The sequence below is a fragment of the Tunturiibacter gelidiferens genome, from assembly GCF_051013345.1.
Taxonomy (GTDB): Bacteria; Acidobacteriota; Terriglobia; order Terriglobales; family Acidobacteriaceae; genus Edaphobacter; species Edaphobacter gelidiferens_A.
The window spans coordinates 2,121,574-2,234,046 of sequence record NZ_CP132939.1 but is presented as its reverse complement, the minus strand read 5'-3'; the positions used below and the strand labels follow the sequence as shown (position 1 = coordinate 2,234,046).

At 59.2% G+C, this 112,473-nt stretch carries 111 protein-coding genes, 1 tRNA gene and 8 pseudogenes (2 of these 120 cut by a window edge); 67 read left to right on the top strand and 53 right to left on the bottom strand.

The features are described 5' to 3' along the window. The 3 genes in view from hisH to hisF are tightly spaced (at most 3 nt apart) and all read left to right on the top strand, a layout consistent with a single transcriptional unit that may run on beyond the window. Positions 1-208: the 3' portion of an imidazole glycerol phosphate synthase subunit HisH gene (gene hisH / locus RBB80_RS11080; RefSeq protein WP_433968227.1), read on the top strand. Its footprint begins 404 nt before the window's first position; 208 of the gene's 612 nt are visible here — the last part of the coding sequence; its start codon lies beyond the left edge, outside the window; the stop codon is at positions 206-208. 3 nt (positions 209-211) lie between these two features. Then, complete coding sequence (locus RBB80_RS11075; protein WP_260736720.1) at positions 212-493, top strand: biotin/lipoyl-containing protein; 282 nt, start codon at positions 212-214, stop codon at positions 491-493. Positions 494-496: 3 nt separating this feature from the next. Then, the gene (gene hisF / locus RBB80_RS11070) at positions 497-1,270 is read left to right on the top strand and encodes an imidazole glycerol phosphate synthase subunit HisF (RefSeq protein WP_433968226.1); all 774 of its coding nucleotides are present in this window, start codon (positions 497-499) and stop codon (positions 1,268-1,270) included. A gap of 118 nt (positions 1,271-1,388) precedes the next feature. Here hisF and RBB80_RS11065 read toward each other — a convergent pair. Next, positions 1,389-2,089 (bottom strand): annotated as a pseudogene (locus tag RBB80_RS11065) (HisA/HisF-related TIM barrel protein). A gap of 382 nt (positions 2,090-2,471) precedes the next feature. Next, positions 2,472-3,470, bottom strand: a complete 999-nt coding sequence (locus RBB80_RS11060; RefSeq protein WP_433968225.1) for an aldo/keto reductase — start codon at positions 3,468-3,470, stop codon at positions 2,472-2,474. A gap of 533 nt (positions 3,471-4,003) precedes the next feature. Between RBB80_RS11060 and RBB80_RS11055 the strand changes: the two genes are divergently transcribed. Then, positions 4,004-4,576: a GNAT family N-acetyltransferase gene (locus RBB80_RS11055; protein ID WP_433968224.1), complete on the top strand. Its 573-nt coding sequence runs from the start codon at positions 4,004-4,006 to the stop codon at positions 4,574-4,576. Between the two features lie 216 nt (positions 4,577-4,792). After that, the gene (locus RBB80_RS11050) at positions 4,793-4,921 is read left to right on the top strand and encodes a hypothetical protein (protein ID WP_433968223.1); all 129 of its coding nucleotides are present in this window, start codon (positions 4,793-4,795) and stop codon (positions 4,919-4,921) included. Positions 4,922-4,933: 12 nt separating this feature from the next. On the opposite strand, the gene RBB80_RS11045 is transcribed toward RBB80_RS11050, so the two are convergent. Beyond that, positions 4,934-5,665: a VWA domain-containing protein gene (locus RBB80_RS11045; RefSeq protein ID WP_433969616.1), complete on the bottom strand. Its 732-nt coding sequence runs from the start codon at positions 5,663-5,665 to the stop codon at positions 4,934-4,936. A 472-nt stretch (positions 5,666-6,137) separates the two neighbouring features. Between RBB80_RS11045 and RBB80_RS11040 the strand changes: the two genes are divergently transcribed. The 4 genes from RBB80_RS11040 to RBB80_RS11025 are packed head-to-tail and all read left to right on the top strand — an operon-like array spanning position 6,138 to position 8,463. After that, complete coding sequence (locus RBB80_RS11040; protein WP_433968222.1) at positions 6,138-7,538, top strand: VWA domain-containing protein; 1,401 nt, start codon at positions 6,138-6,140, stop codon at positions 7,536-7,538. A gap of 36 nt (positions 7,539-7,574) precedes the next feature. Continuing rightward, positions 7,575-7,886 carry a hypothetical protein gene (locus RBB80_RS11035; protein WP_433968221.1) on the top strand — a complete coding sequence of 104 codons (312 nt, stop codon included), beginning with the start codon at positions 7,575-7,577 and terminating at the stop codon, positions 7,884-7,886. After that, the gene (locus RBB80_RS11030; protein ID WP_433968220.1) at positions 7,865-8,230 is read left to right on the top strand and encodes a hypothetical protein; all 366 of its coding nucleotides are present in this window, start codon (positions 7,865-7,867) and stop codon (positions 8,228-8,230) included. The genes RBB80_RS11035 and RBB80_RS11030 overlap by 22 nt, the downstream gene beginning before the upstream one ends. Next, the gene (locus RBB80_RS11025; RefSeq protein ID WP_433968219.1) at positions 8,212-8,463 is read left to right on the top strand and encodes an EamA family transporter; all 252 of its coding nucleotides are present in this window, start codon (positions 8,212-8,214) and stop codon (positions 8,461-8,463) included. Before RBB80_RS11030 ends, RBB80_RS11025 begins: the two co-directional genes overlap by 19 nt. Positions 8,464-8,615: 152 nt before the next feature. Here the strand turns inward: RBB80_RS11025 and RBB80_RS11020 are convergent, their stop codons facing one another. Beyond that, entirely contained in the window at positions 8,616-9,398 is a 783-nt protein-coding gene (locus tag RBB80_RS11020) for a PPK2 family polyphosphate kinase (protein WP_433969614.1), read from the bottom strand. A gap of 285 nt (positions 9,399-9,683) precedes the next feature. After that, positions 9,684-9,896: a Sec-independent protein translocase subunit TatA/TatB gene (locus tag RBB80_RS11015; RefSeq protein WP_158945869.1), complete on the bottom strand. Its 213-nt coding sequence runs from the start codon at positions 9,894-9,896 to the stop codon at positions 9,684-9,686. 163 nt (positions 9,897-10,059) lie between these two features. Between RBB80_RS11015 and RBB80_RS11010 the strand changes: the two genes are divergently transcribed. Further along, positions 10,060-10,521, top strand: a complete 462-nt coding sequence (locus RBB80_RS11010) for a hypothetical protein (RefSeq protein WP_433968218.1) — start codon at positions 10,060-10,062, stop codon at positions 10,519-10,521. Beyond that, entirely contained in the window at positions 10,485-10,871 is a 387-nt protein-coding gene (locus RBB80_RS11005) for a hypothetical protein (RefSeq protein WP_433968217.1), read from the top strand. The genes RBB80_RS11010 and RBB80_RS11005 overlap by 37 nt, the downstream gene beginning before the upstream one ends. Positions 10,872-11,049: 178 nt before the next feature. On the opposite strand, the gene RBB80_RS11000 is transcribed toward RBB80_RS11005, so the two are convergent. The 3 genes and pseudogenes from RBB80_RS11000 to RBB80_RS10990 form a co-directional block, all read right to left on the bottom strand. Further along, positions 11,050-11,253: a hypothetical protein gene (locus RBB80_RS11000; RefSeq protein ID WP_433968216.1), complete on the bottom strand. Its 204-nt coding sequence runs from the start codon at positions 11,251-11,253 to the stop codon at positions 11,050-11,052. A 600-nt stretch (positions 11,254-11,853) separates the two neighbouring features. After that, positions 11,854-13,138, bottom strand: a pseudogene (glgC, locus tag RBB80_RS10995) (glucose-1-phosphate adenylyltransferase). Between the two features lie 221 nt (positions 13,139-13,359). After that, positions 13,360-13,680, bottom strand: a complete 321-nt coding sequence (locus RBB80_RS10990; protein ID WP_433968215.1) for a hypothetical protein — start codon at positions 13,678-13,680, stop codon at positions 13,360-13,362. 463 nt (positions 13,681-14,143) lie between these two features. Here RBB80_RS10990 and RBB80_RS10985 point away from each other — a divergent pair, with 463 nt between their 5' ends. The 11 genes and pseudogenes from RBB80_RS10985 to RBB80_RS10935 all read left to right on the top strand — a co-directional run bounded on the left by RBB80_RS10985 (position 14,144) and on the right by RBB80_RS10935 (position 23,305). Beyond that, positions 14,144-14,653, top strand: a complete 510-nt coding sequence (locus RBB80_RS10985; RefSeq protein WP_433968214.1) for a hypothetical protein — start codon at positions 14,144-14,146, stop codon at positions 14,651-14,653. Positions 14,654-14,810: 157 nt separating this feature from the next. Continuing rightward, positions 14,811-16,430 (top strand): annotated as a pseudogene (locus RBB80_RS10980) (acyl-CoA mutase large subunit family protein). Between the two features lie 124 nt (positions 16,431-16,554). Continuing rightward, the gene (locus tag RBB80_RS10975; RefSeq protein ID WP_433968213.1) at positions 16,555-16,836 is read left to right on the top strand and encodes a hypothetical protein; all 282 of its coding nucleotides are present in this window, start codon (positions 16,555-16,557) and stop codon (positions 16,834-16,836) included. Positions 16,837-16,891: 55 nt separating this feature from the next. Continuing rightward, positions 16,892-17,758 (top strand): carotenoid biosynthesis protein, encoded by an 867-nt coding sequence (locus RBB80_RS10970; protein WP_433968212.1) that lies wholly within the window; start codon positions 16,892-16,894, stop codon positions 17,756-17,758. 97 nt (positions 17,759-17,855) lie between these two features. Next, complete coding sequence (gcvT, locus tag RBB80_RS10965) at positions 17,856-18,992, top strand: glycine cleavage system aminomethyltransferase GcvT (RefSeq protein WP_433968211.1); 1,137 nt, start codon at positions 17,856-17,858, stop codon at positions 18,990-18,992. Positions 18,993-19,041: 49 nt separating this feature from the next. Then, positions 19,042-19,431, top strand: coding sequence for a glycine cleavage system protein GcvH (gene gcvH / locus RBB80_RS10960; protein ID WP_433968210.1), 390 nt, complete (start codon positions 19,042-19,044; stop codon positions 19,429-19,431). A gap of 3 nt (positions 19,432-19,434) precedes the next feature. Next, the gene (gene gcvPA, locus RBB80_RS10955) at positions 19,435-20,778 is read left to right on the top strand and encodes an aminomethyl-transferring glycine dehydrogenase subunit GcvPA (protein WP_433968209.1); all 1,344 of its coding nucleotides are present in this window, start codon (positions 19,435-19,437) and stop codon (positions 20,776-20,778) included. A 2-nt stretch (positions 20,779-20,780) separates the two neighbouring features. After that, positions 20,781-21,125 carry a hypothetical protein gene (locus RBB80_RS10950; RefSeq protein WP_433968208.1) on the top strand — a complete coding sequence of 115 codons (345 nt, stop codon included), beginning with the start codon at positions 20,781-20,783 and terminating at the stop codon, positions 21,123-21,125. 2 nt (positions 21,126-21,127) lie between these two features. Beyond that, on the top strand, positions 21,128-21,463 hold the full coding sequence (locus RBB80_RS10945) for a hypothetical protein (protein ID WP_433968207.1): 336 nt from the start codon (positions 21,128-21,130) through the stop codon (positions 21,461-21,463). Positions 21,464-21,477: 14 nt separating this feature from the next. After that, positions 21,478-23,022, top strand: a complete 1,545-nt coding sequence (gene gcvPB, locus RBB80_RS10940) for an aminomethyl-transferring glycine dehydrogenase subunit GcvPB (protein ID WP_433968206.1) — start codon at positions 21,478-21,480, stop codon at positions 23,020-23,022. Position 23,023: 1 nt separating this feature from the next. Next, positions 23,024-23,305 (top strand): hypothetical protein, encoded by a 282-nt coding sequence (locus tag RBB80_RS10935; protein ID WP_433968205.1) that lies wholly within the window; start codon positions 23,024-23,026, stop codon positions 23,303-23,305. 68 nt (positions 23,306-23,373) lie between these two features. On the opposite strand, the gene RBB80_RS10930 is transcribed toward RBB80_RS10935, so the two are convergent. After that, positions 23,374-24,036 carry a DUF2911 domain-containing protein gene (locus tag RBB80_RS10930; RefSeq protein WP_433968204.1) on the bottom strand — a complete coding sequence of 221 codons (663 nt, stop codon included), beginning with the start codon at positions 24,034-24,036 and terminating at the stop codon, positions 23,374-23,376. Between the two features lie 30 nt (positions 24,037-24,066). Here RBB80_RS10930 and RBB80_RS10925 point away from each other — a divergent pair. From RBB80_RS10925 to RBB80_RS10915, 3 genes are all read left to right on the top strand, one after another. Beyond that, a tRNA-Arg gene (locus RBB80_RS10925) sits at positions 24,067-24,143 on the top strand. 210 nt (positions 24,144-24,353) lie between these two features. Next, on the top strand, positions 24,354-24,623 hold the full coding sequence (locus RBB80_RS10920) for a hypothetical protein (RefSeq protein WP_433968203.1): 270 nt from the start codon (positions 24,354-24,356) through the stop codon (positions 24,621-24,623). 56 nt (positions 24,624-24,679) lie between these two features. Next, positions 24,680-24,985 carry a hypothetical protein gene (locus RBB80_RS10915; RefSeq protein ID WP_433968202.1) on the top strand — a complete coding sequence of 102 codons (306 nt, stop codon included), beginning with the start codon at positions 24,680-24,682 and terminating at the stop codon, positions 24,983-24,985. An 853-nt stretch (positions 24,986-25,838) separates the two neighbouring features. Here RBB80_RS10915 and RBB80_RS10910 read toward each other — a convergent pair. Together RBB80_RS10910 and RBB80_RS10905 are read right to left on the bottom strand one after the other, a co-directional pair. After that, positions 25,839-28,607, bottom strand: a complete 2,769-nt coding sequence (locus RBB80_RS10910) for a carboxypeptidase regulatory-like domain-containing protein (protein WP_433968201.1) — start codon at positions 28,605-28,607, stop codon at positions 25,839-25,841. A 273-nt stretch (positions 28,608-28,880) separates the two neighbouring features. Next, positions 28,881-29,282, bottom strand: coding sequence for a DUF2237 family protein (locus RBB80_RS10905; protein WP_433968200.1), 402 nt, complete (start codon positions 29,280-29,282; stop codon positions 28,881-28,883). Positions 29,283-29,594: 312 nt separating this feature from the next. On the opposite strand from RBB80_RS10905, the gene RBB80_RS10900 reads away from it, so the two are divergent. Both RBB80_RS10900 and RBB80_RS10895 read left to right on the top strand, forming a co-directional pair. Next, a complete protein-coding gene (locus RBB80_RS10900) occupies positions 29,595-30,344 on the top strand; it encodes a hypothetical protein (protein ID WP_433968199.1) in 750 nt (249 codons plus the stop codon). Further along, positions 30,344-31,174, top strand: coding sequence for a hypothetical protein (locus RBB80_RS10895; protein WP_433968198.1), 831 nt, complete (start codon positions 30,344-30,346; stop codon positions 31,172-31,174). The genes RBB80_RS10900 and RBB80_RS10895 overlap by 1 nt, the downstream gene beginning before the upstream one ends. Positions 31,175-31,232: 58 nt before the next feature. Here the strand turns inward: RBB80_RS10895 and RBB80_RS10890 are convergent. The 5 genes and pseudogenes from RBB80_RS10890 to RBB80_RS10870 form a co-directional block, all read right to left on the bottom strand. Then, a pseudogene (locus tag RBB80_RS10890) lies at positions 31,233-32,884 on the bottom strand (ABC-F family ATP-binding cassette domain-containing protein). Positions 32,885-32,943: 59 nt separating this feature from the next. Continuing rightward, on the bottom strand, positions 32,944-34,119 hold the full coding sequence (locus RBB80_RS10885; protein WP_433968197.1) for an acyltransferase family protein: 1,176 nt from the start codon (positions 34,117-34,119) through the stop codon (positions 32,944-32,946). A gap of 125 nt (positions 34,120-34,244) precedes the next feature. Continuing rightward, the gene (locus RBB80_RS10880; protein WP_433968196.1) at positions 34,245-34,661 is read right to left on the bottom strand and encodes a VIT1/CCC1 transporter family protein; all 417 of its coding nucleotides are present in this window, start codon (positions 34,659-34,661) and stop codon (positions 34,245-34,247) included. 198 nt (positions 34,662-34,859) lie between these two features. After that, entirely contained in the window at positions 34,860-36,383 is a 1,524-nt protein-coding gene (locus RBB80_RS10875; RefSeq protein WP_433968195.1) for a DEAD/DEAH box helicase, read from the bottom strand. An 86-nt stretch (positions 36,384-36,469) separates the two neighbouring features. After that, positions 36,470-36,631 carry a hypothetical protein gene (locus tag RBB80_RS10870; RefSeq protein ID WP_433968194.1) on the bottom strand — a complete coding sequence of 54 codons (162 nt, stop codon included), beginning with the start codon at positions 36,629-36,631 and terminating at the stop codon, positions 36,470-36,472. 351 nt (positions 36,632-36,982) lie between these two features. On the opposite strand from RBB80_RS10870, the gene RBB80_RS10865 reads away from it, so the two are divergent. Further along, entirely contained in the window at positions 36,983-37,615 is a 633-nt protein-coding gene (locus tag RBB80_RS10865; protein WP_433968193.1) for a hypothetical protein, read from the top strand. 425 nt (positions 37,616-38,040) lie between these two features. Here RBB80_RS10865 and RBB80_RS10860 read toward each other — a convergent pair whose 3' ends face one another. Beyond that, entirely contained in the window at positions 38,041-39,093 is a 1,053-nt protein-coding gene (locus tag RBB80_RS10860) for an IS110 family transposase (RefSeq protein ID WP_433968192.1), read from the bottom strand. Between the two features lie 376 nt (positions 39,094-39,469). On the opposite strand from RBB80_RS10860, the gene RBB80_RS10855 reads away from it, so the two are divergent. Beyond that, positions 39,470-41,983 (top strand): ABC transporter permease, encoded by a 2,514-nt coding sequence (locus RBB80_RS10855; protein WP_433968191.1) that lies wholly within the window; start codon positions 39,470-39,472, stop codon positions 41,981-41,983. A gap of 86 nt (positions 41,984-42,069) precedes the next feature. Here RBB80_RS10855 and msrA read toward each other — a convergent pair whose 3' ends face one another. The 3 genes from msrA to RBB80_RS10840 all read right to left on the bottom strand — a co-directional run bounded on the left by msrA (position 42,070) and on the right by RBB80_RS10840 (position 43,721). Continuing rightward, positions 42,070-42,546 carry a peptide-methionine (S)-S-oxide reductase MsrA gene (gene msrA, locus RBB80_RS10850; protein WP_433968190.1) on the bottom strand — a complete coding sequence of 159 codons (477 nt, stop codon included), beginning with the start codon at positions 42,544-42,546 and terminating at the stop codon, positions 42,070-42,072. 222 nt (positions 42,547-42,768) lie between these two features. Continuing rightward, the gene (locus RBB80_RS10845; protein WP_433968189.1) at positions 42,769-43,188 is read right to left on the bottom strand and encodes a hypothetical protein; all 420 of its coding nucleotides are present in this window, start codon (positions 43,186-43,188) and stop codon (positions 42,769-42,771) included. Then, positions 43,185-43,721, bottom strand: coding sequence for a pseudouridine synthase (locus RBB80_RS10840; RefSeq protein WP_433968188.1), 537 nt, complete (start codon positions 43,719-43,721; stop codon positions 43,185-43,187). Before RBB80_RS10840 ends, RBB80_RS10845 begins: the two co-directional genes overlap by 4 nt. A 356-nt stretch (positions 43,722-44,077) precedes the next feature. Here RBB80_RS10840 and RBB80_RS10835 point away from each other — a divergent pair, with 356 nt between their 5' ends. Beyond that, positions 44,078-44,683, top strand: a complete 606-nt coding sequence (locus tag RBB80_RS10835; RefSeq protein WP_433968187.1) for a PEP-CTERM sorting domain-containing protein — start codon at positions 44,078-44,080, stop codon at positions 44,681-44,683. A gap of 116 nt (positions 44,684-44,799) precedes the next feature. Here RBB80_RS10835 and RBB80_RS10830 read toward each other — a convergent pair whose 3' ends face one another. The 3 genes from RBB80_RS10830 to RBB80_RS10820 form a co-directional block, all read right to left on the bottom strand. Beyond that, entirely contained in the window at positions 44,800-45,189 is a 390-nt protein-coding gene (locus RBB80_RS10830) for a hypothetical protein (RefSeq protein WP_433968186.1), read from the bottom strand. A 210-nt stretch (positions 45,190-45,399) separates the two neighbouring features. Continuing rightward, positions 45,400-46,866 carry an SMC-Scp complex subunit ScpB gene (gene scpB, locus RBB80_RS10825; protein ID WP_433968185.1) on the bottom strand — a complete coding sequence of 489 codons (1,467 nt, stop codon included), beginning with the start codon at positions 46,864-46,866 and terminating at the stop codon, positions 45,400-45,402. A gap of 203 nt (positions 46,867-47,069) precedes the next feature. After that, positions 47,070-48,674: an inorganic phosphate transporter gene (locus RBB80_RS10820; protein ID WP_433968184.1), complete on the bottom strand. Its 1,605-nt coding sequence runs from the start codon at positions 48,672-48,674 to the stop codon at positions 47,070-47,072. Between the two features lie 380 nt (positions 48,675-49,054). Here RBB80_RS10820 and RBB80_RS10815 point away from each other — a divergent pair, with 380 nt between their 5' ends. Next, positions 49,055-49,666 (top strand): PEP-CTERM sorting domain-containing protein, encoded by a 612-nt coding sequence (locus RBB80_RS10815; protein WP_433968183.1) that lies wholly within the window; start codon positions 49,055-49,057, stop codon positions 49,664-49,666. Positions 49,667-49,685: 19 nt separating this feature from the next. Here the strand turns inward: RBB80_RS10815 and RBB80_RS10810 are convergent, their stop codons facing one another. The 7 genes and pseudogenes from RBB80_RS10810 to RBB80_RS10780 all read right to left on the bottom strand — a co-directional run bounded on the left by RBB80_RS10810 (position 49,686) and on the right by RBB80_RS10780 (position 54,718). Next, on the bottom strand, positions 49,686-50,753 hold the full coding sequence (locus tag RBB80_RS10810) for a segregation and condensation protein A (protein ID WP_433968182.1): 1,068 nt from the start codon (positions 50,751-50,753) through the stop codon (positions 49,686-49,688). A 5-nt stretch (positions 50,754-50,758) separates the two neighbouring features. Continuing rightward, positions 50,759-51,774: pseudogene (locus tag RBB80_RS10805) on the bottom strand (tryptophan--tRNA ligase). 390 nt (positions 51,775-52,164) lie between these two features. Next, positions 52,165-52,662: a site-2 protease family protein gene (locus RBB80_RS10800; protein WP_433968181.1), complete on the bottom strand. Its 498-nt coding sequence runs from the start codon at positions 52,660-52,662 to the stop codon at positions 52,165-52,167. Positions 52,663-53,123: 461 nt separating this feature from the next. Further along, positions 53,124-53,555 carry an acyltransferase gene (locus RBB80_RS10795; protein WP_433968180.1) on the bottom strand — a complete coding sequence of 144 codons (432 nt, stop codon included), beginning with the start codon at positions 53,553-53,555 and terminating at the stop codon, positions 53,124-53,126. Between the two features lie 29 nt (positions 53,556-53,584). Beyond that, positions 53,585-53,935 (bottom strand): hypothetical protein, encoded by a 351-nt coding sequence (locus RBB80_RS10790; RefSeq protein ID WP_433968179.1) that lies wholly within the window; start codon positions 53,933-53,935, stop codon positions 53,585-53,587. 52 nt (positions 53,936-53,987) lie between these two features. Continuing rightward, entirely contained in the window at positions 53,988-54,182 is a 195-nt protein-coding gene (locus tag RBB80_RS10785) for an SIMPL domain-containing protein (protein WP_433968178.1), read from the bottom strand. A gap of 8 nt (positions 54,183-54,190) precedes the next feature. After that, on the bottom strand, positions 54,191-54,718 hold the full coding sequence (locus tag RBB80_RS10780) for an SIMPL domain-containing protein (RefSeq protein ID WP_433968177.1): 528 nt from the start codon (positions 54,716-54,718) through the stop codon (positions 54,191-54,193). Positions 54,719-55,315: 597 nt separating this feature from the next. Here RBB80_RS10780 and RBB80_RS10775 point away from each other — a divergent pair. The 3 genes and pseudogenes from RBB80_RS10775 (at position 55,316) to RBB80_RS10765 (ending at position 58,305) form a co-directional block, all read left to right on the top strand. Then, positions 55,316-55,600 carry a hypothetical protein gene (locus RBB80_RS10775; protein ID WP_433968176.1) on the top strand — a complete coding sequence of 95 codons (285 nt, stop codon included), beginning with the start codon at positions 55,316-55,318 and terminating at the stop codon, positions 55,598-55,600. A 379-nt stretch (positions 55,601-55,979) separates the two neighbouring features. Next, a pseudogene (gene moaA, locus RBB80_RS10770) lies at positions 55,980-57,061 on the top strand (GTP 3',8-cyclase MoaA). Positions 57,062-57,234: 173 nt separating this feature from the next. Continuing rightward, positions 57,235-58,305 (top strand): GGDEF domain-containing protein, encoded by a 1,071-nt coding sequence (locus RBB80_RS10765; protein ID WP_433968175.1) that lies wholly within the window; start codon positions 57,235-57,237, stop codon positions 58,303-58,305. A gap of 36 nt (positions 58,306-58,341) precedes the next feature. On the opposite strand, the gene RBB80_RS10760 is transcribed toward RBB80_RS10765, so the two are convergent. Further along, positions 58,342-58,758 carry a hypothetical protein gene (locus RBB80_RS10760; RefSeq protein ID WP_433968174.1) on the bottom strand — a complete coding sequence of 139 codons (417 nt, stop codon included), beginning with the start codon at positions 58,756-58,758 and terminating at the stop codon, positions 58,342-58,344. 129 nt (positions 58,759-58,887) lie between these two features. Here RBB80_RS10760 and RBB80_RS10755 point away from each other — a divergent pair, with 129 nt between their 5' ends. After that, a complete protein-coding gene (locus tag RBB80_RS10755) occupies positions 58,888-59,196 on the top strand; it encodes a hypothetical protein (protein WP_433968173.1) in 309 nt (102 codons plus the stop codon). On the opposite strand, the gene RBB80_RS10750 is transcribed toward RBB80_RS10755, so the two are convergent. Beyond that, the gene (locus RBB80_RS10750) at positions 59,142-59,399 is read right to left on the bottom strand and encodes a hypothetical protein (RefSeq protein ID WP_433968172.1); all 258 of its coding nucleotides are present in this window, start codon (positions 59,397-59,399) and stop codon (positions 59,142-59,144) included. The genes RBB80_RS10755 and RBB80_RS10750 overlap by 55 nt on opposite strands. A gap of 543 nt (positions 59,400-59,942) precedes the next feature. Between RBB80_RS10750 and RBB80_RS10745 the strand changes: the two genes are divergently transcribed. Then, positions 59,943-61,082 carry a ferritin-like domain-containing protein gene (locus RBB80_RS10745; protein WP_433968171.1) on the top strand — a complete coding sequence of 380 codons (1,140 nt, stop codon included), beginning with the start codon at positions 59,943-59,945 and terminating at the stop codon, positions 61,080-61,082. 641 nt (positions 61,083-61,723) lie between these two features. Then, positions 61,724-62,464 carry a carbonic anhydrase gene (locus RBB80_RS10740; RefSeq protein WP_433968170.1) on the top strand — a complete coding sequence of 247 codons (741 nt, stop codon included), beginning with the start codon at positions 61,724-61,726 and terminating at the stop codon, positions 62,462-62,464. An 87-nt stretch (positions 62,465-62,551) separates the two neighbouring features. Here the strand turns inward: RBB80_RS10740 and RBB80_RS10735 are convergent, their stop codons facing one another. The 3 genes from RBB80_RS10735 to RBB80_RS10725 all read right to left on the bottom strand — a co-directional run bounded on the left by RBB80_RS10735 (position 62,552) and on the right by RBB80_RS10725 (position 64,706). Further along, positions 62,552-63,034, bottom strand: a complete 483-nt coding sequence (locus tag RBB80_RS10735) for a hypothetical protein (protein WP_433968169.1) — start codon at positions 63,032-63,034, stop codon at positions 62,552-62,554. A gap of 165 nt (positions 63,035-63,199) precedes the next feature. Further along, positions 63,200-64,177, bottom strand: coding sequence for a hypothetical protein (locus RBB80_RS10730; protein WP_433968168.1), 978 nt, complete (start codon positions 64,175-64,177; stop codon positions 63,200-63,202). A 46-nt stretch (positions 64,178-64,223) separates the two neighbouring features. Beyond that, positions 64,224-64,706: a hypothetical protein gene (locus RBB80_RS10725; RefSeq protein WP_433968167.1), complete on the bottom strand. Its 483-nt coding sequence runs from the start codon at positions 64,704-64,706 to the stop codon at positions 64,224-64,226. A 300-nt stretch (positions 64,707-65,006) separates the two neighbouring features. Here RBB80_RS10725 and RBB80_RS10720 point away from each other — a divergent pair, with 300 nt between their 5' ends. From RBB80_RS10720 to RBB80_RS10710, 3 genes are all read left to right on the top strand, one after another. Continuing rightward, the gene (locus tag RBB80_RS10720; RefSeq protein ID WP_433968166.1) at positions 65,007-65,492 is read left to right on the top strand and encodes a TetR/AcrR family transcriptional regulator; all 486 of its coding nucleotides are present in this window, start codon (positions 65,007-65,009) and stop codon (positions 65,490-65,492) included. 233 nt (positions 65,493-65,725) lie between these two features. Beyond that, on the top strand, positions 65,726-67,369 hold the full coding sequence (locus RBB80_RS10715; protein ID WP_433968165.1) for a hypothetical protein: 1,644 nt from the start codon (positions 65,726-65,728) through the stop codon (positions 67,367-67,369). A 113-nt stretch (positions 67,370-67,482) separates the two neighbouring features. Next, on the top strand, positions 67,483-68,307 hold the full coding sequence (locus tag RBB80_RS10710) for an SDR family NAD(P)-dependent oxidoreductase (RefSeq protein WP_433968164.1): 825 nt from the start codon (positions 67,483-67,485) through the stop codon (positions 68,305-68,307). Positions 68,308-68,509: 202 nt separating this feature from the next. On the opposite strand, the gene RBB80_RS10705 is transcribed toward RBB80_RS10710, so the two are convergent. After that, on the bottom strand, positions 68,510-69,946 hold the full coding sequence (locus tag RBB80_RS10705; RefSeq protein WP_433968163.1) for an acetyl ornithine aminotransferase family protein: 1,437 nt from the start codon (positions 69,944-69,946) through the stop codon (positions 68,510-68,512). 63 nt (positions 69,947-70,009) lie between these two features. On the opposite strand from RBB80_RS10705, the gene RBB80_RS10700 reads away from it, so the two are divergent. The 4 genes from RBB80_RS10700 to RBB80_RS10685 all read left to right on the top strand — a co-directional run bounded on the left by RBB80_RS10700 (position 70,010) and on the right by RBB80_RS10685 (position 73,547). After that, entirely contained in the window at positions 70,010-70,255 is a 246-nt protein-coding gene (locus tag RBB80_RS10700) for a hypothetical protein (RefSeq protein ID WP_433968162.1), read from the top strand. 291 nt (positions 70,256-70,546) lie between these two features. After that, a complete protein-coding gene (locus RBB80_RS10695; RefSeq protein ID WP_433968161.1) occupies positions 70,547-70,888 on the top strand; it encodes a PadR family transcriptional regulator in 342 nt (113 codons plus the stop codon). Then, positions 70,885-71,712: an ABC transporter permease gene (locus RBB80_RS10690; protein ID WP_433968160.1), complete on the top strand. Its 828-nt coding sequence runs from the start codon at positions 70,885-70,887 to the stop codon at positions 71,710-71,712. The genes RBB80_RS10695 and RBB80_RS10690 overlap by 4 nt, the downstream gene beginning before the upstream one ends. Then, positions 71,700-73,547 carry an FtsX-like permease family protein gene (locus RBB80_RS10685; protein ID WP_433968159.1) on the top strand — a complete coding sequence of 616 codons (1,848 nt, stop codon included), beginning with the start codon at positions 71,700-71,702 and terminating at the stop codon, positions 73,545-73,547. Before RBB80_RS10690 ends, RBB80_RS10685 begins: the two co-directional genes overlap by 13 nt. Before the next feature lie 50 nt (positions 73,548-73,597). On the opposite strand, the gene RBB80_RS10680 is transcribed toward RBB80_RS10685, so the two are convergent. Then, entirely contained in the window at positions 73,598-74,311 is a 714-nt protein-coding gene (locus RBB80_RS10680; RefSeq protein ID WP_433968158.1) for a hypothetical protein, read from the bottom strand. A gap of 123 nt (positions 74,312-74,434) precedes the next feature. Between RBB80_RS10680 and RBB80_RS10675 the strand changes: the two genes are divergently transcribed. Then, positions 74,435-75,352: an EamA family transporter gene (locus tag RBB80_RS10675; protein ID WP_433968157.1), complete on the top strand. Its 918-nt coding sequence runs from the start codon at positions 74,435-74,437 to the stop codon at positions 75,350-75,352. A gap of 105 nt (positions 75,353-75,457) precedes the next feature. Here RBB80_RS10675 and RBB80_RS10670 read toward each other — a convergent pair whose 3' ends face one another. From RBB80_RS10670 to RBB80_RS10650, 5 genes are all read right to left on the bottom strand, one after another. Beyond that, complete coding sequence (locus RBB80_RS10670; RefSeq protein ID WP_433968156.1) at positions 75,458-77,074, bottom strand: formate--tetrahydrofolate ligase; 1,617 nt, start codon at positions 77,072-77,074, stop codon at positions 75,458-75,460. A 32-nt stretch (positions 77,075-77,106) separates the two neighbouring features. Further along, the gene (locus RBB80_RS10665) at positions 77,107-77,862 is read right to left on the bottom strand and encodes a hypothetical protein (protein WP_433968155.1); all 756 of its coding nucleotides are present in this window, start codon (positions 77,860-77,862) and stop codon (positions 77,107-77,109) included. Positions 77,863-77,910: 48 nt separating this feature from the next. Further along, a complete protein-coding gene (gene cysS, locus RBB80_RS10660) occupies positions 77,911-79,392 on the bottom strand; it encodes a cysteine--tRNA ligase (RefSeq protein ID WP_433968154.1) in 1,482 nt (493 codons plus the stop codon). An 81-nt stretch (positions 79,393-79,473) separates the two neighbouring features. Beyond that, on the bottom strand, positions 79,474-80,043 hold the full coding sequence (locus tag RBB80_RS10655; RefSeq protein WP_433968153.1) for a hypothetical protein: 570 nt from the start codon (positions 80,041-80,043) through the stop codon (positions 79,474-79,476). Further along, positions 79,979-80,740 carry a tRNA (adenosine(37)-N6)-threonylcarbamoyltransferase complex transferase subunit TsaD gene (locus RBB80_RS10650; protein ID WP_433968152.1) on the bottom strand — a complete coding sequence of 254 codons (762 nt, stop codon included), beginning with the start codon at positions 80,738-80,740 and terminating at the stop codon, positions 79,979-79,981. Before RBB80_RS10650 ends, RBB80_RS10655 begins: the two co-directional genes overlap by 65 nt. A 20-nt stretch (positions 80,741-80,760) precedes the next feature. On the opposite strand from RBB80_RS10650, the gene RBB80_RS10645 reads away from it, so the two are divergent. The 7 genes and pseudogenes from RBB80_RS10645 (at position 80,761) to kdsA (ending at position 88,071) form a co-directional block, all read left to right on the top strand. Further along, entirely contained in the window at positions 80,761-82,152 is a 1,392-nt protein-coding gene (locus tag RBB80_RS10645; RefSeq protein WP_433968151.1) for a CCA tRNA nucleotidyltransferase, read from the top strand. 57 nt (positions 82,153-82,209) lie between these two features. Then, on the top strand, positions 82,210-82,380 hold the full coding sequence (locus tag RBB80_RS10640) for an FAD-dependent oxidoreductase (protein WP_433968150.1): 171 nt from the start codon (positions 82,210-82,212) through the stop codon (positions 82,378-82,380). Positions 82,381-82,445: 65 nt separating this feature from the next. Further along, the gene (locus RBB80_RS10635; protein WP_433968149.1) at positions 82,446-83,465 is read left to right on the top strand and encodes a flavin monoamine oxidase family protein; all 1,020 of its coding nucleotides are present in this window, start codon (positions 82,446-82,448) and stop codon (positions 83,463-83,465) included. Between the two features lie 208 nt (positions 83,466-83,673). After that, the gene (gene fdhF / locus RBB80_RS10630) at positions 83,674-86,433 is read left to right on the top strand and encodes a formate dehydrogenase subunit alpha (RefSeq protein ID WP_433968148.1); all 2,760 of its coding nucleotides are present in this window, start codon (positions 83,674-83,676) and stop codon (positions 86,431-86,433) included. Then, positions 86,328-86,699, top strand: coding sequence for a molybdopterin dinucleotide binding domain-containing protein (locus tag RBB80_RS10625; protein ID WP_433969613.1), 372 nt, complete (start codon positions 86,328-86,330; stop codon positions 86,697-86,699). The genes fdhF and RBB80_RS10625 overlap by 106 nt, the downstream gene beginning before the upstream one ends. 23 nt (positions 86,700-86,722) lie before the next feature. Continuing rightward, positions 86,723-87,181, top strand: coding sequence for a DUF1641 domain-containing protein (locus RBB80_RS10620; RefSeq protein ID WP_433968147.1), 459 nt, complete (start codon positions 86,723-86,725; stop codon positions 87,179-87,181). A 54-nt stretch (positions 87,182-87,235) separates the two neighbouring features. Next, positions 87,236-88,071, top strand: a pseudogene (gene kdsA / locus RBB80_RS10615) (3-deoxy-8-phosphooctulonate synthase). A 345-nt stretch (positions 88,072-88,416) separates the two neighbouring features. Here the strand turns inward: kdsA and RBB80_RS10610 are convergent. Both RBB80_RS10610 and RBB80_RS10605 read right to left on the bottom strand, forming a co-directional pair. Further along, positions 88,417-89,328 carry an OmpA family protein gene (locus RBB80_RS10610; protein WP_433968146.1) on the bottom strand — a complete coding sequence of 304 codons (912 nt, stop codon included), beginning with the start codon at positions 89,326-89,328 and terminating at the stop codon, positions 88,417-88,419. Between the two features lie 218 nt (positions 89,329-89,546). Continuing rightward, positions 89,547-90,050, bottom strand: coding sequence for a DUF2393 family protein (locus RBB80_RS10605; protein WP_433968145.1), 504 nt, complete (start codon positions 90,048-90,050; stop codon positions 89,547-89,549). Positions 90,051-90,400: 350 nt separating this feature from the next. Between RBB80_RS10605 and RBB80_RS10600 the strand changes: the two genes are divergently transcribed. Beyond that, complete coding sequence (locus RBB80_RS10600; protein WP_433968144.1) at positions 90,401-90,565, top strand: hypothetical protein; 165 nt, start codon at positions 90,401-90,403, stop codon at positions 90,563-90,565. 68 nt (positions 90,566-90,633) lie between these two features. Here RBB80_RS10600 and RBB80_RS10595 read toward each other — a convergent pair whose 3' ends face one another. Next, positions 90,634-91,389, bottom strand: coding sequence for an ATP-binding protein (locus tag RBB80_RS10595; protein ID WP_433968143.1), 756 nt, complete (start codon positions 91,387-91,389; stop codon positions 90,634-90,636). Positions 91,390-91,589: 200 nt separating this feature from the next. On the opposite strand from RBB80_RS10595, the gene rpmE reads away from it, so the two are divergent. Together rpmE and RBB80_RS10585 are read left to right on the top strand one after the other, a co-directional pair. Next, the gene (gene rpmE, locus RBB80_RS10590) at positions 91,590-91,826 is read left to right on the top strand and encodes a 50S ribosomal protein L31 (RefSeq protein ID WP_179586303.1); all 237 of its coding nucleotides are present in this window, start codon (positions 91,590-91,592) and stop codon (positions 91,824-91,826) included. Between the two features lie 97 nt (positions 91,827-91,923). Next, positions 91,924-93,216, top strand: coding sequence for a tRNA dihydrouridine synthase (locus RBB80_RS10585; RefSeq protein WP_433968142.1), 1,293 nt, complete (start codon positions 91,924-91,926; stop codon positions 93,214-93,216). Between the two features lie 6 nt (positions 93,217-93,222). On the opposite strand, the gene RBB80_RS10580 is transcribed toward RBB80_RS10585, so the two are convergent. From RBB80_RS10580 to RBB80_RS10570, 3 genes are read right to left on the bottom strand one after another with little or no spacing between them, the layout of a single operon-like run. After that, entirely contained in the window at positions 93,223-94,854 is a 1,632-nt protein-coding gene (locus tag RBB80_RS10580) for a hypothetical protein (RefSeq protein ID WP_433968141.1), read from the bottom strand. A 55-nt stretch (positions 94,855-94,909) separates the two neighbouring features. Beyond that, positions 94,910-95,332 (bottom strand): GNAT family N-acetyltransferase, encoded by a 423-nt coding sequence (locus RBB80_RS10575; RefSeq protein ID WP_433968140.1) that lies wholly within the window; start codon positions 95,330-95,332, stop codon positions 94,910-94,912. Positions 95,333-95,346: 14 nt separating this feature from the next. Then, positions 95,347-95,880 (bottom strand): YfiT family bacillithiol transferase, encoded by a 534-nt coding sequence (locus RBB80_RS10570; protein WP_433968139.1) that lies wholly within the window; start codon positions 95,878-95,880, stop codon positions 95,347-95,349. Between the two features lie 162 nt (positions 95,881-96,042). Between RBB80_RS10570 and RBB80_RS10565 the strand changes: the two genes are divergently transcribed. From RBB80_RS10565 to RBB80_RS10550, 4 genes and pseudogenes are all read left to right on the top strand, one after another. Next, positions 96,043-96,855, top strand: coding sequence for a glycoside hydrolase domain-containing protein (locus RBB80_RS10565; protein ID WP_433968138.1), 813 nt, complete (start codon positions 96,043-96,045; stop codon positions 96,853-96,855). A 119-nt stretch (positions 96,856-96,974) separates the two neighbouring features. Further along, positions 96,975-98,442, top strand: a pseudogene (gene tldD / locus RBB80_RS10560) (metalloprotease TldD). Continuing rightward, positions 98,414-98,722 (top strand): hypothetical protein, encoded by a 309-nt coding sequence (locus tag RBB80_RS10555; RefSeq protein WP_433968137.1) that lies wholly within the window; start codon positions 98,414-98,416, stop codon positions 98,720-98,722. The pseudogene tldD and the gene RBB80_RS10555 overlap by 29 nt, the downstream one beginning before the upstream one ends. Positions 98,723-98,823: 101 nt before the next feature. Next, positions 98,824-99,132, top strand: coding sequence for a hypothetical protein (locus tag RBB80_RS10550; protein WP_433968136.1), 309 nt, complete (start codon positions 98,824-98,826; stop codon positions 99,130-99,132). Between the two features lie 66 nt (positions 99,133-99,198). Here RBB80_RS10550 and RBB80_RS10545 read toward each other — a convergent pair whose 3' ends face one another. Continuing rightward, entirely contained in the window at positions 99,199-99,711 is a 513-nt protein-coding gene (locus RBB80_RS10545) for an ester cyclase (RefSeq protein WP_433968135.1), read from the bottom strand. A gap of 75 nt (positions 99,712-99,786) precedes the next feature. Here RBB80_RS10545 and RBB80_RS10540 point away from each other — a divergent pair, with 75 nt between their 5' ends. The 6 genes from RBB80_RS10540 to RBB80_RS10515 all read left to right on the top strand — a co-directional run bounded on the left by RBB80_RS10540 (position 99,787) and on the right by RBB80_RS10515 (position 107,347). Beyond that, a complete protein-coding gene (locus RBB80_RS10540) occupies positions 99,787-101,178 on the top strand; it encodes a TldD/PmbA family protein (protein WP_433968134.1) in 1,392 nt (463 codons plus the stop codon). A 42-nt stretch (positions 101,179-101,220) separates the two neighbouring features. Beyond that, a complete protein-coding gene (locus tag RBB80_RS10535) occupies positions 101,221-102,600 on the top strand; it encodes an excinuclease ABC subunit C (RefSeq protein WP_433968133.1) in 1,380 nt (459 codons plus the stop codon). Positions 102,601-102,724: 124 nt separating this feature from the next. Next, complete coding sequence (locus RBB80_RS10530; RefSeq protein ID WP_433968132.1) at positions 102,725-103,075, top strand: STAS domain-containing protein; 351 nt, start codon at positions 102,725-102,727, stop codon at positions 103,073-103,075. Between the two features lie 156 nt (positions 103,076-103,231). Continuing rightward, a complete protein-coding gene (locus RBB80_RS10525) occupies positions 103,232-104,770 on the top strand; it encodes a carboxylesterase/lipase family protein (protein WP_433968131.1) in 1,539 nt (512 codons plus the stop codon). Between the two features lie 87 nt (positions 104,771-104,857). Beyond that, the gene (rpe, locus tag RBB80_RS10520; protein WP_433968130.1) at positions 104,858-105,535 is read left to right on the top strand and encodes a ribulose-phosphate 3-epimerase; all 678 of its coding nucleotides are present in this window, start codon (positions 104,858-104,860) and stop codon (positions 105,533-105,535) included. Positions 105,536-105,637: 102 nt separating this feature from the next. Next, positions 105,638-107,347 (top strand): outer membrane protein assembly factor BamD, encoded by a 1,710-nt coding sequence (locus RBB80_RS10515; RefSeq protein ID WP_433968129.1) that lies wholly within the window; start codon positions 105,638-105,640, stop codon positions 107,345-107,347. A 188-nt stretch (positions 107,348-107,535) separates the two neighbouring features. Here the strand turns inward: RBB80_RS10515 and RBB80_RS10510 are convergent, their stop codons facing one another. Both RBB80_RS10510 and RBB80_RS10505 read right to left on the bottom strand, forming a co-directional pair. Beyond that, positions 107,536-108,003: a hypothetical protein gene (locus RBB80_RS10510; RefSeq protein WP_433968128.1), complete on the bottom strand. Its 468-nt coding sequence runs from the start codon at positions 108,001-108,003 to the stop codon at positions 107,536-107,538. Between the two features lie 63 nt (positions 108,004-108,066). Further along, entirely contained in the window at positions 108,067-108,561 is a 495-nt protein-coding gene (locus RBB80_RS10505; RefSeq protein ID WP_433968127.1) for a hypothetical protein, read from the bottom strand. A gap of 120 nt (positions 108,562-108,681) precedes the next feature. On the opposite strand from RBB80_RS10505, the gene RBB80_RS10500 reads away from it, so the two are divergent. Further along, positions 108,682-111,471: a valine--tRNA ligase gene (locus RBB80_RS10500; RefSeq protein ID WP_433968126.1), complete on the top strand. Its 2,790-nt coding sequence runs from the start codon at positions 108,682-108,684 to the stop codon at positions 111,469-111,471. A 63-nt stretch (positions 111,472-111,534) separates the two neighbouring features. Here RBB80_RS10500 and RBB80_RS10495 read toward each other — a convergent pair whose 3' ends face one another. Beyond that, positions 111,535-111,999: an ester cyclase gene (locus tag RBB80_RS10495; RefSeq protein ID WP_433968125.1), complete on the bottom strand. Its 465-nt coding sequence runs from the start codon at positions 111,997-111,999 to the stop codon at positions 111,535-111,537. A gap of 117 nt (positions 112,000-112,116) precedes the next feature. On the opposite strand from RBB80_RS10495, the gene RBB80_RS10490 reads away from it, so the two are divergent. Further along, on the top strand, positions 112,117-112,260 hold the full coding sequence (locus tag RBB80_RS10490) for a hypothetical protein (protein WP_433968124.1): 144 nt from the start codon (positions 112,117-112,119) through the stop codon (positions 112,258-112,260). A gap of 42 nt (positions 112,261-112,302) precedes the next feature. Here the strand turns inward: RBB80_RS10490 and RBB80_RS10485 are convergent, their stop codons facing one another. Continuing rightward, positions 112,303-112,473: the 3' portion of a TonB family protein gene (locus RBB80_RS10485; protein ID WP_433968123.1), read on the bottom strand. The gene runs 1,179 nt beyond the window's last position; the window shows 171 of its 1,350 coding nt (coding positions 1,180-1,350); its start codon lies beyond the right edge, outside the window — the gene reads right to left on this strand; its stop codon occupies positions 112,303-112,305.

Below are 112,473 nucleotides of genomic sequence, written 5' to 3'. Positions count from 1 at the left end.
GTTGATGCGCGAGGTGGAAAGTGGCGGATTTGTTTACTACACTCATTCGTGGCGTGCACCGGTGATTCATGCAACTGCGGCGGTCACAGAATATGGTGGGGCGTTTACGGGAGTGGTCGAGAAGGACAATGTCATGGGGGTACAGTTTCATCCTGAGAAGTCGAGCACGGTGGGATTACAGGTTTTGAAGAACTTTGTGGAGTTGTAGAGCATGCCTTTTTTGTATGAGTTGAAGATTGCTGCGGAAGAACCCTCTTATACGTTTGTGCAACAGCTGGTGCCGGCGGGGTCCCTCGTGGGGACGGGGCAGGCGGTTTGTACTCTGACGGATGGGGCTATGGAGTTTCATGTTCCGGCGCCGAGGCAGGGTTTGCTGGTGGAGTGGTTTGTGGAGCATGGTGCGGTGATCGAGAATGGGGATTCGCTGGCGCGGATTGTGTGTGAGGGTGAGTTGGTGGCGGTGCCAGCGGCTGTGCCGATGAGGTTGGGATAGTCGATGCTGACGAAGCGGATCATTGCTTGTCTCGATGTGCGCGGCGGGCGCGTCGTGAAGGGTGTGCAGTTCGTGGACATCGTCGATGCGGGCGATCCAGCTGAGCTGGCACATCGTCATGCTGCGGCTGGAGCGGATGAGATTGTGCTGCTGGATATTACAGCTACGCATGAGGGGCGCGGAACGCTGCTCGAGACGGTGAAGCGAACGGCTGCGACGCTGTTCGTGCCGTTTACTGTTGGGGGCGGGATTCGGAGCGCGGAGGATGCTGCGGCTGTGTTCGATGCGGGTGCAGACAAGGTGAGCATCAACTCGTCGGCGATTTCTCGGCCGGAGCTGATTGGAGAGATCGGTGGAAGCTTTGGAGCGCAGGCTGTGATTGTGGCTATCGATGCTCGTCGCGTTGAAGGCGCTAGCGTCGAGGAGGCTGAAGTTTTTGTCAGTGGCGGGCGGAAGGCGGCGGGGCGGCGGGTTTTGGATTGGGCGCGCGAGGCCGAGGCGCGGGGTGCCGGGGAGATTCTGCTGACTTCAATGGATACCGATGGGATGCGGGGTGGGTTCGATTGTGAGTTGACCGCGATGGTGAGTGGGGCGGTGCAGATTCCGGTGATTGCGTCGGGTGGGGCGGGGACTGCTGCGCACTTTGTTGAGGTGTTCGGGCGGGGTAAGGCGGATGCTGCGCTGGCGGCTAGTATCTTTCACTTCGGCGTTACGGACTCGCGGGAGTTGAAGGCGGAGTTGCAGCGGGCTGGGGTTCCGGTTCGGCTGCCCTGCTAGGCGACATCTCTTCTGTCCTGCCGGACGGGCCCACTACGCGTGGGGCGCCCACTTCGTGGGTGTGTACCTTGTGTCGTTCCGGCAGTGCGCGTCGGTCCTCCCGATGGTCGGATGCTTGCTATGCTTCCATCGCGCCGGAGTAGACGGCCATTCCGGCTACCGCATCGACTCCCATAGCGTCTAGGGCTTCTATTTCGCTCGGCGATTTGATTCCTCCGGCGACTATGAGTTGTTTCGCAGTGCAAGCTCTTAGGATTGCTGCGACATCCAGGGGAAGCCCTGCATGGTTCCTTCGGTGTCGACGTGGGTGTAGAGGAAGGCGGTGCAGTAGTCTTCGAGCCAGGTGATGGCTTCTTCGGGAGTGAGGTCTACGGAGTCTTTCCAGCCTTTGACGGCGACTCTTCCGGCCTTGGTGTCGACGCTGAAGACGAGGGCTTCTTCGCCGAGGGAGGACTTGAGGCCTTCGGCGAACTCGAGATAGATGAGCTTGTGGCGGCGGATGTGGTCGGGCTCGGCCGGGCGGAAGAGGCTGGAACCGTAGATGACTCGTTTGGCTCCGGCTTCGAGGAGGATTTTGCCGTCTTCGGCGGTCTTCAGGCCGCCGCCGACCTGGCAGGGGAGGCGTTTGCAGATCATCTCGATGAGGGCGCGGTTGTTGCCCAGACGCATGGCGGCGTCGAGGTCGATGAGTTGGACCAGAGGGTACTTTTGAAAGCGCTCGATCCAGTACTCGAAGTCGTCGAAGGCTAGTTTCAGCTTTTCGCCCTGGACTAGCTGGACGATGCGGCCTCCCATGAGGTCGATTGAGGGTATTAACATTTTCTCTTTCCTTACTTTCATTCTTCGCGGTGCGACTGCGTTTCCTTTGACTGCCCTCTCGCGGTGAGACTGCGAGAGGCTTGGCTTAGGATGACAGTTTGGTTTGGGTGTGGAGGATTTTCTAACCGCAGATTCCTCCGCTTCGCTGCGGAATGACAATAAAAGGACAGGCAACAGCAACGACAACAACAACCGTAGATTCCTCCGCTTCGCTGCGGAATGACAACAAAAGGACAAGCAACAACAACGACAACTGCAACCGCAGGTTCCTCCGCTTCGCTGCGGAATGACAACAAAAGGGCAAGCAACGACAACTGCAACGACGAGAGCAAGGACAACTGCAACGGCGAGAGCAAGGACAACTTCAGAGACTGCTGCGGTGTTAGCTGAAGCCTACGACGGGGTGCGGGATGTAGGGCTCTTCGAGCGAGGTGATCTCCTCTGGTGTGAGCTTGACGGAGAGGGCGGCCGCGGCGTCGGTGAGGTGGTTGGGCTTGGTGGCCCCTACGATGGGCGAGGTGATGTGTGGTTTGCTGAGCATCCAGGCGAGGGCCAGGGTGGCGCGGGGTATGCCTCGCTTTTCGGCGAGTTCGCCTAACCGGTCGACGACCTTTTTGTCGGCTTCTTCGGTTGGGGTGTAGATGGCTTTGGCGAACTGGTCGGTGTCGTTGCGTTTGGTGGTCTCGGAGTTCCAGGCGCGGGCGAGACGGCCTCGCGCGAGCGGGCTCCAGGGGATGACGCCGATGCCTTCGGCCTGGCAGAGACCCATCATCTCGCGCTCCTCTTCGCGGTAGAGGAGGTTGTAGTGGTTCTGCATGGAGACGAAGCGGGTCCAGCCGTGGAGGTCGGCGACGTAGAGGGCCTTGGCGAACTGCCAGGAGTACATGGAGGAGGCTCCGATGTAGCGGACCTTGCCGGATTTGACTGCGTCGTGGAGGGCTTCCAGGGTCTCTTCGATGGGGGTGTCGTAGTCCCAGCGGTGGATCTGGTAGAGGTCGACGTAGTCGGTGCCGAGGCGCTTGAGGCTCTGGTCGAGTTCGAAGAAGATCTGTTTGCGGGATAGGCCCCTGGCGTTGGGGTCGTCGCGCATGGCGTTGAAGAGCTTGGTGGCGATGACGGTGTCTTCGCGTTTGGTGTTGGCTTTGAGGAAGCGCCCCAAGAGCTCTTCGGAGGAGCCGACGGTGTAGATGTTGGCGGTGTCGAAGAAGTTGATGCCGAGGTCGAGGGCTTGCTTGAAGAAGGGCTGGCTGTCGGCTTCGTTGAGGGCCCAGGCGTGACTTCCGGGGCGAAGGGGGCCGGCGGGAGGGACGCCGTAGGACATGCAACCGAGGGCGATGCGGGAGATCTTGAGACCCGTTTTACCTAGATTCACGTATTCCATGCCGTCTCCTTAGAAGCTCGGGAGGGTACCCCCCTTGGGGGTATCGATTTGTAAGCCATTTGCAATGAATGACTTGCTGAAATGACCCCCTGCAAAATATTGATTCTAGATGGCTTACAGGCAAAATCTTCATAACAAAAGGTTTAGCGTTAACTTATTCATTCAACCGCAACCGCAGATCCCCTTCGGGGATGACAACAAAAGGACAGGCAACGGCAAAGGCTACGACAACGGCAACCGCAACCGCAGAGTTGCCATTTAGCTTTCGAGATTTTGTCCTGGATCCAGTATAGCGGGTTGAAGATAACTCATGCGCCACGTGGATGTGGTTGCGAATGAGATAGTTGCGAGGTTTTGGGGCTTGACAGGAATTAGGAATAGAAAGGGCTCTGAGAATAAGCAACGCGGGTGCTAGAATTCTGGCCTGCCTATGATTGCCTGAATCGGATGTGCGTGCAGCGGTTATGACTCCGGAGTTGTTGGGCCGGATTGTGCTTACCTGCTCTTCTCACACGTGTTCAGGAGATTCCGTCATGTCGCTTCGATTCGTTGACGATATCGCTACGTCTCGTCTATCGCTCATTTCCGTTACGCCCAAGATGCTGAGGGCGGAACAGGCCGGTGAAGGCCGCCTTGGCGAACTGATTCGGTGTGTTATCCCGACAAACTGGCCCCATGAGAACTGGGAGCCGCATGTCTACGATTTCATGCTGACTCAGCTTAGGGAGCATCCGGATCAGCTTGGCTGGCACCGGTATGTGGGCCTAGTTTCTCCGGATGGGTTTCGTACTTTGATCGGTTCGCTGGGCGCGTTTACCAAGGCGGGTCATTCATCAGAGTGTGAAATTGGATATGGAATGCTGCCGCAGTTTGAAGGCCGAGGCTTTGCCACCGAGGGGGCCAGGGCTCTGATTGAGTATCTTCGTTGCGACGAGCGGATTACTAGTGTGATCGCGCATACGTTTCCTTCGATACCGGCTTCGATTCGGGTGATGGAGAAGTGTGGGATGGTCTTTGATGGAGATGGAGAAGAGGCGGGAACGGTGCGTTATCGGCTGGCTCTGCGGCCTCGGGTGCCAGAGCAACAGCAGATCCCTGCGGGATGACAACAAGGGGACAGGCGACGGCAAATTCAAAGACGACGGCAACGCAGATCCCCTGCGGGACGATACAAAAAGATAGGCAACCGCAAATGCAAAGACGAAATACGGGGATCCTTCGACTGCGTGGCTCACAAGGTACCGTGAGCCACTTCGCTCAGGATGACGGTGGTGGTGAGGGGTAGGGAGAAAGGCGGAGGGCAACCGCAGATCCCTTCGGGGATGACAACAAAAGAACAGGCAACGGCAACAGCAACGACAGGAGCAACGGCAACCGCAGATCCCTTCGGGGATGACAACAAAGGGACAGGCAACGGCAAAGGCTACGACGACGGTTTAGGTGGACTTTGACGAAGGTCGCGGTTAGTCGTCTTTGCCCTGAGAGTCGGCCAGGGCGTAGTAGCCTTTGCGGGCCTGGATCTTTTGACCGGGCTGGCAGGTGATGTTGAGGGTGCGGAAGGTGCCATCGATTTTGGCGTTGGTTGGGGTGAAGCTGGCGAGGTACTGGGTGCGGAGCTCGTCCTGGATCTGGTCGAAGGCTTCCTGAAGCTTTTTGCCGTTGTTGCCTACGTTGATGACGCGGCCGCCGGTGTCGGTGGCAAGCTTCTGCATGTCGCGTTCGCCGGTGTCGGCGAGGTTGATGCCGAAGCCTCCGCCGTAGAAGCCGCGGTCGGAGAGGAGGATGACGTAGACGATGGCGTTGGCCTTCTGGGCTGCTTCGGTTGCGGTCTTCAGGGTCTCCTGTGAGCCCTGGTCGCCTCCGTCGGTGAGGAGGACGAGGATCTTGCGGCCGGCCTCCTGACGGAGCTTGTCGTGCGCGGCGAGGTAGACGGCGTCGAAGAGGAGGGTGCCGCGGGCGCTGCCGTTGCCGGTGACGGAGCCGGTGCCTGCGCCGGTGTTGATCTCGGCGGAGTCGATGGAGCGTTTGATCTCGCGAGGGCTGTTGGTGTAGTCGGAGAGGAGGTTGACGTTGATGTCGAAGGAGATGAGGAAGGCCTCGTCTTTGGGGGTGAGGACGTCTTTGAGGAACTCGGCGCCGGACTGCTGCTCGAGGGGGAGGACGTTGCGCTGGCTGCCGCTGGTGTCGAGGAGGATGCCGATGGTGAGGGGGAGATTTTTTCCTGGGTGAAGTTCTTGGTCTTCTGGGGGGCCTTGTCCTCGAGGATGCTGCAGTCGTCTTTGTGGAGGTTGGTGATGAAGCCGCTCTTGTCGCGGACGGAGAAGTAGACGTTGACGAGGTTGACCTGGACCTTGAGGGTCTGGGTGTCGCCGATGTCGACGGGCTGGGCGGCGGCGTCGCTGGCAGGGGTGGGCCGCCGGGGGATGGTGCCTCCTGCGCGCGGAGGGCGGGGGTGAGACTGAGAGCGAGGGCGACGGCGGCGAGGCAGAGGGAGCGCATACCGTATTAGACGACGAAGTTGGGGGTGAGTCTTAGGAAAATATGAGTTGGGGAGGGAGGCCGCGGCGCAACGTTGGGAGACGGCAGGACGTCCAAGGTGCAGGGCGCGGAGACGTCCTGCGGGATGGGGATGGCGGCGGGGATGTTGCGCTGATAGTCTGGTAGTTCGTGAAGCTTTGGGTTGTGAAGGCCCGGCTGAAGAGTATGGGGGATTTTCGCGTGGTTAGGAACAGTATATTGGCGGGGGCTTTGGCGTGCATGATGGCTGGACAGCCGGCATTGACGCAGGCGCAGCAGGATGCAGCACAACAGCAGCCGATCCCCGATGGGCCAAAACCACAGGCGATTCCCGATGCTCCGAAGCCGCAGGAACTGCCGGTTGGGCCGGTGACGCCGGGGGCGGGGACTACGCCAGAGTCGGCTGGAGACAACTCGGCACCGGCGCAGGATGGCGGAGTGCCGAGCAGACTGCCGGAGAGCGCGGCGCAGAAGCAGGATGATGGGACGCCGCCTGAGATTTCTACGGGTGGGCAGGGGCCAGAGGCGTTTACGCTGCGGGTGCAGACGAACTTTGTGGAAGTGCCGTTTACGGTGAAGGACAATAAACAGCGGCTGGTGCCGGGACTGACATGGCGCGATGTTCGCGTGTATGAGAACAACCTGCGGCAGAAGCTGGATCTGTTTACGGTCGATCCGTTTCCGTTGTCGGTGGCACTGGTGATCGACCAGAGCATGACGTACGACAATATGGCGAAGGTGAACAATTCGCTGTCTGCGTTGCAGGGCGCGTTTACGCCGTATGACGAGGTTTCGGTGTTTACGTATAACAACGGGCCGAAGATGCAGACGGACTTTACAGGGGCGCAGAGTGCGCGTCTGGAGGCAGTGCTGGAGCGGTCGAAGTCGACGGGGCGAGAGCCTATCTACTACGACACGGCGGGGCCGCTGGGGCAGAACATCAATATCAACGGCGGCCAGGATAGCCACACTGATCCGAATACGAACGCTACGCATGGAACGAGCATTCTAGGGATACAGAATGTTCCGCGGGATGTGCATACGCTGAACGATGCGATTCTGGCGGCGGCGACGGCGTTGTCGAAGACCAAGACCGGTCGGCGGCGGATTATCTATGTGATCAGCGACGGGCGCGAGTATGGCAGCACAGCGAAGTTTTCGCAGGTGGTGAAGTACCTGAACACGAACAAGATTGCGGTGTATGGAACGCTGGTGGGTGACTCGTCGCTGCCGGTGATCGGATTTCTGGATCGGATTCACCTGCCGCTGCAGATGCGGGATAACATTTTGCCGGCTTATGCGAATGCAACGGGCGGGAACTTTGATGGAGAGTTCCGGCAGAAGGGCATCGAGACGAGCTTTGCGAAGATTGCGGAGGAGGTGCGGACGCAGTATACGGTCGGCTACTACACGCATGAGCCGTTTATCGATGGCAAGTACCGGACACTTGAGGTTAAGGTGCTTAGGCCGAACCTGACCGTGATCGCGAAGAAGGGCTACTACCCGACGGCGGGCGACACGCGGCCGGCGGGGATTGTGTCGGTGAAGTAGAACGCATGTTCGGCTGCGAGGGCTGATCGGAATTTGATGGGGATGCTGGTGCATGGAAATGCGCTGCTGGCTCTGGCCGCCGCAGTGTTGTGGGGTGGTGGGGACTTTTCGGGCGGCATGGGCGTGAAACGTGCCGGCGGCTCGATGGAATCCGCGCTGCGAGTGATTCTGCTGAGCCACTGCATGAGTTTTAGCGTGCTGATGCTGCTTGCGTGGCTGCGGGGAGATGCGTTTCCGCATGGGGCTGCGCTGGTTTGGGGAGTGGTTGCGGGGGTTACGGCAGGGGTTTCGCTGGCTTGCTTTTATATTGCGTTGTCGCGGGGGCGATGGGAGCTTCGGCCGCGTTGAGCGGGCTGCTGGCGGCGGCAATTCCGGCGGCGTTTTCGGCTGGGTGGGAGGGTTCTCCCGGGATGTTGCAGCTGGCTGGTTTTCTGGTGGCTGGCGTTTCGATCTGGCTGATCGCGGCTGGGGAGAATGCTGAGGCGAAGCCGGCGGACCGGAGTACTTTCTGGCTGGCGGTGATTGGCGGGGTGGGGTTTGGGATCTACTTCACGGCGCTGAAGGTGGCGGCGGCGAAGACGGGCTTGGTCTGGCCGCTGGCTACTTGCAGGATGGGGAGCATCAGCGTTTGTTCGTTGATGCTGGTGGGGATGTCACTGCGTGGGAAAAAGGTATGGGGCAGGCGCAGGTGACGCAACCTGTGGTGATGTGGGCGATAGCTACGGCGCTGCTGGATACTTCGGGGAATCTGCTTTACATTGCGGCGACGCGGGCGGGGCGGCTGGATGTGGCGGCAGTGCTGGCTTCGCTGTATCCGGCTTCGACGATTCTGCTGGCGGCGTGGGCGTTGAGGGAGCGGCCTACGCGGAGGCAAGGGCTGGGGATGGTCGTTGCGGCGGCGGCTGTGGTGATGATTACGCTCTAGGCAGTGGTGCGTTTTGGCGGTAGAAACACACTATGGCACGGACAACCGCAGATCCCTGCGGGGATGACAACAAAAGAACGGGCAAAGGCGACGGCAAGAACAACAACAACGTTAACGGCAACGACGTTGTTGGCGCGGGGGCGGTATAGCGGCTAGAGCTTGATCGTGGAGGCGTCGAGGGTGGGGGCAGGAAATTTCAGCTTGAGGCTTTGGAGAGCGTCGACGAGGATGGCGGAGATGGCGATGTTGCGGTACCACTTGTGGTCGGCAGGGATGACGAACCAAGGGGCGTGTTTGGGGCTGGTGGTGGAGAGGATTCGGTCGTAGGCGTCGGTGTACTGGGGCCAGAACTTGCGTTCGTGGAAGTCGGCCTCGGAGAGCTTCCAGTGCTTTTGCTTGTCGTCGAGGCGGGATTGGAGACGGCGGGTTTGTTCGTCGTGGGAGATGTGGAGGTAGAACTTCAGGATGAGGACGTCGTTATCGACGAGCATGCTCTCGAACTCGTTGATGTCGTCGAGGCGTCGGCGCATGACTTTGTCGCTGATGATCTTGTGGACACGCGGGTAGAGAACGTCTTCGTAGTGGGAGCGATTGAAGATGTTGATCATGCCGCGGGGAGGCACCTGGGCGTGAGCTCGCCAGAGGAAGTCGTGACGGGCTTCGAGGGGCGTGGGGACTTTGAAGGAGGCGACATCGCAGCCTTGAGGATTGATGCCGGAGAAGATGTGGCTGATGGTACCGTCTTTCCCGGCGGTGTCCATGCCTTGCAGGACGATGAGGAGGGCTTTGGTCTGGCTGGCGTAGAAGACGTCCTGCAGGTCTGCGAGCTGGGTGCGGTGCTTGAGCAGGACGGCTGCGGCTGCTTCCTCGGATTTATAGTTGCCGGCGTCTGAGGTTGATTTTTTTGCGAGCCGGACGTGGGCGTTTGGCTTGATGAGATAGGGGATTTAATCTTCATGGATGTAGTTGCCTCGTTTTGTCCTGCCGGACGGGCGCCCTGCGCGGGCAGCGGTCACTTCGTGACTTGTGTACCGGTCTTGGTGGGTAGGATGCATGGGGCCTCCCGTTGGTCGGCATGGGGTCCAGCTTGCGACCAACGGGAGCACCTGGCGGAGCGATCATAAGTCACGAAGTGACCGCCGCCCGCGTAGGGCGCCCGTCCGGCAAGACACGGTGATCGGCTTCTACAGAGGGAGTTGGATCGCGCGGAGGAACTCGAATTACTTGACGGACTCTTCGGGCTTGGGGGTGACGGCGTGAGTGGTCTCGGTCGGCTTGTTGACCTCGTCAGTGACACCCTTCATACCGTCCTTGAAGCCACGTAGACCTTCGCCCAGACCTTTGCCGAGCTCAGGCAGTTTCTTGCCGCCGAAGAGGACAAGGACGACTACGGCGATGACGATGAGATGTGTTGGTGTAAATAGTTCGCCCATACTGTTTCTCCCTGCAGCCTGACGGGTGCGCCGACTGCCACCCACTATTGTCGCACAGGTGCGTGCTATCGATAGGTACGCGGTGAGGGACGAAGCAGATGTTGGCTGAACGTTATATCTTGGTAAGTGTACGAAGGGTAACTGGAAGGAAATGCAGTAGCAGATGCTGGAAGAGACGCGGAGACGGATGTTGCGATTGAAGACGAGTGGTGCATGGAAGTTGACCGGGGCGCGGAGGACGGGACAACGCGCCTTCTTTGGAGTGTTGGCAACGGGTTTACTGATGACGGGCGCGACATTGAGCCGGGCGCAGGCTACTTCGTCCTCGGCGACGCCGCAAGCGACGCAGAACACGGTACCGATCGCAAATACGAAGATCGCTCTGGCAGCGCCGGTGACCTACGACAATAAGTATGAGTTCTATGTCGGGATCAACTTCATGAACTTCCAGGCTGGTCAGTCTCTGCCGAAGCGGATGAATATGGGCGGGGGCGAGTTTCTGGCGACCTACTGGCTGCCGGGGATCACTGGTTCACCAACCACGTTGGAGTTGGCGCGGAGTACCGTGGCGAGGCGGGAACTACGCCTGTGTTTGGCCAGGCGCAGGGACTGCCGTACAACCTGAGCCGTCCGCTGGTTTACATGAATATGGGTCTGCTGGGCGCACAGTACCGCGGACCGAAGAACCAGTACGTTGCGATCAACTATCACGCTTATGGCGGGGTGGCGCATGGGACTTTTGACGATGACCTGAGGCCGGGGCAGCCGGGGCAGCCTACGTTCTCGCAGGTGACTGGGCTTTATACGAACCGGACCAAGCCGATTGCGGCGATCGGTGGAAGCATCGACATCAATCGCTCGAAGAACTGGGCGATCCGGCTTTCGCCGGATTTGATCCTGGAGCACTTTGGGACTGAGACGCGGGAGTTCTTTGCGATCTCCGGTGGTGTGGTTTATCGGATGGGGAAACGGTAAGGACTGTAAAAATTACGGCGCTAGTTCGAATGAGCGCGGAGAAGCGGGTCGCCTGATTGGGCGGCCCATTTTTGTTTGCACACTGCTGGTCCGGAGCGGTGCTGGTCTGGCGATTTCGCCTTTATGCGAAACCCCGCTGCCTACACGCACCAATGTCGCATCCAACCGGCACGGGCTGTCAGTGCTCCAACCGGGAAGACCCAGGGCTGGTGAAAGAGGCGATCGATGCCGCAGTAGAAGATCTGATCTGGAGCTGAAGTTCGTTCCAGTGATCCACGGCCTCAGCTTCGTTGCAGAAATACCCGTAGCCTCTTAGGTACGCCATGCGCTGCTTCGCCTTTGTGTCGTGAGGAAAGGCATTCAGCGCTGGGGCTATCATCATTGCGCTTTATCCTTCGAATCTTCCGATTCCAGATATAAGCCAAGCTGTCAGAAAGTATTGCACGGAAGGTCCACCAGTTTCTCTGCTCTTTCACGTTCTCTCCAGCCCCGATCCTGCTCTTTGGGGAATCGTTCTATGTATCTATATCGTGCAAAAAGCTGGAAAGGTTTATATCGAACGGCTCCCCAATCTTTGCCATGCTTTTCAGGCACGGTTCTTTGTGGCCATTTTCTAAATTGCTCGGGTGCTCAGTGCTAACCCCAGTCTTTTCTGATAGGTCTGCCGCGACATCTCCGACCCGTCTCTTAGCTGTACGATCCGGGTTCCGAATGTTCTCAGAAGGCTCACACCTATGGATGACATTTTGGGCCGCTGCAAAGACATCACTTATACGTGATGAGGGTGCCCGAAGTAATTCCCACAGCCCATTTTGGGACGGTATAGCTCTTGGGGACAACTTGCTCCGAGGAGGTTCCAACACCATTTCGGCCGAGGCAAGTTTCTTTACAAGGTTCTTCGCTCCGCTCAGAAGGGCGGGAGTTTTGCGGGGGCACCACGAGAACCGCGGCGGCGTGAATTTCTTGCTGGGCGTTCTACTGTTTATTCCTGTGTGCCGTTTCCTGGTCTGCCTGGAAGGTCGCGGTTGAGGAACTCCGGGGAGACGGGGTTTTCGTAGACGGAGTAGTCGCGGGTGACGACGGTGAGGCCGCTCTGGGAGACGAAGTAGTTCTTCTTGTCCTCGTTGGGATCGTAGCCGATGACGGTGCCGTCGGGGATGTGGACGTCGCGGTCGATGATGGCATGGCGGATGCGGCAGTGGCGACCGATGTTGACGTGGGAGAAGACGATGGAGGAGTCGACGTCGGCGTAGGAGTTGACGCGGACGTCCTGGGAGACGACGGAGTTGCGGACGACTGCTCCCGAGACGATGGTGCCGGCGGCGACGATGGAGTTGATGGCCATGCCGGTGCGGCCGGGCTCGCCGAAGACGAACTTGGCGGGCGGGTACTGGTAGGGGCGGGTGCGCATGGGCCAGGACTTGTCGTAGAGGTTGAAGGTGGGAGTGACGCCGGCGACGTCCATGTTGGCCTCGTAGTAGGCCTCGAGGGTGCCGACGTCGCGCCAGTAGAGGGCCTTCTGCTTGTTCTCGTCGACGAAGTTGTAGGCTTGCATCTTGACGCGGCCGAGGATGTTGGGCAGGATGTTGTGGCCGAAGTCGTGCTTGGAGTTGGGGTCTTCGGCGTCCTTGATGAGCTCGGGGAGGAGGACGTCGGTGTTGAAGAGGTAGATGCCCATGGAGGCGTCGACCATGTCGGGGTTGAAGGGCGAGCGGAGCTTGGTTTCTTTTGGCTTCTCTTCGAATCCGGTGACCTCGCCGTTGCGGGCGACTTCGACGACACCGAAGGAAGACACCTCTTCCGGCTTGATGGGAAGTGTGGCGATGGTGACGTCGGCGCCTGAGTCGGTGTGCTGCTGCATCATGAGGGCGTAGTTCATCTTGTAGATGTGGTCGCCGGAGAGGATGAGGACGTGTTTCGGCTCTTCGGCGCCGATGGAGTAGATGTTCTGGTAGACGGCGTCGGCGGTGCCCTGGTACCAGGACTTGGAGACGCGCTGCATGGGGGAGGATCTCGATGAACTCGCCGAGCTCGTTGGCTACGACGGTGCCCCAGCCCTCGCGGATGTGGCGGTTGAGCGAAAGGGCCTTGTACTGGGTGAGGATGTAGACGTGGCGGAGGTCGGAGTTGATGCAGTTGGAGAGAGTGATATCGATGATGCGGTACTGGCCGGCGAAGGGGACGGCGGGCTTTGCGCGATCGCGGGTGAGGGGAAAGAGCCGTTCGCCAGCGCCACCAGCGAGTAGAACACCGAGGGTATCTCTCATAATCTTCCGGACTCCGACTTCTGCGTTAGGCGGCTCAGCTTCATAGCACGTCAGTCAGATGCACAAAGCGACCCACGTGTTACAGGGAAACGCGAGTCTACCACGGAGAGATTGACTTTGGAATGTGGGTGGTGCAGCGGAGGCGACGAAGCCCGGTTACGCGAGCCGGGACCTCGTCGCATGAGAGGACTGCGCGGACTTGAGTGGTCAGGCTTCGGCGCTCAGGCTTCGGTGATGTCAGTCGAGCCGGTAGTGTCGGTTGGTTCGTCTTCGGTGAGACTGATGCGCAAGGACTTCAGAAAGGTTACGTCGTTTGAGGTAAACGGCCCGTCGATGCCTTCGTCGGCAGCTTCGGTTGCCTCATCGGCTTCTGCCTCAACCTCGTTGAGACCGATGGTGGCCTCAAGCATGAGGAGGACATCAAAACCCTGTTCGCGGATGTTTTTGACGACGCCTGCTATATCCTCCGACTCCGAGACGGACTCGTGGATTGCTTCGCCAAGTTTCTGTATCAGGTTTTTGACCTTCTGATTCAATGCCACCTCCGGGCTGCCCTATCGTTCGAACCACTCCACGCATCGGGTATTCCCAGCGAAGGTGACCGGCGGGAACGGCATTGCGGGTATGTCGGCGTCACTAGCTTCTGGATTAAGAATACGCCCATGACGGTGGCGGCTGCAACGGCATTTCTTGCTCGAAGTTGACGGGGAAGCTAAGTGGTTTCAACCACAGTGTGATGGTCGGCCCATGCGTCTCCGAGCCGGTGCGCGAGAAGCTCTACGGAGGGGTACGACGACAGCCGAAGACGAAAAAACCAACAGCGGCAGCACAGAATCCGCCGATCATCCAAAGCGTGCTCTTCATTATGGGTAGCTCCTCTCTTGCTCTGATTCCAGTGTTGGGAAAAACGATGCGTCGGGGGAACGAATGTTCGAGAAATCAGCTTGATGCGGGTTGGGCGGGGAATGATTTCTTTGAGACGGGAGGAACGGCTACACTCTGGGTATGGATTCGGTTCGGTTCGGTCGTGCGCTTGGAATTGGAGCTCGGCTGGCGGCTAAGACGCTGGTGACAGCGGTGGATGCTGCGACGGCGCCGAACCCTTCTGGTGCGGGCAAGGCTCCGGGTGCTGGGGCTGCCACGGCGAGCTCTGATCGTAGTAGAGCTGAGGAATCCGGGGCGAGGCTGGGAGAGAAGACCGCGCGGACGACGGCGCAGGTGGTCGAGACAGGCAAGGGGCTGAAGCGCGGCGGGAGGCGGTTTGGCGAGGCGGTCTGGGGGCCGTTCGTGAAGCTGTCGGGCCAGTTGTGGCTGGAGCTGACGGGGGTTTTCTTTGGGATCTTCGCGGCGTTTGCGGCGAGCAGCGCCTGGAAGATGCGTGGAGATCTGCATGAGACGGCGGCGAATCATGACGCGCATGGGCATCTGCTGCTGACGGCGGCGATGGCGGGCGTGTTTGGGTACTTTTGCGTGAGCAGCTTTGTGAAGGCGAACCGCAGGGGCAAGCGGAGCTAAAGCATCTTCGTTGTTGGGGGGTTGATGTGATGCGACAGTGTCACTTCCCAACCTTCGCAAAGAGCGCGAAGGATGGAGCATCCCGGCATCACAGTCTCTTTGAAACTGCCCTGGCTTCAGCAGCACCGAAGTGTGCGGACGGGTACACTTGTTCGGCATGTCTGATGACACGAAAAATAACTTGAAGCAGCCGGAGACGAGCTCGGGAATTCCGGTGGAACTGGTGTACCGGGCTGAGGATCTCGCGGGCTGCGATGCGGCGGCGGCGGTGGGCGAGCCGGGGGAGTATCCGTTTACGCGGGGGATTCAGCCGACGATGTATCGCGGTCGGCTGTGGACGATGCGGCAGTATGCGGGGATGGGAGATGCGGAGGAGTCGAACAAGCGATACAAATTTCTCCTCGACCACGGGACGAAGGGGTTGAGTGTGGCGTTCGATCTGCCGACGCAGATTGGGTATGACTCGGACTCGCCGCTGGCGCTGGGTGAGGTGGGTAAGGTCGGCGTGGCGATTGATTCGATCGAGGATATGCAACGGCTGTTCGATGGGATTGCGCTGGATACGATCTCAACGTCCATGACGATCAATGCGACGGCTTCGATTCTGCTGGCGCTGTATGTTGCGGTGGCGAAGCGGACAGGGGCGAATGTCAAAGGGCTGAGTGGGACGATTCAGAACGATATTTTGAAGGAGTACATTGCGCGCGGGACGTATATCTATCCGGTGACGCATGCGATGCGGTTGGTGACGGACATCTTCGCGTGGGCGGCGGAGGAGGCGCCGGAGTGGAATACGATCTCGATCTCGGGATATCACATGCGCGAGGCTGGATGTACAGCGGTGCAGGAGGTGGCGTTTACGCTGGCTGATGGCATGACGTACGTGCAGGCAGCCATCGATGCCGGACTGGATGTGGATGCGTTCGCGCCGCGGCTGAGTTTTTCTTCAACTCGCATAACAACCTGCTGGAAGAGGTGGCGAAGTTTCGCGCGGCGCGGAGGATGTGGGCGCGGATTATGCGGGAGCACTTCGGCGCGAAGAAGGAACGCAGTTGGATGCTGCGGTTTCACACTCAGACGGCGGGGTCTACGCTGACGGCGCAGCAACCGGAGAATAACGTGGCGCGCACGACGCTGCAGGCGCTGGCGGCGGTGCTGGGGGACGCAAAGCCTGCATACGAATGGGTTCGATGAGGCGTTGTCGCTGCCGACGGAGAATGCGGCGAGGATTGCCCTGAGAACGCAGCAGATTTTGGCGCATGAGAGTGGGGTTGCGCAGACGGTTGATCCGCTGGCGGGCTCGTTTTATGTGGAGTCGCTGACCAATGAGATTGAGCGGCGTGCGGAGGAGTATCTGGCTACGATCGCACGTTTTGATCTGGGCGGTAGGTACGGGATGCTGCGAGCGATCGACCAGGGATATGTGCAGCGGGAGATACAAAATGCGGCTTATGGGTATCAGCAGGCCGTGGATGCTAAGGCGGCGATTGTCGTCGGGGTGAATGAGTTCGCGAGTGAGCAGGAGGTTGCGGTGCCGATACAGAGAATTGACGAGGCGCTGGAGGGCCGGCAGGTGGAGCGGGTTCGCGCGATGCGTCTGCGGCGGGATGCAGGGGTGCATGCGGAGGCTTTGCGGAGGGTGGAGGATGCGGCGCGGGGTGGGAGCAATCTGATGCCGCTGATACTGCACGCGGTGGAGAGCTATGCGACGGTGGGCGAGATTGCCGACGTGTTGCGGAAGGTGTTTGGCGAGTATCGCGAGTCGGTAACGGTTTAGGCGCTACGATGCCGCTTCTGTTCGCGAAACATTTGTAATTGGGCAGCGTCTGATTGATTGCGTAGACGGACCGTGCTTCGCGACGCGGCATTCTCCGTTTCGCAGGGAGCGGACACTACCATTGGTGAGCACGCCGGGTGAGGCGGATCTGGTCTTCGAGTTGCAGTTGTCTGCGCCGAATGGGCCGTCGAACGCGGATAAGGAGAAAGGTGCTTCGGATCCGCTGCCTATGTTTCGGCTGGTGATCTACGACAGGGCGACGCGCTATGTCCTTTGGGCGTTGACGGAGTCGGTGGCTCCGGCGGCGAAGCAGAAGACGCATGATCATAACTTCGACGAGGCGCTGGCCGAACTTGTGCTGGATGCGGGGGGACTTACGAAGTCTCTGCCAAGCGGGATGCGCTGACGGAATGCGAGAATCGCCGCAGGAACGGGACAGGAACACCACGTAGAATCTCTTCATGTTGCTAAACGATGAGGGAGGTAGACGAACTGACTATCTTCTCGTTCTGCTGCTTGTTTTGTATATCGTGGCGCGGATTCTTCAGCTGTATGCGGGTAGAGTCCCAACTCTTGCGATCGTCACGCTTCATGTGCTTCCGCCAGCGGCCTTCGCCCTCCTCCACGGAAAGATTACCTACCGGTGGCGTGGCATCCTTCTCTTCGTGGGGCTCAGTCTTGTCATCGGAGCACTGCTGGAGAGCCTGAGTCTTCGAACCGGTTTTCCCTTTGGACACTACTACTTCAGCGATCTGATGGGGCCGAAGCTCTTTCGGCTCCCGGTATTGCTGGCACTTGCTTATGTCGGGATGGGGTACTTGTCGTGGGTCGTGGGTCTGCTGATCTTAGGCCACCACGACGAACCCTTGACCGGTAGACGGATCATTTTTCTGCCGCTGGTTGCGAGCTTCGTGATGGTGGCCTGGGATCTTTCGATGGACCCGGTCTGGTCTAACCTCGATCATGCCTGGGTGTGGAAGGACGGAGGCCCCTTCTTCGGTGTGCCGGTGAGCAATTTTCTCGGGTGGTATCTCACGGTCTATCTCTTTTATCAGGCATTTGCGCTCTATCTGCGAAGTCGAACGGTTCCGCCCTTGCCGCTGAAACACTGGCGTCTTCCAGTTCTTTTTTATGGAGCTTCAGCAGCCGGAAATATCCTGCTTGCCATTCCGTCAGCAACTCAGGTGGTTGTCACAGATGCTTCGGGCAGGCAGTGGATGACCGCAGACATCCTCCGGTCGTGTGTTCTCGTCTCGATCTTCCTGATGGGAGCCTTTGCTCTGATTGCCTGGAGCAAACTCTCACTTTCCGCTCCTGATTCAGTGTGATGCGCTGGAGCGACAGGGCGAGGGTGGTTGGATTGGGCTTGTCGATGCTATCGTTTTAGGGGCAGCATTCACGGGGAAGACTAGAGGAAGTACCGTTATGGCAGAGACAATGACACCACTTCGTAAGACAGCACTGAACGCGGTGCACCGGGCGGCTAAGTCCAAGATGGTTGATTTCGGCGGGTGGGATATGCCGGTGGATTGCTGCGGGCTGATAGCGGAGCATATGGCGGTGCGGACGTCGGTGGGCGTGTTCGACGTGTCGCATATGGGGGATATTCAGCTGCGTGGGCCGGGGTCGCTGGCGGCGGTGCAGCATCTTTGCATGAACGATGCTTCGAAGCTGGCAGTGGGACAGGCGCACTACTCGGCGATGCTGTATCCGAATGGGACTTTTGTTGATGACGTAATTGTGCACAAGCTTTCGGACAATGATTACTTGATCGTGATTAATGCGGGCACGCGTGAGAAGGATGTCGAGTGGGTGCGGAAGACGATTGGGCATATGCCGGGCGTGCATGTGAACGACTTCAGCGATTACTACACGCAGCTTGCGATTCAAGGGCCGCGGGCCGCGGAGACGCTGCAGAAGCTTACTTCGACGGACCTGAGCACGATTAAGAACTACTGGTTTACGTGGGGTCAGGTGTGCGGACTGTACAACGTGATGATTGCTCGCACGGGATATACCGGCGAGGATGGGTTTGAGATTTATATTCCGTCGGATGAGCCGACGAGCGCGCGGGTTTGGGGCGAAGTGCTGGCAGCGGGCGCTGAGTTCGGGATTTTGGCGTGTGGTTTGGGTGCGCGGAATACGCTGCGGCTCGAGGCTGGAATGGCTCTGTATGGGCACGAGATCTCGGATACGATCAACGTGCTAGAGGCTGGGCTGGGGCGTTATGCGAAGCTCGATAAGCCGGAGTTTGTGGGGCGCGAGGCTCTGCTGAAGGTTCAGGCTGAAGGCGGGCCGGGGCGCAAACTGGTAGGGCTGGAGATGATTGATCGCGGGATTGGGCGGGATGGATATACGGTGTTTTCGGTTGAAGGAAAGCGGCTTGGCGAGATTACGAGCGGTTCGCCGTCGCCGTTTTTGAAGAAGAATATTGCGATGGCTTATGTGCCGGTGGATTATACGGCGCTCGATACCGAGGTCGCAGTGGAAATTCGCGGCCAGATGGTGAAGGCCAAGGTTGTTCCGCTTCCCTTCTATAAACGGGCGAAGAAATCCGCATAGCTCGAGCATCTACAATTGAGTTACACACACTTTCTCTGGAGAACGACGAATGGGTTACCCTGCGGATTACCGCTACACGAAGGAACACGAGTGGATAAAGGTCGATGGCAACATTGGAACCGTCGGCATCACGGACTACGCGCAGAACTCGCTGGGCGACATTGTGTTTGTCGACCTGCCGAAGGTGGGGGATACGGTTGAAGCTGCGAAGAGCTTCGGTTCGGTGGAGTCGGTGAAGGCTGTGTCGGATCTGTTTGCGCCGGTGTCGGGCAAGGTGACGGCGATTAATGAGGAGTTGAAGGACGCTCCGGAGAAGATTAATTCGGATGCGAATACGACCTGGCTGCTGAAGGTTGAGCTTGCGGATGCGAAGCAGGTCGATGGGCTTTTGACTGCGGCGGATTACGAGAAATTTACCAGCGAAGAGACCGGACACTAAAAGATGCGCTATTTGCCGAAGTCCCCCGTGGATCGCGAGGAGATGCTTGCCGAGATTGGTGTGGCATCGATCGACGATCTGTTTTCTACGATTCCAGCGGAGTTCCAACTGAAGCGTGATCTGAAGATTCCACGGCAGCATGGGGAGTCGGAGATCCTGGATCGCTTTCGCGAGTTTGCGGAGAATAATGCGGTTGGTTATTCGAGCTTTCTGGGCGCGGGGGTGTATCGGCATTATCGGCCGGTGATCATCGACTCGTTGGTGCAGCGCGGTGAGTTCCTGACCAGCTATACGCCGTATCAGCCGGAGATCTCGCAGGGCACGCTGCAGGCGATGTTCGAGTTCCAGACGATGATCTGCGAGCTGACGGGGATGGAGATTGCGAACGCGTCGATGTATGACGGCTCGACCGGCGCGGCTGAGGCGATCATGATGGCGGTGCGTGTGACCGGGCGCGACGGTGCGGTGATTGCGCGGACGGTGCATCCGGAGTATCGCGAGGTGATTGCGACGTATGCGCAGCACCAGGAGATCCCGACGATTGAAGTTGGGTATAGCGCGAATGGGCGGGTGGATCTTGCTGCGCTCGATGCGGCGATTACGAAGGATACGGCTTGTGTGTTGATTCAGTCGCCGAACTTCTTTGGGACGGTCGAGGATGTTGCGGCGATTGCGGAGATTGCCCATGCGAAGGGTGCTCTGCTGATCGTTTCGATTGCAGAGGCGGTGTCGCTGGGGATCGTGCGGCCGCCGGCTGAGGCGGATATTGTTTCGCTGGAGGCGCAGTCGTATGGCGTGGCTGTTGGATATGGCGGGCCTTACTGCGGCGTGATTGCGTGCAAGGAGAAGTTCTTGCGGCAGATGCCGGGAAGGCTGATCGGCGAGACGAAGGATAAGGATGGCAAGCGCGGGTTTGTGCTGACGCTGTCGACGCGCGAGCAGCATATTCGGCGGGAGAAGGCGACTTCGAACATCTGTACGAATCAGGCACTGGTTGCGATGATGACGACGATCTTTCTAAGTGTGTATGGCAAGCAGGGGATGAAGGAATTGGCTGAGCAGAATTTGGCGAAGGCGGCTTATCTGCAGAGCGTGCTTGGTTCTTCTGCTGGCGCGAAGGTTTTGTTTGATGGCGCGCCGCGGTTTCATGAGTTTGTGCTGGAGTTGCCGAAGGGTGCGGAGGAGACGAACGCTTCGCTGCTTGGCGAGAAGATCATCGGTGGACTAGCGTTGGCGAAGTGGTATCCCGAGCTTGGGCCGAATGCTAGTTTGTGGTGCGCGACAGAGCTGACGACGCGCAAGCAGATGGACGCTGTCGCAGCGGCGCTTGCAGGCAAGAAGGCTTAGCGATGGATGTTTCGGCAATTGTTGGGGAAGAGCTGAAGGCGGTTGAGTTTGTTGAGGACTTTTTGCAGCTTCGGTTTGAGGCTCCTCTGCTGACGTTTTATGCGTGGCCGCATGTGCTGTTTCCGGAGTTTTCGGTGGCTTATGGAGAGCCGGAGTATCGGAATGCACTCTGTGCGCAGATTAACGACAAGGTTGTGCAGGCAACGCTCGAAGAGGGCGATGCGCTAACGATCGAGTTTGAGAACGGCACCGTGTTTGGGCTTTCTTTGCGGGAAGAAGATTTGGATGGGCCGGAGTCTGGCAGCTACTCGGAGACCGGAAGCGCAGCGGATGCGCAGGAGTTTTAACTATGGCTCATTCGATCAAGCCGAGGATCATGTACATCGAGTACAAAGGCAACGATCTTACTGGACCAGCAAGAATTGGAAGGGTAACTTTTTCAAAGACTGGCGAGACTCTCTACTATCGCGGTAAATCGTTCCAAAGCCTCAAGGGAAATGGTTTTAAAGCGAATTACTTCGACGTCGACACTTTGGAGGAATACTGGATCTCAGGCCCGAAGAAAAGTGGCGGGGATTCTCTCTATGCGACAAACGTTGCAACTGAAATTGACGACGATGTTCGCGAGGAATATTGGATTGAAATTCGAAATAATCCAGATTTGAAACATCAGAAGCACACTTAGAAAGCAGAGCGACTATGGCGGAAAAGTTTGTAGGGACACCCAAGAAGGCTACGACGCACACGAATCAGAACGAAGATTTGATGTTTGAGAAGTCTTCGCCTGGGAAGAAGGCCTATCGGCTGGCGGAGCTGGATGTGCCGGCGGTGGACTCGGTTGCGCTGCTGGGGGATTCTGTGCGGACGGACCTGGGTGTGATGCCGGAGCTGAGCGAGATCGAGATCATTCGGCACTTCACGCGGCTTTCGACGTGGAACTATGCGATTGACCTAGGGATGTATCCGCTGGGAAGCTGCACGATGAAGTACAACCCTCGCGTGAACGAGGCGGTGGCGCGGTTGGAGGGGATCGCGGAGGCACATCCTTATCAGCCGGAGTCGCTGTCGCAGGGGTGCCTGGGGATTATGAAGACGCTGTCCGAGGCGCTGATTGAGATTACGGGCATGGATGCGATTACACTGCAGCCGGCGGCGGGCGCGCATGGTGAGTTTACGGGAATCCTGCTGGTGCGGGCTTATCACGAGAGCAAGGGCAATCCGCGGAAGAAGATTCTGATTCCGGACTCGGCGCATGGGACGAATCCTGCCACTGCTGCTGTGTGCGGATATGAGGTTGCCAATCTGAAGTCGAATGCGCAGGGCATGGTGGATGTGGCTGAGTTGGAGCGGATGGTCGATGAAGACACCGCTGCGCTGATGCTGACGAATCCTTCGACGATTGGTGTGTTCGAGAGCGACATTCATAAGATTGCGGACATTCTGCATGCGAAGGGCGCGCTGCTTTACATGGATGGCGCGAATATGAATGCGCTGGTGGGCAAGACGCGGCCGGGAGATTTTGGCGTCGATGTGATGCATCTGAATCTGCACAAGACGTTTTCTACGCCGCATGGTGGCGGTGGTCCGGGGTCGGGGCCAGTGGCCTGCAAGAAGATTCTGGAGCCGTTTCTACCTACGCCGATTGTGGTGACGAAGGCTGATGGAAAGCTTGGGCTGGAGTACAACAGGCCGCAGACAGTTGGCCGTGTGCGGATGTTCTATGGCAACTTTGGAATGTTTGTGCGGGCGCTGGCTTACATCCTGGCGAATGGGCCGGATGGACTGCGACAGACGACCGAAGATGCGGTGCTGAATGCGAACTATATCCGGGCGAAGCTGGAGGGCACGTTTGAGCTGCCGTACAAGACGCGGTCGCTGCATGAGGTGGTGTTCTCGGACAAGATTCAGGCGAGGAACGGCGTAAAGACGGGTGATATGGGCAAGCGGTTGATCGACTATGGCTTCCATGCGTATACGGTCTCGTTCCCACTGGTAGTGCAGGGCGCGATGATGATTGAGCCGACCGAGAGCGAGAGCCGCGAGGAGCTTGATCTGCTGATCGATGCGTTGAAGCAGATTGCGCGCGAGGCGGAAGAGAATCCTGAGCTGGTGCAGACATCGCCGCATACGACGCGGCTGCAGCGGCTGGATGAGACGTCGGCGGCGAGGAAGCCGATTCTGCGCTGGAAAGCTCCTGTGGCTGCGGAGCCGGTGCTGGTGGATACGGCCGCGAAGGAGTGGTAGCGTGTCTGTCTTCTATCATCGGCAGGATGAACTTGAGAAGTATGAGTTCATGATGGGAGAGGCACGCGGGCGGCTGGCGGTGACGCTGGATGTGCTGACCGATGCGCTGATCTTGATTGGGCAGCATGGGGTTTACTGCACGAGCACGCGGAATCCGAACGTTCCGGCGCTGGATCTGCAGGCGGTGTTGATGAATTTGAACGGAGCGAAGGAGCTGGTGGCTTCGGTGATGGAGCGGTTGAGGCTGGATCGGCTCGAGCTGGAGAAGGAAGCGGCGAAGTAGGGGTTCTGCTTCGTGCTTCAACTTCTCCGGTCGGCTTTGATTCGGTTCACTCGAATTACGCAGCTGGCTTACTGAGCTTTGACAGTTACATATTCGTCGGTCGTGGCCCATTTGACGTGAAGTTCGGTGGTGGCTCCGCTGGTGTGCTCGAATGAAATGGACATGTTCTCCTGCGGGGCGGGGAGGGTTTTGCTCGTCATGGGCGTGCGGCCGAGGTCCTGGGCTTCGGAGTAATCGGTGCCCCACTGGCCGGTCTGCTTGTTGACGATGAGCAACCACTTGCTGGCGCTTGGCAGGGTGTAGATGGTGTAGGTGCCGGCGGGGACGTCGAGGGTGCCGATCCTCAGATTTGTCGCGGTGATCAGGGTGGTGGCGGGGTTGGCTCCGGTGCGCCAGACCTGGTCGTAGGGGACGATGGTGGTGCCGATGGTGCGGCCTTTGAGACGGGGGAGTTGTATTTGATGGTGACTTGTTTGCCGTTGAGGCTGACCTCGGCGGTGGCGGCGGGGCTGGCGAGGGGCTTTGCGGAGGACTGGGCGCCTTCCATCTTTACGCCTCCGCTCTGTGCATTCATGAGTGGGGTTGCAGTGGTGAGGAGAGTACAACAGGCTGCTAGAGCGAGGGAGCGGAGGTGCATTGGTGGTCTCTCTTTCGTGGGTGCGCATCGGCGCGGGTGGGAAGGTTTTTCGGTGCTGGAGTTGATGCTCCACCGGCTGGGCTTGGGCTGTCAACCGAGGGCGATCGTGCTAGGCTAGAGGTATGCGCCCGTAGCTCAGCTGGATAGAGCGGCAGCCTCCGAAGCTGTAGGTCAGAAGTTCGAATCTTCTCGGGCGCACCACCCTCCAATACATTCAGAGAGACTGTCAGTAGTTTCCGGAAACCCGACTTTGCGGAACGAATCCGAAGGATGCGATGCTCTATTCGTTCGGCGCGATGACTCCCTACGGACATCAGAACCTTTTTCTGGAAGATCGTCGGGTGTATAATGCGCGTTACTTTCCCGGAAATCCTCTAAACGGCGGCCACGGGAGAGGGGAGGGGGCTCCAAATGAGGCATGAAGAGAGAGTCTATAAGGTACTTACAGGCACAACGATGGCACTGGTACTGGGGATCGCCACGGTTCCTGCGAAGGGTGACCGGCTGGTGATCACGAAAGGAAACGACCAGAACGTACCAGTGATGGAGGACCAAGGTGGAACCCTGACCTGGATCATCCAAAACCAGGGACCGGGCGCGATCACGCTAGACAACAGTCTTCGTAAGAACGGAGTGCGCTTCGTGCGGTCGGGGGCGACAATGATGATAAGCCAAAGGTAGGAACGATCAGTGGTTGTGACAGCGGGGTCAAGCTGCCGGGTGGTGGCGGCCAGTGTGTGCTCGTCGTAGATTTCACAACACCGGAGATCCCGGATACTACACCGGACGAGAACAAGGACCGTGGATTCTGGAACCTGGAAGCGAATAGGGTAACGTTAGATTTCCCGATGTTAGAAGGTGCCCTTGCGAATGGAACGACGGTGACCAGCGGCGCGCTGCTGGGGCACGTAGAGGTTGATGATCCGGGAGTAAGCGCTGTTACACCCGAACCTCCCACCATCCTGCTGACGTTGACTTCGGTCGTGTTTGGGTTATCGGCGTGGGCGCGAAAACAGTACGGGAGAAGCAGCAAGGCTCGGTAAATGGCATGTGGATTTCAGTGACAAATCTTCCATCGATTCGAGCGGAGAAGCCTTCAGAAGACTGGCAACCGGAGAGCGAGATCGTAGGTCCGGCGGGCTCATATAGAACGTCTCTGTAAACGGGGTTCTCGGTAAGTTCAAACAGGTTTCTCTGGCGGGTTCAAGGGGAAGGCGGCTCCGGTCAACCGGGAGCCGCCTTCTTGCTGCATGTTGCGGGTTGTGGTGTTGGTTGGTTAGAAGACGAACCTGCCCAGGAGTTGAATCTGGCGGGGTCCGTAGAGGATGTTGGAGGTGCTGGTTGGGGTTCCGAAGGATGGGTTGGGAGTGAAGCAGCCTGACGATCCTGGGAAGTTGCAGGTGGTGGGAGAGGCCGACGTAGAGGCTGCTGTGTAGTTGACGAGTGAGTTGTTGACCGAGAGGATGTTGCGGTGATTGAAGACGTTGAAGGCTTCAGCCGCTACTTCGATTGCCATGCCTTCGTGAACGGGGAAACTGCGAGAGATACGGGAGTCGAAGTTGTGGACGCCGGGACCGGTGAAGGCGTTGCGGCGAGCGATCTGGTCGGGGACGCGGGTTGCGGTGCCGGAGGTGAGGACTGCGCCGGTGACGCCACCGTCGCCGCCACCGAGCGCGGAGGAGATGGTTCCGTTGACGAAGCCGGTGATGGGAAATCCAGTCTGTGCGGTGAAGCTTCCGGAGAGCTGCCAGCCGTTGGCGGCGTAGGCGGCATAGCGGTTGGCGATAGGGAGCTTCGAGGTTGCAACGATGGAGCCGACGAAGCGGCCGCGCTGATCGATGTCGGAGCGGGCGTACTCTGCGCCGCGTCCCTGGCGGTGACCTTCGGCGAAGGGGATCAGAGGAGCGTCGGTGCCGTTGAAGGTGCCGTTAGGTGCGCCGGACTGGCCGCCGTCCATGGTTTTGGCCCAGGTGTAGTTGGCGAGGACCTCGACGCCGTAACTGAGGGGCTTGCGAACCGAGACGGCCATGGAGTGATACCAGCTGTTGACGTCTGATTCGCCGGTGAGGATGGAGCCAGTGGCGGTGGAGAGGCGCTTGGTGTAGATGGGGACGATGATGGGGGTGATGCCCGATGCGCTGGAGGAGTAGTAGGGGCGGTTCGAGATGACGCCGTTGACGGGGTCCACGTTGGTGTCGACGAAGATGGGAAGACGCATGCCGCGGGTTCCGACGTAGCCGATGGAGAGGGTGGAGTGGAGTGGAAGCTGCTGCTCGACTGCCAGATCGTAGGAGTGGGTGAAGGGGTTGAGGAAGTTGGGGGACGCGCCACGGACGTTGAGGGTGGATGCGGGTAGCCCGGGGTTGAAGGCGGGCGTTGGCGCTCCGGTGACCTGGTTGATGGGGGCTGGTCCGGGGGCGTGAAGGCTGGGATGCCGCCCTGCGGTGCGTAGCTATCGTAAACTGCGCCGGAGTTTCCGTTGAACTTACGGTTTGGACTACCCGTAGGGGCGCCGGTGATGGCGCTGTAGGTGCCGCTGGGGCTGTAGGTGCGGGTGCTGAACTGCTGCTGGTAGACGCCGTTTTCGCGGCGGAGGGTGTACCAGGTGGAGTTGGAGGTGAGGCCGAAGAAGAGGCCGTATCCGCCGCGGACGACGGTTCCCTCGTGGGGACTCCAGGCGAAGCCGATGCGCGGGGCGGCCATGTGGTAGTCGGTGTTGATGACCGAGGTGGCGTTGAAGGCCGGGGTGCTGGTCGTGTTGGGACGGTCGGGCTGAGGGACGAGTTGGACGTCGTAGCGCGCACCGAGCGAGAGGAGGAGCTTGGGCGTGACCTTCCAGTCGTCCTCGAGGAAGATATCGAGGTTCTTGTTCCAGAAGTCGTCTGCACCGATGCCGGTGATGGGGTCCGTGGTCTGAGAGAACGAGCTGTAGTGCCGGCCACCGTTGACCTGGTAGACGTCCTGGATCCAGTTGGCGAATTCGGCCTCGACGGTACCGGTGGAGTAGGTGAAGCTGCCGTCGCCGCCGAAGAGGTTGGCGATCTGCTCGTGGATGAGATTGACGTCTACGCCGAGTTTGACGGAGTGCTTGCCGAAGATGGTGGAGTAGATGTCGGTGATCTGGATGCGGTGCTCGTCGGGGAAGGCTCCGCGGGGAAGGGCGGAGGTTTCGCCGTAGGCGGCGACGCCGACGGTGGAGCTGCCAATGTTCATGGCGGGACCACCGGAGTTGGTGCTGGCGGTTTCAAGGTCGCGCGACCATTGGAAGTGGACCACGTTAGCGGAGTTGGAGGTGAGTGCCGTCTCGGCGTTGGCTACGACGTAGCGCTGATGGAAGTTGACGCCGCCGTTCTGGGTGACCGAGCCGTTGTTGACGGTGGTGGAGGTGTTGTAGCCGTTGGGCTGCTTGAAGTTTTCGAAGAGGAAGCTGGCTGAGAGGTGGGTCTTCGAGTTGAGCTGGTAGTCCAGGCGCGGGAAGTAAATGTCCTGTGTGGTGTTGCGCGCGAAGGAGCCGAGGAGCTTGCTCTGGATGAAGGTGACTGCCTGCGAACACTGGGTCGGGCTGACGCCAGTGATGGTAGTGGGGTATATGTTTCCTGCGTCCGAGACGTACGTGGTGCCGCCATCGCAGAGGTGAGCGAGGTTGGCGACGCTGGTGGTCGCGGAGTTGTAGGTGGAGAGATAGGTGATGGGGTTGACCTTGCGGTAGCCGTCGTAGGTGAAGTGGAAGAAGAGCTTGTCTTTGAGGATGGGGCCGCCGACCGAGGCGCCGAACTGGTTCTGAGTCTTCACCGGCTGGTTGAGGAGGAAGGGATTGTGGGTGAGGTTGCCGTTGTATTTGTTCAGCGGGTCGAGAGCGTTCCAGCCGGGAGTGCGGTAGTACTCGAAGACGTCGCCGTGAAACTGATTGGTTCCTGACTTGGTGATTGCGTTGACGATGCCGCCTGCGGCCTGACCTAGCTCGGCCGAGTAGCCGCTGACGCTGGACTGGAACTCTTGAATGGATTCGAGCGGATAGACGTAGGGGGCGCCGATGGAGCGACCACGCGCTTCCGAGAAGAAGGCCTGCTGGTTGTTGGCGCCGTCGACGAGGTTGGTGTTGTAGAGGCCGGAGACGCCGCGGTAGCTGATGAGGCCGGTGTTGCCATCGGGAGCTACGTTTGGGGTGGCGAGCACGAAGTTATCCCAACGGCGGCCGTTGACCGGGAGGTTGGAGATCAGGTGCTGGTCGATGGTCTGCGAGATCTGATTTTTGTCGGTGTCGATGATTGGGGACTCGGTCGAGACCTGAACCTCTGTGGAGACGGAGGCGGTGGGCAGAGCGGCATCGACGGTGAGGACCTGACCGACGGTGACGGTGAGATTCTTGCGGTCGATCTTGCCGAAGCCGCCACCGCCGATGACGACCTCGTAGTGGCCGGGCTGGAGGAAGGTGGCGCTGTAGGAGCCATCGGAGCCGGTGGTGATGGTGCGGGAGACACCAGTGTCGACGTTGGTGACGACGACAGCGGCGCCCGGGACGGCGGCTCCTGAGGTGTCGGTGACCGCGCCGGCGATGTTGCCGACTGCGGCGGTCTGAGCGGCGATGGGATAGCTAAAGGACGCGAGGAGGAGGGCTGCTGCGACACACGCGAGCAAACCGTTAGAGACGGAGGGAAGTTTCATATGTACTGGCTCCTGAAAACACCGATTACAAAGAACGGTGTGTGAAGGGTTAGCGGCTATTGGAATCCGGGTTTCGTGTCTTCCGGAGACGTTCGCGTGCAACCTAAGATGACTTTGTCGTAGTACTTAAAACAGTCAGGCCTTGCGGTAGGGACTGTCAAGTGGCGTTTCGAACGTCGGAGTTGGCGCCGGCCTACCAAATGTGTCGTCGGTCAACTTTTTACCAGGAGCCTGACATATTCGGCGGTGTTTTTGTGTGGGAAGAAAAGTGGCCTAGTGGAGCTGGCTGGGGATGACCGCGTACTGAATCAGGAGCTCGAAGGGGACGATTTTGAGGGTATTCTCGTGGGTGGCTTCGAGAATGATGGGGCAGGCTGCTCCGGCCTGTTGAACCTGCAGCCAGCGGGCGGCACAGACACACCAGCGGTCGCCGGGTTTGAGGCCTTCAAAGCCAAATTGCGGCATGGGTGTGCTGAGGTCGTTGCCGAGAGCCCTGGACGCTTCCAGGAAGGGTGCGTCGACGACGCAGCAGATGGTGTGGACGCCGTGGTCGTCAGGGCCGGTCTCGCAGCAGCCGGTGCGGTAGAAGCCGGTCATGGGTTCGCAGCCGCAGATATCAAGGGGCTGGCCGAGAACGTTTTTGCCGCGGTTTTTGATGGGCTCTACGGTGGGCATGGCGATGAAAATCTCTCAGACGTTAGTATCCCACCTTTCCAGGGGGAAGAGGCGCTATGACCCGGTGTCATGAGTTCTTTCTGGGATAACTCTATTTGTGATATTTTGAGTCGTTCCGTAGGGTGGCTGGACTCGTACAAGCCGCCGGGATCTTGGCCCTCCCAATCTACAATCGAACGCTGCTCCTCTTCTTCTGGTGATGTGGGCCCTGTTAGTTACTGGTTCGCACCTGTTCGCGCCGGCTCTGCCGGTGATCGCGAAGCAGGTGGCCGAGTGCGCAGAGTTTAGACGGAATGAAGTGAAGGAGAAACCATGCAATCACCTAAGATCTTTCGCCCCCATGGAGGGGTACGCGGAGCAAATCTGTCACGAGGATCTCTGCTGTTTGGCGGGCCGTTCGGCCGAATCTTTCGAGCGGTGCCGCCGGCCGACTTTGGACCGGATGACGCGACGAGTCTCAAGAATCTGGAAGACCTGGCCAATGCGATGACTTCGGTTGCCGATCCGCAAGACCCGAAGGATGGGCCGGATAGCGAAGAGAGCGGAATTCCTGCGGCGTATACCTACTTCGGACAGTTCATCGACCACGATCTAACCTTCGATCCGGCAAGCAGCCTGCAGAAGCAGAACGATCCGGACGCGCTTGAGGACTATCGAACGCCGCGGTTCGACTTGGACAACATCTACGGGCGGGGGCCGGACGACCAGCCGTATATGTATACGGACGACGGCAAGAGTTTTGTGCTGGGGAATCCGATGACCGGCGCGCCGGAGGTCAATGCGAATGCGCACGATCTGCAGCGTAACTCGCAGACGCCGGCGCGAGCGCTGATTGGGGACCCTCGCAACGATGAGAACAAGATCGTGTCGCAGCTGCAGGGGTTGTGGCATCGCTTTCACAACAAGATCGTCAAGGACAATCCGACGCTGACGTTTCCGCAGATTCAGCAGATGGTGCGATTCCACTATCAGTGGATCCTGATTCATGATTTTTTGCCGACGATCATCGATAAGGACGTGCTGGAGGGGTGCTGCCGCTCGACAAGAGTAAGAATCCGATAGTGAGCAAGGTTAATCTGAAGTTCTTCCACTTCAAAAATGAAGCGTTTATGCCGTTGGAGTTTTCTGCGGCGGCTTACAGGTTTGGCCACTCGATGATACGGCCGGGGTATCGAGTGAATACGACGGTGGGGCCGCAACCAATCTTCAAGTTGGGTAAAAACGCCCAGGACCTGCGGGGGTTTCAGGCTCCTCCGTCGAATTGGGCGCTGGACTGGAGACGGTACATCGACCTGGTGCCGTTGGACTATGGAACGCTGGTGCCCAATCCGAGCCAGACCGATCCGAAGAACCAGAACAGGCTGCAACTGGCGTACAAGATCGATACGTCGCTGGTGAATCCTCTTGGCGTGCTGCCGGCTTCGATTGCGGTCAATCCGAGTGTTCTCGCAGCGCGAAATCTGGAGCGCGGGTGGAGGATGAGGCTGCCGAGCGGGCAGGATGTTGCCAGGGCGATGGGCTTGATTCCGCTGCCTGACGACAAGATCGTGATTGGTAAGTTCACCGGGGATCCGGCGGATATTGTTGCGAAGAGCGTCGCGACGGTCGGTGATGGGAAGGGCTTTGTCGGAAACTGCCCACTATGGACTTATGTGCTGGCCGAGACTATTGAGAGCAAAGTTACCGTGAAGACACTGCAGGGAGACAAGGCCATTACGACGAGAAAGCTTGGCCCAGTAGGAGGACGTATCGTCGCCGAAACATTTGTTGGATTGCTGCTGGCGGATTCGAGTTCCTACATAAGCCTGGACCCGTTGTGGGAGCCGACGACGTTGAAGGTGAATGGTGTCTTCGGGTTGCGCGAGATGATCAAGCATGCGCTGGAGGGGTGAAGAAAGGCCCGGCTCGCCATGATTCGCGAGCCGGGCCTTATTTGTAACTTATTTTGGACTATTTTGCGGCGATGGCCAGTTGTTGCTGGTATTCCTCGTAGGGGCCTTTGTGGTCGGTGATGTGGAAGTCGGTGGGGCCGCCTTCGAAGTGCCATATGCGGGTGCCAGCCTCTTCGATGAGGTCCTGGTCGTGAGTGACGAGGAAGACGGTGCCTTCATACTTCTGGATGGCCTGGTTGAGGGCGTTGATGCTCTCGAGGTCAAGGTGGTTCGTCGGTTCGTCGAGGACGAGGACGTTGGGCTTCTGCAGCATGATCTTGCAGAAGAGGAGGCGGGCGGCTTCGCCACCGGAGAGAGCGTCGGTCTTCTTGAGGCCCTCTTCGCCCTTGAAGAGCATCTGGCCGAGGATGCCGCGGATGTCTTCCTTGGTGGCTTGCGGGTCGAACTGGTGGAGCCAGTCGGAGGCTGTCATACCAAGCTGGATGCTGCCCTTGTGGTCCTGCGCGAAGTAGCCGATGGAGACCTCGTGGCCCCATTTGACGGTGCCGGAGTCGATGGAGACGGACTTGTCTTCGAACCCGAGCTCTTCGATGCCGGGGCCGTTGGCGAGCAGGGCTTTGAGGAGGGTGGTTTTGCCCTGGCCGTTGCGGCCCATCAGGATGACTTTGTCACCGCGAGTGACGGAGGCGGTGAAGTTTTTGATGACGTGCTCGGTCTTGCCGTCCTTTTGCTCGTAGGACTTGTTCACCCGCTCGAACTCGAGGACGTTCTTGCCGGAGGGGCGCTCCATCTTGAAGCTGATGAAGGGACGGGCGATGTTGGAGCGGGCTAGTTCGGAGGTCGCGAGGCGCTCTACTTCTTTTTGCGGGAGTTCACCTGCGAGGAGCGGGTGCCGGCAGAGAAGCGGGCGATGAAGTCGTTGAGCTGGGCGATCTTCTTTTCACGCTGCTCGTTCTGGCTTTCGATGCGGGTTCGGATACTGGTCTTCTGGAGGACCATGTCGTCGTAGCCGCCGTTGTAGGTGATGATGGTCTCGTAGTCGATGTCGGCGATGTGGGTGCAGACGTTGTTGAGGAAGTGGCGGTCGTGCGAGATGGTGATGACGGTGCCGTTGTAGCGGGTGAGGAAGTCCTGGAGCCAGTGGATGGACTCGAGGTCGAGGTAGTTGGTGGGCTCGTCGAGGAGCAGGGCCTGGGGGCTGCCAAAGAGGGCTTGAGCGAGGAGGACGCGGACTTTCTGGCCGCCCTGCAGCTCGGACATCTTGCGCTCGTGGAGCTCATCGGGGATATCGAGGCCCTGGAGGAGAACGGCGGCGTTGGACTCAGCTTCGTAGCCGTCTTCGTCACCGACGATGCCTTCGAGTTCTCCGAGACGGGAGCCGTCTTCGTCGGTCATCTCAGGCTTGGCGTAGATGATCTCGCGCTCTTCGAGAGCGGCCCAGAGGCCCTTGTTGCCCATGATCACGGTGTCGATGACACGGTAGGCGTCGAAGGCGTACTGGTCCTGGGAGAGGACGCCGATCTTTTTCGGGCGGACGACGGTGCCCTTCTGGGGGTCAATCTCGCCGGTGAGGCACTTCATGAAGGTGGATTTGCCGGCGCCGTTGGGGCCGGTGAGGCCGTAGCGACGGCCTGTGGTGAAGGTGACTGAAACATCCTCGAAGAGGAGCTTCGAGCCATAGCGCATAGTGACGTTGGATACTGAGATCATGGTATTACTTTCATTTTAGCTGGGGAATGCAGCAATTTTCGCGTTTTGGGCGTGAATATTCACCGCTTTGGCGAATACATGAAGATTGGATGAGATTTAGCGGTTTTCGACGCTGGTTTCGACGACGCGGACTTACGCGGACGGCTTAGACTGGAGAGCTTTGAGGCGAGCTTGCGGGGCCATTTGGGGTCCATGCAGGGCCGCTCGATGAGGATGAAGTAGGCGGTGCAGAAGAGATAGATGCAGGCGCCGAGGAGGATAGTCTGAATGAGAAAGCTGAGGGGAAGGCTCGATGGGATGAGGAGCCTGCGGGTGAGGCGGAATGCGATGGAGATAACCATCATGTGCATGAGATAGAACGAGTAGCACATGCCACCGGTGAGGGCGATCCATGGGGTGCGGAAGATCTGGCGGCTGGCGGGGCCGTTGAAGGTAGCGAGGTAGGCGAGAAGGATGAGAAGAGGGAGGCAGAGGGAGGTGTAGGAGGTGGGCAGGGCGAAGATGGCGACCCAGACGACCACACTGATGAGGTCCCACCAGCGGCTGATGGTGGATTCGGTGCGGGTGGCGCGGAGGTCGGCCAGGAGAAAGCCGACGAGAAAGAACTGGAGCTGGCCGGGAAGGTTCCAGGAGGCGGTGCCGTGGGTGAGGTATTGGAAGGCGGTGCTGGCGGCGATGAGTGAGACGAGGGCGCAGCGGCGGACGAGGGTGGAGGAGATGGCGTAGAGGAGTCCGAGAACGGGGGCGAGGATGTAGAACTGCACCTCGACCTCGAGGCTCCAGGTAACGAAGTTGATGGGCGGCAGGCTGGTGAAGTTGTGCAGATAGAAGATGTGAGCGATCAGGGGCAGGAGAAGCGGGAAGAGGTGGTGCTCGTAGATGGCCAGGACGAAAGCGTAGAGGAGAAGGCAAAGGATGTAGGGCGGCTCAAGCCGGGTGAGGCGGCGTTTGAAGAAGGCTTTAATCGAGACGGGCTGACCGTGGAGGAGATGTTGACGAAGAAAAGGCTGCGCGAGAATGAAGCCGCTGATGGCAAAGAAGAGAAGGACGCCGCGACCGCCGCGTTCGATGAGTTCAGGAACATTTCTCTGGGCGAGTGCGGAGAAGGTTTGACCGCTGCGATTCACCATTTCGGACAGAATATGGACAAACAAGGTGGCTGCGATGGCGACGAAACGGAGGCCGTCAATCTCAGGGATCCAGTTTCCGTGGGTTGTGATGCGGCGAAGTTTCATTACATCCCCGAACTGCTTGGCGGATCCGATTCGAGAGGTGGGAGAAGGAGTTCCGTGGAACGGCGTGCAGCTTTGCTATCCGAGGATACCAAGAGTTCGAGGCGGTCCCTAGTGAAGGCGGTGGTTCAGGACTGGCCGATGAGGACACCGGCGGCGAAGACCAGCCCACCGCCAACGATGACCTGAAGGCAGGAGAGCGCGAAGCTGGTCTTGAAGTAACGATGGCGGATGAGGGCGATGACGACCAGCTCGACCCCGACGACCGCGTAGGCCCAGGTGAGGGCGGTGTGGACGTTGCCGATAAGAAACGGGAGCGTGTGAAGGAAGCCGCCGATGAAGGTCATGAGGCCGGTGACGAGGCCGCGAAAGATAGGGTTGCCGCGGCCGGTGAGCTCGCCGTCGTCGGAGAGACCCTCGGAGAAGGCCATCGAGATGCCCGCGCCGACCGCGGATGCCGCGCCGATGAGGAAGACAGTGCGCGAGTTGTGGGTGGCGAAGGCGGTGGCGAAGATGGGCGCGAGGGTGGAGACAGAACCGTCCATGAGGCCGGCCAGACCGGGTTGGACGATGCGCAGGACGAAGTTTTTGTCGTTGCCGACGATTTCGCTGAACTCTGTAAGGTTGGGAATATTGGCTGAAATAGTTTGATCCGATGGAGCTGCAGGATGGAAAGACGAACGCTCCGCTCTGCGGCGGGTTGGCTGGCAGAGCGGAGCGTCTTTTGTGTCTGAGTGCCGAAGTTACTGACCGCGGCGGGCTGGGCCGGAGCGGCTGCTGCCGGGGCGGCTGTTGCTGCTGGGGCGACCACCGGGACCACGGCCACCGGAGTTGCGTCCACCAGAGAAGCCTCCGCCACCGCTGCGGCTGCGGAATCCACTCTTGTTGCCGCCGTAGTTGGCGCTGGGCGTCGTCATCGGTGTGACCGGGTCGTTGCCCTTCCAGGAGCGAGTTTCAAGCTGCATGAGGTCCTGTCCCTGAGCTGTTGTGTCGAGGGGTGCGTTGCGGACTTCCTTCTCAAGGTTCTTATCGGCTTCGCGCCACTCAAACTTTATCTTTAGTTCGCGCTCGAGCTTGCGGGCATCGTGACGTTCCTGCGGCATGACGAAGGTGGTGGCTACGCCTTTCTTGCCGGCGCGGCCGGTGCGGCCGATGCGGTGAACGAAGTCGTCGGAGGCGTTGGGCAGGTCGTAGTTGACTACATGGGCGATGTCCTGCACGTCGATGCCGCGAGCGGCCACGTCGGTAGCGACGAGGACGCGGTGACGGCCGTTGGCAAAGCCCTTGAGAGCGGCAGTGCGCTGAGACTGGCTGCGATCGCCGTGGATGACATCTGCGTCATGGCCTAGCTTCTCGAGTTTCTTCGAGATGCGGTCGGCGCCGTGCTTGGTGCGCGAGAAGACGAGGAACGTTCCCTCTTCCTGCTTCAGCATCTGGTCAAGCAGGCCGAGCTTCTGGTCCTGCATGACGGTGTAGACGCGGAGTTCGACTCGGTCGGACGGCTTCGAGGTGGTGCCGATCTCGATGCGGACTGGTTTGTTGACATAGTCGCGGACGATCTCGCGGATGTTCGCGTCGAGGGTCGCGGAGTAGCACATGGTCTGTCGGGTCTTCGGCAGTGCGCCGACGATGCGGCGGATGGCGGGAAGGAAGCCCATGTCGAGCATGCGATCGACTTCGTCGAGGACGAGCATCTCGACCGCGTTGATGTTGATCTCGCGACGGCGGAGGAAGTCTTCGAGGCGGCCAGGAGTGGCGACGACGAGACGAGGGCCGCGGTCGAGCTGATCGAGCTGGTTGTTCTCGGAGAGGCCGCCGCAGACCAGGACTGCGTCGTTCTTCGAGCCCGGGACGAGCTTCCAGTAGGCCTCGAGGACCTGCATGGCGAGCTCGCGGGTCGGCAGCAGGATGAGGGCTCGGATGGGACCACGCTTGCCCTTGGTGCTGGGGACCGAGTTCGCGTCCATGCGCTGGATCATCGGGATGAGGAAGCTGAGGGTCTTACCGGTGCCGGTAGAGGCGGTGGCGAGGATGTCGGAGCCTTCGAGCGCAGGCGGAATGGCCTTGGCCTGAACCGGGGTCGGCATCGTGAAGCCGGCGCTGGTGAGACGGTTCTTGAGGGAGTCGGAGATGTTGAAGTCGGTGAAGCGAACATCCTCAACGAGAGGAAGGCCTGCGGGATTCGCGACGGCTGTGTTGGCTTGGGGATTGGGGTTCTGCTGGTTTTGAGAGATCTGGTCGTTCTGTTCTAAAGTTGCGGAGGTCAAAATTTTTCCTGTCTAGTGGCCCGAAGAAAGGGCGTTATAAAGCGCATAGTGGTGCAGGGATGCCAGCATGGCATCATGGATTTCAATTAGTCAGCATTGCTGTCGGGAATCGAAGCGCTGCTGCTGCACGGCGAGACTCGTCCGTTGACGGGTCTTCCAGCCAGAGCAACCAGCGCGACTTCCAACGTGCGGAAGGTATGCGGTGGGATGAAGCGAATCGCAGTCTCTGGCCAAACTCCGAATTCCATGAAGAGTCTTTGCCTGCGATGCCCGTACTCCTTTTAGTCAGAGTACGAAATAAGAATAACACAGTGGCGATGCGACTGACGATTGGATTCGTGCCAGGCATTAGATCCAGCAGGTTTGTAGTGGATGACTGAGGTTGCCGAAAATGCGACTCTGCCGGCACTGTTGAATTGCTTCCGGTTTACCGTGATCCGCCAATAACTCAAATCGGATCTCTATAACTGGACACCACGAGTGCATCGATGATCTATCGACAACTGAAATTCGTGGATGTCGCTGGTTAGGGTTTTGGCGCATAATTGTGCCGTCACGACGGCAACGCGGGGCCGTGAAGGGGTGTGAGGATCGACGAAATGTCGCAACCAATTGGCAATCTGAGTGATTTGCAGGATCTGCTGGAGAACGGCGTTAGCTACATGTATGGTGACAACACATTCGCGGTGTACAGTGTATTGCTTTACACGCGGACGGAGGGTTTAAACAGGCGATTGCACGAATATGTGTGGAAGCATTTTGACCAGTTCCGCAAGCAGACAGGCCCCAACTGGCTCGTTGCGATAGTCGAAATCCCTGGTCGGACGCCTGAGGAGGAACCAAAGTTCAAACCGGAGAGCGTTTATGAAATCGCGCGCTATCTAGGAGCAGGTGCCGACGACATTCCAGCAATTATTTTCTTCACTGATCCTAAGGAGCGCAAGGAGACGTTGATACTCCAGCTCAGGGATATTTTCCCCTCTGGCGAACCCAAGGACGATGATCTGGAACAGTTTTTCGCTAAGGTCGCTACCATGATCGACAACATGTGCAAAACTGACCGGACCAATGGCGAGATGTTGAGCGTCCTTAGGAAACAAATTGAAGAGAAGTTCGGAGAGGATCCGCAGTGGGCTAAGGGATTAGAGTCCGCAATGGGATGGGTAAAAACGTCTGCTGTCGCAGCGACTAGTGTGTTTGGCGCCATCGCCGCGTTGGTCAAATTGCTTTAGTTCGCGAAACCAGCTCTTCCATGCGAAGTGCCGGCTGGGCCGCGCCTTCGTGCGGGCTAATCTGCGGCCATCGAGGCCGACGGTATGCGCCGTTGTCTCCATGTGTCGGCAAACCGGAATGTATGGTCCGCCGCCTTGTCGCAAGTGAAAAGTGAGAGTGACAGGTTGGTCTGCGCAAATGTATGCGGCCTTCGTTGGAGCAGTAGCTCCTGGCCAGGATGGAATGCGCTGCGCTCTTGTCCCCATTAGTAATGCAGACTTGAAGGGCTTCTTCCGGTTACGGGTTTTTAGAGCGCCGGGTTCGACCGTTGTGCCATCTCATTGTTCGCCAGCAGACCTGGCAGGAAAATATAAGTGCGTAGTAGTAGCTGGGCTGGGGTTGTGGGAATCGCATACGCGATTTCCAAGCCAGGTTTAGCCGGGCGTCATCTGCAGGCCAGAGGAGCTGAACCGCTGCCGGCAAGCAAAGGAGGCCGATAGACTTCGCCCTTCGCAAGCACGGCCCACGCCATGCGCGCCAGCTTGTTCGCCAAAGCGACACCTGCGACGTTGTAGTGAGGGCGCGAAGTAAGCTGTGCCAACCACGCACTCAGGCCAGGAGACTGCTTGTCTCGAAACTGCAGGACTGCTCGTGCCCCTTGTACAAACAACCGTCGCAAATAGGAGTTCCCGCGCTTGCTAATACCGAGTAGCTTTTGCTTGCCGCCAGTTGAGTGCTCGCGCGGAACTAATCCAACCCAGGCTGCGAACTCACGACCCTTGCGAAAAGCTGCCCCGTTGCCAATGGCTGCGATGAGCGCCGTTGCTGTAAGCGGGCCGATACCGGGAATCGCATCGAGACGTCGGCAGACTTCGCTCTCCTGCGCAGTCTTCTCAACCAGCACCTCGGCCTCTTCCAGCCGTATAGCTAACTGATCCAATTCCAGCTTCAGTTGAGCCAACAGCAACCGCACTGAGCCCGACAGCTTCATCGAGGCGTCTTCCAGGAGTCCTGGCAACATGGCATCCAGATGGCACCGTCCCTTCCGCACCGTGATCCCGCGTTCCAGCAGCAAGCCGCGAATCTGATTGACGACTGCCGTGCGACGCATCACCCATCGCTCCCGCACCCGATGCAGGGACTGAAGATCCAACTGATCATCGGTCTTGATCGGCACGAACCGCATCCTGGGTCGACCCACTGCCTCGGCAATCGCCTCGGCATCGATATAGTCGCTCTTGTTCGTCTTCACGTACGGCTTCACATACTGCGCCGGGATTAGCCGAACTTCATGCCCCTGCTCTCGTAAGGCGCGGCCTAGAAAATGGGAACCACCGCAGGCTTCCATGCCGATTCGTTCCACTCGTAGGTTCGCGGTGAAGTGCAGTAGTTGCTTGCGGGAAAACTTCTTGCGCACCACAACCTCGCCGCGCAGGTTAAGGCCAACAAGATGAAATACCGTCTTGCCGAGGTCAATGCCAATCGTGTGTAGTTCCATGGGACGCCTCCTCCGTGTGCCTCTTATATCCCAACTGCTTGCTGGGTAATGGCGGCGGACCATCCCATTAGTAATGTGTCGCCCGAATCCATACGCAATCGTCGGACCCTCCCGCGATACGGAATTATAGGTAGCCTTGGTGCCCGGAGTTCAAGTTTTCCGCAGTTCTAAACTGACCCACTACGGATAAACGGTGGCCATTAGCACGATAGATCGCGTCCGCAAATGAACAGGCGGTTCCGCGGATGAACAGCTTTGGGGTTGGGTATCATCAACCACGCCTTTCTTTGTAATGGGTTGGGGCGTGCACGAGATTGGCGGTTCAGCTGCAATCCCACCCAATCAACGTGTCACCCATTATTGAGAAGAGGCAAAGATGACCTCATTAATGCAAGACCTTCGCTTTTCGCTTCGCCAGATCCGCCGGTCGCCGGGATTCATGGTGACCGCTGTGCTGACCCTCGCGCTGGGTGTTGGCGCGAATACGGCTATCTTCTCGCTGCTAGATCAGGCGTTGCTGCGGTCGCTGCCGGTGCGCGAACCGGAGCAGCTGGTGGTTTTGAGCGGCACAGGAAATGCCTGGGCAGGTCACTCGAGCGATCATGGGGCGGGGGTGGAGCAATCGTTTTCGTACCCGATGTACAGAGATCTACGCGATAAGGGAACGGCGGTCTTCGATGGGCTGATTGCAACCGCGCCGACGTCAGTGGGGATTACGCGGAACAAGGTCTCGGAGCTGGTGGATGGGGAGGTTGTCAGCGGAAATTACTTCAGCGTGCTCGGGGTGAAGGCAGCAGAGGGACGACTGCTGACGGCGAGCGATGATACGGTGCCCGGAGGCAATCCGGTTGCGGTGCTGAGCTACCACTACTGGCAGACCCATATGGGATCGGATGCGCATGCTGTCGGCGAGACGATTTCGATCAACGGAGCGCCGTTTGTCATTGCAGGGGTGGCGGCGCAGGGATTTCAGAGTGCGGTGTGGGGGCAGGTGCCGGACGTCTTCGTTCCGATGTCGATGCTGGATGTGGTGATTCCGGGCAAGGGCAAGAGACTCGAGGATCATACCGACCGATGGATGAATATCGTCGGGCGGCTAAAGCCGGGAGAGACGCCGCAACCCGCGCAGATCGCAGTGGCGCCTTTGTGGCATGCGCTGCGCGCAGAGGAGTTGAAGGCGCTGGGGACGAAGTCGCAGCGCTTCGTTGATGAGTATCTGACCCGGAGCCAGCTGCTGGTTGCGCCTGGCGCGCGGGGGTTGTCGTATAGCCGGGAGTCGCTGCAAAAACCGTTGTACGCGGTGATGGGGATGGCGTTTCTTGTGCTCCTGATCGCTGCGGTGAATGTGGCGAGTTTGCTGCTGGTGCGTTCGGCGGCACGAGTGCGGGAGTTCTCGCTGCGTTACGCGCTGGGTGCGAATGCACGGCGTGTTGTGCAGCAATTGTTACTTGAAGGTGTGCTGATTGGTATTGCTGGAGGCGTGGCTGGGTTGGTGATCGCGCCGATGTGCCTGCGTGTGCTGGTGCAGCGGCTGAGCACGGATGGACCGACAGCGTTTTCTACAACGTTGGACGCCCGTCTGCTGGCCTTCAACTTCGCCATCGCCGTGGCTGTGAGTATTCTTTTCAGTCTCGCGCCTGCGATGCAGTTGTTGAGGCCGGATATCGTGAACTCCCTCAAGCAGCAGACGACGACGGCGTCGGGGAGAGCGTTAAGTTTTCGAGGTCGGATTGTTTCGCTGCAGGTGGGGCTGAGCGTGTTGCTGCTGGTGGGCTCCGGGCTGTTTGTGCGCACGATGCAGAACCTTCGGCACGTCGACACGGGGATCAATACTTCGCACCTGATTACGTTTCACGTCAGCCCACTGCTGTCCGGTTATGCGAAGGAGAAGATTCCGGCGTTGCACCAACAGATTCTGGAGAGCATGGCGGCGCTGCCTGGAGTGCAGGCTGTTGGCGCGACCAATGATGAGGAGCTTGCTGACATCGGACATAGCGGAGATGTCACGGTAGAGGGCTTTACCGCTCTTCCAGACGAGGACTTCCCGGTTGAGATCCCTTATGTCAATGCGAACTTCTTTCACGCGATGCAAGAGCCTGTGCTGGCCGGACGAGGCTTCACTGAAGACGATGATGCGACGCATCCGCTGGTTGGGATTGTGAACGAGAGCTTCGCAAAGCACTACTTCTCCACTCCCGCTGCAGCAGTGGGAAGGCGTCTGGTGGGCGGAGACGGCAAGCCGGGAGAATATATGACCATCGTCGGGGTGACGCGAGACGCGAAGCATTCGAATCTTCGGGACGCGGTTGTGCCGACACTGTTTTCTCCGCTGAAGCAGGCTAAGTTCGCCGACCAGCTCTATCTCTACCTTCGGACTGCGACGCCTCCGGATCAGAGCTTCGCGATGGCGCGACAGACGATGAAGCAGATCGACCCAGGCCTCGCAGTGGATGAGCTTCGAACGATGGATGATCAGATTGATACGACGCTGGGGAATGAGCGGATGATCGAACTACTGGCGATCTCGTTTGGGTTGCTGGCGACGATGCTGGCGGCGGTTGGTCTCTACGGTGTGCTGGCGTACTCGATGGCGCAGCGTACGCGGGAGATTGGGATACGCATGGCGTTAGGGTCTTCGAGGCTGAACGTGTCGCGCCTGGTGTTGATAGATGTTTTGCGGTTGGCGGGGATAGGGGTCGTTGTGGCGATTCCCTGCTCGGTGATGCTGGGACGGCTGTTGCGGATTCAGCTCTTCGGGGTTTCGGCTGCGGATCCTCTGACTCTCGCCGGGGTGGTCTTGTTGATCGCCGTGGTTGCGCTTCTGGCTGCGATTCTGCCGGCGCGACGTGCCTCTTCGGTAGACCCTACAACCGCACTGCGCGCGGAATGAGTTTCTCTGGCTTGCCAGAGATTAGAAAACGGCGGCAACGAGATCATGGAATCGTTGCCGCCGTTTTTGATTGAGTTGGAATGAAGCTAGATGTGGCAACTCACCATGCCACGCTTTTCGAGATACTTCTGGTGATACTCTTCGGCTTTCCAGAAAGTGGTGGAAGGAATGACCTGGGTTGCGATGGGTTTACGGTAAGAGCCTGCGGCGCTGAGCTCGGCGATCTTTGCTCGTGCTTGCGCGAACTGCTCGTTGGTCCTGGTGAAGATGACGCTGCGGTATTGTGTGCCCCAATCGGGACCCTGGCGGTTGACCTGAGTGGGATCATGCATGGCGAAGAACGCGTCTAACAGTGTTTCGTAGGAGACGCGAGATGGATCGAAGGTGACTTCGACGACCTCCGCATGGCCGGTGCGGTCGGTACAGACTTCTTTGTAGGTTGGGTGTTCGAGGTTGCCGCCCTCGTATCCTACGGCTGTATCGATGACACCTGTGATTTCGCCAAAACGGGTCTCAACTCCCCAAAAACATCCTGCTCCAAATGTTGCTTTTTCAATTGCCACTCTGCTGCTCCTTGACTACATCCTTGCTGTTCTTATTGGATGCTCCCGGGTTGCGATTGTCATCAGCCGGAAGGTTAATAGCGCGAGTATTCTGAGCGTGTCGAGAGAGCTGTGTCAAGCGATCAAAGGTCGTAGAAAAACAGGGGTATCCGGTAGATACTCAGTTAGACAAACGTTCTATGAATGTGGTTACGAAAGAGTGAACGTCGGATGGACGACAGACTAATTTGGGCGGCGCGGACGACTTGCGGACTTGGTGCCGGTGGGTTGTCGGCGCGGCTTCGAGAACTTTTTCTTTGCGGGGGATTTAAGCTGCGCGAACTCGGGCGTCTTCTTTTTGGGGACGACCTTTTTGCCCTTCGCTGCGCGGTCCAGTGCCGTCACTTCGCCGAGCGTGAGCTCGCGGAACTCGCCTGGCGGGACGTCGAGGCGTAGCGCGCCGTAGCCGATGCGACGAATCTTTTCAACGTGGTGGCCGATCTCTTCGAACATCTTTCTGATCTGGCGATTGCGGCCTTCGATGAGGGTGAGCTCGAACCAGGGATTGTCGCCGCCGCGAACGAGTTCGACTTTGGCGGGCGAGGTGATGATGCGGTCGCGACGGCCGCTGCGGACCTCGTCGAGACGGCCGCGGTCGATCATGATGCCGCGACGAATCTGATCGAGGCCTGAAGCAGGCGGGGTTCCGCTGATTTTGACGAGATAGGTTTTTCTACTCCGGCTGCGGCTTTCGAGAGTGCGTTGGCGAGGTTGCCGTCGTTGGTCATCAGGATGAGACCTTCGCTGAGATAGTCGAGGCGGCCCACGGGATAGAGTCGAACGTTATCTCCGTGGGGGCCGGACTTCTGCTTCGCCATGAGTTGCATGACAGTGGGTCGCTTCTCGGGATCGTCGAGGGTGGTGACGTAGCCGCGCGGTTTGTTGAGCATATAGTAGCGCTGCTGCTCGGGGCCGTGAAGGAGCTTGCCGTCTACGCGGATGTGATCTTTAAGTGCGTCGTGGCGGGTGCCGAGCGTATTGACGATGACGCCGTTGACCTGCACGCGGCCTTCAAGGATGATCTCCTCGGCTTTGCGGCGACTGGCGATGCCTGCTTGCGCGAGAATCTTTTGGAGGCGGTCGCCTTGGGGCTGTTCGCTGGCGTCGGGCTTTGGGGTGGAGGCAGACTTCGTCATGGTGTTTCCGTCTTTCTGACTGCGGGGCTGCTCATCGCGGTCGGTGTGTAGCTGTATCGATTGTATCGTGCGGGATTGCGGCCGGTGCGTCATTGCGACGGCCCTCCGAAGCAATAGGAAGCCTTTCGATTGCCGGGATGACGTGCAAGAGCGATGATGCGGTTCAATGCGAAGCAATATGACGCGTTAGTTAGCGGAGTGCAAGTTACGTGGCGTTTCGATCGGGTTGAGCCTAGAATTGGCCGATGATTGGCCGCACGGTCAGCGAAGTTGGAGCCTAAATCATTTCTCGGTATGAGTTTTTACTGTCATGCACCTTGTCCTGGTGTCTGGTTCGCCTTCTAAAGGAGAAGAAAATGATGAGATCTTTCCAAATTCTCGCTGTTCTGTCCGTGATGTTCGTTGCCACCCGGTTCGGTAGCGCGGAGACGATCACGTTTGCAGGACTGGCCAACACCGTAGATTCGAGGGTTATCGCTTCGGCCGGGCCACTTAATTTCACTGAATTTTATGTCTACGGCCAACTGGATCAGAACGAGATGGTCATTCCGGGGACGGAGTACATCTTTGGTGGAGATAATCCTTTTGAGCCCCCTGCTTATCCCTATCCGCTTCCCTACTCAATGTTTACTCCTGAGTCTTATTCCTCCTCTGGAGCGGCGTTTACGCTAAACAATATGGAGATCGCACTTGACCCTAGCGTTGAGTTTTACGGATACAGAAAGGGTGTGCTGGTCGACCAAGGGAACACTGCGGATATCGGTCCCAACGGCTTGCTGACTTTGAACTGGTCCAATATCGATGCAGTCGTCTTTCCTGATGTAGTGGAAGAAGCCATCGAACTGAACATCGATAACATTACGATCAACGAGACCGTGGTCCCGGAGCCATCCAGCATCGTTCTGCTCGGCTCCGGCATTGCAGGACTGCTGGTACTGGCGCGTCAGAGGCTGTGGGCTTGAGCTAGAAGATGTCATGGTCCTGCACTACTCTGTGGCGTAGAGGCGGACGATGTAGGAGATCTGATAGGCGACGGACAGAGTAAGGAGGGTTAGCTGCGTGCGCCGATTTTTCGTAATCATCGCGATGACACAGACGATGAGGTAGGCAGCAATTCGAATGGGATACTCAAGGCCGAAGGAGTGTAGATAGGCTGCACCTTTGAGGCTGGTGTCGATGATGTCAGCAAGGAAGGTAGCAGCGAGAAAGCCGAAGAACTACCTGCGCCGGGAGAGGAGTAGTCTTCGTAGCCGCTGTAGTCGTTCAGGTCCGACAGAAAGAGCAGGGTGCTTAGGAAGTAGAAGAGGATCGCATAGAGGATGACGAAGAAGTAGATCGCCGAAGGTCCACTGCTGCACCATGGCAAGACGAAACTCCCACCACCAGAAGTGAATGATCCAGAGCAGAAGAGATGCGGCCCAGCCGAGATGAAGGAGGGAGGCTTTGGCGCGTTTGGGATGCTGGACAAACTACGCGAAGCCTTTGAGCAGGGTCGTGATACCAAGGCCTACGATGATCGAGATGACGACTTTGACGTGCGAATAGAGTTCGGGATTCGGTTGCAATGTTGCTGTCGTCAGAGGGTCATGAAATACCCATGGGCCGGATTCGGAACCGTGCGGAGGGACCAGGGGGATGAAAGGTGATGCCGTGAGTTCGGCAGCCTCTGCGATCTGCGCTAGAGCTTGTTGGTGTCGATGAAGCGTGTCCGCTGCATACCCCTGGGGGCGGGCTTGAGGGGGCGTCGGGCAGGTCCTCGGCGTCGCCCTCCGGGGTGGCTACGGTGTCCGGCTCGTGGTCTTCCGGACTGTCGGGAGAGTCGAGCGGTTCGGGGTCGACGTTGGGAGGGGTCATCGGTTATCAGCCCTCCTCGGAGTCGTGGCGCTGCTCGCTTTGAATCTCGGCGTCGAGGGCGGGAGAGTCTTCGCCGTCGACTATCTGGTCGGTGTCGTAGTTGGGCGGTAGACCGGAGAGCCGGCCGTCTACGATGGATTCGTCGGCTACAGTCTCGGCGGTGGTTTCGCGGTCGCTGCTGTCGCCGTCGGCCTGGGGTTCGGTCTGATCTCTCTCGTTCGAGGTCGGTTGAGGACTCGGGTGCGTGGTGCTCCATGGGGATCTCCTCCTGCTCGGCCAGCTCGCCGGCCATCTTCTCAAACTCTTCGATGCTGGGAAGCTCGTTGATGTCTTTGAGGCCGAAGCGAAGAAGGAAGTCCCTGGTGGTTTTGTAGAGGATGGGTCGGCCGATAACCTGTTTGCGGCCAGCGGTGGCGACGAGCTTGCGGGTCATCAGGGAGCCGAGGACGCCGCCGGAGTCGACGCCGCGGATCTCGGAGACCTCGGGAGCGGTGACGGGCTGTTTGTAGGCGACGACGGCGAGGGTTTCGAGGGCCTGGAGAGAGAGCTTGAGGGGTGGCTTGAGGGATTTGACGAAGCCGCGGACGGCGTCGTGGTACTCGGGCTTGGTGGCGAGACGGTAGCCGCCGGCGACCTCGCGGATCTCGAGGCCGCGGTCGGAGGTGACGTAGTCGGCGATGAGCTGGTCGAGGATGGTGCGGAAGTAGTCGCGGAGGCGGCGCTCCCTTTCCCTGGCCTCGCGGGCTAGCTTCTTGTCGTCCTTGTCAGCGGGAGCGGCTTCGGCAGAGGGCTCGCTTCCCTGCTCTGTTGCGGCGGATGCCTCGAATGCCTGCGGGGCCTGGTGCCTGGCAGGTGACTCTGCAGGGAAATCGGCCTCGGTTGGAGCTTCGAGGTCATCCGATGAGCTCATGGCGGCGGCATCTGCTGCGGCGTGCTCGCGAAGCGCACGGGCGTGGGCAGCTTCCTGGGCGGCGGCTTCGTGAAGATGATGCACGAGCGCTACGGCGTGCTGTGCCTCGATCTCCTCCTGCGTCTGCGCTTCGGCGTGAGACCCGGATTCGTCCGAAGCGGGACCGGAGAATACCTCGTTATTGAGATCGTCTTCGTCGATGGAGCGTGGAGTGAGAGACGAGTCGGCGGCGGCGGCGTCGAGCGCCAGAGAGTGCTGGGCGGAGTCGAGGTGGTCAAGCTCGGCCTGAGCTTCGTGGCCGAGGAGGCCGGCGAGCTGGGCCAGCGTGACTGGTTCTTCTGAGGCGTAGATGACGGCTTCGATCTTTGCTTTAAGGCTCATAGTCTCGTTGGTGTACTTCTAAGCATACCAACGCGAAGGGTCATCTTTCTTAGGATGCGGATAAGTCGTTGTAAAAGACCGAGCCGCAGCGCTAGAAATCTGTCGACGCCGCCTTTGAGCAGCATAAAGCAATCATTCAGCGGTCAACAAAAGAGAAGGCCCGCTATTTTGCGAGCCTTCTCTACGCTGCACTGTCTGAAGAGTTATTTCGCGACCATATTGAAGACCCAGAAGAGACAGCCCGACAGCAGCGCCGCCACCGGGAGGGTGAAGACCCAGGCAAGAGCGATGTCACGGAGCGTGGACACCTGCAAGCCGCTTTTATTCGCAGCCATAGTGCCAGCCACACCGGAGGAGAGCACGTGGGTAGTGCTTACCGGCAGGCCATATTGGTCTGCAGCAAGAATGGTCAACATGGCGACGAGTTCGGCGGAGAGTCCCTGAGCGTAGGTCAGGTGAGTCTTGCCGATCTTTTCTCCAACCGTGACGACGATGCGCTTCCAGCCGATCATGGTTCCGAGACCAAGCGCGAGGGCGACTGCGACCTTGACCCAAGGCGGTATGAACTTGGTCGAGTTGTCCAGTAGGCCCTTGTAGTTCTTGAAGATCTTCTGGTCGCCGTCGCTGATCGTGGGACCGTACTTCGGCATCAGGCGGAGCGTCTCGCTGGTGAGATACATCTGGTTGCGAACGTTGGACTGCATGCTTGAAGGCACAGCACCGAGAGACTTGTACTGCGTGGCTTCGTTGCGGATGTCGCCCACCATCTCCTGCAGGGCAAGCATGGTGTGCGGGCTGAACTTATGGGTGCTGACGAAGGATTCGAGTTCGGGAGCGCTGTCGGCGACTGTGGTGTTGGGATCAATGTAGTTGCCGATTGCTCCGATCACTTGTTGGGATACGGCTGCGAAGGTCTGAACCTGGTTGACGCCCACGGTGTGGTTGAGGGCGTAAGCCGTAGGCACCGTGCCGACGAGGATCAGCATGATGAGGCCCATGCCCTTCTGGCCATCGTTCGATCCGTGGGCAAAACTGACGCCGGTGCAGGTGAGCACCAGCAGAGCGCGGATATAGAACGGTGGTGGCTCGGCACCCTTTGGCGCTTCGTAGAGACGCGGATCCTTCAAAACAGCCTTCAACAGCAGAAAGACGAGAGCTGCACAGCCGAAGCCGACCAATGGCGAGATAAGAAGCGCCTTGAAGACCTTGGTGACTTGCTCCCAATCGACGCCACTGACGCCGCTGGTGCCGTGCATCAGTTGATTCGCGACACCGACACCGATGATCGAACCGATCATGGTGTGAGAGCTTGATGCTGGAAGACCCTTCCACCAGGTGGCGAGGTTCCAAAGGATGGCCGCAATGAGAAGCGCGAAGACCATCGCAAAACCGGAGCCTTTGCTGACCTTCAGAATGAGCTCGACGGGCAGCAACGAGATGATGGCGAAGGCGACTGCCCCCGAACTGGTAAGCACGCCGATGAAGTTCCAGAGGCCGGACCAGACCACCGCGACGTGCGGTTCGAGCGCGTGGGTATAGATGACGGTCGCGACTGCGTTGGCAGTGTCGTGGAAGCCGTTGACGAACTCAAAGCCGAGCGCGATGAACAGCGCCAGACCGAGCAGGATATACGGGAAGGCTGAGCCTTCATGGACAGGTAGAAGATCGGAGTAGAGACGGTTGGCAATGTAGCCTAGACCGCCAATCAGCAGGACGCCAAAGATAATGGCGCCAATCTTGCCGGGCGACGATTTTCCCATCTTCTGGTCAAGTAATGAACCGGTGGGGTGTATTACAGGAGTGGCCATAATGGTTTCGCCTAGGATTCAAGATGAATGCGTGTGGCTGACGATAGGCGCGGTATGCGAATGGAGGGTTACAGGAATGTGAAACATAAGTTCTTTTGACCGTTCATAGCGAAGCCCTGTGCGGACGATCGGTCGAGGGGCGCGGTAATGGTTCCTTGTTTGCAAGAGTTTGCAGTGCAGGGATTTTTGTCGAGTGGGAACAAGTCCATCCTGGAGGGCAAGTCATAACCGACCTGAGCTTGTAACGGAATTGCTGTGATCGGCACCATTCCCTCGAAACGGTGGTAGACCGGCTTTTAGGAATTCGTAGAGCTACAACTATCGTTCGTGGCCGCAGGCACCAATCGGTACTATAATTCAACTTTTCGAGGGTCATTCCCATGAAACATCCTGCACACTGGCTCAGCGCCTCGGCCGCTCTCCTCGCAGTCACCCTTCTTCTCTGTCCAAAACCGGCAGCTGCAGACACATACACTATCTTCGATCTGGGTAATGCCAATGGCCGGGGTATCTATGGCTTGGACACAGCGGGTGATGTTGTGATCTTCCAGGGCAACTCGTGCGGCCTGGGGAGCTTTACCTGCTACTTCACCTATGTCGATGGCGTGGCGGGAACCCCTAGCGCAGCTCCGCCGGATCTTGTTTATGACGACGGGACTCCCTGCAGTTCCACCCCTGCGGGCTTCAACGCGTCAAAGAAGGTCTGCAATCACGGCCTCGTTGGACTGGGGACGTTGTACAACCCTAACGGCAGTAAGAACGGGACGTACATCGGATCTGGAGACGATTTCCAGTTCCTGCGCGGCGGTTCCGCTGACCAGGTCTTTCTCAACTCGATTGGTGACTTCGCGTGGACCGATGGGCAGAGTGAACAGATCTTCGAAGCTGTCGATACTTCCATATCGCCGATTCCCGAGCCGGGAAGCTTGTTGCTGGTGGGTACAGGTCTGCTGTGGTTCACTGCTGCTGTTCGTCGCAGGGCGAATCGCTAAGAGTACGCAGCGAGTAGCGTTAACGCCAGTCGTCGCGGGCCTGGGCCTGATCGGTGAAAACCTGATCGAAGTTTTCTGTCTTCTTGATGAGAATGTCGCCCTGAAGGTCCGGCTGGTGAAGTAACACGGCCTGAAGACGCACGAGTTCTAACATCGCGAGGAAAAGACAGATGAGCGCGCGCTCGGTGTGGGTGTTGTGGAGCAGGCGCTTCAGGCTGATCGGTTTGTCTTCCATTAGCAAACGGCGTTTGACGTAGTCGATCATCTGCGCGACGGTGACGGATTCCTCGTCGACATTGAGGATGGGGCGCTCGCGAAGACGGATGAGGATGTCTTGAAAGACGCGGACGAGGTCGACAGTGTCGGCTGCAATCTCGCGGTTCTCATCGAGTGTGGGTGCGCCTGCTTCGCCGATGTCGTGGCGGAAGTTTCTTAGGCCGGAGTTGGTCCAGGTAGCCTCTTCAATCTGCTGTTTCTGGAGAAGCATCTGCGCGGCGGCTTTGAAGCGTTCGTGCTCGAGGAGGCGCTCGACCAGCTCGCGGCGCGGATCTTCCGGATCGCCACTCAAAACGTCCGAGGGATCGCGGGGGAGCAGAGTCTTCGACTTGATGTGGATCAGCAGAGAGGCCATGTAGATGAACTCGCCTGCGGCATCGACGTCGACCTGCTTGAGGTGATGGGTGTACTCGAGGAACTGGCTGGTGATGCGTGCGATGGGGATGTCGTAGATGTCGATGTTCTGCTTACGGATCAGGTCGAGAAGAAGATCGAGCGGCCCGTCGTAGACCTGGCCGACGGTCACGGAGAAAGGCGACTGCGATGCCTCTTCTTTTTCTTTGTCCTTTTCTCTGGCGCTGCGCTTTGGGTCTGGTGGCGGGGACGGGACGGGCGGATGCTGGAGGGCGAAGGGTTCGCTGACCTCGGGCGTCGCTGTTTCTGCTACGTTAGCCGAGGCAGCGGTCGTCGAATTGGTCGCTTCTTCCGAGGAAGAGTCTTCGGAGACTGCTTCAGCCGACAGGGCGACGGTCTGCTCTTCGGGCTTTGCCTCTTCGGCGGCGGTTTGGGGAGATTGAGTTTCGTCGGGCATGGTCGTTACTCGAGGCCGATGGCCTGGCGGACGTGCTGGAGTGTCTGAATGGCACGGTGGCGGGCTCGAGCAGAGCCGTCCCATAGGATCGCGTCGACCTGACCCGGATCGGCTTCAAGGGCGCGGCGGCGTTCCTGGATGGGGGCAATCTCGCGGACGATGGAGTCGGCGAGCCAGCCCTTGCACTCGATGCAGCCGATGCCTGCGGTGGTGCACCCCTGGCGAACCTTCTGCTGCGTCTCTTCGGTCGAGAAGACTTTGTGCAGATCGAAGACGGGGCAGATGTCGGGGTTGCCAACGTCGGTGCGACGGATGCGCGCGGGGTCGGTAACCATGGTCTTAAGCTTGGCGCGAAGGTCCGCCTCGGGTTCGGCGAGCATCAGGGTGTTTCCGTAGCTCTTGGACATCTTGCGACCGTCAAGACCGGGGAGTTTGGGGGATGGAGTCAGGAGAACCTTGGGCTCGGGCAGGATGCCGGCTACGACGGAATTGGCAGAGAGCTCTGCGGTGAGAATCTCCTTATCGGAGTGATCTTCGCGTGCTTTCTCGATGGCCGGTGTTGGCTGGGAGCAGTAGAGAGCGTTGAAGCGGCGGGCGACCTCGCGGGTGAGCTCAACGTGGGCGACCTGATCCTGTCCGACGGGGACGAAGTCGGGCTGGTAGAGAAGGATATCGGCGGATTGCAGTAGGGGTAGCCGAGGAAGCCATAGGTGTTCAGGTCCTTCTCGCGGAGCTGCTCCTGCTGATCCTTGTAGGTGGGGACGCGCTCAAGCCAGGGGAGCGGCGTGAACATGCTGAAGAGGGTGAAGAGCTCGGCATGTTGGGGAACGTGCGACTGGATGAAGACGGTGCAGACCTCGGGATCGAGGCCGGCGGCTAGAAAGTCCAGGGCCACGTCGCGGATGCTTTGGCGGAGGGATGTGGGGTCGGCGTAGTCGGTGGTGAGGGCGTGGAGGTCGGCGATGAAGAAGTAGCAGTCGTACTGGTGCTGGAGCTGGACCCAGTTGTAGAGCGCGCCCATGTAGTTGCCGAGATGGAGACGGCCGGTGGGTCGCATGCCGCTGAGGACGCGGGGACGGGAGGAGGTCAGGGTGCCGTTGGTGTTTTCAGTCATTGCGATCAACTGCAAGGGTAAATGATTGGGAGAGACTATGGTTGAGCGTGCTCCGAGGATTAGCCGTAACGGGCAAAAGGAGTCGGCAGAAAAAATAGTTCAGAAAGTTGGCGTATTTTTCGGCTCTGGAAAACGCCGGTCAAAAGACCACGTTTACCACGCATCCCACCACGTTCTCACCAGCAAAAAACCATCCTCAACCACCCACTTTTTCCAAAAGAGCCCTCAAAAAACTCAAGGAACTGCGCAAACCCCCGGTCCGCCAGCCTCACTATTTTATTTGCAGAAAAAAGACGCCTACAACGTGAACAGAATGTGGTTGAAGGTGTTCAACAGCGGAGTGAAGAAGACGCTGAAGATGAAGCTTCCCCCGACCAAAAACAAGATGATCATGCCGAACATGCCGACGCGGTCATAGACCTGAAGAGCCTTGTAGGGAAGAAAATGCCGCAGAACGTGGCTGCCGTCAAGTGGTGGGATAGGAATCAAGTTGAAGACGAAGAGCAGCAGGTTGATCAGGATTACGAAGTAGAGAAAAAGTGCAATGGGAAAGAGCGCTGGCAGATTGTCGGTGGCGATGCCGGGGATGTGAGAGGCGAGTGCCATCGCAGTGCCGATCGCGAGGACCCCACCGGGGACGAGATGTTTGATGAGAACGAGCAGAATGAGCGCAACGGTGGCGGAGAGGAGATTGCTGGCGGGACCGGCGAGGGTGACGAGGATGTCGTCGCGCCTGTAGTTCTTGAAGTTGCGGGCTGTAACGGGGTCGGCTTCGCCCAGCCGATGAGGGGCCAATGATAGACCAGAGCAAGCAGCGGCATGAGAACAGAGCCGAACGGGTCGAGGTGCTTGAGGGGTTGAGGGTGACGCGCCCGAGCATCTTGGCGGTGGGGTCGCCGAGACGCCATGCAGTCCATGCGTGGGCGGACTCGTGGATGCTGAAGGCCAGGACCAGAACGACGACCTGAAAGACGATGAGGACAACTTCCTGATTCATACAGACTCAAGTTTACTGAAGATCGCGTGAGAAGACCGTAAAGATGTTCCAGTGGTGAAGCGGAGGTTAGAAGGCGACGCGGGGAAGCTCCGACAAGATGACTGCTTGGCTCTGATTGCAGGGATCGGGGGCGAGGTCCGACGCCGGGGCAAAGCAACGGCAAGAGAAACAGCAGATCCCTGGGGATGACAACAAATGAGGCGGCACGACGAAGGGGACAGTCAGGACAAGAAAACCTGCGCTTCGTCGTGCCTAGATCCTAGAGGGTCTCGGCGGCCAGTTGAGTGGCCTGTTTGCGGATCTTTGCCTTGGCTGGGATTCCGACTGAGACGGTCTCCTGCGGGACTGGTTTTGTGGCGAGCGCCATCGCACCGAGCATAGCGTCTTCGCCGATGTTGGCTCCGGCGAGGACAGTGGCGTGGTACGTGATGCGGGCGCGCGGGCCGAGCTCGGTCACCTTGTTGGTGATGTTGGATTGATTGTTAATGTCGTGGGTGTGTGAGTAAACGTTGGCGTAGTCCGAGACGCTGGTTCCTTCGTGAAGGATGATCTCGCCGCGGTCGTCGAGCAGGACGTTCTTGTGGATGGTGCAGGAGTCTTCGATGGTGAGGTTGTAGCCGTAGGTGAACTCGACGTTGTGGAAGATTTTGACGTGCTTGCCGAGGTGCCGGAATATGTGGCGGCCGAGCATGCAGCGGAAGCGGAAGCCCAGCCAGTGGTTCAGGCCAAGGGGGAGCGGTCGAACATCTGCCAGAACCAGATGAGCGGCTTGCGGATCGCGTATTGCTCGGCGTCGATGTCGCCGTAGTACTCGGGTTCGAGGGTGATGTTGCGCGGATCGAAGCTCTCGGAGAGGCAGTACATGGCGAGTTCGCTGTTGAGGACGGCTTTGATGTGTCCGCCGTGGGGACGACCGAAGTAGATCTGGTAGAGTTCGTCGCGGACGACCTCGGAGCGGCGGTCGGGCGACTGCTGTCGGGTGAACTCGTCGTTGAGTTTGGCTAACCAACGGCGGTAGAGGGCCTCAGCTTCGGGAGTGGGTTTGAGTTCGCGGTACGTGTGGATTGGCATATTTCCCTCGCTGTCGTTCGTCCGGTTGAGGACTGGCGAATCTTTGGTTCGCCTATTCTATGGCGAAGACGGCATAGACGGTTGCGGTTTTTTCGATCTGGCGTGGGTTGACCGCGAGGGGCGCTACGTCGGCCTTTGCCATCGCAGGGGCGGCCATGGCGCGGATGAGCGGACGAGGTGGCTCCGCCTGGGTTTCGTTGCTGGCGTAGAGGAGGGCTCCGAGGCTGGCGCCGAGGCCTTTAGCCATCTCGGCTGCTACAACGCGGGCACGCTGGAGCGCCTTTGCGGCGGCTTCAGACTGGGGGCGTTTTCGTCTTTCAGGCTCCAGTCAATCTGACCTGACTGATTGGCCCCAGCTTTGACGGCAAGATCGAGGACTTTTGCGGCGTCGTTTGCGTTGGTCCGAACGGTCCAGCTCTGCGTGACCTGGAACTTACGCTGGGCCTTCTCGGCTGGCGTCAGCTTGTCGATTTGATACTCCTGCACCGGGGAGACGTTTTGGTTTTCGCTCTGGATGGAGTCGTTGGGAACGCCGGCGGTGGTGAGGGCCTTGACGATGACGTTGGAGGTGCGGGAGCCGGCGGCGTAGGCGGAGTCGCTATCGGGACCGTAGGCGATGAAGCCGATGTGGAGGGTAGCGACGTCGGCGAGAACGATGACTTTGTCGGTGGCTGTGATCGCGATGGTTCGATTTTCCTTGTTGACCTGGATGGTCTGGGCTGAGGCTGCTGCAGTCAGGAAAGCAGCTGAGAGGACGACGGATGCGTGGCGGAGGATGGTCATTGATCTTCTCCTGAGCGTGTCCTGCCCGACCCCAAGCAAAAGCTGGCTGCCAGTCCCAAACATTATGCATGACTCTTGCTTGTAAGGGGCTTCTCAGGCAGGATTGCAGAGGGGAATCGAACCGCAGTTCGGGATCGAGGACCGGATGAGGTGCTGGATGGAAGAGCGGGACTTTTTGATGAGCGGGCAGAGCAACGGACCCATGTAATGACGTGTCCCCACTGTGGACAACAGGGGAGTACCAGATCGAGTGGGTGGTGCGAAGAAAGAAAGCGCAGCTTCCGAGGGGTGCCGACGATCGCGATCGGGCGCGTTTTGTGAAGGCTCAGAGCTACATGGTTCGTCGCGACGACCCGATGGGCTGCAAGAACGTCCGGTGCCGTAAGCGTTTCGACGTCGTGGGGATTCAGTCGGTAGCTTTTATTTAGCCGATCCCTGCGGTTCTGAGTACTGATTTGGGCTACCGGGAAAGACTTTTTTGGCGGGTTCGGTTGATCCGGGCAGGCTGTGATTTAATACAAACTTAGACTGACGCTCTAGGAGCCTGCTTGGCCCGAGCTGGAATTTGAACAGGAAAGACCGGAGATCAAGAACGCGATGGCGAATACACTGCTTCCAATCGAAGAACGCAATTTGACGCCGGATGACGTAGAACGGCTGGATAAACGCCGTCGTCGTGGCCAGCTTTTTCTGGTGCTCTGCTTTCAGAGCCTGATCGTGGCTACCCTGCTGACCTTGTGGAGCGGACAAGACCTGACCTTGTCGCCGGGTTGGGCCCATCCCGTCGTTTACTGGAATGCGATCACCTTCGCCGCTGCAGTGGTTTTCGGCATTCTGGGAGTCCGCCTGAAACGTGGCAGCAACGAGTTTCTCAGCTATTGAAGCCGAATTGCGCAACTCTTCGGTCTTCTTCACGACCTATAGAGTTGGAGCGTTAGATCATAAATACTGTGCAACGAGTCCGGATGCTGATATTCTGCGCGTTAGAATTGACGACGCGGACATCAGAGCAACCGCGTCTTCTAGTAGATGGTCCCGGTCGCTGAGCCATGCTGCGGCTAAAGTCGCAATCCCGGGAAGATCTACACGCACCGTAAAAAACATGAATAAAATTGGTGCCATGTTGCGCGTGTCTTGAGGAGCAACCGTCTGGCCGACAACAGATTCTGCAGAGACTTCGGTTCTACTGATTCGCTTTCTGAGGCATTGCATCTAAAGTTTGTATGGGAAATAAGTAGCTGCGACCCGGGTACGTCTCTTGATGATTGGCGATGGAAATACCGCGATTCTGGAGTTGGAGGAGCAAGCTTTTCAGGTTCCGGGAAGGCTGCGAGATAAGTTTGGCAGGTCTATTACAGACCTGCGTGTCTCTGTGACTGATCGCTGCAACTACAAATGCGTCTATTGCCGGACCGGGAACGAGGGGGCCCAGTTCACCGAACTCTCGATTGAAGATTACCTGAGGATGGTGCGGGTCTTCGTCTCACTGGGAGTGGAAAAGGTAAGGCTAACCGGGGAGAACCTCTGCTGCGGTCCGGCCTGGTTGAGATGGTTCGCCAACTGTCTGACATGCGGACAGCATTTTTGTCTGATGGGAGCTTTGCCGGCGAACTCGGCGACCCGCTGGATATCGCCCTGACGACGAACGGGCATTTGCTGGAGGGAATTGCTCAGCCGCTGAAGGATGCGGGGCTGAATCGTGTAACTGTCAGCATGGATGCGGTGGACGCAGAGACATTTAGCGCGATTACGCGGGTTCCGCGGAGCTATGAAAAGGTGTTGGCCGGGATTCGTAAGGCGCAGGCCGTAGGACTGGGACCAGTCAAGGTGAATTGCGTGCTGCTGCGCGGGTTCAACGATGGACAGATTGAACAGTTTGCGGAGTTCTCACGGCGAGAAGGAGTCATCGTTCGGTTCATCGAGTGGATGCCCCTCGAGGAAGGCCGAAGCTGGAAGAGGGAGTCTGTCGTCTCGATGGACGAGATTGTGGAGCGGTTGAATGCGTACCGTCCAATGGTGGAACTGGCTCCGCATGCGGCCAGCGAAACGGCGAAGCGGTTCACCTTTGACGATGGTCTGGGAGAGATAGGGATTATTGCTCCGGTGTCGCGCCCTTTCTGCGGGCTGTGCAGCCGAGTGAGGTTGACGTCAGACGGAAAGATACGGACTTGTCTGTTTTCGCAGAGCGACCACGACTTATATGGCGAGATGCTGCGAGGCGGAACGGATGAGGAGCTAGCAGCGTACATCCGCCGGATCGTGATGCGGAAAGAAGCACGTCATCACATTGGTGAACCAGGTTTTGAAAAGCCGTCGCGCAGTATGGTTCATATCGGCGGGTGAGTGGCATTGTTGTTGTGCGTTTCTGTCGCGGACTTTTGTTGAATTATCGCGAGAGCTATGAGAGGCTGATATGTAATATGTGCAAAAAAATGCACATACAAGTATAAGGACAGCGATTGAAGGACAGGCGGCAGTTTGAAGTGATCGAAAGTCGTCAAATGGATCACCTTCGAGTGTTCCATGACGTTGCTCGCGCGCTGACTTCGAGCCTTGAACTGGAAGAGATTCTGGGGGCCATCATGAATAAGATGGCTCAGTTCTTTGGGCCTGAACGCTGGTCGCTGCTGATGGTGGACGATAAGTCTGGTGAACTTTATTACGCGATCGCGGTGGGGGAGAATGCCGAAAGTTTGAAGGGTTTGCGAGTTCCGCTCGGCGAGGGAGTTGCAGGTTGGGTGGCGGCGACGGGAAATCCTCTGGTGGTGCCTGATGTGGCGCTTGATCCACATTGGTCAGCGTTTGCGAATAAACATCCTGACCTGAAGATTCAGTCTATTGCCTGCGTGCCAGTGCGATCCGGCGATAAGACACTGGGCGTGATTCAACTGCTGAACAGCAAGCTGGATCTGCTGTCGGAGCACTCGATCTCGTTTCTACGAATTCTGTGCGATTACGCTGCGATCGCGATTCAGAACGCGCGGTCCATGACTTTGATTCAGGAGTTGACCATCACCGATGACGTGACGGGACTTTTCAATGCCCGGCACCTGTACACCATGCTTGAGGAAGAGGTAGCTCGGGGACAGGTATTCAGTTTGATGTTTGTCGATCTGGATCACTTCAAGTCGGTGAATGATACCCATGGCCATCTGATTGGAAGCCGGCTCCTGGCTGAGATTGGCGGGTTGATGAGGCGCAGCCTGGGTCCGAACAATGCGGCTTTTCGCTACGGCGGGGACGAGTTTGTCGCACTGCTGCCGGGAATGGGGAAGGCAGCGGCGAGCGGGACCACGATGGCACTGTGCGAGGATCTGCGGTCGGCGCGCTTTCTGGAGGGTGCAGGGCTTTCGCTCAGCCTCTCGGGAAGCTTTGGATTGGCAACCTATCCTGAGGACGGGAATACGGTCCAGACGATTCTCCGGGCTGCCGATACGATGATGTATGAGGCCAAGGTAACGCGAGACAATGTCGCGGTAGCAGGCAAGGGCATGATCGGACGCGCAGGGACGGCCAGATCCGCTGGCGGCTCGCGTCGGGAAGTTTCGGGAATGTTTCTTGAGCGCGACTCTATTCCCCGCAACTAGGCAATTTCTCCACTAAAATTCTTTGATCCCGCGGGGCTAACCGGGACCTCGGTGTTCGAGCGTGACACCCCGACGGGGCTCGGGCTTTAGGACGTCGCGGTTTTCGGGGGAGACGGGGTGGACGCCGAAGTCCCAGACGCCGAGATTGACGGCTTTGTCCGAGAGAACTTCCATCAGGGCAAACTCACCGAAGTCGAGGGGCTCTTTGGGGGTGATTTTTAGCCAGTGTCCTCCGGGTAGCAGCTCCGTGGTGGTTTCGACTACATCTTCCTGATGCTGGACCCCGCCGAGGAGACCGATGCGGAAGCTGGCGATGACCCGGGCTCCCTTGCGGACGTCGGCGCGAACGATGACGTAACGGCTCGTGGGGGAGCCACCGGTGGGGTCGTTCGCGGCGTGGCTGGTGGCTCCGTGGGTGTCGACGGTCAGGGGCGTACCGGCTGTCGAGCCCACGCTCTCGTCACCGATGCGGAGGTAGAGGACAGGATCTTTGACGTGGAGCTGGATGGGCGAGGTCTCCCCTTTGAGCTCGACGATCTGGTGGGAGGCTGAGAGGGGGTTGACGGCGGCCTTGAGGAGGTTGTGTCCCGTGTTTCGATTGAGGTCGCTGTCGGTCTGGGCGAGAGGGACCAGCTCTGGGGTGCCACGGTAGGTGTCGAGGGCGAGGGTGCTGTCCTCTTCCGGGAGGCGGAGATCCTTGGCGACCTCGGGCGTGAGGGCGGCGCGGTCGGCCTCTTCTTTGAGGAGCTCGGGGTCGATGGCGGGTGGCTGGGGGTTGTCGGCGGTCGCGGTGGGCTGAGAGTGCTGGCGGTCCCAGCGCTTGGTGGCATCGAGGTCTACGAGGTTGAGAGGATCTCCTCTTCGGCTCCGCCGCGCTCGGCGCTGATGTAGTGGACTACGTTGCCGACGATGCGGTAGCTCATGATGACCTGGTAGCTGCCGTCCTTGAGGATGAGGCGGGTGCGGTGCGGCGCCGAGTTATCTGGCTCGAGGGCGGTGGTGTGTTGCAGCAAAGCATGGAGAGATTGTGGCGCGCTGATGGTAGCGGCGAGGAGAATTGCGGCGAGTTTTGCGGTGCGGCGCGGATGATCCATCTTGTGATTCCACAGTTTAGACGCAGATCTCGAGTTTGTCGGAGTGGGGCCATCCCCCTCCCCGGGGGGTGGGGTATCTTGCAGCAAAGTCTATTATTTTGTTCGGCTTGCGGGTGGGCAGTGTCTGCAAAATATTCCATTGAAAGGACTTGCTTGCAGAATATTCAAAATGAAGGAGTTATGGCTGCTTCACGCGAAGAGCCCCGGCAACCTCCCGGGCGTATCTCCTATATTCCATTATAGCGGGCGGGAGGGGTGTATACGCCACGCGAATCGCCCCGTCTGGAGCGGGTTTGGAGCAGTCAGGGGGTTGACAGGTTAATTCGGGGCGTACGAGGCAGCCTATGCAACCCGACGATCTCGCGAGCTTTTCGCGCAGGCGCTTTCGGGTGAGTTCGCTCCTATCTGTTGGTCCGCGCGCGTGCGGCGAGTGCGAAACAGATAAATGACAACATCATTACGCTCCACTGACACCAGCTCCGAGTTAACAGGTTCAGGATTCTAGCGTAAGGAGGCTCTTCTATGAAAGACATGTGGAGCAGTATGAAAACCGCAATCGATCGGCGTTCGTTTGTAAAGAACGGACTGACCGCAGCAACTATCGCGACCACTGGCGTCGGACTCCTGGCCAATAGCTCACCCGTATTAGCGGAACAGGAATTTGAAGAACGTGGTGGCCGTCTCACTCGAGGAGATGCAGCCCTGCTTCGGTTCGCGGCGGCAGCGGAAATCATTGAGACTGACTTCTGGGTGCAGTACAACGAACTGGGAGGCGTTCAAGACAGCGAAGTGCCGGGTGGAAGTGGGAATCCTGCCTACACCGCCGCCCTTTCGATGCTGGACTCCGACATGGCGCAGTACGTCCATGACAATACTGACGATGAATTCACCCATCAAAACTTCCTCAATGCATATCTTGCCTCCAAAGGAGCAGCGACCGTAGACCTTGAGCCGTTCCGCACTCTACCGGGCAGCACAGCGAAGGGCTCCAGCGGGAAACTACGGATCACAAACCTGATGCAACTGACGCTGGACACCAGTTGGTGGACTCGCTATCGGAGCAGTACCCATAACCCTGACCTCGATCCGAATTTCACGTTCCCGCAGGCGATACCAACTTTAGCGGTGGGGGAGCATACCGCAATTCCCAGGACCGATGCCGATACCATAGATCCAAACTTTCTTCAGGCGATCGCAAATACTGCCGGTTTCCACTTCCCCACAATCGAACAAGGTGGCAACAGCCTCTACCCCTCGATGGCTCAAAGAGCCACCAGCGTGGAGGTCTTGCGAATTCTGATCAGCATTGGACCCACCGAGACCATGCACTTTCAAACCTGGTCGGACAAGGCGGGCAATGCGAAGCCACTGACTGCAGTGGATCCAGTGACAAAAGTCTCGGTGACGTTTCCAGACCTGAACTCTCCACCGTTTGGTGGCGAGGATTTCCAAACTAACCTGATCATGCCTGAGCCGTGCCCATTCCTGAGCCGGAAGCTCCCGCCATGCTCGATCATCCGTCCCACAGAAACGAAGGGCATTGCCATGGGCGTGGTCAAGTTCCTGACGTCAATGGGACTCTTCATCGGTCAATCAGGGGCGTTCTTCAGGTTGTTGCACGATCTGGCGGAGGATGCGGATGAAGCCAGGCGGGGGGAACAACACCGGTCAGACGAATCTTGAATCCAAGCGGCGGAGCCAACCGTAAGGACAGCCAATACGCAATCTGAGATGGAAATTGGACAACAAAATCGACGTTGCGACAGATGGACCAAGTCTCAAGTCAACGACTTGGTCCAATAATCCGGTACTCGCTCGCCGGAAAAAGCGGCTGCCTTCACGGCCAGAAGTACGACTGAATTCCCATAACAAACCGCATCCGCCGCAAACGCGAGCGACCACTTGAAACGGCTCTATCGAAACTGCCGACCAGAGATGTTCTGGCTAGCCGCTTTTGGCTCGGGGCAGTCCCGATAGAGTCCGACGTTTATCAAAACTGCCCCCGGAAGACATAACCCGGCAGTCCGCTCGCATCTCTGCCCGGGGAAGCCCTGATAGGGTCCTATCATTTCCCGTTACTGATGCAACGACGGGTAATCCAAGGCTGCAACTGGGGTCTAGGACTCACAATCTGAGCTCCAACTCTCTTATCGGTGCTTCATCTCTTGACACAGGACTTTAGGAAGCGTAGACCATGTGTTGCAGTCAGGCCTGAGATTCCAAAATGGACATCCTGTTTTTGCCTATGGGCTGAGCCCGTAGAGGAAATTCCCGTCTAGTTTTTGGAAAACGTTCTTGCAAAGACTCTTCGTCGAGGAGGAAACATGTTGAAATCATTTGCAAATTGGCCGATCAGCAGGAGGAACGTGTTGCGGGGCTGTGCATTCACCGGGCTCGCAACAGCGCTGTCGCCCGCATGGGGGTTAGACCAGGAGGGCGAGTCCCAATGCCCGAAGCATTGCAAGGAGAATCCTCCGCCCGAGACTCCCGCGAAGGCGCTCCAGGCACTGGCAAAGGGAAATGAACGATGGGCGACATTTACTCAGTGCCATCCGCACGAGGATCGAGGCCGCCGCATGTCCGTGGTACAAGGGCAGTCTCCATTCGCAACGATTCTCTCCTGCTCGGATTCGCGGGTTCCGCCAGAGCTGGTCTTCGATCAGGGAATAGGCGATCTGTTCGTCGCGCGTGTCGCGGGCAATTGTGCGGAGGGAACGTTGACCGAGAGCCTCTATTACGGGACGAAGGAGCAATACCTTGGGGCGTTGATACTCTTCGTGCTTGGCCACTCGGACTGCGGCGCGGTGAAAGCGGCGATAATGTCCTACCCAGGGCGGACCTTCCAGTTTGCAGAATTGATCTACCCGGCTATTGCGGCGGCCATAAGTCTGGGCGGAAACCCGGACGATCTCAAGACATTCATTCCGCTCGTAACCGAACAAAACGTCATCCATGGCGTGAAGGTTCTGCAGAAGGATCCCGAGTTGGAGGGCCTGCTGATCACGGGTGGCGTCTATGATCTCGCAACATCTCAAGTCAATATTCCCAAAGTTCTGACCCAGTAAGTGACGCGACCGATACCAGGTTGCAACCGGGCTATGCCGAGGTACCGCGTCCAGAAGACAAGTCCTTCGGTTTCATCACAGACTGACTTAGATTGCTCCAGCAATTGGCCTATTGAGGCCACACAACAACTGCGCCGCACGCAATGCTGAACATCGCTGACGCTTCAATCCATCTTCAATTCCCGGTTGCTCGGCCATCCGGAGGTAGTCCTGCGGCGAGTTGCTTGCGGTCTGCTTTGGAGCCGGGAGCATAAGATTGGAGGCAGAGGTATTCCGATGCGATACAAGAAAATCAGTGTGGAAGTGATCGTGGTTGCCGATGAGGCCGAGGCGGTTGTCGCGGAGTTGAACGCCGCACTGGATCGACTGGAAGAGAGCCACACACTCTTCGGTGGTGGGATAGAGGCCGTCGCTTTTGAGCATCCGGGAAAACGAAGGAGATCGGCACTCGCACACACGATCGCCGCCGGTGAAACGGTCGCCGGTGCTCTCAAGACCGCACGTGACGGCGTGACGGTTGCCCTCCGCGCAGTTATCTGATGTAGGCTGTCCCCCGAAGTCAAGGCCCATAAAACGCTTTGAGAAGCTCGGGGCGTGGGGCCCTGCATGGAAGATCGCTCCAAGAACAGAGAGGCGCTCAGCAACGCAAAGCCTTGTCAGATGGAGCCCCGTCCGATTCGCACAAAACGTCTCGAATGGGGCCCCATGCAGAGAGGATTCACTAAGCGAAGGACATCAACGTTCATCCCCGCCCTTCGGATGCGGGATGCACGGATTGGTTCGCGGGCCACTGGTGTTCTGGCCGAAGAACCAATATAAATTCGACGCGCCGTACTGCGCATCGCCGCCAAAGTTATTGAAGTCCGGGTTTGTGAAGTTGCCGAAGACCAAGGTGCAGTTTTCGCGGTCATCGTTGAAGTCGTCGTTGCCTCCGTTCTTTGTTACAGCATAGAAGGGATAGAACTGTGCGCCCACTGGCGGGACGACGCAGCCGACTCCGTTCGGTTGGCAGGTGCTTTCTGAGGCTGCAACGTCGGTCTCGATCTGAATGATTGGAAAGGGCTGGTCGTATTTGCCAGAATCGTCAGACGGACTGAGTGGGCCGATGCCGCCACCTTTGGCAGATTGGATTGCAACGGAAGTGGCGTTGTTGCGCGTGCCGTCTGGCCAGTCGAACAGGTAAGAGGTGCCGTCAAAGTCGAGGTCCCCTCCTGTCGCGAAGTTCAAGCAGCCAGCGACTGTTGGTCCTGGGAAGCAGGGCGCGTCATCGGAGTCGCTGTCGCCATGGGCGCCGGGGGTGAAGTGACCGATTTCCACGGAGACGTTGACATTGGCTTGCAGTGCGGCCCAGGAAACAAAGTTGCCAAACTTCGCAGTGTCGAACTCGGGATGGAAGCTGAAGTTGGTTCCGGCGCAGGTGTTCGGATTGGTGGTTTGGTAGCCGTTGTGGGCGCTAGCTACCATGAACCCGGACTGACCCGTGGTCAGATCCTGGATCATCGTCATCACGCCTCCCAAGACATCTCCTGGTACGTCCAGGATGGTGACGCGCAGCCGGTCGCCCTGGTTCATCAGCAAGGTACGACTGTTTGGAGTGAAGCTCGCGTTGGTAACAGTGTTGGGGCCAGGGGGTCCGGTGGGAACTCCATCGGTCTGAATGAACGCGAAGTTTGTAGTCTCAGTGCAATTGGGATTGAGGCCTCCGGTATCCATATTTTCGAGGCTGTTGATGTGCAGGGACGCACACCAGTGGGTCAGGTCACAACTGACCTGGGTGATAAAGGGGAAAGCCGGGAGGATAGAACTGCATCTCGAGGAATGCAGACCCGGCGGAGGTGGGATTGTTCTTGTCGCTATCCGGAATGCAGGGTCCGCGCACAAAGCCTGAATTAGGATCGCAGAGCGCCATGGAGAGCCAGAAAGTGATGTAGTTCTCGAAGGACTGTGTTGCCGGCAGCGGACGTTCGCGGGGCAGCGTGAACTCCCATTGCGTATTGTTGCCGGAGTGAGGGACGGTTGAGATGAAGCCGACACTGGGCTCGTCATGCCCGATGTAGTGACCGTTGTCGTAGCCCCGTCCCCCGTATTCATTGTGGAAGTCGGTGCAAACATCCTGTGGTCTGAGTGGTTTTTGAATTTTGCTGTGGCCATTACAGTCCAGGCCACCGAAGGGCTTGAACGACTGGGCTGAGGAAGCTGACGAGAACATCAACAAGCTCAGGGCCGCATAAACGAGAAGCATTCTGTGTGCTACTGACATGGCAGTACCCCGCTCTGTGAATTGAGAAGCCGGTGGCCCAAGGTCGGTATTCGGTATAGCACCGCAGATATCGATCGTCAATTCTGCAGCACACTTTGTCAGAAATTAATTCGCGATGATCGAAGAAGGGGTGAGCGGTCGCTGCGATTGTCGAATGCGCGATTGACGCGGAGGACATCGCCGCAGAAAAGATCAGCAGAGGATCAGATGGTTTTGAACTGATTGTCGGCAGATCGGAAGCGGGTTGACCTCAATAGACGACCAGTCTATTATTAATTGGTTATGGGGGCTCCTCCTTCAACTCGCGATCATCTGCTTGCAGTGGGGCTCGAGCGGCTTCGTTCGACCGGGTATACGGCGACCGGGGTGAAGGAGGTGCTCGATCTGGCGAAGGTGCCCAAGGGCTCGTTCTATCACTACTTTCCAAGCAAGGAAGAGTTTGCCGTGGAGGTGTTTCGCCTTTACGCGAAGGGCGAGGGGGAACGGTCGGAGAGGGTGCTTGGGGATCGTAAGGTTGCTCCTTTGAAGAGGCTGTGGCGGTATTTCGAAGAGCTGATCTCAGTGTTTGGACAACGCGGGGAGATCAGTGGGTGCCTGGTGGGGAGTCTGAGCCTGGAGGTTGCGGACCACAGCCCGCGGCTGCGGTCGGAGCTGAAGGGGGTCTTTGCGGTCTGGCAGAAGAGTGTTGCCGATGTGCTGCGCGAGGCGGTGGAACGGGGGATCTGGCGAAGGCTACGGATCCGGACGCTTTGGCCGGGTTTCTGTTGAACAGCTATGAGGGATCGTTAATTCGTATGAAGGCGGAGAAGAGCGACAAGCCGCTGGAGAACTTTCTTCACTTTGCGTTTGATGTGTTGCTGAAGAAGTAGGCGGAGCTGCGGTTGAGCTTGGTGATGAAGCACGTGCACTGCTCAGCAACGTTCCGCGGTGAGTGTGGGCTATGATCGAGTCGATCGCGCGCTGACCATGTTTCGCCGAGCGTGAGTGGGATGCAAACTGTGATGCAAACTCGCTTCACCTTGTCTGTTGTGGCTCTTGCCATGCTGTCTCCGGTGGAGTTCGCCCAGGTCGACCATCACGGTGCTCCCGAGAAGCTGGGGACGGTGAGCTTCAGCACGTCGTGCAGCACTGTGACTCAACCGCAGTTCAATCGGGCGGTGGCGCTGATGCACTCGTTTCAGTTTGCGAGTGCGATAGAAGCGTTCCGTGCGATTCTTGGGAGCGATCCGTCGTGTTCGATGGCTTACTGGGGTATCGCATTGAGCGATTGGGGCAATCCCTTCGCTTCGGATCTCAAGTCGCAGGCACAACTCGATGCGGGTCTGAAGGCCGTCGAACAGGGACGAGGATCGCCTCCGAAGAGTGAGCGTGAGCGCGCTTATCTTGAGGCTGTGGCGCGCCTCTATACGGACACAGCTACTGTTGATCAGAGCTCTCGTGAACTGGCGTATGAAAGTGCGATGGCTGCGGTGAGTGCTGCCTATCCTGAGGACACAGAGGCGGCGATTTTCTACGCGCTGGCTGTGTCGACCGCCGCAGATCCAGCCGACAAAACTTATGCCCGTCAGCTGAAGGCTGGTGAGATTCTGGATCGCCTGTACGCGCAATATCCAGATCATCCGGGACTGGCGCACTACATCATTCACACGTATGACGTTCCAACGCTGGCTGCACGGGCGGCGGGAGCGGCACAGCACTACAGCGAGATTGCGCCTTCGACTCCTCACGCGTTGCATATGCCCTCGCATACATTCACGCGAGTGGGAGACTGGCAGGCTTCGATTGACGCCAATGTTGCCTCTGCGGCTGCTGCACGCAGCGCGGGACAGCCGGCAGACGAGTTGCATGCCAGCGATTATCTGGAGTACGCCTATCTGCAGACGGCCCAGGACAAAGCTTCGAAGGGCGTAGTGGAATCTGCTGATCAGATTTTTGCGCGCTTCAATCCGAAGATGCAGATCGGTGGCGCGGGCGGCCCGTCGGCGGCCTACTTTGCGAGGGCGGCGATTCCGGCACGATACGATCTGGAGCGGCGTGACTGGGCAAACGCTGCGAAACTTCAGCCGCTGCCAAGCCCGTTTCCTTACGCGGAGGCCATGACCTACTTTGCCCGAGGCCTGGGGGCTGCGCATATGAAGGACAGTGCTGGGGTACGTGCTGCAATCGATTCTCTGGCGAAGTGCCGCGACCGGTTGAACACCATGAAAGAGGGCTTCTGGGCGAACCAGGTGGAGATTCAGCGATTGGAAGTTGTCGCATGGCTGGCGTTTTCGCAGGGGCAATCCGAAGACGCATTGGCCGGGATGCGCCGAGCCGCCGAGTTGGAAGATGCGACCGAAAAGAGCGTGGTTACGCCGGGGCCGCTCGCCCCGGCACGCGAGCTGCTGGGAGATTTGCTGCTGGAGTCGAAGCGACCCGCTGAAGCGCTTGTGGAGTTTGAATCGACACTCAAGAGGGAGCCGAATCGGTTCTGGTCTCTCTACGGGGCGGCTGAGGCGGCGAAGAGGACCGGCGATCAACAGGGGCGAAGAGATACTTCAACGAGCTGCTCAAGGTTGCCGAGCGTGCCGACCAACCCGGACGCCGGGAGCTGGTTGAAGCGCGCGGCGGCGTGTCTGGGCAGGACTAGGAGAGTCAGGCCTTAGGAAGAAAACTTTCTTTGCAGGAGGAAGTATCTTTTTGAATCGATTAACCAACCGGTCTACTCTAAGTAAGCGAATCAGTTTTCTAATTCACACTTTCGCAGGACGGAGACTTTATGACTACCTCAGCTATTTCTTCTAAAGGCACCACTCTCGGCACGGCCCTCGTCACTGGCGCATCGACAGGAATCGGTGCAGTTTATGCGGATCGCCTGGCGCATCGCGGCTATGACCTGATCCTGGTAGCTCGCAACGGCGGGAAGCTGAATGATCTTGCAGCTTCGCTGAGTTCGGCTACTGGCCGTTCAGTGGATGTTGTCGCGGCAGACCTTACGAACAAGGCGGATTTGCGCAAGGTCGAGGAGCGGTTGCGCTCTGATCGTTCGATTACGGCGCTGGTAAACAATGCAGGCTTCGGCGGAACTACTTCACTGGTTGACTCGAAGATTGACGAACTTGAGAACATGATTGAGTTGAATGTGACGGCGCTGACGAGGTTGACCTATGCTGTGGTGCCGGGATTTCTTGCGAGAGGCAAGGGCGCGATCATCAATATCTCTTCGATTGTTGCGGTGGCTCCGGAGTTGCTGAATGGCGTGTACAGCGGGACGAAGGCGTATGTGCTGAATCTTACGCAGTCGCTGCATAAAGAGGTTGGGGGCAAGGGGATTCAGGTGCAGGCGGTGCTGCCGGGTGCTACGGCGTCGGAGTTCTGGGACCGTGCGGGGATTGGTGGGCATCAAAATCTGCCGTCGGAGATTGTGATGAGCTCGGAGGAGATGGTGGATGCTTCTCTGGCGGCGTTCGATAGCGGCGAGTTGGTGACGATTCCGGCGCTGTCCGAAGTGGCGGATTGGGAGAAGTTCAATGCTGCTCGTGTGGCGCTGGGGCCGAACCTTTCGCATAAGCATTCGGCAACTCGGTATGGTGTGCGCTCGTAAGGGCACACTGTCCTGCCGGACAGGCCCGCTGCGCGCGGGGCGGTCACTTCGTGACGCGTCTACCGGTCTCGACAGCACATCAACCTGGGTCCTCCCGCTGGTCGGAAGCAACATGCCGACCCACGGGAGGCCCACGAAAGAGTACACAAGTCACGAAGTGACCGCCCCGCGCGCAGCGGGCCCGTCCGGCAGGACCGTTCATTCAGGCTTTTGCGGCTAGGGCGATGCACTCCTCGAGGATGTCGAGGGCTATGTTGGCCTCGTGCTCGTTGACGATGAGCGGCGGGCAGAGGCGGATGGTGGTTTCGCCGCAGCCAAGGATGAGGAGACCGCGCTCGAAGGCTAGATCAACGACTTTGTCGCGCATGGGGCCGACTGGCGTGCGCGACTCCTTGTCTTTGACGAGTTCGACGCCGATCATGAGACCGCGGCCGCGAACGTCGCCAACGGTGGGGTGTTTGGCAATCCAGGGACGCAAGCGGCCGAGCATCTTTTCGCCAATGGTGGCGGCGTTCTGAAGACCTTCGCGCTCCAGGATGTCCATGGTGGCGAGGGCTGCGGCGATGCAGATGGGATTGCCGCCGAAGGTGCTGGCGTGCGATCCGGGGACCCAGTCCATGACTTCAGCTTTCGACATGCAGATGCCTAGCGGCATTCCGCTGGCGATGCCTTTGGCTATGCAGACGATATCGGGCTGGACACCGGAATGCTCGATGGCCCACCACTTCCCTGTCCTTGCAGCGCCGGATTGGACCTCGTCGGCGATGAGTAGGATGCCGTGGCGATCGCAGATGCGACGGATCTCCTGGAGGAAGCTGGTTGGGGCTACGACGTAGCCGCCCTCGCCCTGGATGGGCTCGAGGATGATGGCGGCGACCTCTTCGGGCGGGAGGATGGTCTTGAAGAGCTTCTCTTCGATGTAGCGGGCGCAGCCGAGGGCGAAGGCCTCTTCTTCCTGCGCGCCGCCGCTACAACCGCGGTAGGCGTAGGGGTAGCGCACGTGATGGACGCCGGGGACGAAGGGTGCGAAGCGGCGCTTCTGCTGGGGCTTGGAGCCGGTGAGCGAGAGCGCGCCCATGGTGCGGCCATGGAAGCCGCCGAAGAAGCTGATGATGTTCTGGCGGCCGGTGTGGTAGCGGGCGAGCTTCATGGCGCACTCGACGGCTTCGGCACCGGAGTTGCCGTAGTAGAACTTGTGCGGGCCGGGCATGGGCGCAATGGCGGAGAGGCGCTCGGCGAAGGTGGTCATGTTTTCGTAGTAGAAGTCGGTGCCGGACATATGGATGAGTTCGGCGGCCTGGTCCTGGATGGCCTTGACGACTTCGGGATGGCAGTGGCCTGTGGAGTTGACGGCGATGCCGGCGGCGAAGTCGATGAACTCGTTGCCATCGACGTCGGTGACGCGGATGCCGCGGCCGGATTTGGCCACCATGGGGTAGCTGCGCGTGTAGCTGGGGGAGATGAGGCGGGCGTCGTCGGCGACGATCTTGGTCGCGTTGGGTCCGGGCAAGGCGGTCTTGAGCTTGGGGCCGAACTCGGCGTAGTGCTTCGAGCGGATGGCTTCTCCAGCGGCGTGAGTGACGCCCTGGGCGGAGTTCTGCTTCAGGTCTTCGAGGGTCTTTTCAGTAAGGGTGGTCATGCGAATCTCTCCTTGGGGCAGCGGTGCGTTTGGTCTATCCGTTCGTGCTCGTATCCGTTCCTGATGAAGGGCGGCGGCGCTCTGTGGTTGCAGAGAGAACGGTTTGCGCTGGTGGCGGGGTCTTCGCCGGCTGTTGGGTGTTCGAGCTTAGTCGCCGGCGAAGAGACTAGGTCGCGTGAGGCTGGGCAGGACGCGGAGATGGCGACGCGGCATCTGGTGGCGCCTGGAGCGGCACTGGAAGGCTGCGATGCGATTGATCCGGGCTGTGTCGAACAGCGATTTCATTGGGGAGTCTGCCTTTGGCGGTGAGTATACCTTATTGCGGTAACACTCGAAAACCATTGATTGGAGCGGGTTCTCGATCATCTGGAGTTCGATGACCCGATTGAAACCCATGTCTCAGAATCGAGACATGGGCACCCGCTCCTTTGGCAAGATCTGTCCTCTACGCCATCAAGGCCTTTGCTCTAAAGCGTGCAGATGCTTCCGGATGGCTGGGACTGGCCTCGCATCGAGGATGGCGTGGCAGTTTTGGCCCAAAAACTCTCCTTGACAGCTTAGGGAAGTGGGGCTAGTCTCCTAATCATCTTAGGGGAAATCTTGACTACCCAGGCTCAACTCCTTCCCGGCACGCTTGATCTTCTGATTCTTCGCGCGGTCTCGCTTGGGCCTTTGCATGGGTATGGTGTGCTTCTGCGTATTCAGCAGATCTCCGCTGGTGCGCTGCTGATTGAACAGGGCGCTCTGTATCCCGGGTTGTTTCGGTTGCTGCGGCAGGGTCTGCTGAAGGCGGACTGGGGGACTTCTGAGAACAACCGCAGGGCCAAGTTTTACGAGTTGACTGCAACAGGCCGGAGACGTCTTCGCGAAGAGACAGATAGCTGGAATCGCCTGTCTACTGCCATCGCGAGCGCACTCGCACCGCAGCCGGAGGAAATATGAGATTCTTCGACTCTCTTCGCTCCTTTGCTTCGAGTTTCTTTCATCGCTCTGAGACCGACCGTGAGATCGAGGAGGAGCTTCGCTCGCACATTCAGCATCGTGCCGATGATCTTGAGCGTGGTGGTCTTCCGCGTGCAGAGGCAGAGAGGCGTGCGCGCATTGAATTTGGTGGTTATCAAAGGCTGAAAGAAGAGAGCCGTGATGCGCTTGGCGGGCAGTTCGGGGCGGGGCTGCTTCAGGATATTCGTTTCGCGATGCGCAGGATGGTCAAGAAACCTGGATTTGCGGTTGTTGCGATCTTGACGCTGGCGTTTGCGATCGGGGCGAATGCGGTGGTGTTTGCTGTTTTGAATGCGTTCATCCTGCGGCCGTTGAATGTTCCCCAGTCGGAGAGCCTCTACGGGTTGTGGCGCCTGTCCAGCAACGACATGGCCGAGTCTTATCCGGACTATCTCGATCTGCGGGACCGCAACCACAGTTTTGAGAGTTTGGCAGCTTACAACGTCATGGAGGCGGCGCTGGATACAGGCAACGATCCCTCACGCGCATGGGTTGATGAGGCCAGTGGAAATTACTTCGATGCTCTTGGACTGAAGCCGTACCTGGGCCGGTTCTTTCATGGCTCCGATGAGCACGGACCGAACAGCGCACCGTACATCGTGCTGACCTATGACTTCTGGCACAGCCACTTTCAGGGCGATGCCGGCGTAGTAGGTCGCGTGGTTCGGCTGAACAAGTTTCCGTACACCATCATCGGGGTAGCGCCGCCTGAGTTCCACGGCACGCTGATGTTCTTCAATCCAGATTTTTTGTGCCGATTGTGAATCATGCACAGTTCGATGAAAACGATCTGAACAACCGCGGCGATCGCTGGGTCTTTATGACGTTGGGACACCTGAAGACGGGAGTAACTCCGGCACAGGCAATTGCGGATCTGGATTCGGTGGGAGCTTCTCTTGAGAGGGCTTACCCCAAAGACGATCCCAAGATGAGCTTCAAACTGGCGCGCCCTGGTCTTTATGGCGACTATATTGGCCGCCCTGTGCGGACCTTTATGACGGCACTGATGCTACTGGCGGGATTGATTCTACTGGCTGCCTGTGCCAACCTCGGCAGCCTATTTGCGGCGCGCGCTGCCGATCGATCACGTGAGATTGCTCTGCGGCTTGCACTTGGGTCGAGCCGCAAACGGATTCTGCGTGGGCTCTTTGCCGAGGCGGTACTGATTTCGCTGGCGGGCGGGGCAGTTGGGCTTGCAGGCAGCGTGGTGCTCTTGAGGGCGTTGAGCGTGTGGCAGCCAATCTCCCGGTGGCCGCTGCATATGTCCGTGAATCCAGATGTGAAGGTGTATGCGGTCGCTTTGTTTCTGGCGCTGGCGAGTGGATTACTGTTTGGCGCGGTGCCGGTGGGGCAGGTTCTTCGCACCGATCCGTATGAGGCGGTGAAGGGTGGCTGCGTTGAAACAAAGCGCGGGAGGTTTGGACTGCGGATGAGCTTCCGCGATCTGCTGCTTGTGGTGCAGATTGCAATCTGTGCCGTTCTTGTCACGTCCTCGATCGTTGCCGTGCGCGGATTGGCGCATTCGCTGCACAACAACTTCGGCTTCGAACTGCAGAATATGATGCTGGTTGAGACAGACTTGAACATGGCCGGCTATCGGGGCGACAAAGTGCCGCCGATGCAAAAACGCATGATTGATGCGTTGGCGGCGATTCCGGGTGTGGAGTCCGTGGGCCTGGCCGATCAGGTGCCGTTGGGGGATGCGCAACCGGACTCGAATGTCTTCGCCGACAGTACCTCGGATCTGAGGCCTGCGAATGCCGCATCAGACGCACTGATGTTCAAGGTCTCGCCTGAATACTTTCAGGCAGCGGGTACGGCACTGGTGTCGGGAAGAGGCTTCACCTGGCAGGAGAATAAAGACAAGCCGCGCGTGGCGGTGGTGAATCGACAGTTTGCGCGGAAGATCTTCGGCTCCGAGGCAAAGGCTATGGGCGCGTACTTCAAGATGCCGGATGGAGCGCGTCTTCAGGTTGTGGGGATTGCGGAGGATGGAAGATATGGAAGCCTCACGGAAGATCCGCAGCCGGTGATGTTTCTTCCCATTCTGCAATCGCCGTCGAATTCGGCCTATCTTGTGGTGAGGTCGAGCCGCGATCCGGAGCAGTTGGGACAAGCCATCAGAGATACGTTGCGGAATATGGATGCCGGCCTGCCGGTTTATATCCAGACGCGCTATAAGGCTCTGGACGTGTTTCTGTTTGGTCCGCGGATGGCGACGATTTCGCTCGGTGTGCTGGGTGTGATGGGCGCGATGCTGTCAGTAGTTGGGATCTTCGGCATGGCTTCGTATTCGGTGAGCAAACGGCTGCGGGAGTTCGGGATTCGCATTGCCTTGGGGGCGCAAAAGAAAGAGTTGTTGCATGCGGCACTGGGACGTACGTTCCGGCTGCTGACCTTTGGTTCGGTGATGGGGCTGCTGCTGGGCCTGGCGGCTGGCAAGCTGCTGGCGTTCATCGTGTCTCAGGCTACGCCGTGGGATCCGGTTGTGCTGGGTGGGGTGGTGGCGACGATGCTTCTGTTGGGGCTGCTGGCTGGCTGGATTCCTGCGCGGCGTGCGCTGGCTACCGATCCTTTGCTGCTGTTGCGCGAGGAGTAACGCTCGAGTCTGATGGCTCGCGTTGTTTGCAACACAATCTTGCGCAAGCGCTAGCGGATGACGCTACCGGGTACCACGGGCTGGGGAGTGTCGTTGTCGAACTGCAGGCTGAAGGCGAACAGGAGATGGTAGAGATCGCTGTGCAGGGTGGTGTAGTCGAAGCAGAGGACGTGGCGCGTGGGGTCGGCTGGGTCGGACTTCTTCTTGGCTTTGACCGGGATGTTGCCGAGGAAGCAGGCCTTGGCGGCGTAGGTGGTCTGGGGGATCTTGCCAGGAGTCGCGGGCATGGGGACCGAGGCGAGGACGATGGCGGCGGGATGGCCATCGATGGTGTAGCGGGTGGGTTCCTGGGTGACGGTGGGCTCGCCGTACTGCTTGAGCTGGCGGAGGATTTGCTCGCGGATGAAGGGGCCCAGCGTGGTGGCGCCGCGGAGAACGTTGGGGCAGCTGTTGTCGATGGTGGAGAGGACGAAGGACGAAGTGTCGACTGGGGTGACCGAATTGGCGAAGAAGGTAGAGCGGGCGCACTTCGGCGTGGCGGTGGTGGTCGAGCTGGAAGATGCCGGCGCGGCGGGGGTTACGGCGACGCTTGCGGGGTCGGGAACGAAACGGCCCGGATAGAAGTAGGTGATGTTCAGGTCCTGGTCGCGGAAGCTTCGCGGCAGGTTGGGATTGGACTGCGCGGAGGACTGGTCGGGAGCTTGGGAGAGTGCCGAGACACAGGCAAGAAAGACGAGCAAGAAGGCCGCAGGACGAAGCACCATCTCCTTATCGTAGCACCGGGCGGACTCCGAATACAGGCTCGGAGGCCTGGGGCAAAGGCGCGATACCATTGAGGAATGCCCGTCAACTCAGCACGTTCAGCGCCCAACCGAACAAGGATTCTGTTGTGTTTTGCGTGCGTCTATCTGTTCTGGGGATCGACGTATCTGGCGATGCGGTATGGGGTAGAGGTGCTGCCGCCGTTTGTGCTGGGGAGCGTGCGGTTTCTGATGGCTGGTGTGCTGATGCTGGCCGCATCGGCTGTGCTGCGGATGAAGATGTGGCCGAACCGACAGGAGTTGGTGCGGTTGGTGATCATCGGTGTGCTGATGCTGGGGTGCGGCAATACGTCGGTGATCTGGGCGGAGCAGTATCTTCCGACGGGGCTGGCGGCGCTGCTGGTGGCTTCGATTCCTTTGTATGCGGCGCTGATCGAGATTGTTCTGCCCAAAGGCGAAGGGTTAGGAGCGAAAGGATGGATCGGAATCTGCATCGGATTCGCCGGCATCATATTCCTGCTGTGGCCGGGGTTGCGGGAGGGACTGCATGGTGACTCGCGGCAGATCGTCGCGGCAGGGGTGACGCTGGGCGGAGCAATGTGCTGGACGAGTGCGTCTGTGATCTCGCGGCGATCGACTTTTCGGATAAGCGGATTCGCGGCGGCGGGGTGGGAGATGCTGTTCGGCGGCGTGTTCAATGTGCTGATGCTGCTTGCGACGAAGGGATATCACGGGGCGCAGTGGGGATTGCAGGCCTGGGCTTCAACGCTCTATCTGGTGGCGTTCGGATCGATTCTGACTTACAGCGCGTATGTCTACCTGCTGGACCATGTCGCGGTTTCGAAGGTGGCGACGTATGCGTATGTGAATCCGGTGATTGCCGTGATTCTTGGGGTGATTTTCATGCGGGAGCGCTTTGTAGCGGTGGAGTACGTGGGGATGGCGGCGATTCTGGTGGCGGTGTTCCTGGTGACCAGCTCGAAGATGAAGAGCGGAGCAGCGTCGGTGGTGAATGAGGATATTGCCGCTGGGCAAGAGGCTTAGTCTGCGGCTCGTCGCTCTTTTTCTTGCATTCTTAGAGATGTCCTGCCGGACGGGCCCACTGCGCGTGGGGCGGTCACTTCGTGACTTGTATGCCTTTTCGATGGGCTAGGACATGCCGGTTATATTGCCTCTGGCGTCTACGTTGATGCCCATGGCCCGAGAGGACTTTGGCAGTCCGGGCATCAGCATCATGCTGCCTGAGATGACGACGAGAAAGCCCGCGCCGGCGGAGAGAACGACGTCGGTGATGTGAAGGGTCCAGCCGGTGGGAGCGCCCATCAGCTTGGGGTCGTCGGTGAGCGAGTATTGGGTCTTGGCGATGCAGACCGGGAGCTCGCCGTAGCCCCATTGTGTGAAGCGGGCGAGTTTTTCTTCGGCTTGTGGCGAGAGCTCGACGTTGGCTGCGCCGTAGACTTTTTGCGCGACGGCGGTGATCTTCTCGAGCGGCGAGGCGCTAGAAGTATAGGTGCTGGTGGGCATGACGTTGGGGTTGGCGGCGATGACGCTGACGACCTTCTCGGCGAGGGCGGTGGTTCCGGCTCCTCCTTTTGTGAATGCCTCGGAGAGGGCGAATGCAGCGCCCTGGGCTTCGCAGTACTTCTCGAGGAACTTGAGATCTTCGTCGGTGTCGTTGGGGAAGCGGTTGATGGCTACGATGGCGGGGAGGTTGAAGCCGCGCACGATGGCGATGTGTTTCTTCAGGTTTTCGAAGCCGGCTTCGAGGTCGCCTGCACCCTGGTTGCGAACCGACTGCACCGTGGTGACGAGGACTGCGGCGGAGGGCTTGATGCCGGATGATGGCATGACGATATCCAAATACTTTTCGAAGCCGAGGTCGGAGGCGAAGCCGGTCTCGTTGATGACGTAGTCTGCGAGGCGAAGGCCCATCTGCTGCGAGAGGACGGAGCTGGTGCCGTGGGCGATGTTTCCGAAGGGTCCACAATGCACCAGTGCGGGCGTGCCCTCCGTTGTCTGAACGAGGTTGGGGAGGATGGCTTCGTTGAGCAGCGCCATCATTGCGCCGGTGGCGTTCAAATCTTTTGCGAGGACGGCCTTGCCGCTGCGGGTTGAGCCAACAACAATTCTTTCCAGCCGAAGCCGTAGATCTTCCCTGCTGACCGCGAGCGCCATGATGGCCATGATCTCGCTGGCGGCGGTGATGAGGAAGCCGGTGTGGCGGTTGGCTCCGTCGCGTTTTCCTCCGGCCTGCACGATGATGTGGCGGAGGGCACGATCGTTCATGTCGAGCGTGCGGGGCCAGGTGATGGCGTTGGGGTCGAGGCCGAGCTCGTTGCCGTGGAAGAGATGCGAGTCGATGAGGGCGGCGAGGAGATTGTGCGCGGAGGTGATGGCGTGGAAGTCGCCGTGAAAGTGGAGATTGATCTTTTCGGCGGGCTCGACCTGCGAACGGCCACCGCCGGCGGCTCCGCCCTTCATGCCGAAGACCGGGCCGAGAGAGGGTTCGCGTGAGGTGATGATGGCCTTTTTGCCTATCTTTTCGAGGCCCTGCACGAGGCCGATGGAGGTGACGGTCTTGCCTTCGCCCGAGAGAGTGGGGGTGGTCGCGGTGACGAGGATGAACTTGCCGCGTACGGGGAAGGCGGGATCGTCGAGGAGGTCGAGGGTGAGCTTTGCGCCGTGGCGGCCGAGGCGTTCAACGTACTTTTCGGGTAGATTTAGCTTTTCAACGATGGCTTCGATGGGGAGCAGATCTTTTGTCATGGGCCTCAGAAGATGGCGAAGGTTGGAAGTAGTTATGGGGCCGCGGTGCCCATGGGGACGGGATAGAGCGGGACGGCCTCGGCGCGGCCGAAGCGGACGGTGGTTTTGGTGATGCGATTGAGCGTGTCAATGTTGTTCGAAGCGAAGTACCAGACGAGGAGGTGGCTGTTCCAGTTGGTGGAGAGGCCCATGGTGTAGAGCGGCTGGGGGACTGTGGGCTGGGAGTCTTTTTGATCGGCGGGCTGCGGCTGGCTCGGCGCCGGACCCTGCGCAGCGGCCATGTGGACCTTTTGCCAGCCGACGTTATACCAGGAGGGTTGCGCGATCGGCTTCATGCCGGGAACCTTATTGACGATCTCGGCGAGGTCCGCGAGGAGGGTGGTGCTGCTGCTCTCGTGCTCGGCATTGAGGCAGTCGACGTCGAGTTCGGCGAGAAGAATGGTCGCGGTGATGGCGGGCGTGATGGTGACGTGAGTGCCGCCGTCTGCGGTTGGTTGGCTCTCCGTGGTTTGCGCAGGACCAGACTGCGGGAGTTCGAGAAGGAGGGCCGGGCGCAGGCAGTGAGTCTCTGCGGCGAGCTTTGGATTGTCGACATTGAAGAGCATGAGGTGACCGTCGCGGAGCACCTTTTCGGGGTCGGCTTTGACGAGGTCCGAAGGATAGAAGAGGCGCAGCTTGAGGGCTTCGCTCTCCCATTGGGTGGTACTAGCAGTGGGAGTTTGTGCGGATGCGGCGAGAGATGCCGCGAGGAAACAACTTGCGACGAGAGTACGGATTGCGAAGGTCATTGATTCCACTCCAGCCGCATGTTTACGAAGTGCTCTCTTCCGGCTTGTTTATTTTCTCTTCCAGCGGACGCCATCTTTGGAGTCTTCGATTAGTATGCCCTTTTGGAGCAGGTCGTTGCGGATGGCGTCGGCGCGGGCGAAGTTGCGGTTCTTTTTGGCCTGCGTGCGTTCGGCGACGAGGGCGTCGATGGCGGCGTCGGAGAAGGAGAGAGTGGCGACAAGTTCGGGGGCGGCCTCGTCGATGCGACCCTCGGCTTCGGCCCAGGCGAGCGCGGCGCGGGTGATGGCGGCGTCACGGTCTTCGAGTACGGCGAAGACTGCGTCGAAGAGTTCGAGGACCTGAAGGATTTCTGTAGCGTTTTGGCTGCGCAGTGTTCCTGTGTCAGCGGCAGTGTTGGCTGCGCGAACGAGATCAAAGATGGCAGCGCGAGCTTCAGCGGTGTTGAGGTCGTTGGAGAGGGCGATGGTGTACGCCATCCTTGCCTCGGCGATGAGCAGAGAGAGGGCCTGGTCGCATCCTTGCGGGAAGCCGCCCTTCAGCATGCGCTGGTGAAAGGTGCGCAGGCGGTCGATGGCGTTGGTGGATTCGATGAGGCTGTCGAAGGTGAAGTTCATCTGGTGGCGGTAGGGCACCGAGATGAGCAGAAAGCGGATGGCGGAGGCGCGATGACCCTTGAGGAGCAGGTCGCGGAGGGTGTAGAAGTTGCCCTCAGACTTCGACATCTTCTTGCCTTCGACGAGCAGGAAGCGGACGTGCATCCAGTGTCGGACGAAGGGCTTGCCGGAGGCGGACTCCGACTGTGCGATCTCGTTCTCGTGGTGCGGGAACATGAGGTCTTCGCCGCCGGCGTGGAGGTCGATATTTTCACCGAGAAATTTAGTAGCCATGGCGGAGCACTCGATGTGCCAGCCGGGGCGACCGGTGCCGAGGGCTGTGTCCCAGGATTGTTCGCCGGGTTTTACCGCCTTCCAGAGGGCGAAGTCGCGAGCGGCATCTTTCTCGTACTCGTCGAGGTCGACGCGGGCTCCGTCTTCGATGCCGTCAAAGTCTTTTTTGGAGAGCTTGCCGTAGTCGGGGAACCGGGCGATGCGGAAGTACCAGCTGCCGTCTTCGGTCTGATAGGCGATGTCTTTGGCGGCGAGTTGCTCGATCAGACCCACCATGTCGGGGATGCAAGCGGTGGCGTGGGAGATGTGCTCGGGGCGCTGGATGCCGAGGGCGTCGAGGTCTTCGAAGAATGCGCGCTCGAATTTTTCGGTGTACTGGGTGATGGGGACGCCGGCGGCTGCAGCGTTGCGGATGATCTTGTCGTCGACGTCGGTGATGTTCATGACGTGCTCGACGGGGATGCCCTGCTGGCGGATGACACGGCGCAGCACATCGACGTGGAGGAAGGTGCGGAAGTTTCCGATGTGGCCGTAGTCGTAGACGGTGGGGCCGCAGCAGTACATTCGCAGAGCTTTTTGGTCGACGGGGGCGAGGGTTTCAATCTTTCCGCCGAGAGTGTTGAACAGTTCTATGGTTGCCACGTGCTCTAGTATCCTGCCGCAGCCGGCGCGTGGCGCGGTGCAGACTGCTCTCGCTTGAATTCCTTGATGATTTTAGCTGATTTACCGGGGTAGATTGTCGGGCGCGGAGTTACTGCTGGCCGAGGCGGAGCTGGGGGCTGCGCCGAGGTCTTCGGAGGCGAAGTCCCGGGCGACCAGCTTTGGCCAGGCGGCGGCGGCGATCATGGCGGCGTTGTCGGTGGAGAGGGCCAACGAGGGGAAGGCTATGGGGAGATTGCGACGGTCGGCCTCGGCCTGGAGGCGGCGGCGTAGTTCGCTGTTGGCGGCAACTCCGCCGGAGACGAGGATGCTCTGCGCACCGAGGGCTTGGGCGGCGGCGAAGGTCTGGCGCTGGAGATTGCCGACAACGGCGTACTGGAAGGAGGCGATCAGGTCGAGGGTTTGCTGGTCGCAGAGTTGTATGACGGCTTCGGATTTTGGCGTGAGGGTTGGATCGGCTGCGAGAGCGGTGCGGCGGGCTTCAATGCTGTCGCGCATGTGGTGTGTTTCGACGTAGCGTAGGACCGCTGTTTTGATGCCGCTGAAGGAGAAGTCGAAGTGGGGGCCTTCAGTGTTTGCGGGGCTTTTTGTTGGTGACTCCCTCGCGGGGGGCGCGATGTTTGATCTCGGCAAAGGTGAAAGGGACGGCGCGTGGGTTGCCGTGGGGGGCGAGCGCGTCGATCCACGGTCCGCCGGGGTAGCCGAGGCCGAGGAGCTTGGCGACCTTGTCGTAGGCCTCGCCGGCGGCGTCGTCGACGGTGCGGCCTACGTTGCGGTAGGTCCAATCGGTCTCGCTTCCCTGCTGATGGCTTGCGAGGTAGAGATGGGTGTGGCCGCCCGAGACTACCAGGGCGAGCAGAGGGAGTTCCATGGGGACGTCGCTGCGCTGGCGGGTTTCCATGAGGACGGCGTGGATGTGGCCTTCGAGGTGGTTGACCGAGATGAGCGGCTTGTCGAGCCCGAAGGTGAGGGCCTTGGCATAGGTGATGCCGACGAGCAGTGCGCCGGCTAGTCCAGGGCCTGCGGTGACGGCCACGGCGTCGAGGTCGGCGAAGGTAACGTTGGCGCGGGACATGGCCTCGCGGACAACGGGGACGATATTGCGGAGGTGCTCGCGGGAGGCTAGCTCGGGGACGACGCCGCCGTAGTTGGCGTGGAGCGACATCTGTGAGGCGACGACATTTGACAGGGCTTCGCTGCCTGCGCGGACAACGGCGGCTGCGGTCTCGTCGCAGGAGCTTTCGATGCCGAGGATCAGGCCGGTGGTGTGGCCGGTTTCGTGGCCAGTCGTTTCGCCCGTCGTTGCGCCGCTTTGGGGGCTTTCGCGCATCTCTCTATCATAGGGGAAGCATGAGCGAGCTTTGGGGCGAGAACGCGGGGTACAAGGCGGCGCGAGAGATCGTGGTGTCTCTGCGTGCGGCGGGATATACGGCTTACTTTGCCGGCGGATGCGTGCGCGATCTGCTGCTCGGCGTTGAGGCGAAGGACTTCGATGTGGCTACTAACGCGACGCCGGATGTGGTGATGGGGATGTTCGCGAAGACCTATTCGGTGGGGGCTCACTTTGGCGTGGTGCTGGTTTGCTCGCCGGAGGAAGACGGCGGCGGGATTGCTACCGAGGTTGCTACATTTCGGCATGATGCGGCTTACAGCGACGGGAGGAGGCCGGATGCGGTGCGTTTTTCGACCGATCCTCGCGAGGATGTGCAGCGACGCGACTTTACGATCAACGGCATGCTGTTTGATCCTCTGGCGGACGCACACGAATCGGCAATTCTCGATTTTGTTGGCGGGCGCGAAGATCTGACGAAGCATCGGGTGCGGACGATTGGCGTCGCGAAGGATCGGTTTACGGAAGATAAGCTAAGGATGCTGCGGGCGGTGCGGTTTGCGGCGAGGCTTGAGTTCGAAATCGATTCCGAGACTGCTGCAGCGATCAAGAAGTTAGCCGGACAGATCACGCAGGTCAGCCTGGAGCGGATTCGCGATGAGTTGACGCTGATGTTGACGGAGGGACATGCGCGTCGGGCATTCGAGATGCTATGCGAGTACGGCTTGTTGGAGCACATTCTGCCTGAGGCTGTGAAGATGCGCGGCGTAGAGCAGCCGCCGCAGTTTCATCCGGAGGGAGATGTTTGGGTGCATACGATGCTGCTGCTGGAAAAGCTGACGCCGGGGGTTTCGCCGACTCTCGCCTGGGGAGCGTTGTTGCACGACATCGGAAAGCCGGCCACGTTTCGTCCGCCTGATCCGAAGAAGCCGGGGGACCGCATTCGGTTTGATGGGCATGTTGAGGTTGGTGTGCGCATCGCTGAAGCGATTCTTGCGCGGCTACGATTTTCGAACGAGGAGACCGGGCAGATCGTGGCGCTGGTGAAGAACCATATGCGCTTTGGAGACATTCTGCAGATGCGGGAGTCGACGCTGAAGCGGTTTCTTCGGTTGCCGAAGTTCGATGAACATCTCGGGCTGCACTGGATGGATTGCATGTCGGCCCATGGGGATCTGCGGCTGTATGAGTTTGCGCGGGAGCGGTATGAAGCTGCGCCGGTCGAAGAGATGCGGCCGAAGCTGCTGGTGACGGGGCGGGATTTGATTGCTGCGGGATATCGCCCTGGTCCGCAGTTCAAAGAGATGCTGGAGGCTGCGGAGGATGCTCAGCTTGAGGGCTCAGTGACGACCACTGAAGAGGGGCTGACGTTGGTCAGGGAGCGGTGGGGTGATCCTGGTGACGCTGCCTGATAGTGCATCTAACTCGGCTATGAGTGAGAGAACCGATGTTGTGGTGGTCGGTGCGGGGTGGCGGGACTGACGACCGCGGGGAGGGCGTTGGCTGAGGCCGGGCTGAAGGTGCTGGTGCTGGAGGCTCGAGATCGGATTGGCGGACGCATTCTTACGCTGTTGGAGACGAGGCGTTTGAACTCGGCGCGGAGTTCATACACGGCAGACCGTCGGAGCTGTGGGCTCTGATCGAGGAGGCGGGGCTGGAGACCTACGAACGTGACGGCTCGCAGATCTGCTTTGAGGGCGGTGCGGTGAGCGACTGCGGCGGCGGGATGGATGAAGTGTTTGAGCCGCTGGAACGGTTGGAAGATTTTGAAGGGCCTGATATCAGCTTTGCCGAGTATCTCGACCGTGAGAAGGTTCCCGCGGAAGAGCGTGGCAGAATGATTGGCTACGTCGAAGGCTTCAACGCGGCAGATCACCGGGACGTAAGTGCGGCGTCGCTGGGAGCGCAGCAGAAGGCGGAAGACGCAAGCGAGGGCGACCGCATCTTTCGGCTGCGCGGCGGCTATGACCAACTTCCGGCTTATCTGGCGAAACGCATTGCAGAGTATGGCGGAACGGTGATAACAGGAAGGGCGGCGAAGGAGATTCGCTGGAAGATTGGACGTGCAGAGATTATTACGGACTCGGGCAGTTTCGTTGCGGCGCGGGCGGTCGTGACGCTTCCGCTTGGAGTTTTGCAGGGTGGCGGCGTTGCGATCTCGCCCGCTCCCGACACAGTGATGGAGGCCGCGGGCGGTCTGCGGATGGGACAGGTTCGACGGTTCACTCTGCTCTTTCGCGAGCGTTTCTGGGGAGGACTTGAGCCGCATCCCGCGCTGAGCGAGATGAGTTTTCTGTTTTCGTTCTCGGAGATGCCGCCAGTCTGGTGGACTCCGCATCCAGAGGCCAGCAACAGTATCACGGGTTGGGTTGGAGGACGGCGTTCGCAGGCTTTGGAGGGGATGGATGCGGAGGAGATCAGCCGCCGAGCCTGCGCGACGCTGGGAAGGATCTTCGGACTTGAGACAGACTACGTCTCGAACCTGCTGATGGGCTGCTACACGCACGACTGGAGGCATGATGCATTCACCGGTGGCGCGTACAGCTATGTCGCGACCGGCGGACTCGACGCCTCGAGGCACATGACGGAGCCTGTGGCGGGAACACTTTATTTCGCCGGCGAACATACCGATATCACGGGGCATTGGGGGACGGTCCATGCGGCTATGCGGTCTGGATTGCGGGCAGCGGCACAGATTCTTGCACATCCTAAGTTGAAAGATTGAAGAATTCTGGTGGTGCCAGTCGTGCGGTTTCGGTTGGGCGTTCTCGAAAGTTTGCTTCAATGAAAAGCCTTGGATGCGTTCCAAGCGCTCGCCGGATGCACTTTTTTTGTCATGATTTTGCCGTTGCAGGTTGGGTGTAATGTGGAAAGACGCGGAGTGATCGCACCGGCGAGTTGCCTGTTATTCTGCTTCGCAATTTAGAGGGACTATGGCTACTACGAAATCGCTGTTGAATACCCCCGCCGAGCACACTCCGAATACACAGTTGACCATTGATGGACTGCAGGTTCCTGGCCGGTCCGGTGAGTTGTTGATCGACCTCTTGAATCGGCGCACCGCGGTGAATGCGCAGAAGCCTGTGCCGCAGGTCTGCTATCTGAAACAGATGGGACCCATCGAAAGTTGCGACACCTGCCTGGTGAAGGTGAATGGCGAGTTGGCTCGTGCGTGTTCGACCCGAGTTGTCGCAGGAATGAAGGTGGAGACCGCTGGCGAGGCCGTCGATATTGCACAGCGCGAGGCCTTCGACCGCATCCTTGAGAACCACATGCTGTACTGCACGGTGTGCGATAACAACAACCAGAACTGCACGATCCACAATACGACGGCGGTTCTCGACGTGAAGCACCAGCATCGCGAGTACAAGCGGAAGCCGTATGAGAAGGATATGTCGAACCCGTTCTACCGCTACGATCCGGACCAGTGCATTTTGTGCGGGCGCTGTGTGGAGTCGTGCCAGAACGTTCAGGTGAATGAGACGCTTTCGATCGACTGGGAGAGCGAGCATCCGCGGGTGTTGTGGGATGGCGGAACGAAGATCGAAGGCTCGAGTTGCGTCTCGTGCGGGCACTGCGTCACAGTTTGTCCGTGCAACGCGCTGATGGAGAAGTCGATGCTCGGCGAGGCGGGCTACATGACCGACCTCCCAGCCGCGACGCTGAACAACATGATCGACGTGGTGAAGGGTGTCGAGCCACCGATTGGATATGGGCCGATCCTGTCGCTCTCTGAGATGGAGTCGGAGATGCGCAACGAGCGCACCAAGCGTACCAAAACGGTGTGCACCTACTGCGCGGTGGGATGCAGCTTCGAGGTGTGGACCAAGGAACGCCATATTCTGAAGATTGAGCCGACCCATGGGCCTGCGAATGGGATCTCTACCTGCGTAAAGGGCAAGTTCGCGTGGGGTCATATCAACTCCGACGATCGGCTGGTGAAGCCGCTGCTGCGTGATGGAGAGGGCTTTCGCGAGATCGAATGGGAGGAGGCGCTCGACATCATCGAGCACACCTTCAAACGCATCAAGAACGAGCATGGACCGGATGCGCTGGCGTTTATCGCCTCATCGAAGTGCACCAATGAAGAGAGCTTCGTGATGCAGAAGCTGGCTCGCGCGGTGATCGGGACCAATAACGTCGACAACTGCGCCCGCTACTGCCAGAACCCTGCGACGGTGGGGCTGCAACGTACTGTGGGTTATGGCGGCGATTCGGGCTCGATTGCGGATATCGAAAAAGCCGGGCTGGTGTTGATCGTCGGGGCCAACCCCGCGGAGAATCATCCTGTGCTGGCCACGCGAGTCAAGCGTTCGCATAAGCATCGCGGGCAGCGGCTGATCGTGGCCGACCTGCGCAAGCATGAGATGGCCGAACGCGCCGATATCTTCTTCCGCCCGAACCCGTCAACCGACGCAGTGTGGATGTGCGCGGTGTCGAAGTACATCATTGATAGCGGCCTGGCCAAGATGGACTTCGTCAACAAGTGGGTGAATCACTTCGATGAGTTCAAGAAGTCGCTTGAGCCGTTCACGTTGGAATATGCCGAGAAGATTACTGGCGTTCCCGCGGCGACACTGACGACGGTGGCACATGAGATTGCGGCGGCGGATGGCACGTGCATCCTATTTGCGATGGGAGTGACCCAGCATTGCGGCGGATCGGATACGTCGACGGCGCTCTCGAATCTGCTTCTGGTCACCGGCAACTACATGCGTCCCGGCGCGGGCGCTTATCCGCTGCGCGGCCACAATAATGTGCAGGGAGCGAGCGATTACGGCTCTATGCCAAACGTCTTTTCGGGATACCAAAAAGTCGACGACCCGGAGATCCGCGCAAAGTTTGAAGCGGACTGGGGCGTTACCCTTCCCACCAGCAAAGGGCTCGACAACCACGAGATGATCCGCGCTATTCAGAACGGCTCCCTCAAGAGCCTCTACATCAAAGGAGAGGACACTATCACCTCCGATGCCAACGCGGGCGACGTCGGCGACGCACTTAGCGTATGCGAATTCCTGATCGTCCAGGACATCAACTTCTCCGAGACCTGCCGCTACGCCGACCTCGTCCTCCCCGCCGTCCCTTCGCTCGAAAAAGAGGGAACCTTCACGAGCACGGAGCGCCGCATCCAGCGAATCTACAAAGCGATAGAGCCGCTCGGCGAAGCGAAGGCCGACTGGGAGATCATTCAACTCATCGCCAACCGCATGGGTGGGAACTGGAACTACCAACATCCTTCGGAGATTATGGATGAGGTAGCACGACTGACGCCGCTGTTTGCCGGCGTTAATTACGACCGCCTCGAAGGCTTCAAGTCTCTGCAGTGGCCCGTGCATGCGGACGGCACCGACTCTCCGGTTCTGTTCACCGAGAAGTTCCCCTTCCCGGACGGCAAGGCGAAGTTCCATCCGGTCGAATACATTCCACCGAACGAAGACATCAGCAAAGAGTTCGACCTGCACCTTAACAATGGCCGATTGCTGGAACACTTCGAGCAGGGCAGCATGACCTATCGCACCGCCGGGCTCAAAGAGATGACACCGAACACCTGGGTGGAGGTCTCCCCGAGCTCGCCGCCGAGCGCGGCATCACCACGGGCCGCCACGTCCAACTCACCAGCCCCTACGGCGTTGTCCGCGTGCAGGTCATCGTCACCGATCGTGTTCAGGGGAAACAACTCTACATGCCGCTGAACTCGGTTGAGGAGCCGGTGAACCGGTTGACCAGCAGCTTTACCGATCGCGCCACCCATACACCGGCTTACAAAGAGACGCCGGTGAGCATGACCGTGTTGCCGGAGCAGGGTGAGAATCCTTTGCCGCGCAGAAACTTTCGCTATGGCACGCGTACACCGCAGCCCGGTCTTGAGATCGAGCGCAAGTGGGCGCGCAAGGACTACCATCTGCCGGGCACCGTTGCCGCTGACAAACTCGTTCAAATCACCTCCACTACTGTTTAACTTTTCGATCTTCAGGAGCTGTTATGGCAAAGCCAATTGCTTTCAAACCGATTACCGTCGACTTCAAAGCCGATCTAGTGCGCAAGCTTGAGAAGGCTCCGGAAGAACATGCAGAGGCTCTGCTGCTGGCCTACGATGTGCTTGAAGAGGCGCACAGGAAGGGCCTGCTCAGCCTACTGCACGGTGCAATCGGCGCGAAGGATACGATCTTCAATACGTTGTCGAAGTACGCGGCGCAGCCTGAAGGCATCGCAGCGATCCGTAATCTGCTAACCGCCGCGAAGATCCTTACCGAACTCGATCCGGAGGTGCTCGATGAGCTCTCGAAGGTGATGGCGTATGCTACGAAAGAGCATCAGGCGGAGCGAGAGGCGCCAAGCCTGTGGCAGCTGGCAAGACGCGCGACGAGCGAAGACAGCCGCCGCGGACTCTCGTTCATGACGCTGGTTCTCTCCGGGCTGGGCAGGTCGCTGAAGAACTGACCGACGCGATCCAGGCTCACGCGCAGGGTCGCGAGCTATGGTCAAATAAACGATGTGACTCATTCTTTCGATATAGGCAGTGCACCTCATCAGGTCCCGGTAGGCCGGGGCAAGCTTTTTCTTATTGCGGGACCGTGTGTGATCGAGTCCGAGAGCCATGCACGCATGATGGCAGATGCGATCCAGCGCATTACCTCTGATCTCGGCGTTCCGTACATCTTCAAGGCCAGCTATGACAAGGCCAATCGAACATCCATCAAAAGCTTTCGCGGACCGGGGCTGGTGGAGGGTTGCCGCATTCTTCGCACGATCAGCGAGAGCACCGGCCTGCCTGTGTTGACCGATGTTCACACCGCGGTGGACTGCGACCCTGTCGCCGAAGCAGTAGATGTGCTGCAGATTCCCGCCTTTCTCTGCCGCCAGACGGACCTATTGATCGCCGCAGCTGAGGCGACGAAGAAGACCGGTGGAGCGATCAACGTGAAGAAGGGCCAGTTTGTCGCGCCATGGGACATGCGGCACGCCGTCGAAAAGGTTCGCGAGAGCGGAAACGAGCGTGTCTCGCTGACCGAACGCGGGGCGAGCTTCGGATACAACAACCTGGTGGTGGATATGCGCTCGCTGCCGGTGATGCGTGGGTTTGCCCCGGTGGTCTTCGATGGCACGCACTCGGTGCAGACGCCTTCAGCGGGCAACGGCGTTAGCGGGGGCAGCCGGAGTTCATCCCCGTGCTGGCCCGCGCGGCAGTCGCCGCTGGTGTGGATGGTGTCTTTCTTGAAGTGCATAACAATCCTGCTGAGGCGAAGTCCGATGGAGCCAACGCGCTTCATCTAAACCATCTGAAGGGTGTACTGGAGCAATTGATTGCCGTGCACGAGGCGGTTCGCTAGAAGCATGTCCTGCCGGACGGGCCCGCTGCGCGCGGAGCGGCCACTTCGTGGCGTGTGTACTTTGGTTGTGGCGCGAAGGATGCAAAGGTCATCCCGTTGGTCGGAAGGAAGATCCTCTCGACTAGCAAGTTGAGAGGCTAGTCAACCCAAAGCTAAGAGGGGGCGTGAACGACGCGCGCGGAGGCACGCTCGACAGGATGCAATGTTAAAAAAGCGGCCCCTCAGTGAGGGGCCAATCTGCCTTGGTTCTCTCTGGTTAGGAGAGGTTTTTGCGAGTGCGCTCTGAGTCGCTATCTCGGCAAACTTGTGGACGGTGCGGGTAAGCTGCACCGTCCTGGGGGAGGGCTACTGATTCACCTCTTGTGGTGAACTTACTCCCGCGTGGGAGGTCTTTGGCGTCGCTGTTGCACTAGACGCGGAGTTGGGGCTCATCGTTGCCAAGCTGTTGTGGAGCAGCGTGACGCGAACACCATTTACGACTGCCTGCTCACCCTCTGCCGGCTTGGCGGTGTTCTTGCCAAGACCCGTCTTGTAGATGCGGTAGACCGGAACCTGATGCTCGGTGACGAGGTAGCGGACGACGGAGTCAGCCATCGCCTGCGAGGTCTGAACGCCAGACCTGCTATAACCCTGCACTTCAATGATGTAACCCTTCTCGCTTGCGAGAGTGGTGGCGAGATTATCAAGGTCGGACTTACCGGTCGGCCCGAGTGTCGTACGCCCCGAAGCAAACTTTACTGAGGTCGAAGAGACGGTCTGGTACTGATCGAGATTGCCGACCGTGTTCCCGAGGGAATCTGTCCGGGTGCTTGCGTTGCTCGCCAGCGTCTGGGCGGAGTTCGCGCGATTCGCAGCATCCTGAGCATGTTGGTCGGCCGTGTTAGCCGAATTCATCGCATTTTTGATGCCTGCCTGCGAGCGGGAGTCCACATCCTTGATATCATTGGCGTTCTTTGACTGAAGCTGATCGAGCTCGTTGACTTGGCCCTTGATCGGAGCCGTCTGCCGATTTACCCACTTCTTGCGGGCAAGAGGGTTCACGTGTCCCCAGAAGCCTTCCTTCGACTGATCGGGGAGGGGCTTGCCGGTGGCGTAGGTACCCTTATCGTCGGGGCTGGGTGCGCCCGAGGTGGAACTGGCTGCTGCGGGGTCTGTTGTCTGCGTAGCGGGAGTGCTCGTCTGAGCGAATGCCGAGATGCCCAATGCACTACCTAACAGTAAAACTGGGAGGCCGAAAGTATTTCCGGATTTCATCATTTGGTCTGCTCTCCTGTTCTGACTCTGCGCCTGTGTTCCAGACGTCAACATGCACTTACTAGAGCAGGTAGCGTGCCAAAGTACTTAAACGTATCAACCCATTGAAAATATGGAGGTTAGATAAGATCGTGGGTTCCAGCCAAACGGGAGATTACAACCCACTCACGCAAAATCTTCCCGGACGCCGGGTAACTATTACCCGATCGCCCGGATTTGCGCTATTTTGTGTTCACGCTAATGACGTGAATCTCGGGCATTTGCGTGTTCCAGTTGGCCGGGATTGTCTCGAAGATAAGGCGAAAATCCCGCTCCTCGCCGGGCTTTAGAGGGGAGGCACTAATCGGCTGGGTGTCGATATACGGCTCACGCATTCGGACCACCGATAGCGGTAGCGTCTCCACCTGCGGCGGCATGGCCTCGTCGTTGCGGAAGATGACCTGGACGGTGACGCCAGACACGGTCTGACCACCGGCGTTCTGGATGTGACCGTCGATGAAGGTCGACTTTCCTCCGGAGAGGCTGGTCGACTCACTCATCGCAAGCTGCGAAAGAGGAAGCTCGGCAGCGTAGGCGGCCAATGGCTGGATGGTGTTGGGAGGTGTCTGCGATCTGTGGCGCGTCGCGAATACCAGGCCGATGACCACCGCCAGCACTGCCAAACCCGCCACCCCCCATGCTGCGACCGGAACCCCGCCACCTTCCTGCGGCTTGCTCTCGAACATCGCGGGCTGCGGGTTGTTTTCACTACTTCCCTGGGGGATCGGTGCACCCTGGGAGGAACCAGATACATTAACCGGGGTATCGAGTGGACGACGCTCTTCGCTCATAAGCGGAGATTTTATACCGCGGATACCCCTCCCGACCGGAGCCACGCTTCGTCATATCCCTCCTATGGGCTACCGAAAGGGAACCACCATAGGGACTGTGGCAAAACTTTGACAAATTTTCATGCTGATACCAGAACTTAATGGCGCATTCTCGCGTTATAGAACATCTATAAGGTGTCGGCTAATTGCGCTGGTACTGTTCTTTAGCCCACAGCATTCGGTGATCTGAGTAAGAGGAGCTAAGCATGAACGAGCAAATCGATCTTTCGCCGCAGCTTCCCTTCTCGCCACTGGATCCTAAGAACGGCTTGCGGGTTGCGGAGGGTGTTTCAGTTCCCGTTGCGGCCGACCGCATATACCAGCTCGCCGCACTCACGGCCGGCTTGTTTCTTCTGGTCACGCTGGTCTAAATCCGCCGGCCTCGCCATTGCATTAGCTCATGCTTGAAGCGATACCGACCGATGACTGAATATATCGCTTAGGCGAAGCTGGCGCGTTTCACTTTCTGGCGGAAGTCTTCGCCCTGCATCTCTACGACAACACACATCTCCTGCAGCCGTGACCGCATGCGTTCGCCGATCCTGTCGCCGAGCGTCTCCTCGCGCATTGCCCCGCGCACGCCGCTCTCGGTTCCGAGAGGACCTGCATTCGCGTAGTTAGTCGTGATGATCGTGGTGCGGCGGTCGTTGTAGCGGGTGTTCAGAATGTGCGCGACCGTGTCCCAGACCCAGTCTGTGGGCTTGGACGCGCCGAGTTCGTCCAAAACGAGCACCTCGGCGTCAAAGACGGGTGCCAATACTTCGAGTTCGGTGGCGGAGACCTTGTTGTTGTAGCTGTTTTGAACCTGCTTCAACAGGTCACGGTAGTCGAAGAAGAGACCGGTGGCGCCGCGTTCAGCAACCAACGCCTGCAGAATCCCCACCGCGAGATGCGTCTTTCCCACGCCGATCGAACCAGTGATGAGCAGTCCGGTTCCAGCCGTCTCGACCGGGTAGCCGTCAACGAACTTCTTGGCACGGAGATGGGCCAGACTAAGCGACCGGTTCGAGGAGGGAAAGTCCGTCTCGTAACTCTCAAGCGAACAGTGTTCGTATCGCTTTGGGATGTGGGCGCGGCCCAGCATCCGCTCAGCGCGCCTCTGCACCCGGCAGACGCAGTCTTTGACGAACTGCCTGCCATCCTCCTGCAGGATCAGCATCCCCGCCCCGCCGCATATCGTGCAAACTTCACTCATGGCTGTTCTCTCAGTATGGCAGCATCTGAATCCAATTGCCCCCTGTGCGAATCTGAGTTAAACTGAGGAAACTGCTTGAGCGCTCCCAAAAAGGCGCAGGCGGCGGCGCGACAGGCCCTTCGATGTGACGTGAACTCTTCCGTTGCAAGCGATCCGCGAGCCGGCAGGCATACCCCAAGATTCAGAAAAGGATAGTTACCATGCCAAAAGAAGGTATTCACCCGAAGTATGACAACATTCACGTCAAGTGCGCCTGCGGGAACACGTTTGAGACCCGCTCCACGCACAAGGGCGACATCGTCGTCGAAATCTGCTCCGCCTGCCACCCGTTCTTCACCGGCAAGCAGAAGCTGATCGACACCGCAGGTCGCGTCGAGCGCTTCCGCCGCAAGTTCGCCAAGTCGGACGCCGGCAAGGCCGAGACCGCCGCGAAGTAAGCGGACGCCTAAACCACCCAGGGGCCTCCGCACTACGCGGGGGCCTTTGTTTTGTCTAAACTAATCGAGAAGAACGACCGCGAGAGCGCCTGTTGTCATGAAGAAGCGTTACACCCTCGAGCAGAAGCGCTGGGACGAACCAGCCGAGCACGCGATGCCCGAGCACTCCCGCGTCCCCGCCAGTTTCACCATCGGCAACGTGAAGATCGCTCCTGCGACCGTTCTTGCTCCCATGGCAGGCGTGACCGACACGGTCTTTCGCCGCTTCATCAAGAACGCCAGCCAGTTTACAAGTGCGACCGATGACGCAGTCGATCGGACGTCGAATATTGACAGTGTCACTTCAAATCAGCAGTCAGGTTGCGGCCTCATCATGACGGAGTTCACCTCCGCCGACGGCCTCTCCCGCATGCGCGAGACCAAGCGCAAACGCTACCTGACCTACTACGACGACGAACACCCCATCTCCGCACAGCTCTTTGGCTCGAATCCCGCAACGCTGGCCGATTCGGCTCGCATTGTGCAGGACGCAGGCTTTGACCTCGTAGACCTGAACCTCGGCTGCCCGGCGAAGCGCGTCGTCGCCTGCAACGGAGGCTCCGGCCTGCTGCGCGATCTGCCGCTGATCGAGACCATCTTCAAAACCGTCCGCGCCGCCGTCACGATTCCCTTCACCGTGAAGTTCCGCATGGGTTGGAACGACAAGCACATCGTCTGCGTCGAGCTCGCCAAGATGGCGGAGGACTGCGGCCTCAACGCCGTCGCCCTGCACGCCCGCACCCGCGAAGATGGCTACACCGGCCAGGCGCGTTGGGAGTACATCGCCGCCGTGAAAGACGCAGTGAAGATTCCTGTGATCGGCAACGGCGACATTCGCACCCCCGAGGACGCCGCGGCGATGGTGGATGTCACCGGCTGCGACGCGGTGATGATAGGCCGCACCGCGCCTTCGAATCCGTGGATCTTCCGGCAGATCGCGCAGTACACCGCGTCAAAGGAAGCGACCGGCGTTGGCATCTACGACCAGCCCACCGACCAGGACCGCTACCGCATGATTCGTACGTACTTCCAGATGCTGGTCGATGAGATCGCCATCGAAGAGCGAGCCGAAGCAGCACGCGCAGAGGCCATCACCGCGGCAGGCCAGGTCGCACGCGAGCAGCGCCATCGTGACTGCGTCGGCAAGATGAAGCAGTTCGCCAGCTGGTTCACCCACGGAGTTCCTGGCGGAGGCGCGCTACGCAAGCAGATCTTCGAATCAAAGAACGGCGACGCAGTTCTCGGCGCGATCGAAAGCTTCTTCGCGAACCGCGCAGACGAACTCGTCTCCCATCCCGAGATCGTCACACAGGACGACCAGCTTCTTACCTCTGCAGCCTACTGCGATTGACCGCGACTACACTCTACCCTGCAACACGTGCGTCGAATGTGATCCGGCATCCGTGTTCCGTTTGCGCCACACCGCCTTCACCTTCGCACGCCAGCGCTCATCGAGCGCAATGAGACTCCATTCGACTCGCGGTGAAAGGTACCGCAGCACGACCTCCGTTGCCGGATGAACTCGGAGCGCGGGAGCCACCAGATAGAGTCGCGGAGGCTCGGCCGACAAGCGCAGCCCACCGAAGTATCCATGCCGCTGAAACTCTCCTAGGCCAGTGGCGTTGTCGGGGTTCTGCAGATGGTGCCATCGCACCCGGATCCAATAATCAAGCCCCTGCAGAGCGAGGTGGAGGTCTTCGTCGGCCTTCAATTCAATGACCGCCAACCGTCCGTCATCGGTGACGCCGAGCAGGTCGAGCATTCCGCGATCTGCCGCGGCGAACGCAGGCACCTGCGTGTAAACATGCTTCGAATCGAGGCGCGCATCGAGCGGCTCCAAATCACGCCTCAGCACGCTCTCCAGCCAGCGCTCGGGCTGCATGCGGTAGAGTGGATCGCGCTTGTCGCCGCCAGAGATGCGCCTTGCAAACAATCGCGCCACCAGCTCGCGCAGTTCGTTCTCATTCTCTTCGGTCAGCGGAGTTTCGTTTGCGCCGGCACCGAACGTGATCTCCTGCGCGCTGTTGAAGGAGTTGCCCGAGTAGCCCATTCGAACCCGCGCAAACTCGAGGCCATGCAGCAAAAACGCAAGCTCGGTGCCGCTGCGAAGCCGCTGCTCCACCACCTCGCGCATCGTTTCCGGCACCAGCGTCATCACACGGAGCCTCGACCCGGCGAATCGTTCATGTGCGGCGTGCTCGTTGGGCGCATGCATCAGGCGGGTTGTCAGGTTGCCGTGGTCTGCGGCGTCACGCTGCTCCAACTCTTCCGACTTCTGGTCCAACTCCCACAACTCCCACTGCGCGACTGAGGGGTTGAGCCACGCCATCCGCGAAAGAGTCAGTATCGCCATGCCACGTGGCACGATCAGCTTCAACCCTTGATACACTTTTCGTCCGTCACCGGAGTCGCGGCAGTGCTGCAACCACAGGATTCCCAACGTCAGAATGCCATCGACGGTGGCCTGGCTCTCCTCTTCATTCACGGCAATTACAGCCCACGCCTTCTGTCCCTGCACCAGCGAACCACGTGCATAGGCCGGGCCGAAGCTCTTCTCGAGATCCATCGCGGTACGAAGCCCATCTACTTTGAACTCAGGAAAGCTGCGCAGCAACGCACGCTCGAGCACACGCAGATATCTCACGCGAGTTGCCTCACGCGTTGAGGGTGTACGACGATCGCGATCGGTTACAAGTTCCAGAGTCTGCGGTTTGGTCTGTCCGAAGCGATGCGTGCTGAGCCGCAGCACTCCGTTGCGAAGCGTCGTACCGCTAACTCGCCGAACAAGATTGCGGTCCTCTCCCCACAGATGCAGCGTGCAGCGGCCGTGCTCGGTCGCAAGCTTGTACTTTGCCTCGCGCATGTCGAAGAGAACTTTGCCATCTTCCAGCACCACGGCGCGGGGAGATTCAGCTAAAAAGGATTCAAGTGCAGCGGTGATCTGTTCTACCGTCTGCACCGGCTCCGCGGAGGAGGCTCTTGGCGGCATAGCCGAACGTTAGCACATCCGCGAGCGAGCAAATCTCCGCAAATGGCGAAGGAATCTACAGAGGAAGCTTGAAGTGATAGTCGGAGATGCGCAGGCCATGACGGAAGTAGAATGCGTGCGCCTCATGCCGGTGCGTTCCCGAGTCAAGCATAAAGGTGGTGCATCCCGCCTCCTTCGCCAGCGCGATCAGCCACGTTATCATCGACTCGCCATGCCCCTTCGAGCGCGCCGCTTCGTCCGTTACAAGGTCATCCACGTAGAGCGTCTTGCCGCTCCACAGCAGAGTCTGCATACGGAAGCCCGCGACTGAAACGATCGCACCGTCCGACTCCAGAAAAGCGAGTTGATACCCCTCGGCCTGCTGGGTCTGGATACGACCAACAAACTCCTCAGCAACCAACATGGGTCGAAGCTGGCGCATCACCGGAAAGCAGCGTTCTATCTCGCTCGGCATCGTAGCAATCTGAATGGTGGACATAGGCGGGCAGCCCGCTACCATCCTTCTTTCGCGCGCAGATGCGTAATGTGAGCCACGTGATGGCGCGAGTGCCAGGCGTAGATCAGTGCCGAAAGTTCCACCGTGACGCGACCATCCGCAGGATGGATGTACCCACGCTGCCACTGCTGCTCGTCGAGAGACTGCAACAGCATAACCCAGCGGGCGTGAAGCGCTTCCACCAGTTCCAGCGACCACTCCACCGGAGCGGCCATGTCGTGCAGCTTAGCCCAGGCCGCTTCATCATAGGTCTTGACCGTCGGCCAGTCTTCGGTCAGCGCAAGCTTCACCCTTACGAAGGCGTTCATGTGGCTATCCGCGACGTGATGCACCACCTGGCGCAGCGTCCATCCGCCTTCGCGATACGGCGTACCCAACTGAGCCGAACTCAATCCGTCCACAGCATTGCGCAGTTGTTCGGGCAGCTCAGCGAGCGAAGCAACGGCCCCGGTTCGCTCGTCTGCAGAGATGGATGCTGGCGGTTCGAATACACCTATGGGGAACCTCGGGTCTACATCAATCTGCTCCATGGCCTCGCCTCCATACCTCTACCAGCAACTTAGCACACGAAATTGTGTAACCTTCTATGAAGATTCCGTTGCGTACCTTGTAGCTTTCTTATGCGATTATCTGCACTCCGCCTCGCTCTACTCTTTGCCTCTGCTCCTGTTTACGCGCAGCAGTACCCTGCTATGGCCTCGAATCATGCGGTTACAGAAGCCAACCAATCCAATGGCGCGGGCCGCGAGTATGTCGGCTTTGACAGCAACGACTACCCAGGTGACGGAGTACTGCCTGCGCTGCAAAGACACTTCGCCTTTGTCGGTTATTGGCTCAACAATCCTCCCGGCGAAAGTCAGAACGGTTGGGTGGGCAAGCGCGAGGCTTTGATGCGTAACGGCTTCGGCTTCCTGGTGCTGTTCAACGGCAGGCTTGAAATCGAGATCAAGAAAGCCAGGCGATCCGGAACCCCACCTGTCACGCTTGGAACCAGGGACGCAGCAGCCGCGGCCGCCGCAGCCGAGCGCGAACACTTCCCCGCTCGCACGATTCTCTTTCTGGATCAGGAGGAAGGCGGCCGCCTCACAGCGGATCAGTCGGCGTATCTTCTTGCGTGGACAGAGGCCGTAGCTCACTCAGGGTATCTCCCCGGAGTTTATGGCAGCGGCCAGCCAGTCGGCGATGGCCCGGGCAAGACCATCACCACCGTGCAGGACATCCGCGAACAAGTCGCCGCTCAACACCTGCACCAGGCTGCAATGTGGGTCTATCAGGACGCCTGCCCACCCGCCAATGGATGCAGCCTGCAACCTCCTCCGCTCGACTCCAGCGGCACCCCGGACATCGCAGTGTGGCAGTACGCTCAGTCTCCAAGACGTAAGGGGATCACCGCCGCCTGCAGCAAAACCTACGCCGCCGACGGCAACTGCTACGCTGCCGATATCCCGAATCTCCCACTCGATCTAAGCGTTTCAGGCTCCGCTGACCCATCGCACGGACGCTGAAACAGACCCTAAAGCGCGCGGATTTTCCCGAAAAGGAGAGGTCGAAAGGCATACTCCCGCCGCACCTCCGCAAGAGTGTTATTTGCCGCGGCTCCATTGGAAGCCTAGAATCAATCTAGATGACCATACCCGCACCCGACCACAAACGCTACTTCATCGAAAAACTTGGTCTGTCGGAACGCCTCATGGAACGCTGTCTCGGAGAGGCCCTTTCAGCCGGAGGCGAGTATGCTGACCTTTATTTTGAGTCGGTTACGTCAACCTCGCTGGGCATTGACGAGTCCCTGGTCAAGTCAGCGAGTCAGGGAATCAGCGTAGGATGCGGCATCCGCGTCGTCTCGGGCGAACGCACCGGCTACGCCTACACTGACGATCTTTCGAGCGATCGCCTGCTCCGCGCAGCTCGAACCGCGGCCCTGATCGCCAGCGGCCCAGCCAAAGAGGTGATGAGCGGTTTTCGCCAGACCGACACTCCCTCGCTCTATCCGGTCGCCGGAGCCACCAGCGACGCCGAGATCGCCGCCAAGCTGGCATTGATTCAACGTGCCGACAAGGCCGCCCGAGCCTACGACTCCCGCATCACGCAGGTTCGCGCCGGCTTCAACGACGAACTCCGTCGCATCCTCGTCGCTGCCTCCGACGGCACCTTCGCCTCGGATACTCAGCCCCTCGCACGCCTCAACGTCTTCGTCATCGCGAAAGACGGCGTGAACACCGCACGCGGCACCAGCGGCGGCGGCGGCCGCGTCACGATGGATTTTTCGAAGGCGACAAATCGCCCGAGCGTCACGCCCGTGAGGCCGCACGCACCGCGATCCTGCAACTGGGCGCAGTCGAAGCTCCAGCAGGCGAGATGCCCGTCGTCCTCGGCCCCGGATGGCCCGGCGTTCTGCTTCATGAAGCCGTAGGCCACGGACTCGAAGCCGACTTCAACCGCAAAAAACCTCAGCCTTTGCCGGACTCATCGGCCAGCAGGTCGCAAGCCCCAAGGTCACCGTCGTCGACAACGGCCTGATGCCCGGTCGCCGCGGGTCCATCAACATGGATGATGAGGGGAATCCCACGCAGGAGACCGTGCTGATTGAAAACGGCATCCTGAAGGGCTTTCTCTCCGACAAGCTCAACTCGCGCCTGATGGGCATGCCCAACACCGGCAGCGGACGCCGCGAGAGTTATCACCACATCCCCATGCCGCGCATGACCAACACCTACATGCTCAACGGCGAGGATATGCCCGAAGACATCATCAAGAGCGTCAAGCGTGGTCTCTATGCCGTCAACTTCGGCGGCGGGCAGGTCGACATCACCAACGGCAAGTTCGTCTTCTCGGCCAGCGAAGCGTATCTGATCGAAGACGGCAAGGTAACGCGGCCCGTGAAGGGTGCAACGCTGATCGGCAACGGCCCTGAAGCATTGAAGTATGTGTCGATGGTCGGCAACGATCTGGCACTCGACGAAGGCATTGGCACCTGCGGCAAGGCGGGGCAAAGTGTGCCGGTCGGCGTAGGCATGCCCACAGTAAAGCTCGACCGCATGACGGTCGGGGAACGGGACAATAATGGCTGTCGAACGCGAAAAGATCTTTGAGTGCGAAGTAAAACGACGTCGCGTAAAGGCCGGCGGAGGCTATGAGCCCTTCTGGAAGATCAAGCCCGTCGCGGTTGCACTGATCGACAACGACACCGAGTTTCGCTGCAAGGATTGCTTCGGCGAGGTCAAGCTGCTGGGCCGCAACGGCAAGACCGGCACCGTCCCTTACGTGGAACACAAGTCTCCGGCAGACTCCGAGTACTGCGCCAACGGTATGCTCTTCAAAAAAGCGACCGACGGGCGCGAGCCCAGACATTCGACTCATCCCGTAGAGTAACGACCTGCATCTCTGCACCAACTTTCCCAGGCTCTTTGCGCACGACATCTGAAAGTACGGCTAACGTACGACCAACCGCACAGAATCTCTCGAGGTATCCCATGGCAATCGAACGCGAAAAGTTCTACGAATGTGAAGTGAAGCGTCGCCGCGTCAGAGCAGCCGGTGGTTACGAGTCGTTCTGGAAGGTGAAGCCCATCACGGTCGCGCTCGAAGACAACGACACGGAGTTCCGCTGCATGACCTGCGGAGGCGCCGTAAAACTCTTCAAGCGCCGCTCGGAAGATGGGCCCGCCACGCACATCGAGCACAAGCTGAAGAGCGACTCCGAGTACTGCGCAGCCGGCATGTACTTCCTGAAAGCCACTGACGGTCGCGAGCCACGCCCCTCCGCAACCCCAGTTCGTTAAATCCCGCTTCGGGGTTTCAGTTCCATCCAGGGCGATCGTTCGTCGCAATCATCTGCACGCCGATCGCTATGCCTGTGGAATGACGCCAAGCTGCTGCATCATAGTCAAGTTATCCATCAGGATTCGACTGTCCGTCATCTTGCCCCCGACCAAGCGGTCGATGACGACACCTTTGACGTTGACGCTCCTGCCTGTAGCGGGAACACCGAGAAACGTCCCTCGATGCGTACCGGTCCATGTGAAGCGAGTGACAACCTTGTCTCCACTAGCTACCGTCTCGTCCGCAACCCAGTGAATATCGGGGAATGCGGCGCGCATCATCCCGATAACCTCTTTCAAACCCTCTCGTCCTTGCCGCTGACCCGGAAGAGGATCAAGCTCGACAAAATCGACCGCGACAAGTTCGTCGGCTTGCTCCAACCGCCCCTGATTGATGACCTCTTCCAAAAACCTGGCGACGACTGCGACGTTCCCATATAGGTTCCCAGATACGTTCCCAGACTCTGACACTCGCATCTCCTCATTCAGCATGTGTGGAATAACAGCGAGCATCATATCAGCCACTTCCTTGCTCACCATCGTCTCCTCTCGAACCAGAGGCATCGTTGCAGCCGTCAGAAAAGTCAGCTCGAAACCAATTATCCTGAAGAGACCATGCCAACCCAGACGACCACGAATCTCCGCCAGCTTGCCTCCGATGTCCTCAGCCACGCCCTCAAGGCTGGAGCCACCGATGCCGAGGCTGTCGTCTACGAAGGCGACGAATTTTCAGCGCTCGTGCGATTGGGACAGGTCGAAACCCTGAAAGAATCGGGCTCTCGAGCAGTTGGTTTGCGCGTGTTCATCGGCCAGCGCACAGCGAGCACTTCATCTTCAGATTTTTCGAGCGAGAGTATCGCGCGCCTCGTCGAAGGAGCCATCACGCTGGCCAAGATCACCAGCGAAGACCCCTTCGCCGGCCTGCCCGAAGCACACGAGTTCGGCAAGATCGAAGAAGATCAGCATCTATACTTCGACGACGTAAATGAGATGCCGCCCGCCGAGCGCATCGAGATCGCCCGCCGCACCGAGGCCGCCGCCCTGTCCTACGACGCGCGCATCCAGAACTCCGGCGGCGGCGACTTCGACACCTCCACCTCGCACAAGATCCTGATGAACTCCCGCGGCTTCACCGGCGAGTACCGCCGCAGCTACTGCGGGTTCTCCGCCGCGCCCATCGCCCACGACGAGAAGGGCAACATGCAGCGCAACTACTGGTTCTCGAACTCTCGCACCGTCACAAAACTCGAGAACCCCGAAGAGATCGGCCACGAAGCCGCACGCCGCACCCTCAAGCGACTAGGCGCACGCCAGGTCAAGACGCAAAAAGCCACTGTCGTCTTCTCGCCCGAGATCGCGCGCTCCATCATCGGCAACATCTTCGACGCGGCCAACGGCGACGCAATTTACCGCAACGCCTCGTTCTTCAGCGGCATGCTGGGCGAGCAGGTCGCCGGCGAAAACATCACCGTCATCGACGACGGCACCATCATTCACCGTTTCGATGATGGAGCAGGCATCGGCGGCTTCGGAACCCGCCCCTTCGACGGCGAAGGTCTGCCCACGCGCCGCACCGTGCTGGTCGAACGCGGCATACTCAAAAACTACGTCAGCAACACCTACACCGCGCGCAAGCTCAACATGAAGTCCACCGGCAACGCCTCACGCGGACTCGCCGGCAACCCCGGCATTGGCGCAGGCAACTTCTTTCTCGAAGCGGGCACGCTCACACCCGAGCAGATCATCGGCGACATCAAATCCGGCCTCTACGTCACCGAGACCATGGGCTTCGGCGTCAACCTCGTCACCGGCGACTACTCCCAGGGCGCCAGCGGCCTCTGGATCGAGAACGGCGAGCTCGCCTACCCGGTCGAAGAGATCACCATCGCCGGCAACCTGAAGGACATGTACAAAAACATCGTCGCCATCGGCAACGACCTCATCTTCCGCGGAGCCAGCGCCGCCCCCACCATGCGCATCGAAGGAATGATGATCGCCGGAGCGTAAGTTGTAGCGCATCATCAGATAAGCGCGACTACAATTCTGGATGTGGCAACCAGCTTCCATTTCGAACACGCTCTAGACTTCCGCCCGGGCCAGGCAGACGAGATCCTCCGCACAATCCCCGCCCTCCCTGGAGTCTTCGCCCTCTGCGGCGCACGCAAAGAAGACGCACCGTACCTCACCCAGACCGCAGATCTGCGCCGTCGCATGCGTCGTCTGCTCGATCCGCCCGAGTCGCAGTCCAAGCGCCTCAACCTCCGCGAAAAAGTAGCACGCATCGAGTACTGCGTCACCGGCTCCGCCTTCGAATCCTCCTTCGTCCTCTATCAGGCCACCGCCGCCCAGTTTGGATACACCGAGGCCCGCCGCCGCCTCAAGCTCCACACGCCCTATTTTCTGCGCATGACCCTGGAGAACGCCTTCCCTCGCGTCTACTCCACCAACAAATTGTCTAAACGCGGCCTCGCCCAGATGTACGGTCCCTTCCCCTCGCGCCTCGCCGCCGAGCGCTACTGCGACGCTGTACTCGATCTCTTCAAGCTCCGTCGCTGCTACGAAGATCTCGCGCCTTACCCGGACCACCCCGGCTGCGTCTACGGCGAGATGAACAAGTGCATCGAGCCCTGCAAACAGGCCTGCACCCCCGAGGAGTATGCCGCCGAGTCCGCAGCCGTAAAGAAGTTCTTCGACACCCGCGGCGAGAGCATGATCATCGCCATCGGCCTCGAGCGCGAAGAGGCCTCCTCCGCGATGAAGTTCGAGAAGGCCGCCGCCCTGCACGCCCAATGGCAGAAGGTAAAAGCGGCACAGGCGCTCGCCGACTGGATCGTACGCCCGATCCCGCGACTGAAAGCGATCATCGTCCAGACAGCCGCGCAGGAGACGGAGCACGCGGAACAAGCGGCCGCGTTCCTCCTCAACGGCGGGTGCATCATCGGCCCCGAGCGCCTCTCCACTCTAGGCGTCCGCGCCGTTCGCGAGCAGACCAGCGTCGGCAGCTCCCTCTTCGCGCAACCTCTCATGCTGCAGGCCGTTCCGCTCGAAGGCGAGTTCACCGCCTCCGACTCGCCGGAGAATCGCGCCGCTTACGTCCTATCTCTCCTCGAAAAACGAGCCGAACCATCGAGTGATCTCGCTCTTCTGAGCGACCATCTCTCGCTCCTGCGCCGCTGGTACTATCGTCCCGAAAAGCAGCGTAACGGCGAGATCTTCTTCCCTAACGAAGACGGAGGCGACAAGGGCGCATGGCCCATCCGCAAGATCCTCCGCGGCGCTGCCCGCATGGTCCTCGGCGATCCCAGGCCGATGGCCGAAACCCAACGCGACGCCGCCAAGGAAGCCGCAACGGGCATCAAAACCAAAATCCTCCACGAAGGCCGCCCAGACGTCGAAAGAGTCGTGCCCGTTTTGCCGAAGACTCGTTAGCAGGTAGCCTGGAAAGCTGTCGAACATGGCAAGCTCGTCCCGACAGAGGGCGTGACAGTATGCAAGAATGCTCCGGTAGGATTATTGTCTCTCTGTATTCATTCTTGCTCCATGGAGCTGCCAGATGCCCGAAGAAGTAGCCGCTAAACCGCTTACCTACGACGTTAAACGTGAAGGTGAAACTGCCGTTGTGAAGTGCCACGGTCGCTTGGTGGCGGGTCTCACGGATGGCTTTTACCAGGAACTGAAAGCAGTCGCCTCCAGCAGCAAGGTGTTGGTGCTCGATCTCGAAGACCTGACCTATGTGGACAGCATGGGGCTGGGGACGATTGTGCGGCTGTATGCTCACGCGAAGGGCGCAGGTTGCGAGTTCCAGCTGCTTCACCTCGGCAAGCAGTTGCGGAATCTGTTGAAGATGACCAATCTGCTGTCGACCCTCGCCTCTGCGGAGGAGCATGGGATTACGGTTGCCTAAGCCCTGATCACGCGGTGTGGCGACGCAGCCGAGAGATCGCTGGAAGGTCAGTCGTTCGTTCGAGGCAGTTGCCGATATCGTGCCTGTCGTTCTCAGGATCGGAGACCGAAGTTGAACCGTATGGAGTTCGGGCAGCTACACTGATCGACGATGCCTATGATCACTCGTCGAAGCTTCCTGGCAAACACCTCCCTGGCCGCATGTTCTCTCAGCACCCGACATCTTTTCGCATACACTGCCGTCACGCCCACCATCGTTCGCACACCAGTCGGAACCTTGCGTGGCGAAAGCAGCGATGGAGTCCGCGTCTTCCGCGGCGTTCCCTTCGCCGAACCACCTGTGGGGCCTCTGCGCTTTCTCCCAACGGAAAAAGTGGCGCCCTGGAACGGCGAACGTGATGCAACTAAGTTCTCCGCCGCCGCCATGCAGCATAAACAGCTGGAGGTGCCGCACAGCGAAGACTGCCTCTACCTGAACATCTGGGCGCCCGAAGGCAGCGGACCATTCCCCATCTTTGTATGGATTCACGGTGGAGGCTTCACCGACGGTCACGCCTTCGAGCCTATGTATGACGGCACGGACTTTGCCCGCGAAGGCATCATCAGCATCTCCGTCGAGTATCGCCTCGGCGTCTTCGGCTTCCTCGATTACGAACCCCTCCTCGGTCAGCAATACGCCGGAACCGCGAACAACGCACTGCGTGACCTGATGACCGCGCTCTCGTGGATACAGGAGAACATCAGTGCTTTCGGCGGCGATCCTGCTCGCGTAACTATTGGCGGTGAATCTGCGGGAGCCAAGCTGACCGGTACGTTGATGGGCATCCCGTCAGCCCAGCCGTTGTTTCACCAGATGATCTCCGAAAGCGGCGGAGCCGAACGTATTTGGGATCGTGCGGCGAGCGCTGACATCTCAAAAGGTTTCGGCGATCTCTGGCAGAAGCAGTCCGGCAACACCATAGCGAATCTGAAGACGGCAGCAGGAACCGCATTAATCCAGGCCCAGCAGCAGTTCATCGAAACCTGGCCGCAGCACTTCCCGCTACGCGCCGAGCTCGATGGAACTCTTATCCCGCAACTTCCCGTCGAAACCATCGCCAGCGGTTCAACTCGTGGCAAGAGGCTACTCATCGGCACCAACCGAGAAGAGAGCGCTATCTTCATCGGTCCGCATCCTGCGAAAGATCCAATGCCGATTCAACTCGGCAACATGAGCGTCGAAAAGTTCAACGCTGTCTATCAACAGTACAAGGACATCTATCCCCAACTCAGCGTCGAGCAGCTCCGTATTCGCGCCGTCACGGCAGAGGAGTACTGGATCCCTTCCATCCGGGTCGCAGAGGCGCATCTCATAGGCGGCGGCAGCGCGTACGTCTACGAGTTGGAGTTCCAGGAGACCAGCGGCAGGCTCAAAGGCAACGCCTATCACTCGCTCGATGTCGGCATGGTCTGGAATCATCCGAACAAGCAGGTTGCGGATGCCGCATCTGAAGCCGCCCTGGGCAAGCAGATGCATGCCGCCTGGTCCGCCTTCATCCGCGGCGAAACTCCAGCCGCGCCAGGACTTCCCGCGTGGCCGCTGTACAACGAACAAAGCCGAGCGACCATGATCTTCGGAGCCAAGGCCAGCTCCGAAAGCCGCGTGGAACAAGCGCCGCAAGCAGCCGAACTCAAGCTATGGAACGAAACTCCGTAAGACTCCAATGGCTCACGAACCCCTCCGGCGATCACAGGCCGGGTCACTCGCTGCGCCACTGGTAAACTCTACTCAGGAGCGAACCCCGTGATCGAACTGGCAGCATCCATTCTCGCCGCAGACTTCGCCCACCTCGCCGACGAAGTCGCCCTCGTGGAGCTCGGCGGAGCCACCCTCCTCCACGTCGACATCATGGACGGCCACTTCGTCCCCAACATCACCTTCGGCCCACCCGTCGTCAAGGCCCTCCGCCCCATCACCAGGCTCCCCCTCGACTGCCACATGATGGTCGATAATCCCGACGACTTCATCCAGGACTTCGCCGAGGCCGGCGCCGACATGATGAGCGTCCACCAGGAGGTCTGCCGCCACCTCCACCGCACCCTCCAGCAGATCGTCCTCCACGGCATGCTCCCTGCCGTCGTCCTCAACCCCGCGACTCCGGTCGATACGTTGATAGAAGTCCTTCCGATGCTGCACCATGTGCTGGTCATGAGCGTCAATCCCGGCTTCGGTGGTCAGAAATTTCTGCCCCTGGCGCTCGACAAGATCGCCCATCTGGCCGAACTGCGGGAGGAGATGGGCCTCAACTTTCGTATTGAAGTTGATGGCGGCGTCGCTCACGATACCGTCGCCCAGGTCGTCGAAGCAGGAGCCGACATGCTCGTCGCCGGCTCGGCCATCTTCCGCCCCGGCAAAACCGAGCAGAACGCCGTGGAATTTCTCAAAATCGCCCGGGCAGCCGGCTCTGTACAAGTGGCATAAGCGCGGCCGAAGTCGCGCGAGTAGTAAGGTTCAGACAGGAACGATTAGAATAGAACACAGCCTGAGCGCCCAGTCGCGCGAGGCGGATGGGGTCTACAGCGGATGAACAAGCGTTCTTTCTTTCCAACTCTCAGGGCCGGTACGCTGGCCGGAGTCGCAATCGCCAGCCTGATGTTCGGCTCGCTCGGAGCCCTGGCACAGGTGACCGGCTCGTCCCAGACGACCACCGACGCCACCGGTCAGCAGCACGAGAGCGTGACCCTCTCCGCAACCCCGGATAACAAAAAAGACAAAGTCGTCCCGTCCAAGGACACCAAAAAAGAGCTCCGCAAAGAAAAGACTATGAAGCCGGCCGATAAGCCCGACGCCAAGCTTCCCGACAAGGTCCTTTACGATAAAGCCGTCGACGCGACCAAGCGCGGACACTACGACGTCGCCCGTCTCGACCTGCAGACGCTGCTCAACACTTACCCTGACTCGCAATATCAGATGAAGGCCAAGCTCGCCATCGGCGACAGCTGGTACAAGGAGGGCGGCACCGCAGCCCTCACCCAGGCCGAGCAGGAGTACAAGGACTTCATTACCTTCTTCCCCAACGCACCAGAGGCTGCTGAAGCCCAGATGCGTGTCGGCGACATCTACTTCCGTCAGATGGACAAGCCCGACCGCGACTACGCCAAGGCCGTCCACGCCGAAGAAGAGTACCGCCTGATGCTGCAGCAGTTCCCCGAATCCACTCTGGTGCCTCAGGCCAAGCAGAGGCTGCGCGAGGTGCAGGAGGTCATGGCCACCCGCGAAGCAAACATCGCAGCCTTCTACCAGACCCACAACAACTATCCCGCGACAATCGCACGCTTCCAGACCGTGGTCGATACCTATCCGCAGTACAGCCACATGGACGACGTTCTTGTCGGTCTCGGCGATGCGTATGAGGCTGAAGCGCGGTTCGTTCGCACCATGAAGCTCCCCGAAGCCGGCAAGGCAAAGCTCGAAAAGATCTACGACGACCAGGCCATCGACGCCTACAGTAAGGTGATTCTCGAGCACTCGGCCTCGCCCCACGTAGAAGACGCTCGCGACCGTCTCGATGCGATGAACGTCAAGATTCCGCAGCCCACACCCGAACAGATTGCTGCCAGCGTCGCGCTCGAAAACAGTCGTAGGCAGTACCGTTTGCAGGATCGAGCACGTCTCCTCGTCCTTCACCAGCCAGACGTTGTCATGGCAGCTCGTGACGGAGAGCCGACCCTCGCCGACCCCGCTCCCACGATCGCACCCCACGTCGTGAACCAGATCAAGACCGACTTCAATGACGCGCTGACTCCCAACGCACCTGCCGCTGCGAAGCCCGCGACGACAACGGCCGATGCAGCCACTCCCGCAGCAGACACTTCAGCTCCGGCTGCGCCCGCCGCGCCGCTGGCCCTGTCGGACGTCCCTGCTGCCGACGGCGGTGCCGCCAGCGGAGCATCGTCGACGACCAGCATCTCGGGCGCTGCGCCAACGCCGCCTGCTTCTTCTGGCAGCCGCATCGGCGGAGTCGAGATTCTCAACTCAGGCGCCTCCGGAACCACCGTACCCGACAACGGCGGCCTGAAGGTAGTCGGACCGACGAACTCCACCCCTCTTCCCGCGGCTGAAAAGGCCGCGGCTGCCCTCGACGCGGTCAACGATATCAAGCCCGGAACCCAGTCCGCAGCACAGGCAGGCAACGCCAACGGAAAGAACAAGAAGCCAGAGTTCGATAAGAGCGATGAGTCCGACAGCAAGCACAAGAAGAAGAAGGGCTTGAACAAGCTGAACCCCTTCTAACTGCCTGCTTCAAGCGGTCACAGGAAAGCCAAAAAGGATGCAGCCACAAGCCGCATCCTTTTTCTGTCTCGAAACCCCCTCCATTCAGGAGGTCTGATTGACTGCGATGCGCCGCCGCACCTGCGGCACAAACAATGCCGAAAGCAGCAGCAAAACCAGCACTCCCAGCAAAATCGAAAACAACGGGCTCAACGAGACTCGTGGGTGCGCGCTGACTTGTCCGTGCGCCAGCGGCACATGCGAGAGATGCCCGCCCAGCACATAGGCACTTCCCCCGAACGATTCGTCACTCTCGTACACCGCGTTACCGCCCAACACCGTGGTATCGCCGCCGATCCGCGCCTGCGAATCGACCACCGCGTTACCCCCAGCACGGTGGCGCCCTTCTCCACATGTCCGGTCACGTTCAGGCTGCCGAACAGCACAATGACGCGTCCCGTCAGGTCGCCCTCCACCTGCACCGAGCAGAAGATACACATCGCATTGTGCACCTGCTGGCCCGAAGCGACATAAATGTCCTCGCCGACATAAGCTCGATTGCCCGGCGACTGAGCCAGCGCGGCCGAGGCAAAAAGAAGCGTAACGACGAGGCTGCGGAGCGCAAAGTTCGGCAAAGTTCCCCCAGAAGACAACAGCATGCAGGAGGTGGTACGCATACACCACGAGACAGGTTCCCTGATCTTCGTAACCGTACCCAGCTTTGGCCCCAACAGCCCGGTTCAGAATCCGCGCCCTCTCGGATAAACCGGGAACTGGTACCGGTTGCGCCGAACGATATATACGATCAGCCAGATCAGCCCCGCAAGGATCAGGAACGGAGCGAGCGGCAGCAGAAGCCATACGCGTCCCGGCAGAACCGTCTGCTCCCCATGAATCGCAGCCCCGTTACCCAGTTTCAACTCTCCCGCAGCAATCGCTACATCGCCACCGACTGACGCATCCTGGCCCATCTCGAGATCGCCGCCAAGCGAAGCCACATCACCCGAGATACCCCTCCCGGAATCCACTATCACCGATCCCAGGAAAGTAGCGATATCGCCCTTCACCTCACCGTGCACTCGCACCGTACAAAACGCACAGGCGATATCCCCCGCTGTCTCTCCATCCGCAATCGTAATATCGTTTCCAACACTGGCGCGATCCTCCGAAGATCGGGCAAAGGCGGGTGTATAAGCAACTGTCAACAGAGCAACGGCGAACAGCAGTCTACGCATGAAAAACCTCGTGGGCTAGTGTACGGTGATCGATGCCTTCGGTCTGCCGTTTTTCCTGGAGCTCAGCCAAATCGCCCGCATCAGCGAGGAAGGCCGCTCAATGCTACCCTTAAAGCACCGATGAGCCAGGAACTTCCAAAAGCATACGATCCGTCCGTTATCGAACAACGCTGGGCCGAGTACTGGGTCAAGGAACATCTGTTTGACGTTCCGACCCCCGAAACTACGCACGACGCGCAAAAGAAGTTCACCATTCTTTTGCCGCCCCCCAACGTCACCGGCCGCCTCCACATGGGCCACATGCTCAACCAGGCGGAGATGGACATTCTCACCCGCTGGAACCGCATGCGCGGCGAGACCTCCCTCTGGGTCCCCGGCACCGATCACGCCGGCATCGCCACCCAGATGATGGTCGAGCGCCAGCTCAAAGAAGAAGGCAAGACCCGCCAGGAACTTGGCCGATCAGCCTTCGTCGAAAAGGTCTGGGCCTGGCGCGAGCTCTACGGCGGCGCAATCCTCGACCAAATGAAGCGCCTCGGAGCCTCCGTCGACTGGGCCCGCGAGTACTTCACCATGGACGAGAAGCTCTCACCCGCTGTCAAAGAGGCCTTCGTCCGCCTCTGGGAGCAGGGCCTCATCTATCGCGGAGCCTACATCGTCAACTGGGACCCCGTCGCCCAGACCGCCGTCTCCGACCTCGAAGTCGAGCACGAGGAGCGCCTCGGCAAGCTCTATCACATCCGCTACCCGCTAGCTGACGGCACTGGCTCAATCGTCATCGCCACCACGCGCCCCGAGACCATGCTCGGTGACGTCGCCGTGGCCGTAAACCCAACCGACGAGCGCTACCTCGCCCTGCAAGGCAAACTCGTACGCCTCCCTCTCAGTGGCGTCAACGGCCAACCCGACCGCGAGATCCCCATCCTCGCCGACGACTGGGCCAAGCCCGAGTTCGGCACCGGAGCCGTCAAGGTCACGCCCGCGCACGACCCCAACGACTTCGCCATCGGCCAGCGTCACAACCTGCCCAGCCCCAGCATCCTCGACGAGACCGCGCACGTCCTCCTCGCCGGCTCGCCTTATCACGGCCTAGACCGCTACGCCGCCCGCGAACGCATCGTAGCCGACCTCGAAGCCCAGGGCCTGCTCGTAGCAGTCAAAGAGCACACCAACGCCATCGGCCTCTCGCAACGCACCGGCGTCGTCATCGAGCCCCGCCTCTCGCAACAGTGGTTCATCAAGATTCAGCCGCTCGCCGACAAGGCCATCGAAGCCGTCGACAAGGGCTACATCAAGTTCACGCCCGACCAGTACCGCAAGACCTACGACGAGTGGATGAAGAACATCCACGACTGGTGCATCTCCCGCCAGCTCTGGTGGGGCCATCGCATTCCCGCGTGGCACTGCAAAGCCTGCACCGCCATCACCGTCTCTCGCGACACACCGACGCACTGCGCCACCTGCAACTCCGCCGACATCACGCAGGAGACCGACGTCCTCGACACCTGGTTCTCCTCCGGCCTGCTTCCCTTCACCGTCTTCGGCTGGCCTAATCCAAACCCCGACACCGGCATGCCGGATCTCACACCCGATCTCGCCGCCTTCTACCCGACGCAGCTCCTGGTCACCGGCTTCGACATCCTCTTCTTCTGGGTCGCCCGCATGATCATGCTCGGCACTCACTTCATGCTCGACGTCCCCATGCCCGACGGCAGCAAGCGCGAGTTGAAAGACGCCGTCCCCTTCCGCGAGGTCTACATCCACGGCCTCGTCCGCGACGCCAACCGCGAGAAGATGTCCAAGACCAAGGGCAACGTCATCAACCCCATCGACATCATCGAGCGCTTCGGGACCGACGCCGTCCGCTTCACCCTCGCCAGCATGGCCTCCCCCGGCACCGATATCGCCTTTTCAGAAGCCCGCACCGAAGGCTACCGCGCCTTCGCCAACAAGATCTGGAACGCCGCCCGCTTCCTCTTCATGAACGTCGACCGCGCCCGCGAAGCCGGCTACAACATGACCATGCGCGAGAGCGGCACCGTCCCTTCGCTCCCCGACGACACTCCACTAGAAACCCGGTGGATCTTCTCGCGCCTGTCAGCGGTCTCTGTGGAAGTCGATCGCGCCCTCGCCGACTATCGCTTCGACGAAGCCGCCAACGCCATCTACCAGTTCTTCTGGGGAGAGTTCTGCGACTGGTACCTCGAGCTCGCGAAACTCCGTCTCGACTTCACCGAAGGCGCACAGAAAAACCCAACCACCGCGCTCACCCTAGCCTCACTCGTAGGCGTCTTTGAGAGCGCCCTGCGTCTCCTCAGCCCCTTCATGCCCTTCCTCACCGAAGAGATCTGGCACGCGCTCTACGAAGGCAAGCCTCCCGCGAAATCCATCGCGCTCACTCGCTACCCGCAGGCCAACGACTTCCCCGCCGACCCAGTAGCCGAGAGCGCGATGAAGACCCTGCAGGATCTCATCGTCACCGTACGCGGCCTGCGCAAAGAGCTCGGCGTCCCCGAAAAAGAATCCACCCCAATCACCATCCACGCAGGCAATCGCGTCATAGCACTCGCCGACGCCAACGCCGACGTCCTCTCCCGCATGGCCCGCGTTGCAGCTGTAGAGTTCGCCAGCGAATCTCTTACAGGCAGCAACGCCCGCTCCACCGCCGACTTCGACGTAGCCGTAATCTACGAGCGCCAGATCGACGTAGCCGCTGAACGCGAACGCCTAACCAAAGACCTCGCGAAGTACGAAAAGGGCCTGGCCTCCGCGGACAAGCAACTCAACAACGAAACCTTCATGTCCAAAGCCCCCGCCCACATTGTCGATGGCCTGCGCAAACAACACGCCGAAACCAGGACCTTGCACGACAAAACAAGGGCAGCGCTGGATTCGCTGCCCTCCGTCTAGCTGCAAAAAAACCTCAAGAACTCCCGTCGCGACGAACCCGCGAGGCCCGCAGGCTTTTGCCCATCAAACGCGCGCTTTGGCTTCCGCTGTCTGGGGCGTGGTGGAAAGTCCAAGCTGCTCCATCAAGGTCATCAGGTTCCAATCCGACCACTGTTCGACGATCTTTCCGCCCTCTATCCGATGGATCGAGGTGCCCGAGACCGTGGCCGTGCGGTTGGTCGGAGCCAGACCAAGGAACTCTCCCTTGTGAGTCCCTCGAGTCGTCCAGTGATTCACAACCTCATTTCGTTCAGCGATCGTATCGTCGATTGAAAATTTGATATCGGGGAACCCGATCCTGCACATCTCAATGTGCCGCTTCAGGTTATCCGCTCCCGAGGTAAGAGCGGGAAAAACCGGGTCATGAAGCTTGCATCCGCTTGCGACAAGTTCGCGGATCGAGTCCATCTTCCCTTGGTTCCAGCACTCCTCCATGAACCTCTCCGCGATTTGTTTGTTCTCCATGGTCTGTTTGTCATCTGTAGCCATAGCCAAATCCTCCTTATGGAACGGGGATTATAGACCCCATCGCACCAAGCTTGAAAATGCCCCTCGACTGACCGACTGTTGACAACAAGATGCAAGCGCCCGATCACCCGAGTCCAGATGCAAGTCCTCTACCACCGCAACATCGACGTTCTCGCCAAAGCCCCCGCGCACATCGTCGACGGCCTGCGCCAACAACACGCCGAAACCAAAATCCTTTACGACAAAACCAAATCCGCACTCGACGCACTCCCACTCAGCTAACAAGAAAGAAAGGCGGGACTAATCTCCCGCCCTCAACTCCAGCTATTTAACAAGAAAATAGTTAACCGTCACAGTCGTATTCACCGTCACATGCTTTCCCTTGACGAGATACGGAGTCCAGCGCCACTCCTTTACCGCAGCGAGCGCACTCTCATCGTAATCAGATCGCAACCCCTTCCTCACCCGCACGTCGCTCGGCACTCCCTCCTCGTC

Coding starts and splice junctions, on each gene's coding strand:
- RBB80_RS11075 (WP_260736720.1), top strand. CDS start 212: ATGCCTTTTTTGTATGAGTTGAAGATTGCTGCGGAAGAACCCTCTTAT.
- hisF (WP_433968226.1), top strand. CDS start 497: ATGCTGACGAAGCGGATCATTGCTTGTCTCGATGTGCGCGGCGGGCGC.
- RBB80_RS11060 (WP_433968225.1), bottom strand. CDS start 3,470: ATGGAATACGTGAATCTAGGTAAAACGGGTCTCAAGATCTCCCGCATC.
- RBB80_RS11055 (WP_433968224.1), top strand. CDS start 4,004: ATGTCGCTTCGATTCGTTGACGATATCGCTACGTCTCGTCTATCGCTC.
- RBB80_RS11050 (WP_433968223.1), top strand. CDS start 4,793: ATGACAACAAAAGAACAGGCAACGGCAACAGCAACGACAGGAGCAACG.
- RBB80_RS11035 (WP_433968221.1), top strand. CDS start 7,575: ATGGGGATGCTGGTGCATGGAAATGCGCTGCTGGCTCTGGCCGCCGCA.
- RBB80_RS11030 (WP_433968220.1), top strand. CDS start 7,865: ATGGGAGCTTCGGCCGCGTTGAGCGGGCTGCTGGCGGCGGCAATTCCG.
- RBB80_RS11025 (WP_433968219.1), top strand. CDS start 8,212: ATGGGGCAGGCGCAGGTGACGCAACCTGTGGTGATGTGGGCGATAGCT.
- RBB80_RS11015 (WP_158945869.1), bottom strand. CDS start 9,896: ATGGGCGAACTATTTACACCAACACATCTCATCGTCATCGCCGTAGTC.
- RBB80_RS11010 (WP_433968218.1), top strand. CDS start 10,060: ATGCTGGAAGAGACGCGGAGACGGATGTTGCGATTGAAGACGAGTGGT.
- RBB80_RS11000 (WP_433968216.1), bottom strand. CDS start 11,253: ATGATGATAGCCCCAGCGCTGAATGCCTTTCCTCACGACACAAAGGCG.
- RBB80_RS10985 (WP_433968214.1), top strand. CDS start 14,144: ATGGATTCGGTTCGGTTCGGTCGTGCGCTTGGAATTGGAGCTCGGCTG.
- RBB80_RS10970 (WP_433968212.1), top strand. CDS start 16,892: ATGTTGCTAAACGATGAGGGAGGTAGACGAACTGACTATCTTCTCGTT.
- gcvT (WP_433968211.1), top strand. CDS start 17,856: ATGGCAGAGACAATGACACCACTTCGTAAGACAGCACTGAACGCGGTG.
- gcvH (WP_433968210.1), top strand. CDS start 19,042: ATGGGTTACCCTGCGGATTACCGCTACACGAAGGAACACGAGTGGATA.
- gcvPA (WP_433968209.1), top strand. CDS start 19,435: ATGCGCTATTTGCCGAAGTCCCCCGTGGATCGCGAGGAGATGCTTGCC.
- RBB80_RS10950 (WP_433968208.1), top strand. CDS start 20,781: ATGGATGTTTCGGCAATTGTTGGGGAAGAGCTGAAGGCGGTTGAGTTT.
- RBB80_RS10945 (WP_433968207.1), top strand. CDS start 21,128: ATGGCTCATTCGATCAAGCCGAGGATCATGTACATCGAGTACAAAGGC.
- gcvPB (WP_433968206.1), top strand. CDS start 21,478: ATGGCGGAAAAGTTTGTAGGGACACCCAAGAAGGCTACGACGCACACG.
- RBB80_RS10920 (WP_433968203.1), top strand. CDS start 24,354: ATGAGGCATGAAGAGAGAGTCTATAAGGTACTTACAGGCACAACGATG.
- RBB80_RS10910 (WP_433968201.1), bottom strand. CDS start 28,607: ATGAAACTTCCCTCCGTCTCTAACGGTTTGCTCGCGTGTGTCGCAGCA.
- RBB80_RS10905 (WP_433968200.1), bottom strand. CDS start 29,282: ATGCCCACCGTAGAGCCCATCAAAAACCGCGGCAAAAACGTTCTCGGC.
- RBB80_RS10900 (WP_433968199.1), top strand. CDS start 29,595: ATGCAATCACCTAAGATCTTTCGCCCCCATGGAGGGGTACGCGGAGCA.
- RBB80_RS10885 (WP_433968197.1), bottom strand. CDS start 34,119: ATGAAACTTCGCCGCATCACAACCCACGGAAACTGGATCCCTGAGATT.
- RBB80_RS10880 (WP_433968196.1), bottom strand. CDS start 34,661: ATGGACGGTTCTGTCTCCACCCTCGCGCCCATCTTCGCCACCGCCTTC.
- RBB80_RS10870 (WP_433968194.1), bottom strand. CDS start 36,631: ATGGAATTCGGAGTTTGGCCAGAGACTGCGATTCGCTTCATCCCACCG.
- RBB80_RS10865 (WP_433968193.1), top strand. CDS start 36,983: ATGTCGCAACCAATTGGCAATCTGAGTGATTTGCAGGATCTGCTGGAG.
- RBB80_RS10860 (WP_433968192.1), bottom strand. CDS start 39,093: ATGGAACTACACACGATTGGCATTGACCTCGGCAAGACGGTATTTCAT.
- RBB80_RS10855 (WP_433968191.1), top strand. CDS start 39,470: ATGACCTCATTAATGCAAGACCTTCGCTTTTCGCTTCGCCAGATCCGC.
- RBB80_RS10845 (WP_433968189.1), bottom strand. CDS start 43,188: ATGATCGACCGCGGCCGTCTCGACGAGGTCCGCAGCGGCCGTCGCGAC.
- RBB80_RS10840 (WP_433968188.1), bottom strand. CDS start 43,721: ATGACGAAGTCTGCCTCCACCCCAAAGCCCGACGCCAGCGAACAGCCC.
- RBB80_RS10835 (WP_433968187.1), top strand. CDS start 44,078: ATGATGAGATCTTTCCAAATTCTCGCTGTTCTGTCCGTGATGTTCGTT.
- scpB (WP_433968185.1), bottom strand. CDS start 46,866: ATGAGCCTTAAAGCAAAGATCGAAGCCGTCATCTACGCCTCAGAAGAA.
- RBB80_RS10820 (WP_433968184.1), bottom strand. CDS start 48,674: ATGGCCACTCCTGTAATACACCCCACCGGTTCATTACTTGACCAGAAG.
- RBB80_RS10815 (WP_433968183.1), top strand. CDS start 49,055: ATGAAACATCCTGCACACTGGCTCAGCGCCTCGGCCGCTCTCCTCGCA.
- RBB80_RS10810 (WP_433968182.1), bottom strand. CDS start 50,753: ATGCCCGACGAAACTCAATCTCCCCAAACCGCCGCCGAAGAGGCAAAG.
- RBB80_RS10795 (WP_433968180.1), bottom strand. CDS start 53,555: ATGCTCGGCCGCCACATATTCCGGCACCTCGGCAAGCACGTCAAAATC.
- RBB80_RS10790 (WP_433968179.1), bottom strand. CDS start 53,935: ATGCCAATCCACACGTACCGCGAACTCAAACCCACTCCCGAAGCTGAG.
- RBB80_RS10785 (WP_433968178.1), bottom strand. CDS start 54,182: ATGGCTAAAGGCCTCGGCGCCAGCCTCGGAGCCCTCCTCTACGCCAGC.
- RBB80_RS10780 (WP_433968177.1), bottom strand. CDS start 54,718: ATGACCATCCTCCGCCACGCATCCGTCGTCCTCTCAGCTGCTTTCCTG.
- RBB80_RS10775 (WP_433968176.1), top strand. CDS start 55,316: ATGGCGAATACACTGCTTCCAATCGAAGAACGCAATTTGACGCCGGAT.
- RBB80_RS10750 (WP_433968172.1), bottom strand. CDS start 59,399: ATGGATCATCCGCGCCGCACCGCAAAACTCGCCGCAATTCTCCTCGCC.
- RBB80_RS10745 (WP_433968171.1), top strand. CDS start 59,943: ATGAAAACCGCAATCGATCGGCGTTCGTTTGTAAAGAACGGACTGACC.
- RBB80_RS10740 (WP_433968170.1), top strand. CDS start 61,724: ATGTTGAAATCATTTGCAAATTGGCCGATCAGCAGGAGGAACGTGTTG.
- RBB80_RS10735 (WP_433968169.1), bottom strand. CDS start 63,034: ATGGGCCTTGACTTCGGGGGACAGCCTACATCAGATAACTGCGCGGAG.
- RBB80_RS10730 (WP_433968168.1), bottom strand. CDS start 64,177: ATGGATACCGGAGGCCTCAATCCCAATTGCACTGAGACTACAAACTTC.
- RBB80_RS10725 (WP_433968167.1), bottom strand. CDS start 64,706: ATGCTTCTCGTTTATGCGGCCCTGAGCTTGTTGATGTTCTCGTCAGCT.
- RBB80_RS10720 (WP_433968166.1), top strand. CDS start 65,007: ATGGGGGCTCCTCCTTCAACTCGCGATCATCTGCTTGCAGTGGGGCTC.
- RBB80_RS10715 (WP_433968165.1), top strand. CDS start 65,726: ATGCAAACTCGCTTCACCTTGTCTGTTGTGGCTCTTGCCATGCTGTCT.
- RBB80_RS10710 (WP_433968164.1), top strand. CDS start 67,483: ATGACTACCTCAGCTATTTCTTCTAAAGGCACCACTCTCGGCACGGCC.
- RBB80_RS10705 (WP_433968163.1), bottom strand. CDS start 69,946: ATGACCACCCTTACTGAAAAGACCCTCGAAGACCTGAAGCAGAACTCC.
- RBB80_RS10700 (WP_433968162.1), top strand. CDS start 70,010: ATGAAGGGCGGCGGCGCTCTGTGGTTGCAGAGAGAACGGTTTGCGCTG.
- RBB80_RS10690 (WP_433968160.1), top strand. CDS start 70,885: ATGAGATTCTTCGACTCTCTTCGCTCCTTTGCTTCGAGTTTCTTTCAT.
- RBB80_RS10680 (WP_433968158.1), bottom strand. CDS start 74,311: ATGGTGCTTCGTCCTGCGGCCTTCTTGCTCGTCTTTCTTGCCTGTGTC.
- RBB80_RS10670 (WP_433968156.1), bottom strand. CDS start 77,074: ATGACAAAAGATCTGCTCCCCATCGAAGCCATCGTTGAAAAGCTAAAT.
- RBB80_RS10665 (WP_433968155.1), bottom strand. CDS start 77,862: ATGACCTTCGCAATCCGTACTCTCGTCGCAAGTTGTTTCCTCGCGGCA.
- RBB80_RS10650 (WP_433968152.1), bottom strand. CDS start 80,740: ATGCGCGAAAGCCCCCAAAGCGGCGCAACGACGGGCGAAACGACTGGC.
- RBB80_RS10645 (WP_433968151.1), top strand. CDS start 80,761: ATGAGCGAGCTTTGGGGCGAGAACGCGGGGTACAAGGCGGCGCGAGAG.
- fdhF (WP_433968148.1), top strand. CDS start 83,674: ATGGCTACTACGAAATCGCTGTTGAATACCCCCGCCGAGCACACTCCG.
- RBB80_RS10620 (WP_433968147.1), top strand. CDS start 86,723: ATGGCAAAGCCAATTGCTTTCAAACCGATTACCGTCGACTTCAAAGCC.
- RBB80_RS10610 (WP_433968146.1), bottom strand. CDS start 89,328: ATGATGAAATCCGGAAATACTTTCGGCCTCCCAGTTTTACTGTTAGGT.
- RBB80_RS10605 (WP_433968145.1), bottom strand. CDS start 90,050: ATGTTCGAGAGCAAGCCGCAGGAAGGTGGCGGGGTTCCGGTCGCAGCA.
- RBB80_RS10600 (WP_433968144.1), top strand. CDS start 90,401: ATGAACGAGCAAATCGATCTTTCGCCGCAGCTTCCCTTCTCGCCACTG.
- RBB80_RS10595 (WP_433968143.1), bottom strand. CDS start 91,389: ATGAGTGAAGTTTGCACGATATGCGGCGGGGCGGGGATGCTGATCCTG.
- rpmE (WP_179586303.1), top strand. CDS start 91,590: ATGCCAAAAGAAGGTATTCACCCGAAGTATGACAACATTCACGTCAAG.
- RBB80_RS10585 (WP_433968142.1), top strand. CDS start 91,924: ATGAAGAAGCGTTACACCCTCGAGCAGAAGCGCTGGGACGAACCAGCC.
- RBB80_RS10580 (WP_433968141.1), bottom strand. CDS start 94,854: ATGCCGCCAAGAGCCTCCTCCGCGGAGCCGGTGCAGACGGTAGAACAG.
- RBB80_RS10575 (WP_433968140.1), bottom strand. CDS start 95,332: ATGTCCACCATTCAGATTGCTACGATGCCGAGCGAGATAGAACGCTGC.
- RBB80_RS10570 (WP_433968139.1), bottom strand. CDS start 95,880: ATGGAGCAGATTGATGTAGACCCGAGGTTCCCCATAGGTGTATTCGAA.
- RBB80_RS10565 (WP_433968138.1), top strand. CDS start 96,043: ATGGCCTCGAATCATGCGGTTACAGAAGCCAACCAATCCAATGGCGCG.
- RBB80_RS10555 (WP_433968137.1), top strand. CDS start 98,414: ATGGCTGTCGAACGCGAAAAGATCTTTGAGTGCGAAGTAAAACGACGT.
- RBB80_RS10550 (WP_433968136.1), top strand. CDS start 98,824: ATGGCAATCGAACGCGAAAAGTTCTACGAATGTGAAGTGAAGCGTCGC.
- RBB80_RS10545 (WP_433968135.1), bottom strand. CDS start 99,711: ATGGTGAGCAAGGAAGTGGCTGATATGATGCTCGCTGTTATTCCACAC.
- RBB80_RS10540 (WP_433968134.1), top strand. CDS start 99,787: ATGCCAACCCAGACGACCACGAATCTCCGCCAGCTTGCCTCCGATGTC.
- RBB80_RS10530 (WP_433968132.1), top strand. CDS start 102,725: ATGCCCGAAGAAGTAGCCGCTAAACCGCTTACCTACGACGTTAAACGT.
- RBB80_RS10525 (WP_433968131.1), top strand. CDS start 103,232: ATGATCACTCGTCGAAGCTTCCTGGCAAACACCTCCCTGGCCGCATGT.
- RBB80_RS10515 (WP_433968129.1), top strand. CDS start 105,638: ATGAACAAGCGTTCTTTCTTTCCAACTCTCAGGGCCGGTACGCTGGCC.
- RBB80_RS10510 (WP_433968128.1), bottom strand. CDS start 108,003: ATGCGTACCACCTCCTGCATGCTGTTGTCTTCTGGGGGAACTTTGCCG.
- RBB80_RS10505 (WP_433968127.1), bottom strand. CDS start 108,561: ATGCGTAGACTGCTGTTCGCCGTTGCTCTGTTGACAGTTGCTTATACA.
- RBB80_RS10500 (WP_433968126.1), top strand. CDS start 108,682: ATGAGCCAGGAACTTCCAAAAGCATACGATCCGTCCGTTATCGAACAA.
- RBB80_RS10495 (WP_433968125.1), bottom strand. CDS start 111,999: ATGGCTACAGATGACAAACAGACCATGGAGAACAAACAAATCGCGGAG.
- RBB80_RS10490 (WP_433968124.1), top strand. CDS start 112,117: ATGCAAGTCCTCTACCACCGCAACATCGACGTTCTCGCCAAAGCCCCC.